The organism is Halobaculum sp. XH14 (assembly GCF_032116555.1).
GTDB lineage: Archaea > Halobacteriota > Halobacteria > Halobacteriales > Haloferacaceae > Halorarum > Halorarum halobium.
On sequence record NZ_CP134949.1, the window covers coordinates 169,650 to 280,131 of the forward strand.

114 protein-coding genes, 5 tRNA genes and 3 rRNA genes (2 of these 122 only partly in view) are annotated in these 110,482 nt (G+C 69.4%); 67 read left to right on the forward strand and 55 right to left on the reverse strand.

Annotation, left to right across the window (positions count from 1 at the left end):
* Positions 1–644, forward strand: partial view of a hemolysin family protein gene (locus RJT50_RS00810; protein WP_313693168.1) — the 3' portion only. The gene continues 763 nt to the left of window position 1, outside the view; only the last 644 of its 1,407 coding nucleotides appear in the window; the start codon falls outside the window, past its left edge; the stop codon is at positions 642–644.
* 42 nt (positions 645–686) lie between these two features.
* Here the strand turns inward: RJT50_RS00810 and RJT50_RS00815 are convergent, their stop codons facing one another.
* On the reverse strand, positions 687–1,883 hold the full coding sequence (locus tag RJT50_RS00815; RefSeq protein ID WP_313693171.1) for an inorganic phosphate transporter: 1,197 nt from the start codon (positions 1,881–1,883) through the stop codon (positions 687–689).
* Between the two features lie 62 nt (positions 1,884–1,945).
* Positions 1,946–2,104 carry a DUF7859 family protein gene (locus RJT50_RS00820; protein ID WP_313693172.1) on the reverse strand — a complete coding sequence of 53 codons (159 nt, stop codon included), beginning with the start codon at positions 2,102–2,104 and terminating at the stop codon, positions 1,946–1,948.
* A 404-nt stretch (positions 2,105–2,508) separates the two neighbouring features.
* Between RJT50_RS00820 and RJT50_RS00825 the strand changes: the two genes are divergently transcribed.
* Both RJT50_RS00825 and RJT50_RS00830 read left to right on the forward strand, forming a co-directional pair.
* Positions 2,509–2,958, forward strand: coding sequence for a TRAM domain-containing protein (locus RJT50_RS00825; RefSeq protein WP_313693174.1), 450 nt, complete (start codon positions 2,509–2,511; stop codon positions 2,956–2,958).
* A gap of 75 nt (positions 2,959–3,033) precedes the next feature.
* Positions 3,034–3,522, forward strand: coding sequence for a Tfx family DNA-binding protein (locus RJT50_RS00830; RefSeq protein ID WP_313693176.1), 489 nt, complete (start codon positions 3,034–3,036; stop codon positions 3,520–3,522).
* A gap of 22 nt (positions 3,523–3,544) precedes the next feature.
* On the opposite strand, the gene RJT50_RS00835 is transcribed toward RJT50_RS00830, so the two are convergent.
* Complete coding sequence (locus tag RJT50_RS00835) at positions 3,545–4,666, reverse strand: mannose-1-phosphate guanylyltransferase (RefSeq protein ID WP_425499696.1); 1,122 nt, start codon at positions 4,664–4,666, stop codon at positions 3,545–3,547.
* Positions 4,663–4,974: a DUF7091 family protein gene (locus tag RJT50_RS00840; protein ID WP_425499697.1), complete on the reverse strand. Its 312-nt coding sequence runs from the start codon at positions 4,972–4,974 to the stop codon at positions 4,663–4,665. The genes RJT50_RS00835 and RJT50_RS00840 overlap by 4 nt, the downstream gene beginning before the upstream one ends.
* A 194-nt stretch (positions 4,975–5,168) precedes the next feature.
* On the opposite strand from RJT50_RS00840, the gene RJT50_RS00845 reads away from it, so the two are divergent.
* From RJT50_RS00845 to RJT50_RS00855, 3 genes are all read left to right on the forward strand, one after another.
* On the forward strand, positions 5,169–6,098 hold the full coding sequence (locus RJT50_RS00845) for a replication factor A (protein ID WP_313693179.1): 930 nt from the start codon (positions 5,169–5,171) through the stop codon (positions 6,096–6,098).
* Positions 6,099–6,701: an RPA family protein gene (locus RJT50_RS00850; RefSeq protein ID WP_313693180.1), complete on the forward strand. Its 603-nt coding sequence runs from the start codon at positions 6,099–6,101 to the stop codon at positions 6,699–6,701. It begins immediately after the preceding gene.
* Positions 6,702–7,056: 355 nt separating this feature from the next.
* Positions 7,057–7,452 (forward strand): SRPBCC family protein, encoded by a 396-nt coding sequence (locus RJT50_RS00855; protein ID WP_313693181.1) that lies wholly within the window; start codon positions 7,057–7,059, stop codon positions 7,450–7,452.
* A gap of 579 nt (positions 7,453–8,031) precedes the next feature.
* Here the strand turns inward: RJT50_RS00855 and RJT50_RS00860 are convergent.
* Positions 8,032–9,312 carry a CobW family GTP-binding protein gene (locus RJT50_RS00860; protein ID WP_313693182.1) on the reverse strand — a complete coding sequence of 427 codons (1,281 nt, stop codon included), beginning with the start codon at positions 9,310–9,312 and terminating at the stop codon, positions 8,032–8,034.
* A 226-nt stretch (positions 9,313–9,538) separates the two neighbouring features.
* On the opposite strand from RJT50_RS00860, the gene RJT50_RS00865 reads away from it, so the two are divergent.
* The 4 genes from RJT50_RS00865 to RJT50_RS00880 all read left to right on the forward strand — a co-directional run bounded on the left by RJT50_RS00865 (position 9,539) and on the right by RJT50_RS00880 (position 13,686).
* A complete protein-coding gene (locus RJT50_RS00865; RefSeq protein ID WP_313693183.1) occupies positions 9,539–10,372 on the forward strand; it encodes a hypothetical protein in 834 nt (277 codons plus the stop codon).
* A gap of 98 nt (positions 10,373–10,470) precedes the next feature.
* Positions 10,471–10,767: a DUF7990 family protein gene (locus RJT50_RS00870; protein ID WP_313693185.1), complete on the forward strand. Its 297-nt coding sequence runs from the start codon at positions 10,471–10,473 to the stop codon at positions 10,765–10,767.
* Positions 10,767–11,726 (forward strand): ArsA family ATPase, encoded by a 960-nt coding sequence (locus RJT50_RS00875; protein WP_313693187.1) that lies wholly within the window; start codon positions 10,767–10,769, stop codon positions 11,724–11,726. Before RJT50_RS00870 ends, RJT50_RS00875 begins: the two co-directional genes overlap by 1 nt.
* A gap of 127 nt (positions 11,727–11,853) precedes the next feature.
* Positions 11,854–13,686 carry a carbon starvation CstA family protein gene (locus RJT50_RS00880; RefSeq protein WP_313693189.1) on the forward strand — a complete coding sequence of 611 codons (1,833 nt, stop codon included), beginning with the start codon at positions 11,854–11,856 and terminating at the stop codon, positions 13,684–13,686.
* A gap of 387 nt (positions 13,687–14,073) precedes the next feature.
* Here RJT50_RS00880 and RJT50_RS00885 read toward each other — a convergent pair whose 3' ends face one another.
* Positions 14,074–14,688 (reverse strand): DUF8052 family protein, encoded by a 615-nt coding sequence (locus RJT50_RS00885; RefSeq protein WP_313693190.1) that lies wholly within the window; start codon positions 14,686–14,688, stop codon positions 14,074–14,076.
* Positions 14,685–15,056 (reverse strand): cupin domain-containing protein, encoded by a 372-nt coding sequence (locus tag RJT50_RS00890; protein WP_313693191.1) that lies wholly within the window; start codon positions 15,054–15,056, stop codon positions 14,685–14,687. Before RJT50_RS00890 ends, RJT50_RS00885 begins: the two co-directional genes overlap by 4 nt.
* A 72-nt stretch (positions 15,057–15,128) precedes the next feature.
* Between RJT50_RS00890 and RJT50_RS00895 the strand changes: the two genes are divergently transcribed.
* Positions 15,129–15,329 carry a DUF8007 family protein gene (locus RJT50_RS00895; protein WP_313693192.1) on the forward strand — a complete coding sequence of 67 codons (201 nt, stop codon included), beginning with the start codon at positions 15,129–15,131 and terminating at the stop codon, positions 15,327–15,329.
* Positions 15,330–15,418: 89 nt separating this feature from the next.
* Here RJT50_RS00895 and RJT50_RS18740 read toward each other — a convergent pair whose 3' ends face one another.
* From RJT50_RS18740 to hemC, 4 genes are all read right to left on the reverse strand, one after another.
* The gene (locus RJT50_RS18740) at positions 15,419–15,748 is read right to left on the reverse strand and encodes a DUF8070 family membrane protein (protein ID WP_484494637.1); all 330 of its coding nucleotides are present in this window, start codon (positions 15,746–15,748) and stop codon (positions 15,419–15,421) included.
* Between the two features lie 133 nt (positions 15,749–15,881).
* The gene (locus RJT50_RS00905; RefSeq protein WP_313693195.1) at positions 15,882–16,625 is read right to left on the reverse strand and encodes a uroporphyrinogen-III synthase; all 744 of its coding nucleotides are present in this window, start codon (positions 16,623–16,625) and stop codon (positions 15,882–15,884) included.
* Positions 16,622–17,476 carry a uroporphyrinogen-III C-methyltransferase gene (gene cobA / locus RJT50_RS00910; RefSeq protein ID WP_313693197.1) on the reverse strand — a complete coding sequence of 285 codons (855 nt, stop codon included), beginning with the start codon at positions 17,474–17,476 and terminating at the stop codon, positions 16,622–16,624. Before cobA ends, RJT50_RS00905 begins: the two co-directional genes overlap by 4 nt.
* Positions 17,473–18,597, reverse strand: coding sequence for a hydroxymethylbilane synthase (gene hemC / locus RJT50_RS00915; RefSeq protein WP_313693198.1), 1,125 nt, complete (start codon positions 18,595–18,597; stop codon positions 17,473–17,475). The genes cobA and hemC overlap by 4 nt, the downstream gene beginning before the upstream one ends.
* 174 nt (positions 18,598–18,771) lie before the next feature.
* On the opposite strand from hemC, the gene RJT50_RS00920 reads away from it, so the two are divergent.
* The 4 genes from RJT50_RS00920 (at position 18,772) to hemL (ending at position 24,738) form a co-directional block, all read left to right on the forward strand.
* Entirely contained in the window at positions 18,772–20,007 is a 1,236-nt protein-coding gene (locus RJT50_RS00920; RefSeq protein ID WP_313693199.1) for an ABC transporter substrate-binding protein, read from the forward strand.
* Positions 20,008–20,499: 492 nt separating this feature from the next.
* A complete protein-coding gene (locus tag RJT50_RS00925; protein ID WP_313693202.1) occupies positions 20,500–20,682 on the forward strand; it encodes a DUF8107 family protein in 183 nt (60 codons plus the stop codon).
* Positions 20,683–21,092: 410 nt separating this feature from the next.
* Complete coding sequence (locus RJT50_RS00930; RefSeq protein ID WP_313693204.1) at positions 21,093–22,796, forward strand: ammonium transporter; 1,704 nt, start codon at positions 21,093–21,095, stop codon at positions 22,794–22,796.
* 598 nt (positions 22,797–23,394) lie between these two features.
* Complete coding sequence (gene hemL / locus RJT50_RS00935) at positions 23,395–24,738, forward strand: glutamate-1-semialdehyde 2,1-aminomutase (RefSeq protein WP_313693207.1); 1,344 nt, start codon at positions 23,395–23,397, stop codon at positions 24,736–24,738.
* Between the two features lie 321 nt (positions 24,739–25,059).
* Here hemL and RJT50_RS00940 read toward each other — a convergent pair whose 3' ends face one another.
* Positions 25,060–25,365, reverse strand: a complete 306-nt coding sequence (locus tag RJT50_RS00940; protein WP_313693209.1) for a MazG-like family protein — start codon at positions 25,363–25,365, stop codon at positions 25,060–25,062.
* Positions 25,366–25,496: 131 nt separating this feature from the next.
* Here RJT50_RS00940 and rpiA point away from each other — a divergent pair, with 131 nt between their 5' ends.
* On the forward strand, positions 25,497–26,189 hold the full coding sequence (gene rpiA, locus RJT50_RS00945) for a ribose-5-phosphate isomerase RpiA (protein WP_313693211.1): 693 nt from the start codon (positions 25,497–25,499) through the stop codon (positions 26,187–26,189).
* Between the two features lie 126 nt (positions 26,190–26,315).
* On the opposite strand, the gene RJT50_RS00950 is transcribed toward rpiA, so the two are convergent.
* The gene (locus RJT50_RS00950; RefSeq protein WP_179267314.1) at positions 26,316–26,483 is read right to left on the reverse strand and encodes a DUF1931 domain-containing protein; all 168 of its coding nucleotides are present in this window, start codon (positions 26,481–26,483) and stop codon (positions 26,316–26,318) included.
* Positions 26,484–26,673: 190 nt separating this feature from the next.
* Between RJT50_RS00950 and larB the strand changes: the two genes are divergently transcribed.
* From larB to RJT50_RS00965, 3 genes are all read left to right on the forward strand, one after another.
* A complete protein-coding gene (gene larB / locus RJT50_RS00955; protein ID WP_313693216.1) occupies positions 26,674–27,564 on the forward strand; it encodes a nickel pincer cofactor biosynthesis protein LarB in 891 nt (296 codons plus the stop codon).
* A gap of 112 nt (positions 27,565–27,676) precedes the next feature.
* A complete protein-coding gene (locus tag RJT50_RS00960) occupies positions 27,677–27,829 on the forward strand; it encodes a DUF7563 family protein (RefSeq protein ID WP_313693218.1) in 153 nt (50 codons plus the stop codon).
* A gap of 153 nt (positions 27,830–27,982) precedes the next feature.
* Entirely contained in the window at positions 27,983–28,231 is a 249-nt protein-coding gene (locus RJT50_RS00965) for a GIY-YIG nuclease family protein (RefSeq protein ID WP_313693219.1), read from the forward strand.
* A gap of 43 nt (positions 28,232–28,274) precedes the next feature.
* On the opposite strand, the gene RJT50_RS00970 is transcribed toward RJT50_RS00965, so the two are convergent.
* Positions 28,275–28,880 (reverse strand): NADPH-dependent FMN reductase, encoded by a 606-nt coding sequence (locus RJT50_RS00970; protein WP_313693222.1) that lies wholly within the window; start codon positions 28,878–28,880, stop codon positions 28,275–28,277.
* 123 nt (positions 28,881–29,003) lie between these two features.
* Between RJT50_RS00970 and RJT50_RS00975 the strand changes: the two genes are divergently transcribed.
* Positions 29,004–30,386, forward strand: a complete 1,383-nt coding sequence (locus RJT50_RS00975; protein ID WP_313693231.1) for a phosphoglucomutase/phosphomannomutase family protein — start codon at positions 29,004–29,006, stop codon at positions 30,384–30,386.
* Here RJT50_RS00975 and RJT50_RS00980 read toward each other — a convergent pair.
* The 4 genes from RJT50_RS00980 to RJT50_RS00995 form a co-directional block, all read right to left on the reverse strand.
* Positions 30,366–30,791, reverse strand: coding sequence for a GNAT family N-acetyltransferase (locus RJT50_RS00980; RefSeq protein WP_313693233.1), 426 nt, complete (start codon positions 30,789–30,791; stop codon positions 30,366–30,368). The genes RJT50_RS00975 and RJT50_RS00980 overlap by 21 nt on opposite strands.
* The gene (samp2, locus tag RJT50_RS00985; RefSeq protein WP_313693235.1) at positions 30,788–30,988 is read right to left on the reverse strand and encodes a ubiquitin-like small modifier protein SAMP2; all 201 of its coding nucleotides are present in this window, start codon (positions 30,986–30,988) and stop codon (positions 30,788–30,790) included. The genes RJT50_RS00980 and samp2 overlap by 4 nt, the downstream gene beginning before the upstream one ends.
* 296 nt (positions 30,989–31,284) lie before the next feature.
* Positions 31,285–32,367: a bactofilin family protein gene (locus RJT50_RS00990; RefSeq protein ID WP_313693236.1), complete on the reverse strand. Its 1,083-nt coding sequence runs from the start codon at positions 32,365–32,367 to the stop codon at positions 31,285–31,287.
* A 51-nt stretch (positions 32,368–32,418) separates the two neighbouring features.
* A complete protein-coding gene (locus RJT50_RS00995; RefSeq protein ID WP_313693237.1) occupies positions 32,419–32,619 on the reverse strand; it encodes a hypothetical protein in 201 nt (66 codons plus the stop codon).
* A gap of 88 nt (positions 32,620–32,707) precedes the next feature.
* Here RJT50_RS00995 and RJT50_RS01000 point away from each other — a divergent pair, with 88 nt between their 5' ends.
* The 4 genes from RJT50_RS01000 to RJT50_RS01015 all read left to right on the forward strand — a co-directional run bounded on the left by RJT50_RS01000 (position 32,708) and on the right by RJT50_RS01015 (position 35,048).
* The gene (locus RJT50_RS01000; RefSeq protein ID WP_313693240.1) at positions 32,708–33,697 is read left to right on the forward strand and encodes a replication factor C small subunit; all 990 of its coding nucleotides are present in this window, start codon (positions 32,708–32,710) and stop codon (positions 33,695–33,697) included.
* A gap of 246 nt (positions 33,698–33,943) precedes the next feature.
* Positions 33,944–34,096, forward strand: a complete 153-nt coding sequence (locus tag RJT50_RS01005) for a 50S ribosomal protein L39e (protein WP_313693242.1) — start codon at positions 33,944–33,946, stop codon at positions 34,094–34,096.
* The gene (locus tag RJT50_RS01010) at positions 34,097–34,372 is read left to right on the forward strand and encodes a 50S ribosomal protein L31e (RefSeq protein WP_313693244.1); all 276 of its coding nucleotides are present in this window, start codon (positions 34,097–34,099) and stop codon (positions 34,370–34,372) included. It begins immediately after the preceding gene.
* Between the two features lie 10 nt (positions 34,373–34,382).
* Positions 34,383–35,048 (forward strand): translation initiation factor IF-6, encoded by a 666-nt coding sequence (locus RJT50_RS01015; RefSeq protein ID WP_313693246.1) that lies wholly within the window; start codon positions 34,383–34,385, stop codon positions 35,046–35,048.
* 501 nt (positions 35,049–35,549) lie between these two features.
* Here the strand turns inward: RJT50_RS01015 and RJT50_RS01020 are convergent.
* Positions 35,550–36,347, reverse strand: a complete 798-nt coding sequence (locus tag RJT50_RS01020) for an SDR family oxidoreductase (RefSeq protein WP_313693248.1) — start codon at positions 36,345–36,347, stop codon at positions 35,550–35,552.
* Between the two features lie 168 nt (positions 36,348–36,515).
* Between RJT50_RS01020 and RJT50_RS01025 the strand changes: the two genes are divergently transcribed.
* Complete coding sequence (locus tag RJT50_RS01025; RefSeq protein ID WP_313693250.1) at positions 36,516–37,394, forward strand: hypothetical protein; 879 nt, start codon at positions 36,516–36,518, stop codon at positions 37,392–37,394.
* A gap of 123 nt (positions 37,395–37,517) precedes the next feature.
* Here the strand turns inward: RJT50_RS01025 and RJT50_RS01030 are convergent, their stop codons facing one another.
* The 5 genes from RJT50_RS01030 to RJT50_RS01050 all read right to left on the reverse strand — a co-directional run bounded on the left by RJT50_RS01030 (position 37,518) and on the right by RJT50_RS01050 (position 45,161).
* Positions 37,518–38,246: a DUF7344 domain-containing protein gene (locus RJT50_RS01030; RefSeq protein ID WP_313693253.1), complete on the reverse strand. Its 729-nt coding sequence runs from the start codon at positions 38,244–38,246 to the stop codon at positions 37,518–37,520.
* 93 nt (positions 38,247–38,339) lie between these two features.
* Complete coding sequence (locus RJT50_RS01035) at positions 38,340–40,391, reverse strand: bacterio-opsin activator domain-containing protein (RefSeq protein ID WP_313693255.1); 2,052 nt, start codon at positions 40,389–40,391, stop codon at positions 38,340–38,342.
* The gene (locus tag RJT50_RS01040; protein WP_313693258.1) at positions 40,388–40,843 is read right to left on the reverse strand and encodes a response regulator; all 456 of its coding nucleotides are present in this window, start codon (positions 40,841–40,843) and stop codon (positions 40,388–40,390) included. The genes RJT50_RS01035 and RJT50_RS01040 overlap by 4 nt, the downstream gene beginning before the upstream one ends.
* 66 nt (positions 40,844–40,909) lie before the next feature.
* A complete protein-coding gene (locus tag RJT50_RS01045) occupies positions 40,910–44,314 on the reverse strand; it encodes a PAS domain S-box protein (RefSeq protein ID WP_313693260.1) in 3,405 nt (1,134 codons plus the stop codon).
* Between the two features lie 247 nt (positions 44,315–44,561).
* Positions 44,562–45,161, reverse strand: a complete 600-nt coding sequence (locus tag RJT50_RS01050; RefSeq protein ID WP_313693262.1) for a TetR/AcrR family transcriptional regulator — start codon at positions 45,159–45,161, stop codon at positions 44,562–44,564.
* A gap of 176 nt (positions 45,162–45,337) precedes the next feature.
* Between RJT50_RS01050 and RJT50_RS01055 the strand changes: the two genes are divergently transcribed.
* Genes RJT50_RS01055 through RJT50_RS01065 form a run of 3 tightly spaced genes read left to right on the forward strand, consistent with a single transcriptional unit; the run spans position 45,338 to position 48,252 of the window.
* Positions 45,338–45,937, forward strand: a complete 600-nt coding sequence (locus RJT50_RS01055; RefSeq protein WP_313693263.1) for a TetR/AcrR family transcriptional regulator — start codon at positions 45,338–45,340, stop codon at positions 45,935–45,937.
* The gene (locus RJT50_RS01060) at positions 45,937–47,436 is read left to right on the forward strand and encodes an MATE family efflux transporter (RefSeq protein WP_313693265.1); all 1,500 of its coding nucleotides are present in this window, start codon (positions 45,937–45,939) and stop codon (positions 47,434–47,436) included. Before RJT50_RS01055 ends, RJT50_RS01060 begins: the two co-directional genes overlap by 1 nt.
* A gap of 6 nt (positions 47,437–47,442) precedes the next feature.
* Positions 47,443–48,252, forward strand: coding sequence for a hypothetical protein (locus tag RJT50_RS01065; RefSeq protein WP_313693267.1), 810 nt, complete (start codon positions 47,443–47,445; stop codon positions 48,250–48,252).
* A gap of 77 nt (positions 48,253–48,329) precedes the next feature.
* Here the strand turns inward: RJT50_RS01065 and RJT50_RS01070 are convergent.
* A tRNA-Arg gene (locus tag RJT50_RS01070) sits at positions 48,330–48,435 on the reverse strand.
* A 99-nt stretch (positions 48,436–48,534) separates the two neighbouring features.
* Here RJT50_RS01070 and RJT50_RS01075 point away from each other — a divergent pair.
* The 3 genes from RJT50_RS01075 (at position 48,535) to RJT50_RS01085 (ending at position 52,670) form a co-directional block, all read left to right on the forward strand.
* On the forward strand, positions 48,535–49,152 hold the full coding sequence (locus RJT50_RS01075; protein WP_313693268.1) for an AAA family ATPase: 618 nt from the start codon (positions 48,535–48,537) through the stop codon (positions 49,150–49,152).
* Positions 49,149–49,580 carry an RNA-binding domain-containing protein gene (locus RJT50_RS01080; protein WP_313693270.1) on the forward strand — a complete coding sequence of 144 codons (432 nt, stop codon included), beginning with the start codon at positions 49,149–49,151 and terminating at the stop codon, positions 49,578–49,580. The genes RJT50_RS01075 and RJT50_RS01080 overlap by 4 nt, the downstream gene beginning before the upstream one ends.
* A 390-nt stretch (positions 49,581–49,970) precedes the next feature.
* The gene (locus RJT50_RS01085; protein ID WP_313693272.1) at positions 49,971–52,670 is read left to right on the forward strand and encodes a valine--tRNA ligase; all 2,700 of its coding nucleotides are present in this window, start codon (positions 49,971–49,973) and stop codon (positions 52,668–52,670) included.
* 38 nt (positions 52,671–52,708) lie between these two features.
* On the opposite strand, the gene RJT50_RS01090 is transcribed toward RJT50_RS01085, so the two are convergent.
* Together RJT50_RS01090 and RJT50_RS01095 are read right to left on the reverse strand one after the other, a co-directional pair.
* Positions 52,709–53,767, reverse strand: coding sequence for a quinone-dependent dihydroorotate dehydrogenase (locus RJT50_RS01090; protein ID WP_313693273.1), 1,059 nt, complete (start codon positions 53,765–53,767; stop codon positions 52,709–52,711).
* A gap of 49 nt (positions 53,768–53,816) precedes the next feature.
* Positions 53,817–54,014 (reverse strand): AbrB/MazE/SpoVT family DNA-binding domain-containing protein, encoded by a 198-nt coding sequence (locus tag RJT50_RS01095; RefSeq protein WP_179169815.1) that lies wholly within the window; start codon positions 54,012–54,014, stop codon positions 53,817–53,819.
* A 239-nt stretch (positions 54,015–54,253) separates the two neighbouring features.
* Between RJT50_RS01095 and RJT50_RS01100 the strand changes: the two genes are divergently transcribed.
* The 15 genes from RJT50_RS01100 (at position 54,254) to prs (ending at position 68,168) form a co-directional block, all read left to right on the forward strand.
* On the forward strand, positions 54,254–54,562 hold the full coding sequence (locus RJT50_RS01100; RefSeq protein ID WP_313693275.1) for a non-histone chromosomal MC1 family protein: 309 nt from the start codon (positions 54,254–54,256) through the stop codon (positions 54,560–54,562).
* An 825-nt stretch (positions 54,563–55,387) separates the two neighbouring features.
* Positions 55,388–56,859: ribosomal RNA gene (locus RJT50_RS01105) — 16S ribosomal RNA — on the forward strand.
* 104 nt (positions 56,860–56,963) lie between these two features.
* Positions 56,964–57,035, forward strand: a tRNA-Ala gene (locus RJT50_RS01110).
* Between the two features lie 210 nt (positions 57,036–57,245).
* Positions 57,246–60,163, forward strand: a 23S ribosomal RNA gene (locus RJT50_RS01115).
* Positions 60,164–60,270: 107 nt separating this feature from the next.
* Positions 60,271–60,392: ribosomal RNA gene (gene rrf / locus RJT50_RS01120) — 5S ribosomal RNA — on the forward strand.
* Together the 16S, 23S and 5S rRNA genes with 2 tRNA genes alongside form the textbook arrangement of a ribosomal RNA operon.
* Before the next feature lie 121 nt (positions 60,393–60,513).
* Positions 60,514–60,589 (forward strand) — tRNA-Cys (locus tag RJT50_RS01125).
* Positions 60,590–60,762: 173 nt separating this feature from the next.
* Positions 60,763–61,287: a BGTF surface domain-containing protein gene (locus tag RJT50_RS01130; protein WP_313693277.1), complete on the forward strand. Its 525-nt coding sequence runs from the start codon at positions 60,763–60,765 to the stop codon at positions 61,285–61,287.
* A gap of 87 nt (positions 61,288–61,374) precedes the next feature.
* Positions 61,375–61,830, forward strand: coding sequence for a hypothetical protein (locus tag RJT50_RS01135; RefSeq protein ID WP_313693279.1), 456 nt, complete (start codon positions 61,375–61,377; stop codon positions 61,828–61,830).
* Positions 61,831–61,832: 2 nt separating this feature from the next.
* Positions 61,833–62,510 carry a DUF7546 family protein gene (locus tag RJT50_RS01140; protein ID WP_313693281.1) on the forward strand — a complete coding sequence of 226 codons (678 nt, stop codon included), beginning with the start codon at positions 61,833–61,835 and terminating at the stop codon, positions 62,508–62,510.
* Positions 62,507–63,919 carry a hypothetical protein gene (locus RJT50_RS01145; protein ID WP_313693283.1) on the forward strand — a complete coding sequence of 471 codons (1,413 nt, stop codon included), beginning with the start codon at positions 62,507–62,509 and terminating at the stop codon, positions 63,917–63,919. The genes RJT50_RS01140 and RJT50_RS01145 overlap by 4 nt, the downstream gene beginning before the upstream one ends.
* Entirely contained in the window at positions 63,916–64,350 is a 435-nt protein-coding gene (locus RJT50_RS01150) for a DUF7410 domain-containing protein (protein ID WP_425499698.1), read from the forward strand. The genes RJT50_RS01145 and RJT50_RS01150 overlap by 4 nt, the downstream gene beginning before the upstream one ends.
* Before the next feature lie 318 nt (positions 64,351–64,668).
* Complete coding sequence (pfdA, locus tag RJT50_RS01155; RefSeq protein WP_313693286.1) at positions 64,669–65,157, forward strand: prefoldin subunit alpha; 489 nt, start codon at positions 64,669–64,671, stop codon at positions 65,155–65,157.
* Positions 65,158–65,161: 4 nt separating this feature from the next.
* Positions 65,162–66,289, forward strand: a complete 1,128-nt coding sequence (ftsY, locus tag RJT50_RS01160) for a signal recognition particle-docking protein FtsY (RefSeq protein WP_313693289.1) — start codon at positions 65,162–65,164, stop codon at positions 66,287–66,289.
* A 139-nt stretch (positions 66,290–66,428) separates the two neighbouring features.
* On the forward strand, positions 66,429–67,244 hold the full coding sequence (locus tag RJT50_RS01165) for an HVO_0234 family beta-propeller protein (protein ID WP_313693290.1): 816 nt from the start codon (positions 66,429–66,431) through the stop codon (positions 67,242–67,244).
* Positions 67,245–67,316: 72 nt separating this feature from the next.
* The gene (gene prs / locus RJT50_RS01170) at positions 67,317–68,168 is read left to right on the forward strand and encodes a ribose-phosphate diphosphokinase (protein WP_313693291.1); all 852 of its coding nucleotides are present in this window, start codon (positions 67,317–67,319) and stop codon (positions 68,166–68,168) included.
* A 39-nt stretch (positions 68,169–68,207) separates the two neighbouring features.
* Here prs and RJT50_RS01175 read toward each other — a convergent pair whose 3' ends face one another.
* Complete coding sequence (locus RJT50_RS01175) at positions 68,208–68,453, reverse strand: DUF8151 family protein (RefSeq protein WP_313693293.1); 246 nt, start codon at positions 68,451–68,453, stop codon at positions 68,208–68,210.
* A 95-nt stretch (positions 68,454–68,548) separates the two neighbouring features.
* Here RJT50_RS01175 and RJT50_RS01180 point away from each other — a divergent pair, with 95 nt between their 5' ends.
* The 4 genes from RJT50_RS01180 (at position 68,549) to RJT50_RS01195 (ending at position 71,180) form a co-directional block, all read left to right on the forward strand.
* Positions 68,549–68,776 (forward strand): DUF7860 family protein, encoded by a 228-nt coding sequence (locus tag RJT50_RS01180; RefSeq protein WP_313693296.1) that lies wholly within the window; start codon positions 68,549–68,551, stop codon positions 68,774–68,776.
* The gene (locus RJT50_RS01185; protein WP_313693298.1) at positions 68,776–69,441 is read left to right on the forward strand and encodes a uracil-DNA glycosylase; all 666 of its coding nucleotides are present in this window, start codon (positions 68,776–68,778) and stop codon (positions 69,439–69,441) included. Before RJT50_RS01180 ends, RJT50_RS01185 begins: the two co-directional genes overlap by 1 nt.
* Before the next feature lie 509 nt (positions 69,442–69,950).
* Positions 69,951–70,370 (forward strand): HIT family protein, encoded by a 420-nt coding sequence (locus tag RJT50_RS01190; protein WP_313693301.1) that lies wholly within the window; start codon positions 69,951–69,953, stop codon positions 70,368–70,370.
* Between the two features lie 42 nt (positions 70,371–70,412).
* On the forward strand, positions 70,413–71,180 hold the full coding sequence (locus tag RJT50_RS01195) for a P-loop NTPase family protein (RefSeq protein ID WP_313693302.1): 768 nt from the start codon (positions 70,413–70,415) through the stop codon (positions 71,178–71,180).
* 80 nt (positions 71,181–71,260) lie between these two features.
* Here RJT50_RS01195 and RJT50_RS01200 read toward each other — a convergent pair whose 3' ends face one another.
* Entirely contained in the window at positions 71,261–71,776 is a 516-nt protein-coding gene (locus RJT50_RS01200; RefSeq protein ID WP_313693304.1) for a DUF7858 family protein, read from the reverse strand.
* Between the two features lie 169 nt (positions 71,777–71,945).
* On the opposite strand from RJT50_RS01200, the gene RJT50_RS01205 reads away from it, so the two are divergent.
* The gene (locus RJT50_RS01205; RefSeq protein ID WP_313693306.1) at positions 71,946–72,803 is read left to right on the forward strand and encodes a transcription initiation factor IIB; all 858 of its coding nucleotides are present in this window, start codon (positions 71,946–71,948) and stop codon (positions 72,801–72,803) included.
* On the opposite strand, the gene RJT50_RS01210 is transcribed toward RJT50_RS01205, so the two are convergent.
* From RJT50_RS01210 to RJT50_RS01265, 12 genes are all read right to left on the reverse strand, one after another.
* Entirely contained in the window at positions 72,782–73,441 is a 660-nt protein-coding gene (locus RJT50_RS01210) for a nucleotide-binding protein (RefSeq protein ID WP_313693307.1), read from the reverse strand. The two genes, RJT50_RS01205 and RJT50_RS01210, sit on opposite strands and share 22 nt — an antisense overlap.
* Complete coding sequence (locus RJT50_RS01215) at positions 73,438–74,211, reverse strand: DUF7857 domain-containing protein (protein ID WP_313693308.1); 774 nt, start codon at positions 74,209–74,211, stop codon at positions 73,438–73,440. The genes RJT50_RS01210 and RJT50_RS01215 overlap by 4 nt, the downstream gene beginning before the upstream one ends.
* A 25-nt stretch (positions 74,212–74,236) precedes the next feature.
* Positions 74,237–75,052 (reverse strand): DUF7856 family protein, encoded by an 816-nt coding sequence (locus RJT50_RS01220; protein WP_313693311.1) that lies wholly within the window; start codon positions 75,050–75,052, stop codon positions 74,237–74,239.
* Positions 75,049–75,387 (reverse strand): DUF7855 family protein, encoded by a 339-nt coding sequence (locus tag RJT50_RS01225; protein ID WP_313693314.1) that lies wholly within the window; start codon positions 75,385–75,387, stop codon positions 75,049–75,051. Before RJT50_RS01225 ends, RJT50_RS01220 begins: the two co-directional genes overlap by 4 nt.
* Positions 75,388–75,468: 81 nt before the next feature.
* A complete protein-coding gene (locus RJT50_RS01230; RefSeq protein WP_313693315.1) occupies positions 75,469–76,101 on the reverse strand; it encodes a DUF7504 family protein in 633 nt (210 codons plus the stop codon).
* 64 nt (positions 76,102–76,165) lie between these two features.
* A complete protein-coding gene (locus tag RJT50_RS01235) occupies positions 76,166–76,447 on the reverse strand; it encodes a DUF7854 family protein (RefSeq protein ID WP_313693316.1) in 282 nt (93 codons plus the stop codon).
* On the reverse strand, positions 76,447–78,552 hold the full coding sequence (locus RJT50_RS01240; protein ID WP_313693318.1) for a minichromosome maintenance protein MCM: 2,106 nt from the start codon (positions 78,550–78,552) through the stop codon (positions 76,447–76,449). Before RJT50_RS01240 ends, RJT50_RS01235 begins: the two co-directional genes overlap by 1 nt.
* 292 nt (positions 78,553–78,844) lie before the next feature.
* Positions 78,845–78,917: transfer RNA gene (locus RJT50_RS01245), tRNA-Pro, on the reverse strand.
* Between the two features lie 91 nt (positions 78,918–79,008).
* Positions 79,009–80,871: an SLC13 family permease gene (locus RJT50_RS01250; protein ID WP_313693319.1), complete on the reverse strand. Its 1,863-nt coding sequence runs from the start codon at positions 80,869–80,871 to the stop codon at positions 79,009–79,011.
* A gap of 346 nt (positions 80,872–81,217) precedes the next feature.
* The gene (locus tag RJT50_RS01255) at positions 81,218–81,445 is read right to left on the reverse strand and encodes a hypothetical protein (protein ID WP_313693322.1); all 228 of its coding nucleotides are present in this window, start codon (positions 81,443–81,445) and stop codon (positions 81,218–81,220) included.
* Positions 81,446–81,447: 2 nt separating this feature from the next.
* Positions 81,448–81,930: an SRPBCC domain-containing protein gene (locus tag RJT50_RS01260; protein ID WP_313693324.1), complete on the reverse strand. Its 483-nt coding sequence runs from the start codon at positions 81,928–81,930 to the stop codon at positions 81,448–81,450.
* The gene (locus tag RJT50_RS01265; RefSeq protein WP_313693327.1) at positions 81,927–82,265 is read right to left on the reverse strand and encodes an ArsR/SmtB family transcription factor; all 339 of its coding nucleotides are present in this window, start codon (positions 82,263–82,265) and stop codon (positions 81,927–81,929) included. Before RJT50_RS01265 ends, RJT50_RS01260 begins: the two co-directional genes overlap by 4 nt.
* Positions 82,266–82,620: 355 nt before the next feature.
* Here RJT50_RS01265 and RJT50_RS01270 point away from each other — a divergent pair, with 355 nt between their 5' ends.
* Complete coding sequence (locus tag RJT50_RS01270) at positions 82,621–83,292, forward strand: DUF1801 domain-containing protein (RefSeq protein ID WP_313693329.1); 672 nt, start codon at positions 82,621–82,623, stop codon at positions 83,290–83,292.
* 97 nt (positions 83,293–83,389) lie between these two features.
* On the opposite strand, the gene RJT50_RS01275 is transcribed toward RJT50_RS01270, so the two are convergent.
* The 3 genes from RJT50_RS01275 to RJT50_RS01285 form a co-directional block, all read right to left on the reverse strand.
* A complete protein-coding gene (locus tag RJT50_RS01275) occupies positions 83,390–83,728 on the reverse strand; it encodes a winged helix-turn-helix domain-containing protein (RefSeq protein ID WP_313693331.1) in 339 nt (112 codons plus the stop codon).
* A gap of 101 nt (positions 83,729–83,829) precedes the next feature.
* On the reverse strand, positions 83,830–85,866 hold the full coding sequence (locus RJT50_RS01280) for a DEAD/DEAH box helicase (RefSeq protein WP_313693333.1): 2,037 nt from the start codon (positions 85,864–85,866) through the stop codon (positions 83,830–83,832).
* Positions 85,867–86,041: 175 nt separating this feature from the next.
* Positions 86,042–87,433 carry a signal recognition particle protein Srp54 gene (locus tag RJT50_RS01285; protein WP_313693335.1) on the reverse strand — a complete coding sequence of 464 codons (1,392 nt, stop codon included), beginning with the start codon at positions 87,431–87,433 and terminating at the stop codon, positions 86,042–86,044.
* A 173-nt stretch (positions 87,434–87,606) separates the two neighbouring features.
* On the opposite strand from RJT50_RS01285, the gene RJT50_RS01290 reads away from it, so the two are divergent.
* Entirely contained in the window at positions 87,607–87,876 is a 270-nt protein-coding gene (locus RJT50_RS01290; protein WP_313693337.1) for a hypothetical protein, read from the forward strand.
* Positions 87,877–88,170: 294 nt separating this feature from the next.
* Here the strand turns inward: RJT50_RS01290 and RJT50_RS01295 are convergent, their stop codons facing one another.
* Positions 88,171–89,208 (reverse strand): nucleoside recognition protein, encoded by a 1,038-nt coding sequence (locus tag RJT50_RS01295; protein WP_313693340.1) that lies wholly within the window; start codon positions 89,206–89,208, stop codon positions 88,171–88,173.
* Positions 89,209–89,372: 164 nt separating this feature from the next.
* Between RJT50_RS01295 and RJT50_RS01300 the strand changes: the two genes are divergently transcribed.
* Entirely contained in the window at positions 89,373–90,632 is a 1,260-nt protein-coding gene (locus RJT50_RS01300; RefSeq protein ID WP_313693342.1) for an MFS transporter, read from the forward strand.
* Between the two features lie 38 nt (positions 90,633–90,670).
* Here the strand turns inward: RJT50_RS01300 and RJT50_RS01305 are convergent, their stop codons facing one another.
* The 3 genes from RJT50_RS01305 to RJT50_RS01315 form a co-directional block, all read right to left on the reverse strand.
* Positions 90,671–90,913: a DUF7120 family protein gene (locus RJT50_RS01305; RefSeq protein WP_313693344.1), complete on the reverse strand. Its 243-nt coding sequence runs from the start codon at positions 90,911–90,913 to the stop codon at positions 90,671–90,673.
* 107 nt (positions 90,914–91,020) lie between these two features.
* Positions 91,021–91,869 (reverse strand): 5'/3'-nucleotidase SurE, encoded by an 849-nt coding sequence (surE, locus tag RJT50_RS01310; protein ID WP_313693345.1) that lies wholly within the window; start codon positions 91,867–91,869, stop codon positions 91,021–91,023.
* Positions 91,870–92,357: 488 nt separating this feature from the next.
* Positions 92,358–92,747, reverse strand: a complete 390-nt coding sequence (locus RJT50_RS01315) for a cupin domain-containing protein (RefSeq protein WP_313693348.1) — start codon at positions 92,745–92,747, stop codon at positions 92,358–92,360.
* Between the two features lie 68 nt (positions 92,748–92,815).
* On the opposite strand from RJT50_RS01315, the gene RJT50_RS01320 reads away from it, so the two are divergent.
* On the forward strand, positions 92,816–93,997 hold the full coding sequence (locus RJT50_RS01320; RefSeq protein WP_313693350.1) for a M50 family metallopeptidase: 1,182 nt from the start codon (positions 92,816–92,818) through the stop codon (positions 93,995–93,997).
* Between the two features lie 3 nt (positions 93,998–94,000).
* On the opposite strand, the gene RJT50_RS01325 is transcribed toward RJT50_RS01320, so the two are convergent.
* Together RJT50_RS01325 and RJT50_RS01330 are read right to left on the reverse strand one after the other, a co-directional pair.
* On the reverse strand, positions 94,001–96,085 hold the full coding sequence (locus RJT50_RS01325; RefSeq protein ID WP_313693352.1) for a response regulator: 2,085 nt from the start codon (positions 96,083–96,085) through the stop codon (positions 94,001–94,003).
* Between the two features lie 93 nt (positions 96,086–96,178).
* Positions 96,179–97,855: a class I adenylate-forming enzyme family protein gene (locus tag RJT50_RS01330; RefSeq protein WP_313693355.1), complete on the reverse strand. Its 1,677-nt coding sequence runs from the start codon at positions 97,853–97,855 to the stop codon at positions 96,179–96,181.
* A 229-nt stretch (positions 97,856–98,084) separates the two neighbouring features.
* On the opposite strand from RJT50_RS01330, the gene RJT50_RS01335 reads away from it, so the two are divergent.
* Positions 98,085–99,218, forward strand: a complete 1,134-nt coding sequence (locus RJT50_RS01335) for a GNAT family N-acetyltransferase (RefSeq protein ID WP_313693357.1) — start codon at positions 98,085–98,087, stop codon at positions 99,216–99,218.
* Positions 99,219–99,449: 231 nt separating this feature from the next.
* Here RJT50_RS01335 and RJT50_RS01340 read toward each other — a convergent pair whose 3' ends face one another.
* The gene (locus RJT50_RS01340; RefSeq protein ID WP_313693358.1) at positions 99,450–99,878 is read right to left on the reverse strand and encodes a hypothetical protein; all 429 of its coding nucleotides are present in this window, start codon (positions 99,876–99,878) and stop codon (positions 99,450–99,452) included.
* Between the two features lie 198 nt (positions 99,879–100,076).
* On the opposite strand from RJT50_RS01340, the gene RJT50_RS01345 reads away from it, so the two are divergent.
* The 4 genes from RJT50_RS01345 to RJT50_RS01360 all read left to right on the forward strand — a co-directional run bounded on the left by RJT50_RS01345 (position 100,077) and on the right by RJT50_RS01360 (position 102,900).
* The gene (locus RJT50_RS01345) at positions 100,077–100,676 is read left to right on the forward strand and encodes a GNAT family N-acetyltransferase (RefSeq protein ID WP_313693359.1); all 600 of its coding nucleotides are present in this window, start codon (positions 100,077–100,079) and stop codon (positions 100,674–100,676) included.
* Positions 100,677–100,787: 111 nt separating this feature from the next.
* The gene (locus tag RJT50_RS01350) at positions 100,788–101,480 is read left to right on the forward strand and encodes a CDP-alcohol phosphatidyltransferase family protein (RefSeq protein WP_313693362.1); all 693 of its coding nucleotides are present in this window, start codon (positions 100,788–100,790) and stop codon (positions 101,478–101,480) included.
* Positions 101,477–102,172, forward strand: a complete 696-nt coding sequence (locus RJT50_RS01355) for a CehA/McbA family metallohydrolase (protein ID WP_313693364.1) — start codon at positions 101,477–101,479, stop codon at positions 102,170–102,172. The genes RJT50_RS01350 and RJT50_RS01355 overlap by 4 nt, the downstream gene beginning before the upstream one ends.
* Positions 102,169–102,900, forward strand: coding sequence for a TVP38/TMEM64 family protein (locus RJT50_RS01360; protein ID WP_313693365.1), 732 nt, complete (start codon positions 102,169–102,171; stop codon positions 102,898–102,900). Before RJT50_RS01355 ends, RJT50_RS01360 begins: the two co-directional genes overlap by 4 nt.
* Before the next feature lie 82 nt (positions 102,901–102,982).
* Here the strand turns inward: RJT50_RS01360 and RJT50_RS01365 are convergent.
* A tRNA-His gene (locus tag RJT50_RS01365) sits at positions 102,983–103,055 on the reverse strand.
* A gap of 202 nt (positions 103,056–103,257) precedes the next feature.
* Between RJT50_RS01365 and RJT50_RS01370 the strand changes: the two genes are divergently transcribed.
* Positions 103,258–103,713, forward strand: coding sequence for a DUF5814 domain-containing protein (locus RJT50_RS01370; protein ID WP_313693367.1), 456 nt, complete (start codon positions 103,258–103,260; stop codon positions 103,711–103,713).
* 42 nt (positions 103,714–103,755) lie between these two features.
* On the opposite strand, the gene RJT50_RS01375 is transcribed toward RJT50_RS01370, so the two are convergent.
* Positions 103,756–104,193, reverse strand: a complete 438-nt coding sequence (locus RJT50_RS01375; RefSeq protein ID WP_313693369.1) for a DUF8146 domain-containing protein — start codon at positions 104,191–104,193, stop codon at positions 103,756–103,758.
* A 768-nt stretch (positions 104,194–104,961) separates the two neighbouring features.
* Here RJT50_RS01375 and RJT50_RS01380 point away from each other — a divergent pair.
* The 3 genes from RJT50_RS01380 to RJT50_RS01390 are packed head-to-tail and all read left to right on the forward strand — an operon-like array spanning position 104,962 to position 106,920.
* Positions 104,962–106,215, forward strand: coding sequence for a threonine synthase (locus RJT50_RS01380; RefSeq protein WP_313693372.1), 1,254 nt, complete (start codon positions 104,962–104,964; stop codon positions 106,213–106,215).
* Between the two features lie 52 nt (positions 106,216–106,267).
* Positions 106,268–106,645: a helix-turn-helix domain-containing protein gene (locus RJT50_RS01385; RefSeq protein WP_313693375.1), complete on the forward strand. Its 378-nt coding sequence runs from the start codon at positions 106,268–106,270 to the stop codon at positions 106,643–106,645.
* Entirely contained in the window at positions 106,642–106,920 is a 279-nt protein-coding gene (locus tag RJT50_RS01390) for a DUF7521 family protein (protein ID WP_313693377.1), read from the forward strand. The genes RJT50_RS01385 and RJT50_RS01390 overlap by 4 nt, the downstream gene beginning before the upstream one ends.
* A gap of 92 nt (positions 106,921–107,012) precedes the next feature.
* Here RJT50_RS01390 and RJT50_RS01395 read toward each other — a convergent pair whose 3' ends face one another.
* Complete coding sequence (locus RJT50_RS01395) at positions 107,013–107,579, reverse strand: DoxX family membrane protein (RefSeq protein WP_313693378.1); 567 nt, start codon at positions 107,577–107,579, stop codon at positions 107,013–107,015.
* Positions 107,580–107,934: 355 nt separating this feature from the next.
* Between RJT50_RS01395 and RJT50_RS01400 the strand changes: the two genes are divergently transcribed.
* The 3 genes from RJT50_RS01400 to RJT50_RS01410 all read left to right on the forward strand — a co-directional run bounded on the left by RJT50_RS01400 (position 107,935) and on the right by RJT50_RS01410 (position 110,160).
* Positions 107,935–108,333, forward strand: coding sequence for an ArsR/SmtB family transcription factor (locus tag RJT50_RS01400; RefSeq protein ID WP_313693379.1), 399 nt, complete (start codon positions 107,935–107,937; stop codon positions 108,331–108,333).
* The gene (arsB, locus tag RJT50_RS01405) at positions 108,326–109,489 is read left to right on the forward strand and encodes an ACR3 family arsenite efflux transporter (protein WP_313693381.1); all 1,164 of its coding nucleotides are present in this window, start codon (positions 108,326–108,328) and stop codon (positions 109,487–109,489) included. Before RJT50_RS01400 ends, arsB begins: the two co-directional genes overlap by 8 nt.
* 227 nt (positions 109,490–109,716) lie before the next feature.
* Positions 109,717–110,160 carry an arsenate reductase/protein-tyrosine-phosphatase family protein gene (locus RJT50_RS01410; protein WP_313693383.1) on the forward strand — a complete coding sequence of 148 codons (444 nt, stop codon included), beginning with the start codon at positions 109,717–109,719 and terminating at the stop codon, positions 110,158–110,160.
* Between the two features lie 72 nt (positions 110,161–110,232).
* On the opposite strand, the gene RJT50_RS01415 is transcribed toward RJT50_RS01410, so the two are convergent.
* Positions 110,233–110,482, reverse strand: partial view of a halo transducer protein gene (locus RJT50_RS01415; RefSeq protein ID WP_313693385.1) — the 3' end only. It continues 716 nt past the right edge of the window; 250 of the gene's 966 nt are visible here — the last part of the coding sequence; its start codon lies beyond the right edge, outside the window — the gene reads right to left on this strand; its stop codon occupies positions 110,233–110,235.

Below are 110,482 nucleotides of genomic sequence, written 5' to 3' on the forward strand. Positions count from 1 at the left end.
CGATCGAGACCTGCGTCCAGGCCGACCACGAGCGCGTCCCCGTCTACGAGGGGAACCTCGACAACATCGTCGGCGTCGTGAACGTCCGGGACCTCGTCCGGGCGCGCTACTACGGCGAGGGCGACCAGACGCTCGCCTCGGTCGTCCAGCCGACCCTGCACGTCCCCGAGTCGAAGAACGCCGACGAACTGCTGGAGGAGATGCAGGAGTCGCGGATGCAGATGGTCGTCGTCATCGACGAGTTCGGCACCACCGAGGGGATCCTCACGCTGGAGGACATGGTCGAGGAGATCGTCGGTGACATCCTCGAGGGCGACGAGACGGAGCCGTTCGAGTTCGTCGACGACCACACCGCGATGGTTCGGGGCGAGGTGAACATCGACGAGGTGAACGAGGTGCTCGGCATCGACCTCCCGGAGGGCGAGGAGTTCGAGACGCTCGCGGGCTTCGTGTTCAACCGCGCCGGCCGCCTCGTCGAGGAGGGCGAGGAGATCGAGTTCGGCAACGTTGCCATCCGCATCGAGCAGGTCGACAACACCCGCATCATGCTCGCCCGGGTCACCATCACCGAGGAGCCGGAGGAGGTCGGGACCGACGACGACCTCGACGCCGAAACCGGCTCCGAGCAGGAACTCGAGAACTGAGGACGGCCGGCCCGGCGACGTTCTCCGGGCCGTCGCTGCCGCCTACAGCACCGCATCCACGGCGACGAACGCGCCGTAGCCGACGCCGAACGCGAGCACGAGCGAGCCGACCCACGCGAGCACCGTGTACAGCATCTTCCGGGTGCTCACCCCCGCGCCGCCCGCGGCGTAGCCCGAGCCGACGATGGCGCTGACGATGATCTCGTTGAACGAGACGGGGATGCCGAACGCGACGGCGGTCTGGGCGATGGCGAAGCTCGGGATGAGCGCCGCGATCGACCGGCGCGGCCCGAGGCTGGAGTAGTCCTGCGCGAGCGCCTTGATCATCCGCGGCGCCCCCGTCCAGGAGCCGGCGAGCAGGCCGAGGCCGCCGCCGACCAGCACCGCGAGCAGCGGGACCGCCAGGTTCCCGTCGAGCAGCGGGACGAGCGGGCCGATGGCGAGTCCCACCTGCGAGCCGCCGGCCGAGAAGGCGACGAGGCCGCCGAGCACGAGCAGGAAGTGCCGCTGGCCCGCTTCCGGGTCGCGTGCGGTGTCGACGTGCAGCGCCACGGCCGCGAGCGCGGCGAGCGCGAGCGTGACGGCCACCCAGCCGGCGTCGACGCCCGCGAGGGTCGGGAGCGGGAGCCCCGCCGCGAGCACCCCCGCGATGGAGCCCTGCTCGCCGGGCGGGCCGAGGACGGTGAAGCCGACGTTGACGACGAGCGCGCCGACGACGCCGGCCAGCACGGAGGTGAGCGCGCGCTCGGGGATCGACTCGGCGCGGAGCAGCCTGGCCGTGACGTACGCCGCCCCGCCGCCGAGAAACGGCGTGGCGACCCAGAGCGCGGCGATCTCGCGGTACTTCGCCCACGCCGGGTCGCCGCCGAGCGCGAGGCCGACGCCGACGACCGCGCCGGTGACGGTGAACGCGGTGGCGATGGGGTAGCCCGCGAACACGCCGACCGCGACGAGTGCGGCGGCGGTGACGAGGCCGACGATGGCCGCCGTGGCGGTGATGGAGACGCCGACGATGAGGTCGTTGCCGACGGCCTCGGTGACGTTCGCGCCCTGGAGCACCGCGCCGAGGAAGCCGAGCAGGCCGACGACGAGGCCGGCGCGCATCACGGAGATGGCGTTCGCGCCGACTGCCGGGGCGAATGGCGTCGACCCCGAGGAGCCGGCGCCGATGGCCCAGGCCATGAAGAGCGAGGCGAGACCCGCGACTCCAAGCGTCGCCAGCGTGGCGGGGTCGACCATACACGGGCCTCGCGTGGGGTCTACAAGTGACTGTCCCTGTCGAGTTCCGGGCCGCGGGGTCGTTACCCGTCGCGCTGGCCGGACTCGTACCCCTGCCTCGCGTTGACGAGGATCCGGCGGACGAAGAGATAGGCGCCGAGGACGAGCGCGAGGAGCACGACCAGGATGGCCGTGAGGACCGGGTTCGCCGCGACGGCCTCGCCGACCAGGTCGAGTATCATGTGCGGGGCTCGGTCGGACCGCGGCAAAGGCGTTTCGGGTGTCGTTCCCGCTCCCGACGGCTACGTCGGAGTTGGCTGATCGCGTGCCGTTGCCGGCCCGTCGGCGAAACCGTTGGCATCAGGGGAGCGGTCTGCGTCCGTTTGCGGCCGGCGCGCGTGACGCGAACCCCCATCGCTGGGGTGAGCAGACGCGCGCGAGGGACGGGCACCGGAGCGAGCCTGCGAGCGAGGAGCGCAATCGGCTGTTCACGCGACCGGAGTCGTTCGAAAACCTCCGATTTTCGTGATTCGATCCCCGACCCGACCCACCGCGCTCACTCACCGCAGTTCGTCGATATCCCGGACCACGGACCGCCAGTCAGCCAGACGGAAGCGTTTAGACGGCCGGCCGGCTACCTCCCGGTATGCCGGACTGTCCACTGGCGGACGACTGCCCACGTTTCTCCGAGCGCATCAACGGAATGGGCTGTCAGCACTACGGCGACCGCGGCGGCGCCGAGTGGTGCAACAACTACGACATGCCCATCTCGGACCTGAAACAGCAGCCGGTCAAGCCCGGCGAGGAGGTCGTACTCGACGTGGAGGACATCCACGAGAGCGGCGCCGGCGTCGGCCGGACCGAGGACGGCTTCATCGTCATGGTCGACGGCGCGCTGCCGCCCTCCCGGGTCAGGGTCCGGATCGACCGGGTGAAACACAACCACGCGAAGGCGAAGGAGATCGTCGAGAAGCTCCCGATGGACTCGGACGACGAGGGCGGCGAACTCGACGAGGCCGACCCCGCCGCCGGCGCGGACGACGGGGAGAAGGAGGAACAGCGGCTCGGCTCGCGCGACAACTTCTGGGGCTCGTAGGGCGCGAGCGTCCCGGAAGCCGCACACTGACAGTCCGAACTATCCCTTTTTGCCCCCGGCGGCCCCAGGGCAGGTATGGCCGACTCCCAGGGGGACGCCGACGCCGTCGAGGTCGACGTCGACGAGGTGCTCGACGGCGCCGGCTTCGATCCCGAGTCGAGCGTGCTCACGCGCCGGCAAGCCGAGGTGCTGGCGCTCCGGGAACGCGGCACCCGGCAGGCCGACATCGCGGCACTGCTTGGCACCTCCCGCGCGAACGTCTCCAGCGTCGAGGCCAGCGCCCGCGAGAACGTCGAGAAGGCGAGCGAGACGGTCGCGTTCGCGGAGGCGCTGGCGGCCCCGGTTCGGGTCGAGGTCGAGTCCGGCGCGGACCTCTATGACGTCCCCCGGCGCGTCTTCGGGGCCTGCGACGAGGCCGACGTGAAGGTGAACCACACCGCCCCCGGGCTGATGAACCTCGTGAGCGAGGAGGCCGGCACCGCGGTCCAGGGGCGACAGGTCGTCGACCCGATCCTCGTCGGCGTCACCACGGGCGGTGCCGTCCGCGTGCGGCGATCCGAGTAGTTCCCCGCGGCACCGACGCTAGTCAGAACTTCCCGTCCCGTTTCAGCCGCGAAACCACCTCCCGCACGCGCTGTGTCTCCCCCTTCGGCACCACCAGCACGCGGTCGTCGTACGCGACGACACAGAGGTCTTCGACGCCCACGAGCGAGACGTGTTTGTCGTCGCCGGCGACGACGTTCCCCACCGAATCGAGCGTCAGCGCGTCCGCCGCGAGCGTGTTGCCGTCCGCGTCGCTGCCAAGTACTCGTTCGAGCGCGTCCCACGAGCCCAGGTCGTCCCACTCGAAGTCGGCCGGCACGAGCGCGGCGTCCGCTGCCCGCTCCATCACCGCGTAGTCGACGCTGATCGGTTCGACGGCGTCGAAGCCCGCGTCGGGGTCCGGGTCCTCGGCCTCCAGCGCATCGACGAGCGGCGCGAGCGGGGTGTCCCGGGCGGCCGCGAACAGCGCCGATGGCGTCCAGGCGAAGACGCCCGCGTTCCAGCGATAGCCCGCCGCGACGTACTCCCGGGCCGTCTCGGCGTCCGGCTTCTCGTGGAACGCGGCGAGGTCGCGGTAGCGGTCGCCGCCGTCACCGCGGTCGTCGTGGTCGCACCCGTCGCCGCCGGTGGTCCGCTTCGCGCCCGGTTCGACGTAGCCGTAGCCGGTGGCCGGCCGCGTCGGTTCGACGCCGAAGGCGACGAGCGCGTCGGCGTCGGCCGCGACCCGGACACCCCGGAGCATCGTCGCCGCGAACGCCTCGGCGTCCGGGACGTGGTGGTCCGCCGGGAGGCAGACGACCACCGGCTCCGTGCCGCCGTCCCCGTCGGCCCCGCTTGCGACGCGTTCCCCGGCCACCCACGTCGCGTACAGGAGCGCCGGTCCGGTGTCCTTGCCGGCCGGCTCGACGACGATCTCGGCGTCGGGTGCGTGTTTCGGGATCTCGTCGGCGAACTCGGGTCGCGTGGCGACGAGGACGCGGTCGGCGAAGTCGGCCCTTGCGACGGTGCGCGCGAGGAGGCTTTCGTCCCGGCCGCCGCCCGCACCGCCTCCGAGCGGGAGGAACTGTTTCGGCCGATGGCTCCGGGAGGCCGGGTAGAGCCGCGACCCGGTTCCGCCCGCCAGAACTACGGCGACGACGGGGCGGTCGGGTGTGGGTTCGCTCACCACGTCTGGACCCGCCCGCCGCGGACGTCCTCGGCACAGCCCTCGCAGTCCACGTTGCCGGCCTCGAAGCAGTCCGGGTGGCCCGCCGCATCGAGGGCGACGGCGCGCTTCTCGGCGTAGCGCCGGCAGACGATCCTCGCGTCCCCCTCGTCGTTCGCGGGGAGGCCGAACTCCGCCGGGTCGGCCAGGTCGGGCGTGCCGGCGTCCGTCCGCCCCTCGCGGTAGGCGTCCCTGCTTCGGGCGTACTCCCGGCCGGCCTTCCGGGCCTGCTGGCGCAGGACGCGGCGGAGGCGGTCGGTCAGCGTCATGGCCGACCCTGCGCCGGCCAGGGACATAGGTCCGTTGCCGTCGGGGCGTGCCGGCGAGCCCGCTCGCTCGCGGACCCACTCCGACGCAGTACCCGTGTTCTGACCACTTCCCCCCGCTCCCGGAGTCTTAAATAGGATAGCGCACCAACCGGCGTATGCCTCCCACCGAAAAACTGAGCGGAGGCGAGAGACCCATGGCAGATTTGCAAACCCAGGCGGAAGAGATACACGAGCAGTTTTCGGACCATCTGGACGTCCCCGTCGAGGAGGTCGAGGAGAAACTCGACGCGCTCGTCACCGAGTACAGCGTTCCCGTCGAGGAGGCGCGCCGCAGCGTCGTGAACTCCTACCTCGACGAGGCGGGGATGGAACGCGACGAACTCGGCCCCGGCGGGGCTGAAGAGGCGCTCGTCGGCGAGATCGACGAGGACGAACGGTGGGTCGACCTCCGGGTGAAGGTTGCGGACCTCTGGGACCCCGGCCACGATTCCATCGCGCAGGTGGGCCTGCTCGGCGACGAGTCGGGCACCATCAAGTTCGTCGCCTTCGAGACGAGCGAACTCCCGGAACTCGAGGAGGGCACGAGCTACGCGCTGGGCAACGTCGTCACCGACGAGTACCAGGGCAACTACTCGGTGAAGCTGAACAAGACGACCACCATCACGGAGCTCGACGAGGAGATCGAGGTCGGCGACGACTCGACCGAGGTCGAGGGTGCGCTGGTGGACATCCAGTCCGGCTCCGGGCTCATCAAGCGCTGCCCCGAGGAGGACTGCACCCGGGTGCTCCAGAACGGCCGCTGTAGCGAGCACGGCCAGGTCGACGGCGAGTTCGACCTGCGAATCAAGGCCGTCCTCGACGACGGCGAGTCCGTCCAGGAGGTCATCTTCGACGAGGAGGCGACGACCGACCTGACGGGCATCACGCTCGAGGAGGCCAAGGAGATGGCACAGGACGCCCTCGACACGACGGTCGTCGGCGAGGAGATGGCGGACCAGGTCGTCGGGCGCTACTACTGCGTCCGCGGGCCGACGTTCGGCCGCTACGTGCTCGTCGACGAGTTCGAGACGCTGGCCGGGCCGGCGGATGCCGAGGACGTGCTGATCAAAGCGAGGTCGATGTAGATGTCAGGAAACGTTCCCATGCGGGAGGTCGCCCGACGGGCGTTCGCCCGCGAGTACAACGACGCCAGCTACACGTTCAAGGAGTCCGACGACGAGCGCGCGCCGCTCTACTTGCTCCTCCCGACGGGGGAGCGGGCGAACCGCGTGTTCCTCGTCGGCACGCTCACCGAGAAGGAGGACGTGGGCGAGGACAGCGAGTACTGGCGCGGCCGCATCGTCGATCCGACTGGCACGTTCTTCACCTACGCCGGGCAGTACCAGCCCGAGGCAGCGAGCGCACTCCGGGAACTGGAGCCGCCGGCCTACGTCGCGGTGGTCGGCAAGCCGCGGACGTACGAGACCGACGACGGCAGCGTCAACGTCTCGGTCCGGCCGGAATCCATCTCGGCGGTCGACGCCGAGACCCGCGACCGCTGGGTCGTCGAGACGGCCCGCCGGACGCTCGAACGCGTCGAGGCGTTCGACGACGAGGGCAACGAGTACGCGCTGATGGCCCGCGAGGAGTACGACCTCCCGATGGAGGAGTACACCGACGCCGCCATCGCCGCGCTCGAATCGCTCGACGCCGGCGACGAACTCGAGGAGGAAGAGGCGCCCGCGTAGGTCCGGTTCGGATCGCGCGACGTACGACTCCGCGTTCCCCCCACGCGGTTTTTTTTTCGAACCGGCCGGCGGCGGGTTCGGACGCTTCCGGATGCGGTGGTGCGCGTGACGGCGAGCCCCCCTGTGGGGCTCGCAAACGCGTGCGAGGGATGAGACGCGCAGCGAGCGTGCGAGCATCGCAATCAGTTGGGGAGGGTGTGGCCTGTAATCACCGCCAGCGACAGTAATCTGCTTCACAGCGAACCCCGCAACGACGCTCGGCGGATCTACCAACTCCGTAACCCGTCGACGGAACTGAACGACATCACCGACGAACGCCCACTCCCTTTTCACCCCGGGGGTCCAAGCCCGGCGCATGCGAGACGTCGAAGTCACGCGGTTCGTCGCGTCGTCGCCCCCGGAGGTACGCCGGAGCCTCACGCCGACGGCCGTCGTCGACGCCGAGGGGAGCTTCGACGTCCGCGAGGTGACCGAGACCGACGACGGGACCGTGCTGACCGCCGGCCGGATGGGGATGGAACTCACCTTCCGGTTCGAGGAGCGGGACGACGGCCTCGTCTACGAGCAGGTCGAGGGGCCGCTCTCGACGCTCGAAACCACGATCACGGTCCGGCCGAAGAACGAGGGCGCGGAGCTGGTCGCCCGATCGACCGTCGCCGTGGGCGGTCCCGACGTCGTGGACCGACTGGCCGCCTGGAAGCGACGCGGCGAACTGGAACGCGGGCTGCTGGTGCTCTCCAAACGGGTCTGACCCGACGTCGTCTCGGCCGAGCGCGGTGATGGTCCATCCGTGCCGATTCGGCCGTGCACGGACCGCGGACGACCGCTCCTGAATTGAAGTGGCACGCGACGAGAGATCGGGCATGGGGCTCGTTAGCACGGTCGTCGAGGCGTTCGCCGCCTCGACGCAGTCGGCGAACCGCGGCGAACCGCGGCGAGGGCGGCGAGGAGACCTCGGCGGGAGCGTACTGGTGTCACGACTGCGGCGAGCGGATTCGCGACGCCGACGTCGAGGGTGACACCCCGCCGGCGTGCCCCGACTGCGGCGACGAGATGGCGTTCGAGTGCTCGGCCGCGTCGACCGGCTGCGCCTGCTGATGGCCGATGAACCTGAACCTTCTTCACGGAAATCCTCTCTCGCTCGCTTCGTTCGCTCACTCGTCGACCCCCTGCAACACCCGTTCATGCCGAGGGATTCCTTTGGAAGCCCACTGCTGACGGAATCGAAGCTTTCCCGATCAAACTGCCCCGAGCGCGGTCGGCGCGGCGAACTCGCCTCCCCGGGTCACGGTACGACTGCTGGTGGCACCGCCGTCGGATTGCCGCACTCCTACAGCGCGATCGGATCGTCCGTCAGTTCCGGGAACGGGTTGTCGAACGACTCCCGGTCCTGGTCGAGTTCCGTCTCGGTGAGCAGGCAGTCCTCCAGCGCCGCCCGGACCGCCGGCTCGTCCATCTCGCGGCCGATGACGACCAGTTCGGTCCGCCGGTCGCCGAACTCCTCGTCCCACTCCACGTCGGGGTTCATCCGGCGCTGCATCTCCCGGCGCGACTCATCCATCGCGGCCATCCACTGCCGGTCGGGTTCGACCCGAACCGAGGGGCCGGCCTGACCCAGGAACAGCGCCGTCTCGTCCCGCCCGGCGACCCAGATGGTCCCCTTCGATCGGATCACTGAGTCGGGGAGGTCGCGGGCGAACGCCGCGAAGCGCTCGGGGTGGAACGGCCGGCGCGCGCGGAAGACGAACGAGTCCACGCCGTACTCCGACTGGGGCGTGTGGCGGTCGTGGTCGGCGTGGTCCGCGTCGCCGTCGTGTTCGCCGTGTTCGTCGCTGCCGCCCTCGCCGTGTTCGTGCCCATCGTCGCCGTGGTGGTGCCCCTCGGCGTGTTCGGCCGCCCGCTGCCAGGCGGCCGTCTCGCTCACCGTGTCCACGTCGAACAGCCCGGTCCCGAGCAGTTTGCCGGGGTCGACGGCGCCGTGGGTCGTCCGGACGATTCGCGCCCGGGGGTTGAGCGATTCGAGCAGGTCCTCGGTCCCCGCCAGCGCCGCCTCGTCCACGAGGTCGCACTTGTTCACGAGCAGCACGTCCGCACACTCGACCTGCCCGACGAGCAGGTCCGAGATGGGGCGCGTCTCGCCGTCCCGGCGTTCGGCCTGGCCGGGTCGCTTCCGACGAAGGTCCTCGGTCGTCACGAGGTCCTCCTCCGCGAGCGTCTCGCGGAACGTCTCCGCGTTGACGACGGTCGCGAGCGTGTCGAGGTCGTAGGGAGCCGAGGCGGCACCCGTGGTGAACAGTCGTGCGACCGGGGCCGGCTCGGAGATGCCCGACGACTCGACGACGAGGTGATCGAACTCGCGTTCGCGGGCGAGTTTGCTCACCGCCACCTCGAGGTCGTCCCGGAGGTCACAGCAGATACAGCCGTTCGAGAGCTCCGCGACGCCGTCCGCGCCGGCCTCGACGCGCTCGGCGTCGACGTTCACTTCTCCCATGTCGTTGACGAGGACGGCGATCCGTCGCCCCCCGGGGTTCGAGAGCAGGTGGTTCAGCGTCGTCGTCTTCCCCGCCCCGAGCGACCCGCTGAGTATCGTCACCGGCGTCCCGCCGTTCATGTGTGGGACAGTAGCGTGGCCTACACTTATCAACCACGTTCCCCGGCCGCCGACGCTGGGCCGGCGCTGTGCCAACGCTGTGCCGACGCTGGGCCGGCACTGTGCCGGCACTGTGCCGGCGAACCCTCGTGGTCCGGTCAGCGACCGTTCGACGCGACCGCGTCGAGACCGGTCGAGCGCGTAAGATGCAGGTAACAATGGCCGAAACCGCAGTAGGAGGTCCCACATGCGAGCGCCATCGAACGAGTTCCAGCCGTACCTCGCACCGGACGAGTCGCTCATCGACGCCGGTTCGGGGGCGCTCGTCACCGACGCGTATCGCAGAGAGGGGTCCATCGGCGTCACCGACCGCCGCCTGCTGTTCGTCTCCGAGGACGGCGAGTACGTGGACGTTACGCGGGCGGGCATCTCCTGGATCCGGAGCCAGCCCCGGACGTCGGTTTCGGCCCGGAGCCTCAGATGCCGGGGACTGGCGGTCGGCGGCGCGCTCGTCGCGCTGGTCGGCTTCCTCGCCGCGGCGGCCCTGACCGGGAGCGTCCTCGGCGCGGCGCTCGTCCTCGGCAGCGTCGGCGGGTTCGTGCTCGCGGAGTCCGTCCGGAGAACCGGCGTCGAGGCCATCCGGAACGCGGTAGCGAGGGTCGAACGACGACTCCCCGACGGGCTCGACCGGCCGGACTGGCTGGCGGACGCCGACCGGGTTCGGCAACGCGCCGTCGGCCGAGCGACCGACGACCGGCAACTAGTCGTGCTCGGCATCTGCTGTCTCGCGCTGGGCGCGCTGATCGGCCCGGTCGCGCTCGCCGGGAGCCTGGCCGTGGTGCCCCTCACGCTCGTGACGCTCTGCGGGCTCGCGGCGGCCGAGTACGCCGCTCGACGCGAGCGGGAGCTGAAGGACGTCGGCGGAACCCGGCGACACGAGCGGGAGGTGGACATCCACCTCGTCGGGGGCAACACCGTGCGCCTCCGGGTCGACTCGGCCGAGCGGATCGACCACGCGCTGAGCAGGGTTCTCGGCGGCCGGAGGAACGAGCTCCCGGACCCGGCGTCGCGTCGGGCCTGATGGCCCCCCGGCGCTTCGAGCCGGACGGCCGTCGGCGACGAAGCGCCGGACGGGCGGGTCCCGATACCCTTTTGCACGGCCCCATGTCAGGTGCCCACATGGACCTGACTGACCGAATCGCCGCGTTCCGCGAGACGGTCGAGGAGTGGCTCAGGGGGCTCTATCACGGGATGATCTCCCACCCGGCGTACGAACTCATCGAGAAGGAGGCCGAGGACCAGGAGGACGCGTTCCTGCTCGCCTGCTTTCCCGACGCGTTCGGCATCCCCAGCCCGGTGTCGTACTACACGGCCGAGCTGCTCCCGTATCTCGGCGCGGAGTTCGAGCAGTGGGAGCGCCGGATGTGGGACCGCGGGTCGATGCTCGAACGGAAGGGCCAGCAGTACCACTTCTGATGGGACGATACGTGTTCTTCGGCGGCAAGGGCGGCGTCGGCAAGACGACCGTCTCCTCGGCGTACGCCCACAAGTGTGCGGGCGCGGACCTCGACACGCTGCTCGTCTCGACCGACCCGGCCCACAGCACCGCCGACGTGTTCGATCAGCGGTTCGACGACGACCCGACGCCCGTGGACGGCTACGACTCGCTGGAGGTGATGGAGATCGACCCCGAGGAGGCCGTCGACGAGCACCTCATGGGGATCAAGCGCCAGCTCGGCGACCAGGTGAGCCCGGCGATCGTCAACGAGATCGACCGCCAGATCGAACTGGCCCACCAGACGCCGGGCGCACACGAGGCGGCGCTGTTCGACCGATTCATCGACGTGATGCGCGAGAGCGAGCACGACCGCGTCGTCTTCGACACCTCCCCGACCGGCGGGACGCTCCGCCTGCTGTCGCTGCCCGAGTACCTCGGCGGCTGGATCGACCGGCTGCTCTCGAAGCGCGAGAAGAGCGTCGACCTGTACGAGAAGTCCGCCATCGGCGGGCGAGAGCCGCGCCGAACCGCCGTCGGCGACCCGATCATCGCCCGCCTCCGCGAGCGGAAGGAGAACTTCGAGTTCGCCGGCGAGACGCTGCGCGAGGAGGCCGCGTTCTACCTCGTCGCCAACCCGGACGAGCTGTCGATCCGGGAGACGAGACGCGCCATCGCCAGCCTCGCCGAACGCGACCTCCAGGTCGCCGGCCTGGTGGCGAACCGCCTGACGCCCGAGCCGGAGCCCCACGAGGAGGGACGGGGGGCGCGGTTCCTCCGCGACCGCGTCGAGACCGAGCGCGAGCGCGTGCGGGAACTGGAGGAGACGTTCGACCCGCCGGTCGTCGCCAGGATCGAGACACGGGTCGCCGAGATCAAGGGCGACTTACTCGACGACGTCTCCCGCGAGCTCGACATCGCCGCCGATCTCGTCGCCTGAGCCCCGGATCGCGGCCGTTTCGACCCACGGAACCTACTGTTCACGAGTAGGTGAGACCTGCCAGCGCGAATCAATCATCAACGAACGCAACATTTAATTGGCCTATATTCATGGGCCATACTGTACCATGGTACAAATTGCCGTCCTGGTCATCGCCTCGTTACTAACGTTCTCGGCGGGTTACCTCGCGTACTCGAGGTACCTGAGCCAGTTCGTCGAACTGGACGAGGACGCGGAGACACCGGCGCACAAATACGAGGACGGGCAGGAGTACGTCCCGTCCAAGAAACCGGTACTCCTGGGGCATCACTATTCGAGCATCGCGGGCGGAGCACCAATCGTCGGGCCCATCACGGCGGGCGCGGCGTTCGGGTGGCTCCCGGCCATCGCGTGGATCGCCATCGGGAACCCCCTGATGGGCGCGGTCCACGACTTCATGGCGCTCTCGGCCAGCGTCCGGCACGAGGGCAAGTCGATCGGCTACATCGTCGGCGAGTACGTCGGCGAGCGCGGGAAGGACATGCTGCTGTGGTTCGCCTTCCTGACGATCATCCTCGTCATCGCCGTGTTCGCGCTGGTGGTCGGCGTCGTGTTCGACGCCTACCCGTCCTCGGCGACCGCGAGCATGATCTACATCGCGCTGGCGCTCGTGTTCGGGGTGTACCTGTACCAGCTCGACCTCCCGTTCCTGCCCGGTGCTGTCGGGTTCGTCGCGCTCGTGTTCGGGGGCGTCTGGGTCGGGCTCCAGTACCCGGTCGCGCTGGTCGACACCGGCGCGCACTCGGCCGACACGATCCACCTGCTCGGCGCCGCGTCGGCCTGGGACTGGCTGCCGCTCGCCGGGGCACAGAACGCCAACGTGGCCGCCTGGGTTCCGGTGATCGTCGTGTACGGCTTCGTCGCCAGCGTGCTCCCGGTCTGGATCCTGCTCCAGCCGCGTGACTTCCTCACGTCGAGCCTGCTGTACGTCGGCGTCGGCGGCATGCTGCTGGGCATCCTCGTCGCGACGGCCATCTCGGTGTTCGGCGGCGGCTTCTCGGTCGGCTACGCCGGGACGACCTACACCAGCCTCGAGACGAACCTCCCGGCGTTCCTCGGCTTCACGAGCGCGCTGGGGCCGATTTTCCCGTTCCTGTTCGTCACCATCGCGTGCGGGACGATCAGCGGGTTCCACTCGCTGGTCTCCTCGGGGACGACCGCGAAACAGCTGAACAACGAGACGGACGCGCGCGACATCGGCTACGGCGCGATGCTCGGCGAGGGACTGCTCGCGACGACCGCCGTCGCGGCGCTGGCCATCATCGGTACGACCAACTTCGGTGCCGGCATCGTCGGCGCGCTCGCCAACTTCCCGGCCGGCGGCGCGGTGATGCTCGGGGCCGGCTTCGGCATCCCGACCGCTGCGGGGGCGGCGTTCATCGGCCTGGTGTTCGTCAGCTTCCTGCTGACCTCGACCGACACGGCCGTCCGGCTCGGCCGCTACATGTTCGAGGAGATCATCGGGACGCCCGAGACGAGCCTGGAGAAGACGACGACGAACCGCTACGTCAACGCGGGGCTCCTGCAGTGTCTCCCGGCGTACCTGCTCGTCGGCTCCGGCCAGTGGAGCAGCCTCTGGCCGCTGTTCGGCGGCGCGAATCAGACGCTCGCCGCGCTCGCGCTGCTGGCGGCGACGCTGTGGCTCGCCAACTGGGACGACAACAAGCAGCTCATCAGCACGGGCGTCCCGATGGCGCTGATGCTGGTGGTCACCATCACGGCGCTGCTGTGGATCGGGTTGTACCGCGCGCCGACGTCGCTGCTGGGCGCCGATACGCTCGTCAACCAGATATCGTTCGCCATCCAGATCATCATCTCGCTCACGCTGGTGTATCTGGCCCTGTCGCTCGCGAAGCTGGGGTACGACAACATCCAGCAGGCGCGCGGTTCCCCGGGAGGGACCGCGCCGAGCGACGACTAGGCCGGCGGACGACGGAGCTCCCGTGACCGCACGGCACGGTCACGGGGCGAACGCACGGGCGCTGCGGCGCGGTCGGCGGACCGAGCCGCCGCCGGGCGCTCCGGGCCGACGGTCCGGACCGCTCGACGAGCGGGGGCGACCCCGCTCCCCACGGATCGAACGCCCCGGCACCCGCCGGGGACGAGCCGATGACTGCCCTCCATGGACACGGTCCGGGCCAGCCCCGGACCCGGCGCGGTTCCGCCCCGATTCTTTCACCCCACCCATCGAGCGACGGCTCCGCGGTCGGTCGCGTTCCTCGAACGAGCGTGACGACGGTGACGGGACCGACGACGGCAGCACCGCCGCCGACTGCGACGACCCGAGAAAACTGACCGTGGCGCCGCGTCAGCGACCGAACAGCCCGGAGAGCCGCGAGAGGAGTCCGCCATCGCGTCCCTCGTCGGGGTCGGCCCAGCCGGCGAACGCGCGCCACACGTCGGCGTTCGTGCTCGCGACGTGCTCCTCGGCCTCGGGCGCGACGACGACGAGGTTCACCTCGTAGTGGCCGTAGTAGCCCCACCTGATGAGCGTCCGCTCGCGGAAGCCCGAGACGAACGAGCGCACGTCCTCGGGCACCTCGGGCGCGACGACGACGAAGGTGAAGTCGGTGCTCTGGTGCTGTTCGTCGGCGTCGATCCAGTCGTCGGCCAGGTCGTCGGCCATCCCGACGTAGCGCTCCAGCATCGCGATCGTGACCGCGTCGGCCCGGCGGGCGAACAGGTGCTCCTCGATGGCGTGGTTGCCGTAGTTGATCGACTGGTGGATGAACTTCTTGCGGTTCTCCATCCGCAGCCGGCCGTACAGCGGGAAGCGCTCGCCGTCGACCCGCCTGTCACGGTCCAGGTCGTAGTTGAACCTCAGGTCGTTCGCCACCCGGTCGAGGTACTCGTCGTCCCACTCGGGAATCTCCGGCTCCTCCTCCTCCGGCTCGATGCCGGGCGGAAACGGGTCGTCGCTCATGCGTCCTCGTAGGCGTGGGCGTCGTCGGCCGCGGGCGGCGCGCCCACGACCAGCGCGACGGTCTCCTCGCCGTCCTCCGGGACGTGTGCGAACTGCGGGCTCCCCGGCTCGACGACGAACGCCTCGCCCGCGTCGACGACGTACGTCTCCTCGGGCGTGTCGACGTGGAGTTCGCCCGAGACGACGTAGAACGCCTCCTCCTGCTCGTCGTGGTAGTGGTACGCGAGCGGAATCTCCTCGCCCGGCGCGACCTCGTACTGGTGGAGCGCGAACCGTTCGAGCCCGCAGGCGTCGCTGATGGACCGCTTGACGCTCGGGCGGTCGGGGGCGGCCGCGAGCGCCGACGGGTCCACGTGATGGTAGCTCATACCGTCACCTACGCGTGCCCCCTCAAAAGGCCCACGACAAACGTTAACTATCGAGCAGTACAATCCGGGGACATGGGCGGAAAGAAGGCCGAGTCGTGCGGTCGCTGCGCGATGAGTTCGACGAGCAGCCTGCTCGAGGACGCGGACCCCTACGAGGGCGACCGCATCGAACTCGAGGACCGGGAGGCCCGCGCCGTCTCGCCGGCCGCGTGGCTCGGCGGCGTGAAGGACCGAATCGACGCATGGGCGACCGGACTGACCTACGGCCGCTGAGTCGGCCCGGTCCCATCGGGCGTCGGCGAGCCGACTTCTTCACCGAACGTTCTCCACAAAAACCGTCACACAGCGGAACGCCGTCCCGCTCAGACGAGGACGTCGTACAGCGTAACCAGCACGATGAAACTCCAGAGAAACACGCCGAACCCGTAGAACAGGAGCGGTAGACTGTATTGGGTCTCCGTCTCCGTCCCGAGCCAGCCACCCGTCGCGTCGAGCCCCTCGGCGGTTGCAAACCCGCCACCGTCCGCCGGCCCCGTGGTGCCGACGCTGAGGATGACGAGCACGAGCCCGCACCCGCCTCCGAAGAGGACGACGAACCCCGAGCGTGTCGTGAAATGTATCGCTCCAACCGTGAGACAACCGAGGATGCCCGTATAGAGCAGAACGGGCCTCCAGAGTGCCGTGAGATTCACGTCTGAGTACCGTAGCGAGCACGTGTGTCACCGCACGGTTAATTTTTGTGTCGGAGTGGACGCTCCCGCTCGACAATCGGAGCGGTTCAGTTTCGCCCCGAGGAGCACAGCGAACCCGAACCACCGCCGAGCGTCACGCGTTCTCGCCGACGACGCCGAGTTCCGCGACGACCGCCTCCGCGAGCGACGCGAACTCCGCCTCCGCCGGCACGACGTTCACCTCGACGCCCAGTTCCTCCGCCGTCTCGCGCGTCGGGTGGCCGATGCAGCCGACGACCGCCTCCGAGAGCCCCGCCAGCGCGGCGTCGCGGACGCCCCGCTCCGCGGCCGCGTCGAGGAAGTGCTCGACGGTCAGCGACGAGGTGAAACACGCGCCGGCCAGGTCGCGCTCGGCCGCCAGGTCGACCGATTTCCCGGCCCGCTCCGGGCGGACGAGTCGATAGAGCACCGTCTCGTTGACGGTCGCGCCGGCGCCCCGGAGTCCGTCCAGCAGCACCGGGCTCCCGTGGTCCGACCGGGCGACCTCGACCGTCGTCCCCGCCGCATCGTCGACGCGGTCCTCGAAGTCGTGGACCAGCCCCGCCGAGGAGTATTCCGAGGGGACGAGTTCGACCGCCCAGCCCGCCTCGCTGGCGGCCTCCGCCGTCGCAGGGCCGATGGCCGCGAGCTTCGCGTCGCCGGGCTCCCAGCCGCCCCGTGCGGCGAGTTCGACGCCCGTCTTCGAGGTGAGCACGACCCACTCGGCCGACTCGGGCGTCGCGCCGGCCGGCTCGACCGCGAGCATCGGGTCCGCGACCGGCTCGACGCCCAGATCCGTGAGCAGGTCGACCGCCGCCGACAGCCGCTCGTCGTCGGGGCGGAACACGGCGACGTTCACTCGCCGTCACCTCCGGGCGCGGCGTCGTCGCCTCCGGTGGCCGTCGCGTCCGCGTCGCCCCGCCCGCGGAGGAACTCGACGACGCGCTCGCGGGTCGCGGCCACCTCGCCGATGACGGTCACGGCCGGCGGTTCGATGCCCGCCTCGTCCCGCACCTCGACGGCGTCCGCGAGCGTCCCGGTCGCGGCGCGCATGTCGGGCCACGTGCCGCGCTCGACCAGCGCGACGGGCGTCCCCGGGTCCATCCCGGCCTCGCGCAGCGCAGCGGTGTACTTCGGCAGCTTGCCGACGCCCATCAGCACGACGAGCGTGCCGCCGGTCGCCGCGAGCGCGTCCCAGTCCACCGCGGACTCCGCCTTCTCCGGGTCCTCGTGGCCCGTGACGAACGAGACGGATGAGGCGTGCTCGCGGTGTGTGACCGGGATCCCCGCGACGCCGGGCGCGGCGACCGCCGAGGTGACGCCGGGAACGACCTCGAAGGGGACCCCGTGCTCGGCGAGGTGTTCGGCCTCCTCGCCGCCGCGACCGAACACGAACGGGTCGCCCCCCTTCAGCCGCACGACCGACCGCCCGGACTCGGCGAGTTCGACCAGCCTGTCGTTCGTGTGCTCCTGGCTCGTGCGCTCGCCGCCGGCGCGCTTGCCGACGTCCTCGCGCTTCGCCTCGGGGATGGACTCGAGGATCTCGGGACCCGGAAGCTTGTCGTGGAGCACGACGTCCGCCTCGTCGATGAGCCGGCGGGCCTTCACGGTCAGCAGTTCCGGGTCGCCGGGGCCCGAGCCGACGAGCGAGATCGTTCCGGGCGTTCCGTCCGGAGACCGCACGCCTCCGGCCGACTCCGGTCCGGTCATTCCTCCTCCCTGGCGGCCTCGCCGTTCGCGTCCGCCTCGCGTTTCGCCGCCTCGATGAGGTCGGCCGCGCCGCGCTCGCGCAGGTCGGCCGCGAACTCGGCGGCCGCGTCGGCGTGCCGGCGGACCGGCAGGTCGCGGTTCGCCGCCACCTCCTCGCTCCCGTCGGCCGAGAGGATCCGCGCGCGGACCTGCACGTGTTCTCCCTGCAGGAGCGCGCCGACGCCGATGGGCGCGATACAGCCGCCGCCCAGTTCCTTCAGGACGGTCCGCTCGACGGTCGTGGCGATCCGGGTCGGCTGGTGTTCGACGGCGTCGTGGACGGCCTCCGTGGCGTCGCGGTCGGCAGTCGTGACGGCGATGGCACCCTGGCCCGGCGCGGGGACGAACTCCGCGCGTTCGAGCCGCTCGACCTCGTACTCGGGGCGGTCCAGCAGCCCGGAGCGTCGGAGGCCGGCCTCGGCGAGCACGACGGCGTCGAACTCCGTGTCGAGTTCGCGTTCGAGCGCCCGCCGCTGGAACTCCGAGAGGTCGTCGAACCACTCCTCGACCGTGCGGTCGTACTCGCTCCCGTCGCTGGAGGTGAGATCGCCCTTCCGGTCCCGTTTCTCCTCGACGCGGGCCTCGTGTTCGGCCTGGAGGTCCGGCGCGACGAGCTTCCGGAGCCGGGTGTCGACGTTGCCCCGGAGCGGCTCGACGGTGAGGTCGGGCCGGGCGGCGAGCACCTGCGCCTTCCGGCGGAGCGAGGACGTCCCCACGACCGAGCCGCTCGGGAGGTCCGCGACGGTGCCGCCCTCCCGGGAGACGAGCACGTCGCCCGACGGCGCGCGTTCCGGGACGCCCGCGACCCGGAGGTCGTCGGGCATCTCGGTCGGCATGTCCTTCATCGAGTGGACCGCGGCGTCACACTCGCCCGCGAGCACCTCCTCGTCCAGCGCGCGGACGAACGCGCCCGTCTTCCCCAGCCGCGAGATGAGCTCCTCGGAGAGCCGGTCGCCCCGCGTCTCCACCTCCACGAGTTCGACCGAGCGTCGGCGGGTGGCGAGCGCGTCCGCGACGCTCTCGGCCTGCACCCGGGCGAGCGCGGAGCCGCGCGTCGCGAGCCGCAGCGTGCCGTCTGTCATTGTGGGGAGTGGGGTGGGCGCGGGGAAAACACGCTCGTTTCCGCGTCGTGCTCCCCGGCCCGGGTCGCGCGGACCGACCGCCGTCACCGAACACGGGCGGCCCGCACGCCGCCACCGTTTTAGGACTGCCAAAAGTTCGACAGAGTTATGCTGGTTTAGGCGGGCCTAATGGCCATGGAGCGAGATGAGACCGAGACTGGAGCGCCGAGCAGACGGGAGTACGTCCGATACGTGGGGGCGGTCGCGGGCGGCGGCCTGCTCGCCGGCTGTATGGGCGGCGACGGGGCGACGCCGACCGCCCAACCGTCCGACCCGACCGACTCGGCCGACACCGACGCGACCGAGGCGTCGACGCCGACCGAGTCGGGGGGCGACGCGTACACGGTCACGATGGCACCGATGGGGGAAGTCGAGTTCGAGCGCCCGCCCGAGAGCGTGTTCACCCGACTGACCCACCTCGCCGGCATGGCGTTCGCGCTCGGTCGTGGGAACGACGTCAACGCGATGCACGCGCCGGCCTACTACGACGCGCTCTGGAACCAGTTCACGCCGCGGCTCGAGGGCGTCTCGCTGGACTGGACGGGGCTCTACTCCTCGTGGCAGACGAGCAAGGAGCAGCTGTACGAACTGGACAGCGACGTCCACCTCGCGGACCCGGCGAGCCTCTACGCGCTCGGCAGCTGGGACGTGACCGACATCGAGGAGGTCGCCGAGAACATCGGCCCCTGGTTCGGGAACACGTTCAGCGACAGCCACAGCCAGCCCCCCGAGGAGTGGGTCGACGACTACGAGTACTACGGGCTCTGGGAGATGTTCGAGAAGGTCGCGCAGGTGTTCCGCGAGGAGGAGCGCTACGAGGCGCTCGCGTCGATCCACGCGGACGTGCGCTCCCGGATCGACGCGGAGCTTCCGTCCGAGAGCGATCGCCCCCGGACGGTGATGGGCGGGTTCAGCGAGGTCGACGCCCCGTACGTCTACAAGACCGACGCGCCGGGGTTCCTGGCGGCCCACGTCCGGCCGTTCAAGTCGCGGAACGCGTTCGGCGAGGACGTCTCCTCCACCACGCAGGTCGACATGGAGGCGATGCTCGAGGCCGACCCGGACGTCATCTTCGCGCTCGGCGGGATGCACCCGGGAACCGACATGCCGGCCATTCGGAGCGGGCTGGAGGAGCACCCCGTCGGCCGGGAGATCACCGCGGTCAAGAACGGTCGCGTCTACGCCCAGGGCGCGCGCTACCAGGGGCCGATCCTGAACCTCTTCCAGCTGGAGATGACGGCGAAACAGCTCTACCCCGAGGCGTTCGGCGAGTGGCCCACCTACGAGACGGGCCCCTACCCCGAGATTCCCGCCGAGGAACGGCTGTTCGACCGGGACGAGGTCGCGGGCATCATCAACGGCGAGTTCTGAGTTCGGGCTTCGGGGTTTCGGTCGGTTTCGGTTCGGGTTTTTCGGGACGACGCGATCCGACACCTAGTCCTCGAACAGTACGATCACTACTGCTGGCTGTGATTTCTGGACCAACAAGCGCATTCCTACTGCTGACGGTGATGAAGGCCACACCCTCCCCAGCCGCTTGCGCTCCTCGCTCGCAGGCTCGCTGTCGTTCGAAAGGCGTTTCGCGCCTTTCGTGATGACGAGAGAGCTCCGCTCTCTCGAACCACGGTGCTCACCCCTCGCGCGCGTCCGGCGGGCCTCCGTGCCCGCCGGCACGCGCCGACCGCACTTGGACGGACGAGCCGCGGGAGCTTTCGAGGCGGTCGTCGCTGAGGCCGAAACGATACCGGGTGCGACGGATTTGGAGGACTTTCTTGGTGGTCGACACGCGGCCGTCTCCACGAAATCCGATTCCAACGAAAAGTTCCCGATGGCTTGAAGAACACGGGCGACGCGACACGGACGATGGCCTCCTCCGGCGACATCCGCGTGCTGCTCGTGATCGACCTCGTGCTCTCGCTCGCGTTCGGGGCGCTCGCGCTGTTCGCGCTCAGCATGGCCGACATCGCCGAGTTCACGCCGGTCAACGTCGCCCTCGCGACCGCCGTGCTCGCCGTCCTCACCTACGTCGTCGTGTTGCGGGAGTAGCCGCCGGCGCGAACGGCCGGCGAACCGCGGTCCGAACGATCCGTGGCCACGCCTCTCGGTCCGACCTGCACCACCGGAACCCGACCGATCATCCTCGACCCGCGGGCGTCGCCTGGGGTGCGGTGGCACGGCGCGCGCGAGCCAAACCCGGCCGACCTGTCTGGTCACCTGATAATACGTTCGTCAAGTTCGTTCGCAACGTTTGCCGGCCTCCCGCGGATATTACGTCCTTATACAAGGGGTATCGCGTTTTATTTCGGACGGTCATCTGGATACACACCCATGAATTTGTGAATTTCAACGTGTGGGTTTATGGTTGTCCGAATCAGCCCATCTGGCGTGATGCCCGACACGGATCACAGTAAAATCGGTGAATCGATGAACGAACGTTGCGTGCTGGTGGTGGGAGCATGACGCTCCTCCAGGCCGACCCGGCGGTCATCGCCGAGGGGGTCAACCTCATGTGGGTGCTCGTCGTCACCTTCCTCATCTTCTTCATGCACGCCGGCTTCGCGATGCTGGAGGCCGGGCAGGTGCGCTCGAAGAACGTGGCCAACCAGCTCACGAAGAACCTCCTGACGTGGAGCGTCGGGGTGACGTTCTTCTTCCTCGTCGGCGCGGGCGTCAACGCGCTCGTCGGGGGACTGACCGGCCCCGGCTCGACCGGGGTCGCCTCGGCGTTCTCCGTCCTGGCGCCCGGCGCGGCGAACGCCTGGGTCGGCTGGCTGTTCGGCGCGGTGTTCGCCATGACGGCGGCGACCATCGTCTCCGGCGCGGTCGCCGGCCGCATGAAGCTCCGCGCGTACGTCGCGTACACCGTGCTGCTCGCGGGGGTCATCTACCCGGTCGTCACCGGCCTGACGTGGGCCGGCGGCTTCCTGGGCGCGATGGGCTTTCACGACTTCGCCGGCGGCGTCATCGTCCACGCGATGGGCGGCGTCGCGGGCCTCACGGCCGCCTACATGGTCGGCCCGCGCGTCGACCGCTTCAACGACGACGGCTCGGTGAACGTCATCCCCGGCCACTCGTTGACGTTCGCAGCGCTGGGGACGCTCATCCTGGCGTTCGGCTGGTACGGTTTCAACGTCGGCACCGCGGCGACGGTGTTCTCCGTCTCCGACGGCACCCTCCAGCTCGGCGCGTTCGCCACGGTCGGCCGCGTCGCCGTCACGACGACGCTCGGCATGGCCGCCGGCGCGATCGGCGCGGCCGCGGCCACGCTGTACAAGACCGGAAAGGTCGACACGCTGTACGTCGCCAACGGCCTGCTGGCCGGGCTTGTCAGCGTGACCGCCATCACCGACGCCATCGTCTGGCCCGGCGCCGTGGCGGTCGGGCTGCTGGCCGGCATCCAGCTCCCGATCGTCTTCGCGTTCGTCGAGAAGCGTCTGAAGATCGACGACGTCTGCGCGGTGTTCCCGGTCCACGGCTCGGCCGGCGTGCTCGGCGCGCTGGCGTTCCCGTTCGTCGCCACCGAGTTCTGGGGCGGCGGCGGCGTCGGCTACCTCGTGAGCACGTTCACCACGCAGCTCGTCGGGGTCGTCGTCATCCTCGCGTGGACGGTCGTCGCCACCGGCGTCGTCTTCGGCGTCATCAAGGCGATGGGCGAGATCCGCGTCTCGCGTGAACACGAGATCGAGGGGCTCGACATCTCCGAACACGGCGTCAACACGTACCCCGAGTTCGGCAAGCCCGACACGGTCACGGACGGCGGGTTCACCGAGGAGAACGGCATCGTGCGCGCCGACGGCGGCGAGGAACCCAACGACGGCGGAATCAAGCTCGTCACGGCGTTCATCCGCCCCGACAAGCTCTCGGACGTGAAGGAGGGGCTCGCCGAGATCGGCGCGCCCTCGCTGTCGGTCACGAACGTCTCCGGCCGCGGCTCACAGCCCGCGAAGAAGGGCCAGTGGCGCGGCGAGGAGTACACCGTCGACCTCCACCAGAAGGTAAAGATCGAGTGCGTCGTCGCCGACATCCCGGCCGAGGACGTCGCGGTCGCGATCCGCGACGCCGCCCGGACGGGCGAACCCGGTGACGGCAAGGTGTTCGTCCTCCCGGTCGAGGACGCCTACCAGATCCGCACCGGCGAACAGGGGACCGTGGCCGTGTAAGGGGCTCCGGCCGCGAGCGAGCTCGCGAACCCCTTGCGTCGGACGGACTCGGACGAACACGCTACTGCACCAATCAGGCGGACCGATCCGGGCGAGCGTTCGCCCGACACGAGACTGACGAATCCCGGACCTGCGATCGCGGAACGAACCGGATGCCCCCTCCAGCGTGCGGCGCGGACGCGGTCGGGAGCGGCGAGGTACTGGGCTCATCGGGCGCGGGCGTCACCGCGACCCGCGCCCACCAACCGGCGCTGCATCCTGCCATCCGTGTCACGCCGACTCGTCGCGACCGACCGCCGCAGCCGTCCGCTGGACGGCGGCGCGTCCGACAACGACCGCCACTCCGGCGGCTCCCGCCGCCGGACCTTCCATACCACGACACCTTAGCGTTTAGTGACAAGGTTCGTGCGTGTTCGGCCTCGTCACGACGTCGCGAGCGGGTCGAAGCGATCGCCGGCCACGCCGACCCGGTAACTACTTTCCACCGGCCGCGCCAAGGCCAACCCATGAACACGCCGAGACGGTCCGGCTTCCTGGCGTCGCCGGCTGCGACTCGTCTGCTCACGCACGGTCTGCTCACACGCGGAGGTGTCCGCGCGTGAACCACGACCGCTCCCGCGACCTGTACGACCGGGCGCTGTCCGTCCTCGCGGGCGGCGTCAACTCCTCGGTTCGGGCGAGCATGCCGTACCCGTTCTTCGTCGAGAAGGGCGACGGCGCCCACGTCGTCGACGCCGACGGGAACCGCTACGTCGACTACGTCATGGGCTATGGCCCGCTGCTGTTCGGCCACGACCTCCCCGACCCCGTCACCGCGGCGATCCAGAAACACGCCAGCCAGGGGCCGATGTACGGCGCGCCGACCGAGATCGAGGTGGAACTCGCGGAGTTCGTGGCCCGCCACGTCCCGTCGGTGGAGATGCTCCGGTTCGTCAACAGCGGGACGGAGGCGACCATCTCGGCGGTCCGGCTCGCGCGTGGCTACACCGGCCGCGACAAGATCGTCGTGATGCAGGGCGGCTACCACGGCGCCCAGGAGTCGACGCTGGTCGAGACCGACGACGGCCCGTCCCACACCCACCCGTCCTCGCCCGGCATCCCCGAGTCGTTCGCCGAGCACACCATCGCCGTCCCGTTCAACGACGAGGAAGCCGTGCGGGCGGTGTTCGCCGAACACGGCGAGGAGATCGCCGCGGTCCTGACCGAACCCGTCCTCGGCAACACCGGCATCGTCCACCCCGTCGAGGGCTACCACGAGGCGCTCCGGGACCTCTGTGACGAGCACGGCTCGCTGCTCGTGTTCGACGAGGTGATCACCGGCTTCCGCGTCGGCGGCCTCCAGTGCGCCCAGGGGAAGTTCGGGATCACCCCCGACCTCACGACGTTCGGCAAGATCGTCGGCGGCGGGTTCCCCGTCGGCGCGATCGGCGGTCGCGCCGAGATAATCGAGCATTTCACGCCCGCCGGCGACGTGTTCCAGTCGGGCACCTTCTCGGGCCACCCGGTGACGATGGCGGCGGGCTACGAGACGCTCACGTTCGCCGCCGAGCACGACGTCTACGACCACGTGAACGGGCTCGCCGACCGGCTCCGCTCCGGCATCCAGGACGTCTGCGAGGACCACGCCCCCGAGTACACCGTCGTCGGCACCGACTCGATGTTCAAGACGGTGTTCACCCGCGAGGCCCCCGAGACGTTCGAGGGTCACTGCGAGGGCGGCTGTACACAGCGCGAGTCGTGCCCGCGGTACGAACTGTGTCCCAAGAACGGCGCGGACGTGAACGCGGCGGCGACTGATCGCTGGGAGCGCGTGTTCTGGCAGGAGATGAAGGAACGGGGCGTCTGGCTCACGGCGAACCAGTTCGAATCGCAGTTCGTTTCATATGCTCATACTGAGGAGGATGTCGAGCGCACGCTGGAGGCGTACAAAGAGGCGCTCTGATCTCACGGAATCTAGATCGTTGCAAGTTTCGGTCGTGCCGTCGGTCGAGTGACTACTCCAATGGTGACGACCGCGGAAGCCCCCGCGGTTCTCGGCTCGGGGGCCTCGCTGCGCGCTTCGCGCGCGGTCGCTCACTTCGTTCGCTCCCTCGCGCTGCAGTGCTTGCGTCGTCCGCCTTCCCCGAGAACCGCGGCCCCTTCCATTCCCACCCTCCGGCTGGTCGGCTGAGCGTCGCCCGATGAAGTGTCGGCATCGACTCGAACGGACACCCGCCCGTACCGCCGTGGGGTGTCGGGGTCGGATTGCTGTTGTAAGCCGACTCTACTCGCCAGAGCCAGGGTCGCCCGTCTCGGCCATCCGGCGGTCGTACTTGTCGATGGCCTCCCGGAGGGCGTCGCCCGCGTCGACGTCGAGCGCCTCACAGACCGCGAGCAGCGAGAACAGCGCGTCGCCGAGTTCGTCGGTGGACACGTCGAGCGCGTCCGGGTCCGCGCCGTAGCCCGTCGAGGTCGTCGCGTCCTTCGCGATCTCGCCGACCTCGGAGGCCAGATCGAGGATTCGGTACGCGGGCTCGCCGGTCAGGTCGTGGCGGTCGAGAAACGCCGCCACCTGCTCCTGTTCGTCCATGTCACCCCCGGCCGCGCGTTCGCACTGAAAGCTGGCGGTTTCGGGACTCGGCGGGGCTCCGCGCCGGCGCCGGCGACTCCCGCGCCCCGATTCCCGTCAACGCTTTCCCCCGGGACCGAGAGGGGGCGCGCATGAAGAACACCGACGGCACCGAGGCGGCCAAACGCGCCGCGGGCGAGTCGGCGGCCGACCTCGTCGCCGACGGCGACCTCGTCGGGCTCGGCACGGGCAGCACGGCGGCCCACGCCGTCCGCCGGCTCGGCGAGCGCGTCGACTCGGGCCTCGACGCCCGGGGCGTCGCCACCTCCTACCAGTCGCGCGAACTGGCCCGCGAGGCCGGCGTCCCGCTGGAATCGCTCGCGGACGTCGCCCGGGTCGACGTCGCCATCGACGGCGCGGACCAGGTCGCGGACGGCGACCTCGTGAAGGGCGGCGGGGCGGCACACGCCCGCGAGAAGGTGGTGGACGCGGCGGCCGACCGCTTCGTCGTCGTCGCCGACGACTCCAAGCTGGCGGACGCGCTCTCGCACCCGGTCCCCGTCGAGGTGCTGCCCGACGCCCGTGCGACCGTCCGGGACGCGCTCCGGGGGGCGGGCGGGGAGCCGACGCTCCGTGCCGCCGAACGCAAGGACGGCCCCGTCGTCAGCGACAACGGCAACCTCGTGTTCGACTGCGACTTCGGGACCGTATCGGACCCGGACGGGCTGGCCGTCCGGCTCTCGGCGATGCCGGGCGTGCTGGAGCACGGCCTGTTCGTCGGGCTCGCGGACGAACTGCACGTGGGGGCGGCCGACGGGAGCGTCTCGACGCGGTCGCTGCGCTGAGTCGTCGCCGCGGGACCGGTGTGGTGGGGCCGTCGCTACGCGGTCGGTACGTCGTCGCCGCGCGGTAAGCACGTCGTCGCCGCTACGCGGTCGGCGCGATAAAGAAGTGGAGGTGGATCGCCTGAGTTACAGGTCGCGCGGCTGAACCGTCTTCCGGTCGTTCTCCTCCGCGCGGCGGGCGGCGTCTTCGAGCAGCTCGGACACTTCCCCGTCGAGCGCGTCGTAGAAATCCGACGCGACGTTCTTGTCGTTCAGGTACTCCTTGACGGCTGCCTTGACGATGAGGTCTGCCATGCAGCCGACTTTTTTCCGTCCCTCCTTATAAGATTTCCCAAGTGGGGGCGAAGCCAACGCCTCTCGCGGCCGTTCACGGGGGATTCGTTCCGAGCGCCCCACAAATCCCGCGGAAAATCCTCGCGGACCCAGCCGTCGGTCGCGCGCCCGCACCGACGGGTTCGAGTCGGTCGGGAACGGACACCCGGGCATGAGAGAGACGCTCGACGCGCTCGCGGCCGGGGACCTCACGCCCGCCGAGGCCGAGGCCCGGCTCCGGGGCTACGCCACCGCCGACCTCTCGGCAGCCGCCGACCCGGCAGATTCCACCGACGCCGCCGACGGCTCCCGGGCCAGCACCGCTGACGGATCCACGACCGCCGGCGGGGGCGGAGCATCCGGGAGCGCCGCGACGAGAACCGCGCTGTTCGACGCCAGCAGGGAGCGCCGCCGCGGCCTCCCGGAGGGCATCCTGGCCGAGGGGAAGACGCCCGCCGAGACCGCCGCGCTGGCGGAGACGGCCCTGGAGACGACCGGCCGCGCGCTGGTCACCCGGGCGGACGACCGGACGGCCGACCGGGTCCGCACGTCGCTCGCGGCGGTCGCCCCCGACGCGACCGTCGAGCGCGACGCCCGGGCGCGGACGGTCGTCGCCACCGTCCCCGACTTCGAGCGCCCCGAGATCGACGCGACCGTCGCGGTCGTCACCGGCGGGACGGCCGACGCCGCCGCGGCGGGCGAGGCCGCGGTCGTCGCCCGCGAGGCCGGCCCGGACGTGAAACTGATCGAGGACGTCGGCGTCGCAAACCTCGACCGCATGCTCGACGCAGTCGGGGAGTTCCGGGACGCGGACAGCCTCGTCGTCGCGGCCGGGCGGGAGGGCGCGCTCCCGACCGTCGTCGCCGGACTGGTGGACGTGCCGGTCGTCGGGCTGCCGGTCTCGTCGGGCTACGGCGCCGGCGGCGACGGGCGGGCGGCGCTGCTCGGCCTCCTGCAGTCCTGTACGGTGCTCTCGACGGTCAACGTCGACGCCGGGTTCGTCGCCGGGGCGCAGGCGGCCCTCGTCGCGAGATCCGTGGCACGTGCCCGCACGGGCGGCTGATTTCGAACGTTTGAACGGGGCAACGAAGTCGATCTTGCCACGAATCGTGAAAGGGTATATCAGTCGTGGCGGCGTATCCGCCCCCACCGGCAGTGGTGGATGCCGGTCGACCATGCCACGCTGCGACAACTGCGGGTCGCACGTCTCGGACCGCTTTGTCCGCGTGTTCAGCGACGAGCACGGGCGACTCAACGCCTGTCCGTCGTGTTCCGCGAACGCGGGGATCGCCGAAGTGGCGCGAGAACGGACCCGCGTCGACGACTGAATCGCTCGGAACCCGTCCACAACGCGCCCGGTTCGCGGTGCGCTGGGGGTTCCCGGTTGCAGTACGGGCCGCACGGTGCCCGCGCCGATCCGGCCGGTGACCGGACCGACCGCGTGCCGGCCGACTTATGCTCCGGGCACCCGACTCGCCGCCGTGACCGACCACTTCGTCTACCTCCTCGAGTGTGCCGACGGCAGCTTCTACACCGGCTACACGACCGACGTGGAGCGGCGCGTCGCGGAACACGACGCCGGCGAGGGCGCGAAGTACACCCGCGGTCGCACCCCGGTCGAACTGGTCCACGTGGAGGCGTTCGACTCGAAGTCGGCCGCGATGGCCCGCGAGTACGACGTCAAACAGCTCTCCCGGCGGCGGAAGGAGCGACTCGTCGGGGAGGACTGACGCAGGGGCAGCGAGGGGGGGACCGGGTGGGAAGCGACCGCGGTTACGGCACGTCCAGGAACTCGTCCTTGTGGCCGGCGTAGTGGGCGACCCGCCGGCCGAGCTTCAGCGTGCGCTCGCGGAGCGCGTCGTCGACGAACTCGTAGCGGGACTCGGCACCGATGCCCTCGCCCGGGCCGTCGCGCTTCTCGAAGCGGTCGCGGGCGTTCCGGAGGCCGACCTGGAGCGGCACGGTCCAGCCGTGGACGCCCCTGACCGTCGCCCGCATGTGTGCCAGCGTCGACTCGTAGGAGCCGCCCCCGGCCGCGGCGAACAGCCCGACGACGGTGTCCTCGTACTCGTCGAACGAGCACCAGTCGTGGAAGCTGCGGAACGCCGAGGAGTACGAGCCGTGGTACACCGGCGAGCCGAGGAGGACGCCGTCGGCGGCCCGCATCCGTTCGAGCAGGTCCGCGACGTCGCCGGCCTCGGCGACGTCTCGGTCGGGGTCGTACAGCGGCGCGTCGACCGCCGGGTCGCCCAGGTCGATGTAGTCGGTCTCCGCGCCGTACTCGGCGGCCGAATCGAGCGCGTAGTGGAGCGCGGCGCGGGTGTAGCTCCCGTCGCGGCGCGAGCCACAGACCGCGACCACACGAGGTGCCTCTGCCATTGCTTCCACTCCGAGGGCGGAGGCGAAAAGCGACACGATAGCATCGCCGGCCCCCCGGCGGCGGCATCGACCCGCACGCCGCCGCGACACCGGCTTTTTCTCCTCGGCCGGCGATTTTGCGGTATGGACACCGACGCCATCGCCTTCGGGACGGACGGCTGGCGGGCGACGCTCGACACGTTCACCGACGAGCGCGTCCGCGCGGTCGGACAGGCGGTCGCCGACTACCTGGACGAGGCCGGCGAGTCCGGCCCGGTCCTCGTCGGCTACGACGCCCGCCCGACGAGCGAGGGGTTCGCCGACTCGCTCGCCGCGGTGCTCTCGGGCAACGGCTTCGACGTGCTGCTCCCCGAGCGGGACTGCCCGACGCCGCTGGTCGCCCACGCCATCGTCGAGCGCGGCGCGGCGGGCGCGATGATGCTCACCGCCTCGCACAACCCGCCGGAGTACAACGGCGTGAAGTTCGTCCCGAGCGACGGCGCGCCGGCGCTCCCCGAGGTGACCGAGCGAATCGAGGCGAACCTCCGCGAACCCGACCCGGCGGCGTCCGCCGACGAACGTGGGGAGATCGAGCGCGTCGACCTCGTGAGTCCCCACGCCGAGCACGCCCGTGACCTCGTCGACGCCGACCTCTCCGGGCTGACGGTCGCCTACGACGCGATGCACGGCAGCGGGCGCGGCGTCACCGACGCCCTCCTCGAATCTGCCGGGGCCGACGTGATCCGCCTCCGCTGCGAGCGGGACGCCGAGTTCGGCGGGTCGCCGCCGGAACCGAGCGCCGACAACCTCGCGGCGCTCGTCGAGGCGGTCGAACGCGGCGACGCCGACCTGGGCATCGCCAACGACGGCGACGCCGACCGTCTCGCGGTCGTCACCCCCCAGGGCGGCTTCCTCGACGAGAACCTGTTCTTCGCGGCGACGTACGACGGCATGCTGGACGAGCAGTCCGGCCCCGCCGTCCGCACCGTCTCGACGACGTTCCTCATCGACCGCGTCGCGGAGGCGCACGGCGAGGACGTCTTCGAGACGGCGGTCGGGTTCAAGTGGGTCGCGCGGGCCATCGCCGAGCACGACGCCCTCATCGGCGGCGAGGAGTCGGGCGGGTTCACCGTCCGCGGGCACGTCCGTGAGAAGGACGGCGTGCTGATGGCGCTGTTCGCGGCCGCACTGGAGGCCGACGAGCCGTACGACGAGCGCGTCGACCGCCTCGAGGGCGAACACGGTCGCATCGTCGCGGACAAGACCAGCGTCGACTGCCCGGACGACGAGAAGGCGCGGGTCATCGACGAACTCGCCGAGCACATTCCCGACGAGGTGGCCGGGCAGGCGGTCGCCGACGTGGTGACCGTCGACGGCTTCAAGCTGCTGCTGGCGGACGGCTCCTGGATGCTCGTCCGGCCGAGCGGGACGGAGCCGAAGATGCGCATCTACGCCGAGTCGAGTTCCGCGGAGCGCTCGCGGGCGATTCTTGCGGACGGGCGGGAGCTAGTCGCGCCGCTCGTGTAGGGCGCCGCGCAGTCTGTGCTCCTCCGACGCATTCTCCTCGTCGCTCTCGACCTCGAACCCCAGCGACTCGTAGAACGGCGCGATGTCCGCGCGGAAGTCGGCCGTGAGCGTCCCGTCCGCGCGCTCGGCCGCGGTTCGGACGAGGTCGCCGCCGATCCCTCCCCCGCGGCGACGACGCCGGACGGCGACGGCTTCGACGTGGCTCCCGTCGAGCACGAGCGCGCCGGTGACGGTGCCGTCGTCGACCGAGACGAGCACCTCGCCCGCACGGAGTCGGTGCTCGAGGTCGTCGGGGACGTCTAGCAGCGCGCCGTTCAGGACTCGCCGAACGTCGAGCGCGTCGTCCGGGGTCGCGTCTCGAACCGCCGTCCTGCTGGCGTCGGTCCCGCCATCGGAATCTGTCATCCGCCCTTGATGAGTCGGAGCACCTTCACCCGACTCGCGTCGACCGCGCGGTCGTCGGGGACCGGCGAGCCGTCGACCAGCGCCGTCACCTCGTGCGGGGAGTAGCCCACGGCCCGGCAGAGGTCGGCGTACGTCGCGTCGGCGTCGACGGAGACGTCCTCGGTCCCCTCGCCGACGACCTCGACGGTCACGTCCATATCCGGTTTCGGCGGGCTGCGGGTTTCAGCGTTTGCTCTCGGTTCCGTTTGATGGGGTCTCGAACTACCTCGCTGCTGTCGCCCTCGGTGCAGGATCAATCGTCGCTTCGACCGCCTCGAAAGCCCCCGCGGCTCTCGGCTCGGTGCGGCCGCTGCGCTCCTCGGCTCGCTCGCCTGCGATGCTCGTCCCTCGCACGAGCGGCCGCGCTGGCGCGCGGCCGCCGCGCGCCACGAGGATCAGATGAGTTTGCGACCCGGAAGCTCACCGGTAATCGACGGCAGCGGAAACCGTGAATTCACCGCGACCGGACCCGCGGTGCGGTCCCCGTACCCAGGAGCGCGAGCGACAGGATTCCGACGGAGCCGAGCACGTGCAGTAACCCGAGCGCGGCGGCCGCGATCGCGACGAGAAGCGTGGCGGACGCCGTCGAAACCCGGTTCGTGGAAAACCGCCCGGCGACGGCGCGGCCGACGGCCAGCGTTCCGACCGCCAGCGAGAGCAGCACGCCCGCGAGCAGCAGCGGGACGAGCAGGCCGAGCAGCGGCAGGCCGACGACCGTGGCGGCGACGAGGACGACGCCGAGCATCGAGGCGAGCGCGACGCCGACGCCGCGGCCGAGCGTCCGTGCCGGCGCGTCGGCGACCCCTGCGGCCAGCGTCTCGGTCCGCGGGTCCACGCGGGCGAGCGCCACCCCGAGCAGGCCGCCCAGAAGCGGGAGCAGCACGGGCAGCCAGCCGGCCAGCCGGATCGCGACCCCGGCCGGGCCGAGCAATGCGTCGGTCGGCCGGCGCTCGCCGGCCACAGTGCCGCCGCGGTCCCGGAGCCGTGCGTCGTACTCGAAGTCGCCGCCCACGGTCGCGCCCTCGGCCAGCACGGCCGTCGCGCCGAGCACCGTCGCGTCGCCCGTCTCGCCCGCGATGGTGACCGTCTCGCCGCCGGCGTTGACGTCGCCGACGCTCCCGGTCCCGGCGACCTCGACGGTGCCGCCGTAGGCGGTGACCGGGCCGCGGACCTCACCTGCGAGGAGCACGCGCCCGCCGAACGCCTGCGCGTCGCCGGTCACGACCGCGCCCTCGGTCAGCACGACGACCCCGCCGTACGCCCGGAGGTCGCCCTCGACCGTGCCGGCGACGACGACGCGGCCGCCGCTCGCGGTCACGTCGCCCGCGACCGTCTCGTTCGGGGCGACCGCGACGGTGGTGAACGGCCCGGACGGGACGCCGGTGGCGTTAGCGTTCTCGGTCGATGACTGGGTGCCCGCGGCCGTAGCGGGTGTGGCGACGGCGGCGATGCCCCCGCCGACCGCGCCGCCCAGAAGGACGAGACAGCACGCCCCGACGAGCGCGACGCGGGTCGTGCGGGGGGCACTGGTCGACACGCGAGCGGGTTTCCGGGGCGCGGGTATAGGTTTCGTGGTCCCGCCGTCGGATCAACGGCCGTCCCGCAGTCGGGCGAACGCGTACCAGCAGAGCCCGGCGGTGCCGACGACGAAGCCGCCCCACAGCAGGAGGCCGCTGTCGAACAGGTCCGGCACGAGGTGGGTGACCCCGCCGACGAGCGAGCAGAGGACGCCGAACAGGAGGAGCACGAGGGCGTCGAACTGGACCCGGGTGACGGAGGGCGTCGCCATGCGGGACGCGACGGGCGGGGTCGTGAAAACGCGTTCGGGACGTGACCGTCTCGGGGTGTTTATGCCGACGGCCGACCCACCACCGTCCATGAGCGAGGCCGACGCCGCGGACGGGGGGGCCACGACCGGCCGGGAGGTCTGGATCGAGAAGTACCGGCCACAGACGCTCGCGGACGTCCACGGGCACGAGGACATCGTCTCGCGCCTGCGGAGCTACATCGACCGGAACGACCTGCCGCACCTCCTGTTCGCGGGGCCGGCCGGCGTCGGGAAGACGACCTGTGCGGTCGCCATCGCGAAGGAGATCTACGAAGACGACTGGCAGACGAACTTCCTCGAACTGAACGCCTCGGACCAGCGCGGCATCGACGTGGTGCGCGACCGCATCAAGAGCTTCGCGCGCTCGTCGTTCGGCGGCTACGACTACCGGGTCATCTTCCTCGACGAGGCCGACTCGCTGACCGACGACGCCCAGTCGGCGCTCCGCCGGACGATGGAGCAGTTCTCGGACAACACCCGCTTCGTCCTCTCGTGTAACTACTCCTCGAAAATCATCGACCCCATCCAGTCGCGGTGTGCCGTCTTCCGCTTCTCGCCGCTCTCGGACGAGGCGGTCGCGGCGCAGGTCCGCGAGATCGCCGGAATCGAGGGGATCGAACTCACCGAGGACGGCCTCGACGCGCTCGTCTACGCGGCCGACGGCGACATGCGCCGGGCCATCAACTCCCTTCAGGCGGCCGCGACGACCGGCGGCGAGGTGGACGAGGAGGCCGTCTACCAGATCACCGCCACAGCCAGGCCCGAGGAAATCGAGGCGATGGTCGCGGACGCGCTCGACGGGGACTTCTCGAAGTCCCGCGCGACGCTCGACACCCTGCTCACGGAGACGGGGATGGCCGGCGGCGACGTCATCGACCAGCTTCACCGTTCGGTCTGGGACTTCGGGCTGACGGACCGCGAGGCGGTCCGGCTGATGGAGCGCATCGGCGAGGCCGACTACCGGATCACGGAGGGCGCGAACGAGCAGGTGCAACTGGAAGCGCTCTTGGCGTCGCTGGCGCTGGATTCGGACGACTGACCGTTACTCGGCTCCGGTTCGCCAGCCCGGTTCTGCGGCTCCGACCTTTCGTCCCAGTTTCCCGACTCCGGTTCCTCGACCCCTTCGCTTCCGGTGGAATCACGATCGGTCGGTGACGACGCCGGTCGAACTCCGAGCGCTCGCGGGTCCGACCGAGCACCGCTCCGGGAGCCAGGCCCGACCGAAAACCCGGCACGGAGCGGATGGACAAGAATTTAAGCCGGCCGGGCGAACCGTCAGGCCACCATGACCAAGAAATCGAAGGCGAAGAAGAAGCGCCTGGGCAAACTGGAGCGGCAGAACAGCCGCGTCCCGGCCTGGGTGATGATGAAGACCGACATGGACGTCACGCGCAACCCGAAGCGTCGCCACTGGCGGCGAAGCGACACGGACGAGTAAATGAGCGCGAACGACTTCGAGGAGCGGGTCGTCACCGTCCCGCTCCGCGACGCCAAGCAGGCACCCAAGCAGGAGCGGGGCGACCGCGCGATGTCGCTCATCCGCGACCACCTCGCACAGCACTTCTCGGTCGAGGCGGACGAGGTCCGACTCGACCCCGCCGTGAACGAGACCGTCTGGGAGCGCGGGCGCCAGAACCCGCCGAGCAAACTCCGCGTCCGCGCGGCCCGCTTCGACGAGGACGGCGAGGTCGTCGTCGAGGCAGAGCCGGCCTGATTGGATTCACGTGCTCCGCGTCTCCTTCGAAGGATCGTCGTACGTCGGCGTCTACGCACACGTCTCGACCGGCTGTCTGCTCGTGCGCCCGGACGCCGACGCGGACCTGGTCGACTCGCTGGCCGGGGAGTTCGGCGTCCCCGCGATCACCACCACGGTCGGCGGCTCGGGCACCGTCGGCGCGCTGACCGCGGGCAACGAGAACGGCACGCTCGTCTCCCGGCAGGCGACCGACCGCGAGATCGAGACCATCCGCGAGGCGACCGACGGCGCCGTCGCGCGCCTCCCCGGGAAGCTCAACGCCGCCGGCAACGTCGTGCTGGCGAACGACACCGGCGCGTGGGTCCACCCGGACCTGACCGACGACGCGCTCGCGGTCGTCGCCGACACCCTCGACGTGCCCGTCGAGCGCGGCTCGCTCGCGGACGTGAACACCGTCGGCACCGCCGCGGTGGCGAACAACACCGGGGTGCTCTGTCACCCGCAGTCCGGCGAGGAGGAACTCGAGGCCGTCGAGGAGCACCTCGACGTGTACGCCGATCTGGGCACCGTGAACTACGGCGCGCCGCTGGTCGGGTCGGGGCTGCTCGCCAACGACGACGGCTACGTCATCGGCGAGGACACGACGGGACCGGAGCTGGGTCGGATCGAGGACACGCTCGGGTTCATCGAGTAGCGCCCGTTTGTACGGTTTCTTCCGCCCCTAGAATTTCGGGGGTCAGAGCGGGATTTGCTCCGTTCGATCCGCCGGTTCCGCGGTCGAGCAGACCACTGCTGCTTGGCCCAGGAGGGCCTCGCCCTCCCGTCCCTCGGAGCGAGTTCCTCGGAACTCACCCTCGCTCCGCTCGCGTGAGCAGCCGCTTGCGCTCCTCGCTCGCAGGCTCGCTCGCGTGAACGGAGGCCCGCCGGCACGCGCCGACCTGTACGTGGACGGACGAACCACGTGGCGCGCGGCGGTCGCGCGGCGCGAGTCCCGCGAAGGGCGAGGAGCACGGAGCGTGCCGCGGGGGCCGAGCGCCGCGGGGGGCTTTCGAGGCAGTCGTCACGACACCCGAGACGCCGCCGGATGCGACACGTCGTGGTGGCTTCGAGAAACTCGCAACCGTCGAAAATCGACGTTGAACGGCCGGACCCATCGGAACTGGCACGAACGGACGAAACAGTCGAACCGAGCCGATCAGAGGTTCGACGCGCCCGAGCCGCCGTCGATGGGGACCGCCACGCCGTTGATGAATCCGGACCGGGGCGAGGAGAGGAACGCCACGGTGTTGCCGAGTTCGATCGGGTCGCCGATGCGGCCCAGCGGGACCTCCTCGCCGCGGGCCGCGAGCGCTTCCTCGTAGGAGCCGTACTCGCCGCGCTCGACGGCGGCCTCCATCAGGTTCTCGATGCGCGAGGTCTCGTGGGACCCGGGGAGGACCGCGTTCGCCCGGACCTCCGGGGCGAGTTCCCGCGAGAGCGTCTTCTCCAGGCCGACGACGCTCATCCGCACGGCGTTCGAGAGCACGAGGTTGTCGATGGCTTCCTTCACGCTCCGGGAGGTGATGGTGACGACGGTGCCGCCGCCGTCCGCGCGCAGCGGGTCGGCCGCCTCGCGGACCAGGCGGACGACGCTCATGACGAGCAGGTCGTACGCGTGGTACCAGTCCTCGTCGGTCGTGTCGAGGAACGGACCGCTCGGCGGGCCGCCGGCGCTCGTCACCAGGTGGTCCAGCCCGCCGAACTCCTCGACCGTTCGCTCGACGAGCGCCGCGACCTCGGCCGCGTCGGTCAGATCCGCTGGCTGGCCGACGACCCGCGCGTCCCCGGCGGCCTCGGCCTCGACCTCCTCGACGGCCGCCGCCAGGCGCTCCTCGTCGCGACCGTTCAACACGACGTCGACCCCCTCGCGGGCCAGTGCCGTCGCGCTCGCCTTCCCGAGGCCGCTGCTGGAGGCGGTCACCAGCGCCGCGTTCCCCTCGATGTCGAACTCCATGGTCGCTAGGTCGCCACCGGTCGCAAAAAACCTCCCGTGCGAGGCCGCCACCGTCGGGAACGGCCGGCGCCGGTCCGACGGGACGTCCGGGCCCGCCCGACCGGACGGCCGCGGCGGTCGCTTTCGCAGAAAGTAACGGTTAAACGCCGGGCGTCCCGTCCTTCCCGTATGCAACGACGCGCCGCTGCCGTCTACGTCGCGTTCTTCCTCGTCGTGGGGGCGGTGTCGTTCTCCCTCATCGCCACCGCGAGCGCGCCGCACTTCTCCGTGGAGGACCCGGAGTACACGCTCGAAGGGGGGGAGAGCTTCACCGTTGACGGGACCCAGTACAACGTCCAGAGCATCGAGGCGGAGATGACCGGCGGCGGGGGCGGCGGCCACGGCGGCGGCGGGGGCGCGACCCTGGAGCGCTCGGCGACGCTCAACTGGACGAACTCGTCGGCCCGCTACACGCAGGCGTGGGAGAACGGGTCGACCGTGACCTACGACGGGGACGACTGGAACGTCTCCATCGAGCCGAGCGCGGACCCGAGCGAGGTCACGCTCAGGGAGGCGCAGAACCACACCGCCATCCTCTCCGAGGACCCGGCCGTCGAGAACGAGACGACGACCGTCGACGGGCAGGTGTACGTCGTCCAGCGCGCGGGCGAGAACGGCTCGCGCGAACTGATCCCGGCGGAGGACTACTTCCCGGCCCCGGCGACCCAGCAGTTCAGTGAGGGCGACGAGGTCCAGTTCGCGGGCAACGAGACGACCGTCGCGGCCGTCTCGAACACGACGGTGACTCTCGAGTGGTTCGCCCCACAGACCAACGAGATCGCCGTCGAGGACACCGCGAACGTCTCCATCGGCGCGAACACGTACTTCGCGCACTTCCCGAACAACGAGACGCTGGCCTTGACCCAGGACTACGGCCAGTATCAGGCCTACCAGGAGCAGTCCACGGCGTTCAAGACCCACAGCGACGGGCTCTGGGGCGTCACCCTCCTGAGCGGCCTCATCAGCGTCTTCGTGACCGGGCTGGCGTACCTCCCGTCGCGGTACTGACCGCCCCGAACCGGGACATCGGCCTCCCACCTCCGGCTACGGGGCCGACGTTCGACTACACGGTCGACGTTCGACTAAACGACCGACTTCCGACAACCGGTTTCCTTCCGCGCAGTTCGTCACTCACTCCCCGGCGTCGTCCCCGACGAGCGTCTCGTAGACCGGTGGCACGGTTTCGAGCGAGACGCGCCGCTCGTCCGGGTCGTACTCCACGACGCCGGCGTCGTCGAGCTTCGGCAGGTGCGAGTGGTGGAGCGTGAGCGCGGCGGACGAGACGGCGTCCGCAGGGGGAGCCGCGTCGCTCCCGTCGGCCGTCGAACGCTCGTCGCATCCGCCCTCCCGCAGAACGACGTCGCGGGCGAGCCCGTCGAGCGCCCGGTCCCCCTCGCCCTCGCGGAGGATTCCGACGACGTCCCGACGCCGGCCGTCGGCGGCCAGCGTCCTGGCGACCGACCCGGACCAGTCGGCAGACGCGGCCGCCTTCAGGACGTCGAACGCGAGGTCCACGTCCAGGTCCGAGGCCGGCCGGGCGAGCCGCTCCTCGCCGTCGTCCTCCCGGACGACCAGGCCGTCGTCGGCGAGCCTCGGCAGGTGGACGTGATGGAGCGACGCCCGGACCCGACGGCGACGGTCGGGCGGCACGTCGCCGATCGGTTCTCCCCCCTCTCGCGCCGCGACCCGATCCGCGAGTTCGGTCTGCGTGAGTTCGTCGTGGATCAGCAGCGTCGACAGGACGCGGCGGCGGCGGGGGACCGCCGCCGCCTCGATGAGTGATGGCTCCGCCGCGAACGACGCGTCGGTCGCGTGACCCGTTCGACCGTCGGCGGGGATCGCACGTGATGTCTCACTCATGGCTTACCGATGCGACTCCTCGCCCTAAGTCGCATGGCCTAATTCTTTACCCCACGCCGAATCCGGGTCGAAAACCCCCCGACGGGGACCGAGCTAGGACGTCTCCGGCGACTCGTCGTCCTCGAACATCGCCGCGAGGAGCTTCCGTTCGGCCGCCCGGAGGTGCTGGTGGAACGTGGGCGCGGAGACACCGAGCGTCTCGGCGACCTCCTCGCCGGAACTGTCCCGCGGCCACTCGAAGAAGCCCGCGAAGTAGGCCGCTTCGACCGCGCTCCGCTGGCGTGCGGTCAGCTCCCGGTCGAACCCCCGCTGCAGGTCGGCCACCGCCCTGTCGGAGCGTTTCGTCCGCCGCTGTGCGATCATCTCCGTCCCCGCGTACGCCGACCGCATCGACTCCATGACCGTCCGGACGCTCGCGCCGGGCGGGAGGTGGATCACGACGGTGAGCGCCGACTCCTCGATCCCGGCGCGGTGGACCCGCCCGTCGTTCTCGGCGATCGCGTCGAGAAGCGGGGAGTCCGCGATGTCGAGCTCGAAGCGGTGCTCGCCGTCGCGCTCGCTCAGCACCGTGAGCTCCTCCCACGAGGGGTCGCGGTCGCGGACCGCCCGGAGCGTCTCGATCGCGCCGCCGCTGGCGAGGCCGTACACCGCGAACCGACCGTCGCCCAGCGGGACCACGCGGTCGAAGCTGATCGACCCTTCCGGCTCCACCTTCGGGTTCACTGCCTCGAGGTAGTCCTGCACCACCACCTCCACCTCGATGACCTCCTCGCTCGTGAGCGCCTGCTTCCGCTCGATGGCCATGACGGCGTGGCCGACGACCTCGCCGAGCTGGCCGATGACGGCCCGCTCGTCGTCGCCGAACGCGTGTCGGCGCTCCGTGTAGACGTTCAGGACGCCGTACAACGTCCCGTCGTGGGAGAAGGGGATGGCGGCCGAGGAGCCGACGCCGTGGGCCTCGGCGTGGTCGCGCCACGGCTCGTAGTCGGGGTTTTCCGGGATGTTCCGGGCGACCTGGATGGTGCCGGTTCGGACGGCGCGGCCGGTCGGTCCCCGGCCGCGGGGGCCCTCGTCGACGGAGATATCGACGCAGTCGAGGTAGCCCTCGACGCCGGCCTCGGTGCGCACGAGCACCTCCTCGGAGGCGGGGTCGACCTCCCCGATCCACGCGAACGAGTACGAGTCGCTCCGGGCGAGCGACTGACAGACGGCGGTTTCGAGCTCCTCGCGGGTCGTCGACTCGATCACCGTGTGGGTGATCTCCTGCACGATGGCGTTCAGCTGGTTCAACGCCGCGAGCTCCTCGCGCTGTGTCGCGAGCTGTTCCTCGCGGCGCTTCCGCGCGGTGACGTCTCTCGTGTACAGCACGATGCCGTCGATGTCGGACTCCCCGCGCAGGTCGCGCCCCCGGACCTCGAGGACGACCCACGAGCCGTCGCGGTGCTCGAACCGGAACTCGACGGTGGGGGACTCGTCCGTCTCGACCACCCGGTCGAGCGCGGCCGTCGCCCCCTCCCGGTCGTCCGGATGGACGTAGCCGAGCCCGTCGGTCCCGATCAGTTCCCCGGGCGCGTAGCCGAGCACCGATTCGACCGACGGCGTCACGTACTGGATGGTGCCGTCGGGATCGATGACGGCGTTGACGTCGGTGGACTCCTCGATCAGCACCTCGTACCGCTTCAGCTCCCGCTGCTGGGTGTGCCGCTCGATGGCGTGGTACACCGAGCGGATGAGCACGTCGCTGTTCACCTCGTCCTTCACGAGGTACTCGTCCGCGCCGCGGCGCAGCGCCCGGATCCCCCGTTCCCGGTCGCGCAGCCCAGTCAGCACGACGACCGGCGCGTCCCCCCGCTCGAGGACCGAAGAGAGCGTCTCCAGTCCCTCGCTGTCGGGCAGATCCAGATCGAGCAGCACGACGTCGACGTCCGTCCCGGCGAGCCGTTCGAGCCCGTCGGCGAGCCGCGTCTCGTGGTGGATCGTCGGCGACGTCTCCCCGGCCGCCATCGCTTGTCCGCCGTCGGCCTCCCGGGTCCCGAGCCGGGCCGAGAGCTCGGTGGCCTCCTCAAGCAGCGCCGTGATGTAGCGCGCGTCCCCCGGATTGTCCTCGATCAGCAGCAACTGTAGCGGTCCGTCCTCGTCCATCATCGCTCCCCGTCGTCCGGAAGCCGGACGAGCGTGAACCAGAAGTCCTCGAACGACCGCACCATCTCAACGAACTCGTCGGGCCCGATCGGCTTGGTGAGGTAGGCGTTCGTGTGCAGTTCGTAGCTGCGGACGATGTCCTCCTCGGCGGCCGAACTCGTCAGGATCACGATCGGGATGCAGGAAAGCTCGGGCTCGTCCTTGACCGTCTCCAGCACCTCGAGCCCGCCGAGCTTCGGCAGGTTCAGGTCGAGAAGTACCAGCGTCGGGCGCGGCGAGTCGTCGTACTCCCCGCGCTGGAAGAGGAAGTCGAGGGCGGCCTCGCCGTCGGTGACGACGTGCATCGTGTTGTTGATCCGGGCCGCGTCGAACGCCTCCCGCGTGAGTCGAACGTCGCCGGGGTTGTCCTCCACGAGGAGGATGTCGATCGGCTCCCCCTCGGCGGATGCGTTCACGGACCGCACCCGTCAGCCGGCGTGGTCACCGTCGCTCCGTCCGGACGGCGGCGGTCCGGGGATGTCTCAGCGGTCATCTTCCCTCCGAAGGGGGACGGTGAAGAAAAAGCTCGCGCCCGCGCCCGGCTCGGACTCGACCCAGATCCGCCCCCCGTGCCGCCCGACGATCTTCTCACACAGCGCCAGCCCGATCCCCGTCCCGGGGTACTCATCGCGCGTGTGGAGCCGTCTGAACACCTCGAACACGCGCTCGGCGTACTCGGGCTCGATGCCGATGCCGTCGTCGGCGACCCGGAACACCCACTCGCCGTCGCCCCGCCGTGCGTCGATCTCGACGCGGGGCGGCTCCCCGCCCCGGTACTTCAGCGCATTCGAGACGAGGTTCCGGAACACCTGTTCGAGCTGGTTGGCGTCGGCGACGACGGTCGGCAGGTCCCCGACCGCGAGTTCGGCGTCGGTCTCCTCGATGCGCAGCCGCAGGTCCTCGCGGACGGTCCCGACCACCGCCTCGCTGTCGACCGGTTCGAACGGCTCGGCGGCCGTCTCGACGCGCGAGTACGCGAGCAGCCCGTCGATCATCTCCTTCATGCGCTCGGCGCCGTCGACGGCGAAGTCGATGAACTCGCGGGCGTCGTCGTCGAGTTCGTCCCGGTAGCGCCCCTCCAGCAGCTGGAGGTAGTTCGAGATCATCCGCAGCGGCTCCTGGAGGTCGTGGGAGGCGATGTAGGCGAACTGTTCGAGCCGCTCGTTCGACTCGCGCAGCTCCGCGACCGTCTCGTTCAGCCGCTCCTCGTACCGGGCGCGCTCGATGGCCGTCGTCAGGACGTTCGCAACGCTCCGGACGAAGCTGGCGTCCTCGGCGGTGAACTCCGCGGCGTCGACGTCGTGGGTGGCGAGGACGCCCCACGGCCCTTCGTGCCCGCCGATGGTCGCGGTGATGCCCGCCGACACGTCGTGGTCGCCGAGGAGCGTCGACCCGTCGAACCGGGGTTCGGTCGCCAGGTCCTCGACGACGACCGGCGTCGGCGACTCTAGCGTGTACCCCGCCTGAGTTTCGACCCCGGCGTCGACGGTCGCCTCGCCGACGACCCAGTCGCGCCAGCCGACGCCCGAGCGTACCAGCAGTTCGTCGGCGGCCGCGCGGCGTTCGAGGACCGCGGCGTACTCCGTGCCGAGCGCCTCGGCGACCGTCTCGACCGCGTCCTCGAACAGCTCCGCAGGGGACTGGCTCTCCAGGGCGCGCTGGCCCAGGTCGGCGACGGCCCGCTGCTGTCGCGCGCGGGTTTCGAGGCTCCGCTCGTACGCCTTCCGGTCGGTGAGGTCCCGAACGACGCCGACCGAACCCAGGTTCTCGCCCGTCTCCGACAGCAGGGCCGTGAACTTGCACTCGGCCGGGACGCGCTCGCCAGCCGGGGTGACGACGTCGCCCTCCAGGGTGGCCCGGTCGCGCTCGCCCCGCACCATCTCGTCGACGAGTTCGCCCGCCCGCTCGGAGACCTCGTCGTCGATCGTGATCGAGCAGGGCTCGCCGACGAGTTCGTCCCGGGAGCGCCCGGCCAGCTCCGCGTACGCGTCGTTCACCTCCACGAACCGGAACTCGGGGTCGAGGACGTACACGCCGTCCTCGATCGTCTCGAACACCGTCTCGTACTGCGTTAGCGCCTCCTCGCGCCGCTTCCGGTCGGTGATGTCCTGGGACATCCCCATCGCGGCGACCACCTCGCCGTCGGCGTCCCTGATCGGTGCCGTGTGGACCACCCACTCCTTCCCGTCGTAGCAGACCTCCGTTCGCGCGTGCTCGCCGTCCAGCGCGGCCTCGTAGGCCCACTCGGCTCCGTCGGCCAGGTCGTCGCCGTACGCCTCCCGGTACGTCATCCCGTCCATCTCGTCGGGGTCGAGTTCGCGGTCCTCGAACGCCCCGCCCGCCGCCAGCGTAATCTGCAGGTCCCGATCGACCAGGACGACCGCGCCGTTGGGGAAGTTCTCGGCGAGCGCCCGGTAGCGCCGCTCGCTCTCCTCCAGGGCGCGCTTCCGTTCGCGGCGCTCGCCCACGTCCCGGAAGTACACCGACAGCCCCGTCTCGGACGGGTAGGCGTTGATCTCGAACCAGCCGTCGAGCGACTCGTAGGACAGCTCGAAGCTGACGGGCTCCTGGGTCTCCATCGCCCGCTCGTACCGGGCGCGGATCTCCCCCTCGTCGGCCTCCGGAAACGCCTCCCAGATGCGTTCGCCCCGCAGCTCGTCGGCCGAGCGCCGGAGGGTTTCGGCCGCCTTGTCGTTGACGTGGGTGAAGCGCCACTCCCGGTCGAGCGCGTAGAAGGCGTCGGAGATCCGACCCAGGATCTCGCTCAGCTCGGTTTCGAGTTCCCGCGTGCGCCGCTTGAGCTCGGTGATGTCGTCGCCGGTGCTGACGACCCGCTCGATCTCTCCGGCCTCGGTCGTGAGCGGGACGGCGTTCACCGAGAGCCAGCGCCGGCTCCCGTCGGGCCGTTCGACCTGGAACACCTCGTCGTACACCGGCTCGCCGCCGTCGAGCACCCGCGCGAACGGGTGTTCCCCCTCGGCCATCTCCCGACCGTCCTCGTCGTAGATCCGCCGTTCCCCCGGCGTGTACGCCTCCCGTCCGGCCCCCTCCGGCAGCCCGAGCACCGCCGCGGCCTGCTCGTTGATGCGGACGGCCTCGCCGTCCGGATCGGTGATGATGATGCCCACCTGACTCGCGTCGAGGGTCCGGTCGAGCAGGTCGCGCTCGGCCTTCAACGCCTCCTCGTACTCGCGCCGCTCGGTCAGGTCGCGGGTCACCTTCGTGAACCCCGCGAGCGCCCCGTCGTCGTCACGGACCGCGGTGAGGGTGACGTTCGCAAAGAACCGCGACCCGTCGGCCCGTACCCGCCACCCCTCGCGCTCGACGCGCCCCTCCGAGCGGGCGATCGCCAGCATCTCGGCGGGCACGTCGTCCGCGACGTCGTCGTCGGTGTAGAAGACCGAAAGGTGCCGTCCGACGATTTCCTCCTCGTCGTACCCCTTGATTCGCGCCGCGCCCTCGTTCCAGCTGACGACGACGCCGTCGGGATCGAGCGCGAAGATGGCGTAGTCGGACACCGCGTCCACGAAGTCTTCGAACTGCTCTAGCACCGACGACTCCCTGCCGTTCGTCGTTTCGGCCGAGGCCGTGTCCGTCCCGTCGGCCCGCCACGGCTCCGGGTCCGTCGTCGTCCCGTCGGCCCGCTCATCGTCCGGCGATCGGTCCGGCGGTCGCCACCAGACGCGGCTCCGTGCCCCCGTCTTCTTGCTGTTCAGGTCGCCCCGCTCGCTCAACGCTTCCAGCTTCCGGTGTGCGGTCCGCCGCGTGCAGTCGAGCTCCGCGGCGACTTCGCTGGCGGTCAGAGGCGTTCCCTGGCGTTCCTGGGCGGTGAACACCGCCAGCGTGTCGGTCAGCGTGATCTCCGGCGTCGGTCCCGGCGTCGTCATACTCCCTCCTGGTGGACCAGCACCATAACTCGTCCGTCGAAGGAAACGTTCAGTTGGGGAACTATTTCATCCGAATACTGACCGAATGCGAACGCGCGTCCATTTCGACCACGGAGACGGACGGCCGTTCGCGCTCGCCGGTCGTCGCCGCCCTCGCTCCTCCGTGGTCCCGACCCGGCGCTGACTAATCGGTCAGTACGCTCGATTCCCCGCGGGAACGGCGATAACGATCCCGGGCCGCCCGCTCTCAGCGGTCGGGCGCGAGGACGGCCCGCACGTACTCGTCGGCCGTGCGTCTCGCCGCGGCGAGCGCGTCCTCCTCCTCGAGGACGACCGCCCGGGTCCGGGCCCCGTCCACGATGGTCATGAGCGCCCGCGCGACGTGTTCGGCGTCCGCGTCCGCGAACGCGCCCTGCTTGATCCCCTGGTCGATCGCCGTCTCCAGCATGTACCGGATGTACTCGTCGTTCTGGCGGAACCGGTCGCCGAACGCCCCGGTGTAGGGTGCCTGACTCCGCATCTCCAGCATCGCGACCAGCAGTTCCCGGTGGTCCTCGAGGTCCACGAGCAGCTTGTCGAGCAGCAGGTCCAGTCGCTGTTCGGGATCGGTCGTCTCGACCTCGTGGATGGCGTCGACGAACTGGTCGAGGACGAAGTCCAGAAACGCCGCGAGCAGGTCGTCCTTCGTGTCGTAGTGGTAGTGGATCGCGGCCGTCGACTTCCCGTACTCGTCCGCGATCCGTTTGATCGTGAGCGCCGCGTACCCGTGTTCGCGGAGCGCGCGGTAGGTGGCACGCATGATCTCCTCCTCCTGGTCCGAGGTGGTCCGGTTCGACGGATCGGCCATCACCTGGATCGTTCAGGGTTGGCGCGGATAACAGTTTTGACCAATCCGTCAGTACGAGCCGCCCGTAGCGGCGACCGCTGGGTCCGCTAGACCGGACGACCCGGAGACTCTCCCCGTGTCCTCCCGTTCCAGAACGCTTTTGACTGACTGGTCAGTAAGTACGGGTAGCAACCGACATGGACGACGAACCAGCAACCGAGATCTTGCGGGCCACGTACCGTGCCCTCTGTACGCACGGGTACGCGAACCTCACCCTCCAGGACATCGCGGCCGAATCGGAGCTGAGCAAGGCCTCGATCCACTACCACTACGAGAGCAAGGACGAACTGTTCGCGGCGTTCCTCGAGTACCTCTACGAGCGCCACACCGACCACTTCGAATCGATCGACGGCGACTCCGCTCCCGAGCGCCTCCGGTCGCTGTTGTCGCTCCTGTTGACCGAGGAGGGCGACGCGCCGGTGACGGAGTTCGGGACGGCGATGCTCGAGGTGAAAGCACAGGCCCCGTACGACGACGCGATCAGGGCCCGACTCGAGGAGTTCGACGAACTGCTGTTCGGGCATCTCCGTGACATCCTCGCCGACGGCGTCGAGTCGGGCGCGTTCGACGACCGCGTCGAGCCCGTCCGCGATGCCGAACTCCTGACGGCGACGATCACCGGCGCACACACCCGGGAGGTCGCGATCGACCACGGGCCAGACCGGCTGTACGAGGCGCTGACCGAGTACGAGCGGGTGCACCTCCTCGACGAGGACGCACCCGAGGTGACCCACTGATGGGACTCGCCGGCCGCGTCAGGTCCCTGTTCAGGGGCCCCGACGAGTTCGATCTCACCTCGGGCGGCATCGGGAAGCCGCTGCTGTTCCTCTCGCTGCCGATCGTCGTCACGAACCTGTTCCAGACCGCCTACAACCTCGCGGACACGTTCTGGCTCGGCCAGTACAGCACCGACGCGCTGGCCGCCATCTCCTTCGCGTTCCCGATGGTGTTCCTGCTCATCTCGCTGGGGATGGGCATCTCGGTCGCGGGCAGCGTCCTCGTCGCACAGTACACCGGCGCGGGCGAGGAACGCGAGGCCGAGTACGCCGCCTCCCAGACCGTCACCTTCGCGGTCGTCGCCTCGGTCGTCCTCGGCGGGGTCGGCTACCTCTTCATCGAGGACTTCCTCGCGCTCATGGGGGCCTCGGCGGACGTGCTGCCGCTGGCGACCGACTACATGCAGGTCATCTCGCTCGGGCTCGCGTTCATGTTCGGGTTCGCCGTCTTCATCTCGCTCATGCGGGGGTACGGCGACACGATCACGCCGATGCTCGTCATGTTCGGCTCGGTCGTGCTGAACATCGTCATCGACCCGTTCCTCATCTTCGGCTTCGAGTCGAACCCGCTGTTCGGGATGCTCGGCGCGCGCGGACTGGAAGCCAGCCTGCTCGCGGCGACCGGATACACGGGTTCCGGCATCGCCGGGGCCGCGTACGCGACCGTGTTCTCGCGGGCGCTCGCGCTGGTCGTCGGGCTCGCAATCATGTTCCGCGGGATCCGCGGCGTCCGGATCCGCCACCGAGACATGGTGCCGGACCTGCGCTACCTCCGCCGACTCTTCCGGATCGGGCTGCCCGCGTCCATCGAGGGCACCGGTCGGGCACTGTCGATGAACCTGCTGCTGTTCATCGTCGCGCTGTTCCCGGACACGGTCGTCGCCGCCTACGGGATCGGGACGCGCGTGTTCTCGGTCGTCTTCCTCCCGGCCATCGCGGTCGCCCGCGGGGTCGAGACGATGACCGGCCAGAACATGGGTGCGGACAAGCCCGCCCGTGCCGAGCGGGCGGCCGGGCTCGCGGCGAAGGTGCTGTTCGTGGCGCTCACCGTCGGCGGGGTCGTCGTCTGGTTCGGGGCCGCGCCCATCGCCGACGTGTTCACGACCGACCCCGCGGTGGTCGCCGTCGCCGAGACGTTCCTCCGCTACGTCGCGCTCACGTTCGGCTTCATCGGCATCATGCGGGCCTACACGGGGAGCTTCCGGGGCGCGGGCAAGACGCTCACCGCGGCGGCCATCTCCGTGCTGATGCTCGGCGTCGTCCGCTTCCCCATCGCGTGGGTGGCGGCCGGTTCGATCGGCGAGCGGGGGATCTGGCTCGCCTTCGCCGTCTCGAACGTCGTCGGCGCGGCCGTCGCGTACGCGTGGTACAGGCGCGGCACGTGGCGCGGGGGCGATCTCACCGGCGAGGACGTCGGACTCGGGGACGCCGGGATGGAGGCGTCGACGACCGACGACTGATCGACCGTGACACGCGAACGCCCGCTCGCCGCTCGCCGGGCCGCGATCGACGCGCGGATCGACGCCGCGCTCGAGTCCGCGACCGCGAACTCGCTTGCGCTGGCCCGGACGACGATGGAGGAAGCCGGCTGGTTCGGCCCCCTCCTGGCGTGCTCGTACGACTCGGTCGCGGACGGCTCGGCCGCTGACGGCGCGGACGCGGAGGGTGCCCTGCTCGCGGCGGCCGCGATCGAACTGCTCGCGGGCTACTGCCGCCTCCGGGGCGAACTGCTGGTCCAGCTCGACGACGGGGTGGCCCACTCGCTGAACCGCGACCCGCCCTCGGCCCTGCTCGCCGCGGACTTCCTCTACACGTCCGCGTACTCGACGCTGGCCTCGATCGACCACGCCCGCATCGGGGCGTGTTTCGACGCGTTCACCGACGCCTCGCTGTCGATAGTCGGCGCGTTCGACGCCGGCGGGGCGGGCGCGGAGCCGTCGAGAACCGACCGCCGTCCGAGCATCGAGGGAACGGCCGGGGCGCTCGGCGAGACCGCCGCGACCGTCGGGGCGGCGCTCGCGGGGGTCGAGCGCGACCGCCGGGACCGATTCGCCACGCTCGGTCGCGGATTCAGCACGGCTCGGCGGGTTCGACTCGCGCTCGACTCGGACGTCTGGCCCGCCCACGTCGGTCGCCCGGACCTCGACGACCGACGCTTCGTCAGGTCCGCCGACAGGAGCCGCGCCGAGGCCGAGCGCGCGCTCTCACGGCTCCCGTCCCCCGCCGACGCGGGGCCGCTGGAGGCGCTCGTCGACGACGCGCTCCCCCCGGTCTGATCCACGGCAGTGGCCCCGCGGGCTCGCTTCTCACTTTGCCGGACTCGCTGCGCTCGTCCGGCTTTCGTCTCACGGAACGGGCGCGACGGGATTTGAACCCGCGACCGTCGGATGGCTCCCCACACCCGAACCCGGATGCGGTTAGAAGTCCGACGCTCTGAATCCGGACTGAGCTACGCGCCCTCGTCGGTGAACACGCGGGCATCGGCAAAAGCGACGCGGTTCACCCCACGGCTCCGGGTCCCGCAGGTCTTAACTCCGCGACAGGCAAAGTCCGGACCGATGCGAGTCATCGGAACCGTCGGACTGCCCGGCAGCGGCAAGGGCGAGGCCGCGGCCGTCGCCGAGGCGGAGGGCGTCCCGGTCGTGACGATGGGCGACGTCATCCGCGAGGCGTGCCGCAACCGGGGGCTCGACCCCGCCGAACACCACGGCGCGGTCGCACGGGCGCTCCGCGAGGAGGACGGCCCCGCCGCCGTCGCCGAGCGCTCGATCCCCGCCATCCGGGACGCTGCGGCCGACGCGGACGCCGTCCTCGTCGACGGCCTCCGGTCGACCGTGGAACTGGAACGGTTCCGCGAGGCGTTCGGCGACGACTTCCGCCTCGTCGCCGTGGAAGCGCCGTTCGACCTGCGCGCAGAGCGGCTCGGTGCCCGGGGCCGCGACGACTCCGACGTGGACGTCGAGGCGCTGCGGCAGCGCGAGGAGCGCGAACTGGAGTTCGGCATGGGCGAGGTCATCGACGCGGCCGACGTGACCGTCGATAACACAGGGACGCTGGCGGCGTTCCGCGAGCGAATCCGGGCGATCCTCGCGGCCGAGGGGGACGACCCCGGAACCGACGGCGACCGGCCACCCGCGGACGCGACGCGGGAAGCCGACGCGGGAGGGCAGCCGTGACGACCGTCTACAGCATCGACGCGCGCATCGAGGTGCCCGTCAACGACACCGAGGTCACCGACCGCGTCGCCGACGCCGTCGAGGCGCTGTTCCCCAACGCGGAGTTCGCTCACGAACCCGGCAAACTCGTCGCCGAGACCCACACGTTCGACCCCTTCTCCGACCGCCTGCACGAACAGGAGATCCTCGACACGGCCCGTCGGGAGTTCACGAAGGGCACCACCGACGACGGCTTCTCGTTCGCGCTGAAGAAGCAGGCCGCCTTCGAGGGCGTGATCAACTTCGCGGTCGGCGAACCGGACGAACTCGGCGACGTCGAGGTGACCGTGACCGTCCGCGAGCCCTCGGTCGAGGAGTACATCGACCACGTCGCGCCGCCGACCCGCGACGGCACCCCCATCGACCCGAACGGCGACCGCGGGCGGTAGCTCACCGGGCTCGCCCTTCCGGCCAACTGCCTCCCTATCTCTCGCGACGGCCCCGGCCAGCCGCTTGCGGGTTCGCTATCTCGCGGTGCGGTGGCGCGCGCGACTCGAACCCCCTTGTGGGGTGAGCAGACGCGCGCGAGGGATGAGCGAGCCGGCGCGCCCTCGTGGCGCGCCGACCGTGAGCGAATCGGCTGGGGAGGGCGTGGCTACACTCACCGCCAGCAGTAGTGATCCGCTTGTCGACACCTCGATCACCGAAACGAGGGCCGGGCATTCCACCGACGCCGACAGCCACGAGACACCACCGTCAGAATACCCTCCAACTCCCGTGCCACCCACTCCCCAACAATCGAGTCGTTTAACAGCGGCTCGCGGGTACTACCCCTACGAATGCCCAGTGGAGACTACGACCCCGAGGCCGTCGAGCCGAAGTGGCAGCGGCGCTGGGTCGAGACCGACACCTACGCCTACGACGAGGACGCGGCGACGGACCCGAACACGACCTTCTCCATCGACACGCCGCCGCCGACCGTATCGGGCAGTCTCCACTGGGGCCACGTGTACGGCTCCATCCTCCAGGACACCGTCGCGCGCTTCAACCGGATGAACGGCAAGGAGGTGTTCTTCCCGTTCGGCTACGACGACAACGGCATCGCCTCCGAGCGCCTGACCGAGGACGAACTCGACGTCCGGCACCAGGACTACGAGCGTCGGGAGTTCCAGCAGCTCTGCCGCGAGGTCTGTGCGGAGTACGAGGCCGAGTTCACCGAGAAGATGCAGGAACTGGGCATCTCCATCGACTGGGACCAGACGTACCGGACCATCGAGCCGCGCGTCCAGCGGGTCTCACAGCTCTCTTTCATCGACCTCTACGAGCAGGGCCGCGAGTACCGCGAGAAGGCGCCCGCCATCTGGTGTCCCGAGTGCGAGACGGCCATCTCGCAGGTCGAGACCGAGGACGACGAGCGGGACAGCCACTTCCACGACGTCGAGTTCGTCACCGTCGACGGGACGGACGAGGACGGCGAGCCGTTCACCATCTCCACCACGCGGCCGGAGCTCCTGCCGGCCTGCGTCGCCGTGTTCGTCCACCCGGACGACGACGACAACCAGCACCTCGTCGGCGAGGAGGCACGGATTCCGCTGTTCGGCCAGGAGGTGCCGATCATCGCCGACGAGCGCGTCGACATGGAGACGGGCTCGGGCATCGTGATGTGCTGTACGTTCGGCGACCAGACCGACATCGAGTGGTACCAGGCCCACGACCTCGACCTGCGCATCGCCATCGACGAGTCCGGACACATGACCGGCGTCGCCGAGGGGTACGAGGGGCTCGACTCCGACGAGGCGCGCGAGGCGATCGTCGCCGACCTCGAGGCGGACGGCGCGCTGCTGGACCGGCGGGCGATCACCCACACCGTCAACGTCCACGAGCGCTGTGGCACTCCCGTCGAGTTCCTCGTCACCGAGCAGTGGTACGTGAAGATCCTCGACCGGACCGACGAGTACCTGCAGGCCGGCCGGGAGATGGAGTGGTTCCCCGACAAGATGTTCACGCGGTACGAACACTGGATCGAGGGGCTCCAGTGGGACTGGCTCATCTCGCGCCAGCGCTCCTCCGGCATCCCGTTCCCGGTGTGGTACTGCGGGGACTGCGGCGAGGTCGTCGTCGCCGAGAAGGCGGACCTGCCGGTCGACCCGCTGTCGGACGACCCGCCGGTGGAGACCTGCCCCGAGTGCGGTGGCGACGAGTTCGACCCGGAGGACGACGTGCTCGACACCTGGGCGACCTCGAGCCTGACGCCGCTCATCAACGCCGGGTGGGACTGGGTGCCCGAGGCGGCATCGGACGCCGCCGACGGTGGGGAGGGGAACTCGGAGGGATTCGAGATGGCCCGCCCCGAACTCTACCCGATGGACGTGCGCCCGCAGGGCCACGACATCATCAGCTTCTGGCTGTTCCACACGGTCATCAAGTGCTACGAACACACCGGCGAGGTGCCGTTCGAGTCGACGATGATCAACGGGATGGTGCTCGACGAGAACCGCGAGAAGATGTCCAAGTCGAAGGGGAACGTCGTCGCGCCCGACGAAGTGCTGGCGAAGTACCCCGTCGACGCCGCGCGCTACTGGGCGACCGGCTCCGCGGTCGGGGACGACCTGCCGTACCAGGAGAAAGGCCTGCGCGCGGGCGAGAAGCTGATGCAGAAGCTCTGGAACGCCTCGAAGCTGGTCGACTCGCTCACGCCCGAATCGGACCCCGACCTCGCGCCCGGCGACTTGCGGGAACTCGACCGCTGGCTGCTCGCCGAACTCGACGACCTCGTCGACACCGTCACCGGCCAGTTCGAGGCGCGCGAGTTCTCGAAGGCCCGGGACGACCTCCGGAGCTTCTTCTGGCACACGTTCTGTGACGACTACCTCGAGGTGGCCAAGACGCGGGTCCGGGACGCCCACGACGACGACCCGGCCGCACAGTACACGCTTCGGGTCGCTCACCGGCGGTTCCTGAAGCTGTTCGCGCCGTTTCTCGCCCACGAGACGGAGGAGCTGTGGCAGGAACTCTACGCCGAGGCGGACGTGGCCGAGGGCGGCTCGGTCCACCGGACGGACTGGCCAGAGCCCCTGGAAATCGAGGCCGACCACGCGGCCGGTCGGACCGCCACCGCGGTCATCGGCGCGCTCCGGCGGTACAAGAGCGAGCGCGGCCTGCCGCTGAACGCCGAACTCGGGCGCGTCGAGGTGTGGGGCGAGGGCGACGTCGCCGCGTTCGCCGACGACGTGCGCGGGGTGATGAACGTCGCGGACCTCGACGTGCTCGCCGCGGAACCCGAAATCGAGACGGTCGTGACCGGCATCGACCTCGACTACGCGCAGGTCGGCCCGCAGTTCGGCTCGAAGGTCGGCGACATCGACGCGGCCATCGCCGAGGGCGAGTACGAGGTCGCGGACGACGAACTGCACGTGGCGGGCGAGACGCTGGGTTCGGAGCTGTTCGAGGTGGAGCGCGACCGGCAGTACGCCGGCGAGGGCGACCTGCTGGAGGCCGAGGACGCGGTGGTCATCGTCCACGGGGCCGCCGAGAACTGAGTCCGCGCCACGAAGCGCCCGTCTACTCCCTTGCTTCTCTACTCCAGGTCGACGCCCACGGCGTCCCCGATCGAGTCGAACCCGTCGCGTTCCAACAGTTCGAGCAGTCCCTCGTTTATCTCGCGGGCGAGGCTCGGCCCCTCGTAGACGAGTGCGGTGTACAGTTGCACCACGCTCGCACCTGCCCGGACCTTCCGGTAGGCTCCCTCGGCGTCCGAGATACCGCCGACACCGACGACGGGCACGTCGGTTCGTTCGGCGATGAAGCGAACGAGCGAACTCGCCCGCTCCTCGATCGGTTCTCCGGAGAGCCCCCCCGACTCCGCGCGGTTCGGGCTCCGGAGCGAGTCGGGGCGCTCGGTCGTCGTGTTCGTGGCGATGACGCCGTCGAGGTCGAGGTCGTCGACGACCGCGAGCGCCTCCTCGATCGCCGGGCGCGGGAGATCCGGCGAGAACTTGACGAGCAGCGGGTCGGCGCCGGCGTCACGGAGTTCGCCGAGGATCGCCTCCAGCGCGTCGCGGTTCTGGAGCGAGCGCAGGCCGGGCGTGTTGGGGCTGGAGACGTTGACCGCGACGTAGTCGGCGTGTTCGCCCACGCGCTCGTAGGTGTACAGGTAGTCCGACGGGGCGTCCTCCAGGGGGATCGACTTCGACTTGCCGACGTTGACGCCGACCGGGACGTCCGGGAGTTCGCCGGCGGCGAGGCGGTCGCCGATGGCGTCCGCGCCGTCGTTGTTGAACCCCATCCGGTTGATCAGCGCGCGGTCCTCCGCCAGTCGGAAGAGGCGCGGGCGCGGGTTGCCGGCCTGCCTCTCGGCGGTGACGCCGCCGACCTCGACGTGACCGAAGCCGAGCGCCGCGAGGAAGCGCGGGACGTGCGCGTTCTTGTCGAACCCGGCGGCGACGCCGACCGGCGTGGGGAACGAACAGCCGAACGCCTCGGTCCGGAGCCGCTCGTCGGTCACGACGTAGCGGCCGCGTACGGCGTCCTCCACGGGCGTCCCCTGTGCGGCCCGCATGAGCCGTGCGGTCACGCCGTGGGCCGTCTCCGGCGGGAGCGCGAACAGCGCCGGTTTCGCGAGGTCGTACGGCTTCATCGGCCGAAGCCACGGCTGGCCGGGGTTTCAAATCGCCGGAACGCTCGTCTCAGAAGTCGTGTTCGACCTCGTCGGGGTCCGCAGCCTGGATGATGATCTTCCCGTCCCGGACCCGCACGAACACCTCGTCGCCGATTTCGAGGCCCGCGACGGCGAGTTCGTCCTCGTGGAGGTTCACGTGGACGTTGTGGTACTCGCCGTTCTCGTCCTTAGCGCCACTCGGGCTGAGCGTCTTTTTCCGGACCATCGGCTTGTGTTACACCACGCTTCGCCGCACGGAATACATAAGTGTTGTTTCCGGCACGAAGCCGCCTCACGGCGCGCGCGAGGTTCCACGGCCGAATCACCCCGGCGTCACCACCGGGTTTTCGACCCGAATCGACGGACGGCTCCTCCCTACTACTAAAGCCTTTCTTCGGATAGCCCTCACTTCCCCGATATATTTATAACACAGTGTGTGCTGCCGTCACATGGAGGCGAAAAACCATGGTACGCGAGGACGGTAAGCGAAATTTCGCACTGCGCGAGACTGACGGGGACGAGGAGAGCGTCTACTCGGGGAACACTCCCCGACAGGCGGCGCTGAAGGCTGCCCGACGTCTCGACCCGGCCAGTTCCGAGGACGAGGCGTCGGGGACGGAGCTCCGTCTCCGCGAGAAGGGAACCGACAAGGTCCATATCTACGACGGCTGGGCCTGGCGCGAGTCGGCTCCCGACAACAAACCCGACTGGATGCCCGGCGAGATCACCGAGGCGAACGTCTCGAAGAAGGGCATCGAGCATCTCGAGAGTTAGCCGCCCGATCTAGTTGTTCTTTGCGTACGTGTGCGAGCCGACCCAGCAGCAGCGTAGTCGAGGCCGCCGGGACGGCGGGCGAGTCGCTCGCAGTAGTCCGTTAGCCTGCCAGTTCGTTCGTCGGCCCGGACCGGATACGTCGCTCTGCGAGGGCGTTCGTTCCACGGGGCTGGATACTTCGACCGGTTTCCCCCGCGTATCCTGCAGCGGCTTGCATCGTACACGGTTCTCTATGGGTCGTCCCCCCGTGAAACCGCATGACGGGGTGGCGATGAAACGACGGCCTTTTACGTACCCCTGCCATCCGAATGAATGCGAAGGTCGCACGGGACGCACCCGGGCGACACGGCACGCCCTTCCGGGGCGATGTCGAAGCTCATCCGACGCCCTTATGTACTCCTGGGCAGTTCGATATGAACGTGAATGGCAGACCCCGTCGGGGTGACGCCAGGACCGTTCCGACGCCCTTAAGTGTAACAGGGGACTCGGATGGAATGCGAAAGACACAGTGCGAATCCGTCCGGTTCACAGCCGGACGAGTTCGCCGGCTTCGATCAGGTTCGAAGGGCTTATGTCCTTCCCGGGCCTTGGTTGAAATCCGTAAGAAATGAGGATTCCGCCCCTGCGGTCCGCCGCAAGACGGTATCTGATGTTAGCCTCGATAGTTCGGTGATACCCGATCGGTATCACCGAGCTCGGACCACGCAATACAGCGGATCGCATCTTCGGATGTGATCCATTGGTGATTCACGTCTTACGACGTGATCTTGGTGAACCACGTTTCACGACGTGATTCCCGCCACCCCGCTCCCTTACGGGAGCGACATTCCGGTTGATCCTGCCGGAGGTCATTGCTATCGGGGTCCGATTTAGCCATGCTAGTTGTACGAGTTCATACTCGTAGCAAATAGCTCCGTAACACGTGGCCAAACTGCCCTACGGACTGGAATAACCTCGGGAAACTGAGGCTAATTCCTGATACGGTTCCCACGCTGGAACGCCGGGAACCCGAAACGTTCCGACGCCGTAGGATGTGGCTGCGGCCGATTAGGTAGACGGTGGGGTAACGGCCCACCGTGCCGATAATCGGTACGGGTTGTGAGAGCAAGAACCCGGAGACGGAATCTGAGACAAGATTCCGGGCCCTACGGGGCGCAGCAGGCGCGAAACCTTTACACTGCACGGAAGTGCGATAGGGGGACCCCGAGTGCGAGGGCATATAGTCCTCGCTTTTCTAGACGGTAAGGCCGTCCAGGAACAAGAGCTGGGCAAGACCGGTGCCAGCCGCCGCGGTAATACCGGCAGCTCGAGTGATGACCGATTTTATTGGGCCTAAAGCGTCCGTAGCCGGCCGAGCAAGTCCGTCGGGAAATCCACCAGCTCAACTGGTGGGCGTCCGGCGGAAACTGCTTGGCTTGGGACAGGAAGACCCGAGGGGTACGTCCGGGGTAGGAGTGAAATCCCGTAATCCTGGACGGACCGCCGATGGCGAAAGCACCTCGGGAAGACTGATCCGACGGTGAGGGACGAAAGCTGGGGTCTCGAACCGGATTAGATACCCGGGTAGTCCCAGCCGTAAACGATGTCTGCTAGGTGTGGCGCTGGCTACGAGCCAGCGCTGTGCCGTAGGGAAGCCGTGAAGCAGACCGCCTGGGAAGTACGTCCGCAAGGATGAAACTTAAAGGAATTGGCGGGGGAGCACTACAACCGGAGGAGCCTGCGGTTTAATTGGACTCAACGCCGGACATCTCACCAGCTCCGACAGTAGGAATGAAGGTCAGTGTGATGAGCTTACTCGACCTACTGAGAGGAGGTGCATGGCCGCCGTCAGCTCGTACCGTGAGGCGTCCTGTTAAGTCAGGCAACGAGCGAGACCCGCGTCCCTAATTGCCAGCAGTACCCTTGTGGTAGCTGGGTACATTAGGGAGACTGCCGCCGCCAAGGCGGAGGAAGGAACGGGCAACGGTAGGTCAGTATGCCCCGAATGAGCTGGGCTACACGCGGGCTACAATGGTCGAGACAATGGGTTCCTACCCCGAGAGGGGACGGTAATCTCACAAACTCGGTCGTAGTTCGGATTGTGGGCTGAAACCCGCCCACATGAAGCTGGATTCGGTAGTAATCGCGTGTCAGAAGCGCGCGGTGAATACGTCCCTGCTCCTTGCACACACCGCCCGTCAAAGCACCCGAGTGAGGTCCGGATGAGGCCCCCGTTGGGGGGTCGAATCTGGGCTTCGCAAGGGGGCTTAAGTCGTAACAAGGTAGCCGTAGGGGAATCTGCGGCTGGATCACCTCCTACAGACCGGGACCAGGGCGACGCCCTGGCCCACTTCGCTTGGTCCGGCTCGTGACGCCGATCGGGCACCTTCGAACTATCGAGGCTGTTCACCCCATCCGGGGTGGGCCCATAGCTCAGCGGTAGAGTGCCTCCTTTGCAAGGAGGATGCCCTGGGTTCGAATCCCAGTGGGTCCATGTCCTCGGGGTTCGTCGTGAACCGCTCCCCTTAAGTGTGGGACGGCGCTACGACGTAATCCCGAAGCAAGACCGATGCACCATCCCGCGAGAGCGCGGTTGGGAAGGGTCGAACACGGCCGTGGAAGACACCACGACGTGTGATGAGACCGTGTGTACGTGCAATCCAGACGCCCACTGGACCCGTTCATCGGGTTTCAGTGATCACACATCAATTGGCTACTGTGCCAGCTGGTGAATGGCTCGGCTCGAGAGCCGACGAAGGACGTGCCAAGCTGCGATAAGCTCCAGGGAGTCGCACGGAGACGAAGAACTGGAGATCTCCTAATAGGAATCCTCATAGCAATTGCTTTGCGCAATGGGGAACGCCCCGAATTGAAACATCTCAGTAGGGGCAGGAAGAGAAAGCAAACTGCGATGTCGTTACTAACGGCGAGTGAACGCGACACAGCCCAAACCGAAGCCCTCACGGGCAATGTGGTGTACGGGCTGGTACCAAGCGGACCGTGTCCACGAGAAGTCTCCTGGAACGGAGCGCGATACAGGGCGACAGCCCCGTATCGTGGACGCGATCCGCGGACCAGTTCCCAGAGTAGCGGGGGTTGGATATCCCTCGTGAATCTCCCAGGCATCGACTGGGAAGGCTAAACACTCCTCGAGACCGATAGCGAACAAGTAGCGTGAGCGAACGCTGAAAAGCACCCCGAGAAGGGCGGTGCAATAGGGCCTGAAATCAGTTGGCGATGGAGCGACGGGGCACGAAAGGTCCCCAGACGAACGACCGAGGTGCGAACCTCCAGTAGGACTCTGGGGAAGCCGGTGTTCCGTCGTACGTTTTGAAAAACGAACCAGGGAGTGTACTTCTTCGGCGAGTCTAACTTGATTATCAAGGAAGGCACAGGGAAACCGATACGGCCGCAGCGCTTTGCGCCAGGGCCACCGTGTTCAAGCGCGGGGAGTCGAAGTGGTACGACCCGAAACCGAGCGATCTATGCGGGGGCAGGGTGAAGCGTACCGAAAGGTACGTGGAGGCCCGTTAGGGTTGGTGTCCTACAATACCCTCCCGTGACCTGCGCATAGGGGTGAAAGGCCCATCGAGCTCGGCAACAGCTGGTTCCAACCGAAACATGTCGAAGCATGACCTTCGCCGAGGTAGTTCGTGCGGTAGAGCAACCGATTGGAAGACCCGCCTCCGAGAGGAGTCGGCCTTCCTGTCAAACTCCGAACACACGAACGCTGGAGACGCGAAGAGTCCGGTGTCCCGGGGTAAGCTTGGGCACCATGAGGGGAACAACCCAGAGCCTGGTTAAGGACCCAAAGTGTGGACTAAGTGCGATTCGAAGGTTGTCTCGAGCCCTAAACAGCCGGGAGGTGAGCTTAGAAGCAGCAACCCTCTAAGAAAAGCGTAACAGCTTACCGGCCGAGGTTCGAGGCGCCCAAAATGATCGGGGCTAAAGTCCACCTCCGAGACCTGGCGGCGCGAGTGACATCGCGATCCTGTAGGTTGGCGTTCCGTTCGGGTGGAAGTTCGGGCGAGAGCTCGCATGGACCGAGCGGAAACGAAAATCCTGGTCACAGTAGCAGCGATATTCGGGTGCGAACCCCGAAGGCCTGAAGAGTAAGGGTTCCTCGGCACTGCTAATCAGCCGAGGGTTAGCCGATCCTAAGTCCCGTCGTAATTCGAACGGGACGAAAGGGTAACTGGTTAATATTCCAGTGCTACCACGCACTGAACGCCGACGCTTTGGAGTCGGTCGAGCCGGACCTTCGTCCGGTCGAATCCTCAAAATCCGTGGAAGCCGTAACGGCACGAAGCGGATGAACGGGGAGATAGCGCAAGTCGACTCAATCTAGAGCCCGTGAAAAGGCAAGCGTGGTACTCGTACCGAGATCCGACACAGGTACTCTGGCAGAGCAAGCCAAGGCCAACGGGATCAACCGACGTTAGGGAATTCGGCAAGTTAGTTCCGTACGTTCGCAATAAGGAATGCCTGCCCTCCACGGGGCAGGTCGCAGTGACGTGGGCGCTCCGACTGTCTAGTAACAACATAGGTGACCGCAAATCCGCAAGGACTCGTACGGTCACTGAATCCTGCCCAGTGCGGGTATCTGAACACCTCGTACAAGAGGACGAAGGACCCGTCAACGGCGGGGGTAACTATGACCCTCTTAAGGTAGCGTAGTACCTTGCCGCTTCAGTAGCGGCTTGCATGAATGGATCAACGAGAGCGCCACTGTCCCAACGTTGGGCCCGGTGAACTGTACGTTCCAGTGCGGAGTCTGGAGACCCCCAAGGGGAAGCGAAGACCCTATAGAGCTTTACTGCAGGCTGTCGCTGGGACGTGGTCGCTAACGTGCAGGATAGGTAGGAGCCGCTACACAGGTACCCGCGCTAGCGGGCCACCGAGGCATCACTGAAATACTACCCGTTAGTGACTGCGACCCTCACTCCGGGAGGAGGACACCGGTAGCCGGGCAGTTTGACTGGGGCGGTACGCGCTCGAAAAGATATCGAGCGCGCCCCAAGATTTCCTCACGCGGGTCGGGAACCCGCGGAAGAGCGCAAGAGCAAAAGGAAGTCTGACAGTGTCATTCCCAACGAGTGACGCTGACGCGAAAGCGTGGTCTAGCGAACGGACCAGGCCTCTCCATGAGGCCGGTTTACGACAGAAAAGCTACCTTAGGGATAACAGAGTCGTCACAGGCAAGAGCACATATCGACCCTGTGGCTTGCTACCTCGATGTCGGTTCCCTCCATCCTGCCCGTGCAGAATCGGGCAAGGGTGAGGTTGTTCGCCTATTAAAGGAGGTCGTGAGCTGGGTTTAGACCGTCGTGAGACAGGTCGGCTGCTATCTATTGGGGGTGTCAAGGTACTTGACGGGAACGTTCGTATAGTACGAGAGGAACTACGAATGGTTGCCACTGGTGTACCGGTTGTCCGGAAGGGCAGATGCCGGGAAGCTACGCAACACGGGGTAAGAGCTGAACGCATCTAAGCTCGAAACCCACCTGGAAAAGAAGTACCATCGAGATCACTCGTAGAAGACGAGTTCGATAGACTCGGGGTGTACGCGCCAAGGCAACGAGGCGTTTAGCCCGCGAGCACTAACAGATCGAGCCACATTCATCTGCACTGCGACCCGTGAACGGGTCCAGGCGTTAACTGGATTGCACGTACATTACGGTCTCCGACCGACGCAGGCGTTACATCGGATCGTTCCCGATGGTCGGCCTCAAGGCGGCCACAGCGGCGGGGAAACACCCGTACCCATCCCGAACACGGTAGTTAAGTCCGCCAGCGTTCCGGCGAGTACTGGAGTGCGAGAGCCTCTGGAAAAGCTGGTTCGCCGCCTACCACTCATACATCATTCGAAGCCCACCAGCACCGCGCTGGTGGGCTTTCTTCATTTACGGAGACGACCGGAAATCCGGTGAATCCGCTAGGCTTAAGCGCCACAGTCGTCTCCCTTCGCACGCGCCAAGGTGGCAGAGTTCGGCCATACGCATCTCCCTGCAGAGGAGAATCACGCCGGTTCAAATCCGGTCCTTGGCTCTCCTTCACGAACCATACGGTAGCGACGGCCGCGCCAATCGGCACCCACGCAACCGCACCCCGGTAGCGCACGCTGAATCTCGCACGACTCGACGAACGCACAGTGACCGATCAAACCACGATTTGAGCTTTCGTCGGTTTTAGTCGCTCCCGTCCGGTAGCCGGGAACGCGAATGAACGCCCCAGTTGGTCCTCGACCCGCACGAATCGTCCTCCTCACAACGCTCCTCCTCGGCACGGTGCTCGGCGGGACGGCCGCCGGGGCGGGCCAGTCCGACTCGGTCTCGCTCGCCGCGGAGAACGGTTCCGTGATCGTCCACGCGACCGACGAGGCGACGGTCCATGGCACGGCCGACCTCCCGGAGGAAACGGAACTGTCCGTCGGGATTCGATCCGCCGGCGACACCGACCCACAGTTCTTCAAGTCCGCGACCGCGACGGTCGGTCCCGACGGAACCTTCAGCGCGACGTTCGACCTGGCCGAACTGTCCGCCGGCGACGAGTTCACGGTGACCGTCAGCGACGGCAACTCGACGATCGCCGAGTCCGACGGGCGGATCCTCGCGCCCGGCGCGACCGTCACGCCGGGAGCGACCGAGGGAGACACCGTGACGAGCCTCCCCGGGTTCGGCGTTCCGGTGGCGGTGACGGCGCTGCTCGCCCTCGCTGGGCTCGCAGGGCTTGCTCGACGGCGATAATTCGGTTCGGACCGTCCGGTCGACACAGACGGGTCGTCGGTCCCCGCCGCCCTCGCACAATGTTTATCCCACTCGGGTCCCTCGCCAGTGCCAACGATTCCCATGGAAGTGAGTGGCTTCGTACTCAGCGGAATCCTGACCGGGCTGTTCCTCCTCGGGACGGTCCTCGTCCTCGCGCGGAACCGGGACTGGCGGGCCTACTCGGCCTCCGGCGGCGGGAACGGCGCGATCGAGACGCTCGAACGGGTGGCCGGGAGCCCCACCACGTGGATCGGCGGGTTCCTCCTCCTGACGTTCGGGCTCGGGTTCGGCACGCTGGTGGTCGTCGGCGGGCTCGCGGTGCCCGCGAGCGTTCAGGGCGTGGCCGGGGGCGTGATGGCCGGACTCGTCCTGGCCGCGCTCGCGGTCTACACGTTCCTCGGCGTCTACCAGTCGATCCGCTACCGCGGGCTCTACCGCTCGCAGGCGGTCGCGGCCGGCGTCTGGGTCGTCGCGACGCTCGCGGTCGGCGGGCTCGCGGTGATGCTGCTCACGGCGGGGTGACAGTGACCGCGACGCTCGACCGGCTGGCCGATCTGGAGCTCCGCCACCGGCACGGCTGGCTGCTGGGGCTCGTGGCGCTGGAACTGCTCTCGGCGGTCGCCTACTTCGGACTCACCTCGGCCCAGGTCACGAGCGTCAGGTACGTCGTCTACCCGTTCGTCTGGATCACGGTCGGCGTCTGGGCGGTCACGGCCGTCGACGTCTCCGCCGACGCGCCCCGGAGCCACCGCGTCGCCGCCGCCGTCCTCGCGGCCGCCTACTTCCTCGTGCTCGCGTGGCTCGCCGGCCTCGTCTCGGTGTACTCGCTCGGCCCCGGCCACAGCCACAGCCACCTCAACGGCCTCCAGGTCGCGATGGTCCAGCCCGGCTGGGGGCCGCGCGTCGCCTACGTCACGCACGTGTTCCACGTGTACTTCGTCCCGTACCGCGCCATCGGCTTCCTGGCGCTCGCGTACCTCGTGTACGCGACCGTCCTCGACGCGACGGGCGCGGCGCTCTCGGGGGCGCTCGGGCTGGTCGCCTGTGTCGGCTGCACGTTCCCCATCGTCGCCGGCCTCGCCGCGGGCGTCGTCGGCCCGGGCGTCGCGGCGGCGGTGACCGACTACTCGGTGGACCTCTCGACCGCGGTGTTCCTCGCGGCCGTGGCCCTCCTCGTCGTCCGCCCGGGGTTCCGAACGTGAGCGGCTCCGACCGACCCGGCGACGGATCCGCCGAGCGTTCGCCGGCGAGTCCGACACGCCTCGCGGTCGTCGGTCTGTCCGCATTCCTCGCGCTCGCGTCCGTCCCGGTCGCCGGCGCGCACGTCGGCGGCCTGGGCGGGACCATGGGGCCGGTCGCGGTGCCGACGTGGCTCGTCATCACCACCGGCGGCGGCGTGGTCGGCGCGTCGTTCCTCTTCACCAGCCTGCTCACCGACCGCGGGCCGATGCACGCCGTCGCCGGCTGGCGGGCCGACGCCGCCGCCCTCGCCCGCCCCGCAGCCCTCGCCCGCCGGGCGCTCCAGGTCGTCGGCGTCCTCGGCCTCGCGGCGACGCTCGTCTCGGGACTGGTGGGCCCCCTGACGCCGACGGCGAACCTCGCCGTCCTGCTCGTCTGGGGCGGCTGGTGGGCGGGCTTCACGATGACGACCTACCTCGCGGGCGACTCGTGGCCCGCGGTGAACCCCTGGCGGACGCTCGCCGGCCTCCTCCCAGCTCTCGACCGCGAGTACCCCGAACGATGGGGGGCGTGGCCGAGCGTCGTCGGCCTGCTCGCGCTCGTCTGGGTCGAGGTCGTCAGCCCCGTCTCCGACGACCCGCGACTGCTGGTCGCGCTCGTCGTCGCCTACACCCTCCTCACGCTCGCCGGCGCGGCGACGTTCGGCCGGGACGTCTGGTTCGCCAACGTCGACCCCGTCGCCCGGGTGTTCCGATGGTACGGCCGCCTCGCGCCGATCCAGCGGACCGAGGACGGCCTCGAACTCGTGGTGCCCGGCGCGGGGCTGGTTCGGACGGTGCCCGAGCGCGAGGACGGCCCGGCGTTCGTCGTCGCGCTGCTCTGGGTGACGACGTTCGACGGCCTCGTCACGACGCCGCTCTGGGCCGCGGTCGCGGGGCCGCTCGTCGACGCTGGCGTCCCCTCGTGGCTGCTTTCGCTCGTCGCGCTCGCGGGCGGGTTCGTGCTGTTCTACGCCGCGCTCCTGCGGGCCTCGACGCTCGCCCGCGGGACGGCCGACAGCTACGTCACCGCCGAGTACGTCCGGCGCGCGCTCGCCCCGTCGCTGGTCCCCATCGCGGCGGGCTACCACCTCGCGCACTACCTGGGCTACTTCCTGGGGCTGGCGCCCGCGCTGGCGTTCGCAATCGCGAACCCGCTCGGCGGCATCACGGGGCCGACGCTGCTGCTCCCGGACTGGTTCGGGGCGCTCCGGCTCTCGTTCGTCGTCCTCGGCCACCTCGTCGCCGTGGCGGTCGCACACGTCGTCGTGTTCGAGGTGTTCCCGGGTCGACTCCAGCCGATCCGGAGCCAGTACCCCTTCATCGTCCTGATGATACTGTACACCATGACCAGCATGTGGATCCTCACACAGCCGTTCGTCCAACCGGTATGACCGAGTCACACGACGCGGGCGGTCCAGGTGACGACGTCGGCTCCCCGGTGAGCGACGCGGCGGGCGGGACGGCAGGCGGCGACGCGGAGACGCGCGGTCCGACGGGGACGCGGCACGGGGCCGGCGGCGTCCGCATCGACGACCCGGACTCCCGTCGCGCCGTCCCGACCAGCGTCCCGGACGGGGAGACGCCCGGCGCGCGGTGCCCCCACTGCGAGCGCCCGTTCCGGACCGAACGGCTGCGCGACCTCCACGTCGGCGAGGTCCACGAGGAATCCAGCAGCGACGAGGAACGGGCGGCCCACGAGGACGCCGACGAGGCGGAACTCGACGAACTGTTCTTCTATCACATCAAGGTCGTCGTCCTCATCGGCCTGCTGTTCTCGGCGTTCGTGCTCGGCTACACGGTCGTGCTCAGCGGCGCGGGCTAGCGGGCGCTGTGCTTCCTCGCGGAGGCGACGCGCGTGCCGTTCACGCGAGCGAGCGTGAACTCGCGGGGCCGCAGGTCCCGGGTAGTCGTGTCGGACGCGCGCGAGGGAGGGGAGCGACGGCGAGCGGAGCGAGCCGAGCGAACGAATCGGCTCGGGAGGGGCGTTCGAGGCTGCCGTCACTGAACCCGAGGCGAGACGAGCCAGGTGAGTCGGAAGGTACTTCCCGCTCGCGGGGCGATTTCGGGCCATGACTCAGTGTTCCGTGAGCGGTGAGTTCCGGACCCGCGAGAATCGGCGCGCGACGACGGAGGTGGCCGCATGAGCCTCGGCGGCGGCGGCCAGGGCCAGCAGCAGCTCCAGCAGCTCTCCCAGGAACTGCAGGCGATCGACGAGGAGATCGAGGCGGTCGAGGCCGACATCGAGGAGGTCCGCCAGGAGCAGCGCGGCATCGACGAGGCCAAGGAGGCCATCGAGACGCTCGACACCGGCTCGACGGTGCAGGTGCCGCTCGGCGGCGGCGCGTACGTCCGCGCGGAGATCAGCGACATCGACGAGGTCGTCGTCTCGCTCGGCGGCGGCTACGCGGCCGAGCAGGAGGAGGACGACGCGGCCGAGGCACTCGACCGCAAGCGCGACGCGCTCGACGACCGCATCGCCGAGCTCCAGACCGAGAAGGGCGAACTCGAGGCCGAGAGCCAGCAGCTCGAACAGCAGGCCCAGCAGATGCAACAGCAGATGCAGCAACAGCAGATGCAACAGATGCAGCAGACGACCGGCGAGGAGGGCGCGGACGACGGGGACGAGTAGGGCGATGTTCGACGGCCTGAAGGACAAGCTCTCCTCGTTCCGCGAGGACGCGGCCGAGGAGGTCGAGGAGAAGGCCACCGAGGCGGAAGCCGACGCGGACGCCTCGGACGCGGCGGCCGATGCTGAAGCGTCCGCCGGCGCCCGAGCGAACTCGACCGGCTCGGCGACGGCTGACGCCGACGCTCCGAGCGACGCCGAAGCCGCCGAATCGACAGACGAGGAGTCGGACGAGGGCGGCTCGTCGGCGAGCCGGTTCCAGCGCGCGGCGGCGTTCGCGACCGGGAAGGTCATCATCGAGGAGGAGGACCTGGAGGAGCCCCTCCGGAACCTCGAGATGGCGCTGCTCGGCAGCGACGTGGAGATGAGCGTCGCCGAGGAGATCCTCGACACCGTGCGCGAGCGGATGCTCGGCGAGAGCCGCGCGCAGATCGAGACGACCGACCAGCTCGTCACGGAGGCGCTCCACGACGCGCTGCTGGAGGTCATCGCCGTCGGCCAGTTCGACTTCGAGGAGCGGATCGCCGCGGCCGAGAAACCCGTCACCATCGTGTTCACCGGCGTCAACGGCGTCGGCAAGACGACGACCATCGCGAAGCTCTCCGAGTGGCTCGAAGCCCGCGGCTACTCCTCGGTGCTGGCGAACGGCGACACGTACCGGGCCGGCGCGAACGAGCAGATCCGCGAGCACGCCGAGGCGCTCGACCGGAAGCTGATCGCCCACGACAAGGGCGGCGACCCGGCGGCGGTCATCTACGACGGCGTGGAGTACGCCGAGGCGAACGACGCCGACGTCGTGCTGGGCGACACGGCCGGCCGACTCCACACGAGCAACGACCTGATGGCGCAACTGGAGAAGATCGACCGCGTCGTCGACCCCGACCTGACGCTGTTCGTCGACGAGTCGGTCGCGGGCCAGGACGCGGTCCGGCGTGCCACCGAGTTCGACGACGCGGCCGAGATCGACGGCGTCGTGCTCTCGAAGGCCGACGCGGACGCCTCGGGCGGAGCGGCCATCTCCATCGCGTACGTGACGGGCAAGCCGGTGCTGTTTCTCGGCACCGGCCAGGGGTACGACGACCTCGACCGGTTCGACCCGGAGGAACTGGTCGACGACCTCGTCGGCGGCGAGTAGCCCACTTTTCGCTCGCCCGTCGCCGCTCGTCCGTCGCCGACCGTTCCATGACCGGCACAGCTACCCGGCCGGCACCCGAGCGACACGACCCCACCCAACGCTTTATCCGGGATAGCGCACCACGTTCACCCGGGAACCCATGCCGACCATCGACGAGAAGCGCGTCTACGACGCGAAGACGGGGACGACCCGGGCGCTCGTCGCCTCGCCCATCGGCGTCGTCGGCGTCGCGGTCTCGGACGACATCGTGGGCGAGTTCGGCATCGACCACCGCTGTGCCGCGCGGGACCTGGCGGCGGCCGGCGACGCGCTCGCGGTCGCCACCGACGAGGACGTGCTGGTCGGCGAGTACGAACCGACCGATCACGGCCCGGCGGCAGCGGTCGGGATCGACGGCGACGCGATGCTCGCTGGCGCGCCCGACGGAACCGTCTCTCGGCTCGCACGCGATGCGGACGAGTGGGTGGAACTCGGGACGGTCGCGGAGCCGAGACGGATGGCCGGCCCGCTCGTCGCGGCCGCCGACGGCGTCCACCGCGTCGCCGGCGGCGTAGTCGAGTACGTCGGTCTGGAGGACGCCCGCGACGTGGCGACCGGCGGGACGCCGCTGGCGGCCACCGGGGAGGGCCTCTACACGCTCGGGAACGGCTGGATGCGGGACTTCGATGGCGCGTTCCGTTCGGTTTCGACCGACCCAGCGGGCGAGCGCGCGGTCGCGGCGACGGGCGCGTCCGTGGTCGAGCGGGTCGGGGACGGCGCCGAGTGGCGCAGCCACGAGGAGGCCGACGTCGTCGACCTCGCGGTCGACTCCGACCTGCTCGTCGGCGTCACCGGCGACGGCGAGCTGCGGGTGCGGTCGGGCGGTTCCGCGGACGACGGCGCCGTCGGCGACTGGCGCGGCCGCCACCTCGGCGTCCCCGACGCCTCGGCGGTCGTGCTTCCAGGTACGGAGTAGGTTCGGGCTGGTTGCCGCGCGCGCCCCGCGGAGTAGGAACCGGTTTGTACCCGGGGACGGTTACTCCCGCGTATGCTCGTACCCGGGTCCGCCTCGCAGTCGCTCGCGGCCGCGCTCGCCGCCGAGACGGGCCGATCGCTCGCCACGCCGGAGTACCGCGTCTTCCCCGACGGCGAGGCGTGCGCCTCGGTGCCCGAGTTCGCGGGCGAGGAGGCGGTCGTCGTCGCCGCCACCGTCTCGAACGACGCGCTCGTGGAACTGCTCCAGTTACAGGACGCGGTCCGGGAGGCCGGCGCGTCGTCGGTGACGACGGTGCTCCCGTACATGGGCTACGCGCGGCAGGACCGTGCGTTCGAGGAGGGACAGCCTGTGTCGGCCCGCGCGGTCGCCCGCGCGGTGTCGACCGGGACGGATCGCGTCGTGCTGGTGAACCCGCACGAGGACGGCGTCGCCGACTTCTTCGCGGCCGAGACGACCGTGCTCGACGCCGCCCCGCGGCTGGCGACGCCGCTGCCCGACGACCTCGCGGACCCGCTCTTTCTCGCCCCCGACGAGAGCGCACGCGGCATCGCCGCGGAGACGCGGGACGCGTACGACCGGGGCGCGGTGGACTACTTCGAGAAGGAGCGCGACTACGACACCGGCGCGGTCACGATCCGGCCGAGCGACGCCGACGCGTCCGGCCGGGACGTGGTCGTCGTCGACGACATCATCGCCACCGGGTCGACGATGAGCGAGGCCGTCGCGGCGCTCGTCAAGCGGGGTCCCGAACGCGTGTTCACTGCCTGCGTCCACCCGATGCTGGTCGGCAACGCGCGGACGAAACTGGCGACTGCGGGCGTCGAGCGCGTGTTCGGCACCGACACCGTCGAGCGCGAGGCGAGCGCCGTCTCGGTCGCGCCGGTCGTCGCCGACGCGCTCTGATCGGTTCCGGTTTCGTCTCCCAGTTCGTCCGGCGGCTACTCAGTCCGCGAGGTACGCACGGGTCTTCGGGAGGAACGCCTCGTACCCACAGAGGTAGAGCCCCCAGACGAGCGCGACGGCCGCGAGGACGAAATCGACCATGGCGTACTCGAGGTTACCCGCCGCGAAGGCGAGTTCGCCGGCGTGTTCGAAGTGGACGCCGAGTCCGGTCAGGCCGACGGTCCCGAGTGCGGTGACGAGCCACTCGGCGAACGCCCAGAGGGCGTCGAAGAGGTTGTCTCGCATACGCTTCCTCTCTCCAGGGTGGTTCTGGGTCTTTCGGTCCCGGCGGTCGCGTCCGGACCGAAAAGCACAGGGTCGCGTGCGGGCCACCGGGAGTCATGGGCCGTTACGGCGACATCGACTACGCGCGACTGACGAAGGGCGGCGTCGGGCTCAGCCTCGTCGTGTTCGCGCTCGCGTTCCTCGTCCAGATGGGTGCAAGCGCAACCGGGACCGCGCTCCCCGGGTGGGAGACCACGCTGCTGACCGACCTTGAGTACCTGAGCATCCTCGGCGTCGTGATCTCCGTCTTCGTGTTCGGCATCTTCCTCCCCCTGACGGAGTGATGCCGTCCGCCCCCGGCGACGGCGGGGCGGGCCGTCGGGGTCGCGACTTCCCCGACCACCCCGATCCCGAGGACCGACTGGTTCTGGACCCCGACTGCGAGCGCTGTCCCGCGCTCGCCGACTCACGCACCTGCATCTCTTGGGGCAACGGTCCCCGCGACGCGGACGTCCTGGTCGTCGGCGAGGCACCCGGCGCGGGCGACCCCGACGCCGGAACCTGGAAGGGCGGGAACCACACGGGCTGTGCGTACACCTCGCGCCACTCCGGGCGGCGAATCCGGACGCTGTTCGCCGACCTGGGCTACGCCGACCGGACGTTCTACACGAACGCGGCCAAGTGCTTCCCTGCGGGCGAGGACGGAAGCAACCGCGAGCCGACGGCCACGGAACTGGCGAACTGCCGGGGGCACCTCGAATCCGAACTCGCCGTCGTCGACCCCGCGATCGTCGTCGCGACCGGGAAACACGCCACCGAGACGCTGCTCGCGTTCGAGGGCCGGGCGCTCGACGGCTTCCTCGACTCGGTCTGTGACCCCGTCGACCTCCCGGGGCTCGACGTCACGCTGCTCCCCGTCCTCCACCCGAGTTATCAGGAGGTGTGGCTCTCGCGGCTCGGCCTGAGCGAGGCCGAATATCGCGAGCGAATCGCCGCCCGCCTCCCCTGATCGCTTTCGGCCGACCCGTTTCGCCCGCGATGATCCCGACCAGCCGACCGGAATCGCACGGCCGGATTCCCCCTGCGACGCGTCCGAATCCCCGGGAGCGACGACGGACCGGCAAACCGACGGGTGGGAATGGAAGGGGCCGCGGTTCTCGGGGACGTTCACGAGACGCACGACGTCTCGTGAGCTCACGAGAGCGTTGCTCTCGTGAACGGCGCGGACCGTCAAGCACCGTGGTTCGAGAGAGCGAAGCTCTCTCGTCAGTACGGGAAACCAACGGTTTCCCGTCAGCAGTCGGATTCCGCCGGAATCCGATGGCATCACGAAAATCTTCGATTTTCGAACGACAGCGAGCGAAGCGAGCGAGGAGCGCAGCGGCCGCACCGAGCCGAGAGCCGCGGGGGCGTCCGCGGTCATCACTACGTTACCCGAATCGAACCCCACCACCCCCATGCTCACATTCCATCAGAATCGCCCGTAGATTCAAGCGACTCACCGACCACACCCCACACATGAGCGAGGACTGCATCTTCTGTGCGATCATCGCGGGGGAGATCACCGGACGAACCGTCGCCGAGACCGACGACGCGCTCGCGTTCCTCGACGCGAACCCGCTCTCGCCGGGCCACACGCTCGTGGTCCCGAAGGCCCACCACACCAGAGTCGCGGACATGTCCGCCGCCGAGTCGCGCGCGGTGTTCGATCTCGTCCACGAGCTCGCCCCGCGCATCGAGGAAGCCGTGGACGCCGACGCTCACACCATCGCCGTCAACGACGGCCCCGAGGCCGGCCAGGAGGTGCCCCACGCACACGTCCACGTCATCCCCCGGTTCGCGGACGACGACGGCGGCCCGATCCACGCCGTCGCGGGCAGCCCCCTGGAGCTCTCGGACGAGGAACTCGACGAGATTGCCGAATCAATTTCGACATAGCACAACCGAAATTTTATCCCCGGAAGCGCGGTCAGAAGGAGTATGACCCGAACCCTGGCGCTCGTCGGCGTCGCCGGCGGCGTCGGCACCACCAGAACCCTGGTCGAGAGCGCGGCGACGCTCGCCCGCGACGGACGCGACGTCGTGGTTCTCGATGCCGCCTACGCGACGCAGGGGCTCTCGGAGTTCCTCGGCGGGCGCATCGACCCCGACCTCACCGCGCTCTGTCTCTCGCCGGACCGACCGCTCGCGGACGGGCTCTACGACCTCGAACTCGGCCCCGGCGTCGACGACGCGCCGGGCCGCGTGGCGCTCGCGCCGGCGTTCGCCCCGTTCGAGCGCCTCGCCCGCGCGAAGACCACCGACGCCGCCGAGGCGTTCGAGGACCGCGTCGCCGAGGCCGCGACGGCGTTCGACCACGTGCTCGTCGACACGCCGCCGGTCGGCGCAAACCAGCACCTCGCTGCCGTGAACGCGGTCGACCGGGTGGTGCTCGTCGCGCCCGGAACAGAACACGGCGCCGACGCCCGCCGCCGGATGGTGGATCGGCTCCGCGACGTCGGCACGACCCCCGCGATGACGGTCGCCGTCGGCGGACCGCTTCCCGCCGCGTCCGCGACCGTTCCGGACCTCCCCGGAACGCCGGCGGAGGGCGTCCAGTGTCTCGATGACGACGCCCTGGGCGGCCGGATGATGACTGCCGTCGAGTCGCTGCTCGACACGTCGCTCGCCGTCGAGTTCGAGGACGACGGTGCGCTCGGGAAAGTGAAGGCGGGCGTCGAGGAGCTTCGGGGTCGCGCCGAGGACTGAGAACGGCACGGAACCCGGAACCGTCTCCGTCGTTCGAACCCCGGGCCTACCGTCGGACCGCTTACAGTGGAGGGCGGGCGTCAGCGGAGGTCCGCGGCGTCCGTCATCGTCTCCGCGAGCGCGTCGCGCTTGGCAACGCTCGCGTTGTCGGTCGGCGACCGCGCCGATTCGGCGGCCTCGATCAGTTCCGGGACGGAGTCGTGGCTCTCGACGTAGGCCGCCAGCGCGAAGTCGGCCTCGTCGCCGCCGGTCAGTTCGAGCGCGTCCGTGCGTGAGACGTCGCCGCCGAGCCAGTCGCGGACGATCCGTCGTCCGGTCGGCCCGAGCGGCGACACGCCCGAAACGCCACAGCGGTGGAGCGCCTTCGCCGCGGTCATCGGCGCGACGCCGGCCTCGCGGGCGGACTCGCCGACGCTCACGCCGCGACCGTACTCGTCGAGCACCGTCGCGGCCGCGGCTGCCGTACAGGGAAGGCGCTCCGCGGCGGCAGCAAGCCGCTCGCGCAGGTCGCCGCCGGTGTCGTCGACGACCCTGACCCCCTGGTCCCGCTGCTCGGCGGTCACCTCGATGCCGGCGGCGATGTCCGAGAGCGCCATGCGAACCGGTTACTCCCCATTCGGTATAAATTCATCCATCGGACGAAAGAATTGATCGTCGCATCCGCGACGAACGAACCGATTATCGGTACGTTCGTCCGGTCGGATCGGCTCGATTTCCCGCCGTTCTCCCCTCATTAAAGTAACCGATCGGGCGCAACGTTCGAGTATGAGCACTGCAACAGTTGCGTGCCCCGAGTGCGAGGGACGACTGCGCGCGGACGGCGACGAGACGGTCTGTGGCGAGTGCGGGCTGGTCGTCGACGCCGATCGGCTCGACCGCGGCCCCGAGTGGCGGAGCTTCTCGGACGACGAGACCGACCCGCGACGGACCGGCGCGCCGCTGACCCGCTCGCGCCACGACCGCGGACTCTCGACCGAGATCGGCCACACGCGCGTCACGGGACGCAAGCGGAAACAGTGGGCCCGGATGCGCCGCCAGCACACCCGGGCGCGCATCTCGACCAAGCGGGAGCGGAACCAGGTGTACGGCTTCACCGAGATCCGCCGGCTGACGAGCGCGCAGTCGCTCGGCGACCGCATCCGTGACCAAGCCTGCTCGCTGTTCCGGTCCGCACAGTCGGAGAACCTCCTCCGCGGTCGCTCCATCGAGGGGTTTGCCGCCGCGGCGGTGTACGCGGCCTGCCGCGTCGCCGGCATCTCCCGGACCCGCGGCGAACTGCTCGCGGACGCGAAGGCCGACCGGGGAGAGCTCGACGCGGCCTATGACGCGCTCAACCGCGACCTGGGGCTCCCGGTCGGTCCCATCGACCCCGCCGAGTACCTCCCCCGGTTCGCGTCGGAACTCGACCTCGGCGCCGGGGTCGAGCGCGACGCCAGGGGGTACCTCGACCGGGCGCGAGAGCGCGGCATCGTCAACGGCCGCAACCCCAGCGGCGTCGCCGCGGCGTGTCTGTACGCGGCCGCCCGCGACCGGGGACTCGAGTGCACGCAGGCCGCCGCGGCCGACGTCGCGGGCGTGACGCCGGTGACGCTGCGGAACAGCTACGGCGACCTGCAGGAGTGAACGTCGGCCGCGAGCCCCTCGATCGCTCGTGCGGCCGCGGAGTCCGGAGCCGCTTCGACGACGGGTGACTCCGTCTCGACCGACCGTCCGAGCCGCGGATCGGCCGGGACCGACACGGCAGGTGCGCCCAGCGCGCGCTCGACGGCTCCCGTCGGCACCGAGTCGAGCACGCGATTGAGCGCCACCGCAACTACGCCCGCGTCGAGTTCCCGGGCGAGTTCACGAGCGCTGACGGCGTCAGCGAGCGCCCACGCTCGGGGGGACGCGACGACGAGACAGGCGTCCGCGACCGCGAGCGGGACCCCGGCGTCGGCACGGAGCCCCGCCGGACAGTCGAGGATCACGTCGCGGCCGGCCCCGATCGAACCGACGGCCTCCTCGAGCCGCCCGACGTCGGCCGCGCGCGCCCCCGCCAGCGACCGGCCGCAGGGAAGCAGATCGACCGGCCCGGAACGGACCGCCTCCCGTGGGGCCGCACGCCCGGCGAGCACGTCGTGGAGGTCCGGGCCGCGGCCCCGCGGAAGGTCCGCCATTCCGAGGTCGGCGTCGACGACGACGGCGTCGAGCGCCGCACCGAGGTTGTACGCCAGCGTCGACTTTCCGACGCCGCCCTTCCCGCCCGTCACGGCCAGAATCACGCCAGTCTCCCGAGCGCGTCGACCGGCACGTCCGTGGCTTCCGCGCGGCCGGCCAGCGTCTCCGTTCGCTCTCCGACCGACCGAAGCGCCTCGGCGTCGGCTTCGACCGCCAGGGGGAGCGCCTTCGGATCACGGTCACCGTCCGCGAGCGCGTCGGTCGCGTCGGCCACGGAGGCGTCGGTGAGCCGCTCCGCGAGTTCGATGCGCGTCGCGGCGTCCTCGAGCCAGTCGAGGACCGAATCCGGGATGGCGGAGGGTGGGAGGTCTTCGGCGACCGTCCGTTCGGTCTCCGTCGTCTTCCGTTCGGGTACCGTCGCTTCCAGGTCTGGCACCGTCGCATCCGGTTCGGACGCGCCCGACTCGTGCCCGTCCCTGGGTGGGACGACGTCGAGTGCGGTCCCGTCGGGGACGGCGTCCCTGGGCGGCCGAAACGCGCCGAGTTCCCGGCGCGCCCGGGTCGCCACCGCCTCTCGCGACCCGTCCGGGTCACCGACGTCCGCGAGTTTCGCCGTCGGCACCGTGGCCTCGCGCTCCCCCAGCGGACACGCGTATCCCAGCGAGATCGACTCGCCGGCGTCCAGAACCGCCGTCACGCCGTCCTCATCCCAGCCCGTCTCCGGAACCCCGTTCCGGCGTGGCGGCAGCACCGGACCGTCCAGCCGGTTCACGATCCGGACCTGCCGGGCTACTGGCGTGGGGTTTCGGACGTCGAGGCTGACGAGCGCGACGCCGGCAGCAACCGTCGCGTCGGCGCTGAGGGAGACGGACATGGGGTCAGTGGTCCCGTCATCGGGGTTAAATCTGGACGACGGGGGCTCCGAGAACGTCCCTCGCAGCGGCCGGATCGTCGAACCGGTCGACCGCGAGCACCACGGGCTCGTCGCGGTCGGCGACGGCGACCGCGGCCAGATGGGCCGTGATCGCGTCCCCGGCGAACGCCGAGGGGTCGGTTCCGGGATCGGCGTCGCCGGGGACTCGCTCCAGTGCCGCGGTGAACGGCTCGTACACGCGCTCGGCGAGCGCTCGCCGCGCCTCACGCCGACGGTTCGCCAGTTCGTCGCGGAGGCGGAGCGTCTCTCGACGGTCGGTCCGTCGGCGCTGCGCCCGATCGCCGGCTGCTTCGAGCGCCTGCTCGGCGGCGACCCGGTCGGTCTCGGCCGCCGCCAGCTCGCGGGCCGCACGCTCGTGTTCCTCCCCGGCGGCCGTCACGTCCCCGCCGTCCTCCCGAACGGCCTGCAGCCGCCCGCGGGCGGTGGCGACGCGCTCGCGGAGGCGCTCGACGTCCGCCGTCGCGTCGGCGGCACGCTCGCGCGCCGCGGCCAGCCCCGTTCGGTCGGACCGCTCGTCGGCCGATGGGTCCCCCGAGGCCGCGCCGGCCAGTCGCCGTCGGAGGGTGGCGATCCTGTCCGCCTGGGGGGCCTCGTGTCCCCTGGTCCGGGCGGCGCTGGCGAGCAGTTCATGGAGCGACGGGGGCGAGTCGGCGACGAGCGCCAGCGGGTCGTCGCCATCGAGGCCCAGCGCGGAGCAAATTCGCCCGGGGTTCAGCTCCCCGCGATCGGAGAGGTCGACCGCGCGGCCGCGATAGGTTCGACCCTCGAGCCGGAAGTTCACAGCTCAGTCCCTTCCATCGCGTCCGGATCCGGGTGGTCGGTTCCGGCCGCGAACTTCGGATACGGCGTGCTGGGTCGGTCGCGGTCCTCGTAGTCGACGGCGGCCTCCCGAATCGCGGGCCTGACGGCGGCGAACTCGTTGAACGTGTCGGTGCGTTCGACCCGAACGTCGGCACCGTGTTTCGCCCTGAGTCGGCACGCGAGGAACGCGCCCAGCTCCGTCTCGGCCAGCAGCGCGACGCGGCCGTACCGCTCGCGGACCGCCGCCTCGTTGGCTCGACAGCAGTTCCGCAGGGTCGTCCGCGCCCCGGCGGAGTAGGCGACGACGAGCAACATGAGTACGGGTGCTTCGCTATCGAAAATAAAGCTATCGTACGGGGAAGCGGCGTCGGGACGGCGCGGGGTTCGGGAGCGCCCCTACCGCATGCGGACGGTATGACCGTCCTCGTCGAGTTCGACCACGGCGTCGAACAGCGACGTGATCGTCTCGACGGTCTGGTCGTCGTGTGCGGTGGGGTCCATGTGGAAGTGTGCGAACGCGCCGACGGCCGCGAACCGACCGGTGAGCACGTGGAGGAACTCGTAGGCGGTCTCCAGTTCGACGTACTGCAACAGCGCTGTGAGCGAGTCGAAGCAGACGACGGTGTCGCCGTCGTCGTCCTCCCAGCCCCGCAGGTACTCCGTGATGCGGATGCCCAGCCCCGTGAGGTCGTTGGGACTCGTGATGGTGTCGGCGCGCGTCTCCAGTCCGCCGTCGGGGCTGCCACCCGAACCGGAGGCGGCCGCGGCCGACCGCGCGGCGTCGTCGACGCTGATGACTCCGACGTTACGCGGCGTCGACTCGGAGCGGGACCGGAACCGCCGAACCTGTTTGTCCGGCGATTTCGTGTACGAGATCCACAGCGCGTTCCCGTCGGCGGTCCGCTCCGGGTCGAGGAGGTCCACACAGCGGTCGCCTTCCTGCTCCGAGAACGACGGGGCGAGGAGCAGCACCGTCGCTGCGTCCCCAAGCTGTGCCCGCACGTCCCGCTCGAGTTCGTGTACAGTCACCTTCGGAACCCCACTATCCTGTCACTCAGGTTGGAGGGGATCGGATAAAGGGCTTTCCCTGCGCTCATCGGATCGGCGTCACCTCGACCACGTCGACGTCGCGGTCCGCGAGCGCGGCCACGCGCTCGCGTGCCTGGGCCGCCGAGTCGGCGACGACGACGGTCTCCTCGTCCGGTCCGTCACCGTGGACGGTGCGGTACGCGCGCGTCCCTGACACCTCGAACTCCGTGGCGAACGTGCGGAGCACGGCGTTCACGCGCCGCTCCGTCTCGGTGAGGTCGGCCTCGCCCTCCTCGAACTCCCTGAGCGCGTTCTCGACGTTCCGGAGGGCCGAGATTCGGTCCATCAGACTACACGAAGGTGGTCTTGGTCAGGGGAATAGACTTCACCGGATTCACGGAACTTCTCAATCTCTCTCTCAGCCTTCTCTCGGTCAATTCCGATTTCTTCGGCAGTTTCAAGGACTTCATCCCATGGTGCGCCAACATCATATTCATCCTGCATATCTCTGATAAGCTGCTTGATATTCTTTTTTCGCTCACGTTGATTCTTGCTAGTACCCGTCTCGACCACGTCGGCGTCGAACTGTCCCGTCTCGGGGTCGACGCCGATGTCCTGCAGGCACGAGCGGACGATCTCGATGACGCGTTCGGCGTCCTTGGGTTCGACCGTGTCCGAGAGCCGGACGCGCGCGCTCGCCTCCGAGAGCCGGACGAGCGCCTCCAGCTTCCGGGCGGTGACAGGCACCGGGGCGTCCTCGTCGGCCCCTTTCGCACGGAGGTCGACGTAGAAGTCGCGGATGGCCTCCTTCGCCTCGTCGGTCATCGTCGGGTAGCAGTTCCGCTTCGAGTACGCAATGTACTTCCGGAGCAGGTCCGCCTCGATGACCGGCGCGACCTCCTCGGTGACGTCAGCGACCTCCTCGGAGCTGTACTCCGAGTTCGTCGTCTTCTCGCGCTGGGTGTTCAACTCGCCCGCGTAGTTGGTGGTGATGATGTGTTCCGCGAGCTTCGCGTCGTGGTCCGGGTCCGGCTGGTCGGTGACGGTGAAGATGAGGTCGAACCGCGAGATGAGCGCGGGTTCGAGGTCGATCTGCTCGCCGATGGGCTCGTACTGGTCGAACCGGCCGTACTTCGGGTTCGCCGCGCCGAGCAGCGAACAGCGGCTCTTCAGGGTGGCGTTGATGCCGGCCTTGGAGACGGAGATCTGCTGCTGTTCGAGTCCCTCGTGCATCGCGGAGCGGTCCTCCGATCTCATTTTATCTAGCTCGTCGACCGCCGCGATGCCCTTGTCCGCGAGCACGAGCGCGCCGGCCTCCAGGGTCCACTGCTGGCCGTCGCCGAAGTCGTCGCGGACCGCCGCGGCCGTCAGCCCGGCCGAGGAGGAACCCTTGCCGGAGGTGTACACCGACCGCGGCGCGATGTGGCGGATGTACGAGAGCATCTGCGACTTCCCAGTCCCGGGGTCGCCGATCAGGAGCATGTGGAGGTCGCCGCGGATGCGCGAGCCGTCCGGCAGGTGCTTGGTGACGCCCGAGAACAGCTGGAGGATCATCGCGAGCTTCTCCTGTTCGTAGCCGTAGATGGACGGCGCGATGGAGCCGACCATGTCCTCGTAGATGTTCTCGCGTTTTGAGAGCTCGTAGATCTCCTCCTTGTCCTCGTCGGTGATGTCCATGTCCTCGAACTCCTCGTCCTCGACGACGACCGAGACGCCGTCCATGTAGAGGTCGAAGATGTTCGTCTTCTCCTGGCCGGAAGTGACCTGCTCGATGTGGAGCACGCCCGCGACGGTGACGTGATCGCCCGGCGTCACCTTCCCGCAGACGTCGTCCTCCAGGTTCACGTCGATGCTCTGGGGCGTCTCGCCGCCGCGCAGCCCCTCGGGCGACTCCTGGACACGGAGCTTCTGGGAGTCGATGAACTCGGACTGGTCGTGGTTCACCCGAAACGGTCCCTGGCGCTCACAGCCCTGGCACTCGTGGGGCTCCTGGAACCCCGAGTCGGCCTGTGGGATGTACGTCATCGTCCCGCAGCGCTGGCACTCGAAGGCGGCCTCGGTCACCTTCGGGCGCACGTCGGTCGCCTTCCGGACGATGCCCTGCACGGCGACCATCGAGCCGATGTGGTCGTCCTGGACCCGGATGTTCCGGATGTCGATGGTGCGCTCGCGCGGGAGCCCCCGTACCCGGACGTGGGCCTGCCCGAGCGAGATGTCGACCGGTAGGTCGTAGGTGCGGAGCGCCTCCTCGGCGACCCGCCCCATGTCCTCTGGGTGCTGGAGGAATCGCTCGGCCAGGTCCGGGTCGAACGTGTAGAGGTCGTCGTACTCGACGTGGAGCGAGCGTTGCTCCTTGGGGTACCGCTGGGCGAGCGCGGCGATCTCGTCGCCGTAGTACGTGCGGTAGAAACTCAGGAACTGGTCGAGTTCCTGGCGCTCCATCTGACTCATTGGAACGAGTTACTGCGTCATAGGGTAAGAAGGGTTGGCTTCCACTGGAACTGAAGGGGGGTTCGCGTTCGGGGTCGTGTCAGTGGGTTTCGGGCGGCCATCGCCCGTCGAACTCGTCGGCCCAGTTGATCGTCCGCTGTGACTGTTTTGGCTCCGCGACACGAAGCCACATGGCAGTCTCAAACGCATCTTCGGCGACGAGGTACCTCGACTCAAAACGTACGTGGGGAACCGAAATCGGGATGAAGGGCCGACTTCACTCCGAACTCCCCGTCCTACCACGGGTGTAAAATGGGACCGCCCAGATTTGAACTGGGGTCAATGGCACCCAAGGCCACAAGTATACCAGGCTAACCCACGGTCCCGTGCTTCGATAGAGAGCCGACTCGCGCCTAAGCGTTTCGTTCTGCCCGACCACCCCATCCGACCGCCCTCCACCCGACAACCGCCACGCCCCTACAACCCCAGCCCGAAGAAGAAGTCCACCCCGATCGGCGTCACGACGGCGAAGATGGCCTGCAGCGGCCCGCCGACGCGGACGTAGTCCGAGAACCGGTACCCGCCCGGCCCGTAGACGAACAGGTTCGTCTGGTAGCCGACCGGCGTCATGAACGCCGTGCTGGCCGCGAACGTGACCGCCATGGCGAACGCGAGCGGGTTCGCGCCGAGCGTGCCCGCCGCCTCGATGGCGACCGGGATCATCAACACGACGCTCGCGTTGTTGGAGATGACGTTCGTCAGCAGCGCCGTGACGACGTAGAAGACGCCCAGCAGCACCAGCGGCGGGAGCACGTCGCCGGCCGCGACGACCGCGTCCGCGAGCAGACTCGCGGCGCCGGAGGACTCCAGCGCGATGCCGAGCGGGATGACGCCAGCGAGCAGGAAGATGACGTCCCACTGTACGGCGTCGTACACCTCCGGCGGGCGCAGACAGCCCGTCACGACCATCGCCAGCGCGCCCGCGAGCGCGGAGACGACGATGGGCATGACGCCCAGCGCGGCCAGCGCGACGACGGCGCCGACGATGCCGACCGCGACCGACGTCCGCGACTCCCGGTAGTCGTGCTGCTCGATCTCCTGGGCGACGATGAAGTTCCGGTTCGCGTCGAGCCGTTCCAGCGACTCGACCGACGCCTGCACGAGCAGCGTGTCGCCGACCCGCAGGGGCACCTCGTCCATCCGCTGGCGGATGAGTTCGCGGCCGCGCCGGAGCGCGAGCACCGTCGCGTCGTAGCGCTGGCGGAAGCTCGCGGTGGCGAGCGAGTCGCCGACGAGCGAGGAGCCGGGCGCGATGACCACCTCGACGAGGTTCTTCGGTCCCTCGGCGGCCTCGAGTTCGTCCTCGTCGACGGTCGCCTCCGGGACGAGGTCGAGCCCTTCCACGTCGAGTAGTTCGACCAGCGTGGCGCGGTCGGTCCGGACCGCGAACACGTCGCCGGGCTGGATCTCCTTCTGGCCGAGCGGTTCGAGGAACACGCGCTCGTCCCGGATGAGCTGGACGAGGTCGACGTCGAACGGGGTGTCCTCCAGGGCCCCCTCGACGCGCTGGCCGACCAGCGGCGAGTCCGGGCGAACGACGACCTCGGTGAGGTAGTCGGCCATCTCGAACTCCTCGGTGAGGTCCGCCCGGGGTTCGATCCTGGCAGGGGTGAGCCAGCGGCCGACCGTGAGCAGGTAGACCGAGCCGATGACGAGCAACACCGCGCCCAGCGGGAGGAACTCGAACATCCGGAACTCGCGGGCCACCGCCGCCGGCGCGAGCCGGCTGTACAGGTCCGAGGCGAGGATGTTCGTCGACGTCCCGATGAGCGTGAGCGTCCCCCCGACCATCGAGGCGTACGACAGCGGCAGGAGGAGCTTTGAGGGGGAGGTTCGCCCGCGTTCGGCCAGATCTGTCACCATCGGGAGGAGGACGGCGACCGCCGCGGTGTTGTTGATGATCCCCGAGACGGGCCCGACGAGCCCGATGGTCGCCCCGAGCTGTTTCGTCTCGTCACCCTGGGTCAGCCGTGAGATGAACCCGCCGAGCCGCTGGATGATGCCCGTCCGGCGGACGCCCTCGCTCAGGACGAACATGGCGAGGACGGTCAGCGTCGCGGCGTTGGCGAACCCGGAGAGCCCCTGTTCGACGGTGACGAGTTCGACCGGCCCGGCGAGGAGTCCGGCGTTCGCCAGCGCGGTCGAGACTGGACCGGTGAGGAGGAGCGCGACCAGCAACCCGAGCGCGGTGATGTCCACCGGAACCGGCTCGGTGACGAACAGCACCAGTGCGGCGAGGACGAACGCGAAGACCAGCAGTATCTCGGGGGCGACCGGCACGGGCGATGGGTCGCCCGGAGTCGGCAAAAGGGTAGGGGATGCGGTTCAGGACGCGTGAGTGACGGTGTCACAGGTCGATCATCTCGGCTGTTCGTTTCAGCGCGAAATGGGACGAACAGGAGGTGAGTAGGACTACGTAGCTACCGTGAGTTCTACGTCCAGTTGTCGTCGATACAGGATTTTGGGGTCGTGATGGATATAGAAAACGTATGGAGCAGAACTCCCCAATGTCTTGGGCTATCCCTGAAAATCGAACTTGTAGCGCGGTATGAGAACTTTGAGGCGTCAAACTATCAAATAGTATTCATAGATCGTGTTGATGAATGCTTGGACCGTGGGATGCCGGTTAGCCCATCACAATGTAGAAGACAACGAATCCAGTGACGAAGAATAGGACAATGCCGACGAGCGCATGCAGCGATGGATGCATATCGATATTGGACAGCATCAGGTAGTGTGCCCCAGTCGCCAGAACAATCGAGAGAAGAACGGCGAGGCTGATCTTTCCCCATTCTTGGTCCTCACCCGTCGTGGATTCTGTGCCTGCTTCTCCGCTGGTGGTGTCAGTTGACATGGTCAGTCCTCCACCAGACCCGCGAGTTTCCGGAGGGAGTCTTCCCAAGCCTCCACGACCCCGTATTCCTCGGCGACATCCTTGGGGATCCCTTCTAAGCGGAGGGTGACCTCGGTCCCGGCAGGGACCGTATCCAAGTTGACCGTTACCGTACTGGAGCCATCACCCTCCTCGGTCCAGACGATCTTCTCGCCGCGTTTGAGTTCCTGGTAGGTGCCTTCGAACGTGTGGTTGTGTTGTTCCATCTCTTCGGTTTCAGCAATGTTCTCGACTTGGAAGGACCCGCCCTCTTCGGGTTCGACCTCCTGAACGTCGGCGCTGAAGCCGTCCGGAGGCGACCACACCGCGATGTCGTCAGGATCGAGAAACGCCTCGTAAACCCGGTCGGGCGGCGCTTCGATCACGCGACTCGCGGTTATCCTTCCCTCCTCGTCCGCCGTGGTCTCTGTCGTTGATGCATCGCCTTCGTTGGCGTTGTCTGTCATTGGTCTTCGTTCTCCAGATGGTCGGCCAGCGCCGCTAACCGGTCCTCCCAGAAGACGCGATACTGGGTCAGCCACCCGAACGCCGCGGAAAGCGGCACGGCATCAAGGTGGCAGCGGCGAACGAGACCGTCCTTCTCGACATCGATTAACCCAGCATCCTCCAGCACGCGCAGGTGCTTGGATACGGCTGGCAGGGAAACGTCGTGAGGCTCGGCTAGCTCGCCCACACTCTCCGGGCCGTCGGTCAACTGTTCGAGGATTGACCGACGTATCGGGTGAGAGAGTGCCTGGAAGACCGCGTCGAGGTCCAAGTCGTCCGGCTTCTGTTCAACCATCCGGTCGAGTATATGGTGCTCCACTATTTAACTCTCTAGTTAAATAGTTGTGGGGAACAATTATAAGGCGGGTCGAGACCACCTGCGCCCTCGGCGGATCGCTTGGCGATTGAACTCCCGTCAAGCCCCGCTGCCCTGTCCCAACAGGAGGAATCCGGCTCGCCGCTCTCCCGAGGACCACGGAATATTGATTAGCCAACACAACATCTTCGTGAGTGATTATGAGCGAGCCTGGCCCAATCACGATCCAGCGAATCTCCGAACTCGTGATGGCGAATCGAGCGATCAGAGCACCCTACTACAATAAAGACCACGACGAAGGGGTACGTTTCGCGGATCTGGAAAAGGGACTCCAATGGGTGCCGACGCCATTCCAGCCTTGCTGGGTCTGTTCCGGGTTGAGCAAGACACCCGGGACGACCATCCAAACGGCTGGGTGGGCTTCGCTCGCCACTGGCGAGGGGACACGCTGCGGCTGGACTTCGACCTGTTTTCCGGACACGAAGAGCCAGACCCGATATTGGTCGTGACCGCGATAGCAGGCCGAGCGGGGAAGAAAACTATCGTGGACGAAGACTTTGGAGAAGTCGATCTGTCGGCCCAGGTTCCGACGGCGGAGGAATGGGAAGAACGGCAAAAACGGTACCAGGCGGCGCGGAGGGACGATGACACCGATGGACCGACTGCGGTCAAGGCGTACATTGCAGCGCTGCCGGGGTGGAAGCGCGAGGTCGCGGCACGGTTCGACGGGATCATCCAGCAGGAACTGCCCGACGTGCGCCGCGCCGTGAAGTGGCACCAGCCATTCTTTGGCGTCGAGGACCAGGGGTGGTTCGCGTCATTCAGTGCATTCTCAAAACACGTGAAACTGTCATTCGTGTCCGAATCGTACCTCGAGCCGGAGCCACCCAGCGGGACGGCTCCGGAGAGACAGGCCCTGGACCTGGAGGAGACGGACGCGCTGGACGAAGAGCAGGTCGCCTCCTGGATCCGGCAAGCGGCCGACGATCCGGGGATGGACTGGTGAGGAAGCCCGCGTTTGTGATGGCTGTAAAGCAGCGACGAATCCTACCCGCGGGCGTACATGATTACTACCAACTCTATACTTACCGGTCGGATCAAACCTACAGCTGCCCCTCGAGTTCCAGCAGCCGCTTCAGGACGAGTCCCTCGATCCGAGCGATGTGTTCGACGAGCTCGTCGTCGGTGTCGAGCTGATACATCGGACTCCCGCCGACCGTCCGCGTCTCCTCGACGAGCCCGAGCGCTTCGAGTTCGTCCAGGTGGTCGTACACCGTGCTCCGCGCGACGCCCGCGAGCCGCGCGATATCGCTCGTGTTGAGGTCGTGGTCCGTCTCGCTCACCAGTGCTCCGACGATCTTCGTTCGCGCCGGCGTCCCGAACAGATACGTCAGCGGGGTGTCCTCCGCGTACGCCTCGTCGCTGGTCTCCGTTTGCACCATCTCTGCTCGTCTTCTCGACGGACTCGTACTTGGCCGTTTTGCTCAATACTACACCACCGTAGCTTATGGAAGACAGAATTTCGCCTCTGCGATCCGATAGATTACAGCTCCTGGTCGGCCAGTTCCATGTCGGCCACCACGCTGTACGGCGTCTCGCCACGGCGAATCCCGTCCAGAATCCTGAAGGCGTCGTCGGGCGCGAGGAAGTGCCGGGTCACCGCGCGGCCGAGCGGCGTCGGCGCGAGGCCGTCGATGAACTCCCACTCGAGCAGTTTCCCGATCGCGTGCGTGGTGGGCACGTCGCCGAGCATCCGGTCGTTCAGCGCCTTCGCGCGCTTGCCGGCGACGACGACGTTCGCCAGCGTCTCCTCGGCGGCGGTCGACTCGTCGTAGACGGTCGTCACGTCCTCCATCTCGCCCTTGAGGAGTTTGAACGCGACCTCGTCCTCGGTCATCTCCATCGAGTTGTGGTACACCGCATCGGGTTCGACGAGCGTGTAGACGGTGCCCTCGTCGTGATAGTCCGGCCGCCCCGCCCGGCCGAGCATCTGCTCGAACTCCTGGACGGAGAGCCACTCGATGCCCATCGCCAGCGAGTCGAAGATGACCTGCGAGGCCGGGAAGTCGACGCCGGCCGCCAGTGCTGCGGTCGTCACGACGGCCGCGAGGTCCTGGTTCCCGAACTGGCGCTCGACGGTCTTGCGGCGCTTGTAGTCGAGCCCGGCGTGGTAGGGGGCGCTGCTGTACTCCAGCTTCCGGGAGATCTCGTGACACCGGCGGCGGGAGTTGGTGAAGACGATCGTCTGCCCGCGGTACCCCTTCGAGGACTCGCCGTCGAACGCGCGCTTCACGAGGTCGTTCTCCAGGCGGAGCTTCTCCCGGTCGTCGGCGAAGGTGACGTGGCGCTCGATGGGCACCGGGCGCTCCTCGAACTCGATGAGCGTCGCGCCGAGGTTCTCCGCGAGCCACTCGGGGTTGCCGACGGTCGCCGAGAGGTAGATCCACTGCGCGCGGGAGTCCCGCCGCTCGGAGTAGTGTTTCAGCCGGGAGATCATCCCGTCGAGTCGGTGGCCCCGGCCCTCCTCCTTCAGCGTGTGGACCTCGTCGATGACCACCGTCCCGATGTCGCCCATGTCCTTGCCCGTCCGGAGCGCGTGGTCGATGCCCTCGTAGGTGCCGACGATGACGTCGGCGTCCGGGTCGAACCGGTTGCCGTCGTCGTTGATGCGCGAGGCGCCGACGCGGATGGTCACGTCGAGCACGTCGCCGTAGCGGTCCTCGAAGTCCTCGTGCTTCTGGTTGGCGAGCGCGACGAGCGGCACGAGAAACAGCATCTTCCCGTTCCCGTTGAGCGCGTTGTCGACCCCGGCGAGTTCGCCCACCAGGGTCTTCCCGGTCGCGGTCGCGCTCACGACCAGCTGGTCGTCGCCGTCGAACAGGCCGTTCCGAACCGAGAGGCTCTGGACCGGGAGCAGCTCCTCGAAGCGGCCCTCGGCCCGATCCTGGAGGCCGGGGTGGAGGTTCAGCTCGTCGACGCGAACGGGGTCGACATCGTCGACGGTCGCCGAGATGGTGTCGAACCGCGTGAGGTCGGGGTCGAGGTTCCCCTGCAGGAGGTTCGTGATGCGGTCGAGGTCGCCGACCTCCAGCAGCAACTCCTCCAGTCGTTCCCGTGCCGCGCCGGTGAACTGGCCCTTGTAGGAGAGTTCGCGCTCGAGTTCGCGCGTCGCGCAGTCCTGACAGATGTGGTCGCGGTCGGCCTTCACCGCGGTGTCCTCGGTGACCGGCGAGTAGCGCCCGTCGTTCGCGCAGTACCGGCAGGTGCGCACCTGCACGGCCTCAAGCTGGTAGGCGTCGAGCATCTCCACCAGCCGGTCGCGGGCGCTCCGGTCGGTCTGCTCGGAGATGCGGATGCGTTCGGCGGCGCGGGCGAGGTCGACGAACTGGTCGGGCTGGCGGGGCTCCTCGTCGCCCCCGCGCTTCACGCGGAAGCGGCGGGGTCGCGGCCCGGCGTCGGCCTCCTTCAGTTCGAGCATCCCGTGGAGCACGCGCTCGCCGTCCCGCCTCACTGCGACCGCGTACTCGTCGCCACGCTGGTGGAGGAACAGCGTCTCGACCCCCGGAAGCTGTTCGGACACGTTGTTGGAGTTTCCTATGTCGATGCGGTATTTCAGCCGTTCGCCTTCCGCTCGCCCGTGCTTCCTCGATAACCGCGGGGGCTTCCGCGGTCGTCACCACGGTAGCAGCGGTCGCTCACGACCCAACCCGGCCGACGAAGTACCCGTACCGCAACGAAATCCGAGACGTCCAGAATCAGTCCCCGAACGGTCCCATCCCGCCCATGCCGCCGCCACCGCCGCCGCCCTGCTGTTGCATCTTCTTCATCATGCGCTGCATGTCGCCGTCGCCCATCCCGGCGAACTGCTCCATCGTCCGCTTCATCATGCGATGTTGCTCCAGCAGTTCCTCCAGTCGCTCCTCCGGGACGCCGGAGCCGCGGGCGATGCGGCGACGCCGTTCCGCGCCGATGCGGCCGGGCTTCTCCAGTTCGCCCTCGGTCATCGAGTCCATCAGGATCTCGAAGCCGCGCATCCGGTCCTGGGTGACGTCCATCGCGTCGTCGGGAAGCTGGTCCATGATCCCGCCGCCCATCCCCGGAATCATGTCCATCACCTGGTCGAGCGGCCCCATCTTGTCCATCGCGCGCATCTGGTTGCGCATGTCCTTCAGGGTGAACTCGCCCTCCAGCATGTCCTCGGGGTCCCAGTCCTCCTCCTCCTGGGTCTCCTCCATCGCGCGCTCGACGCGCTCGGAGAGCTGTTTGAGATCGCCCATCCCGAGCAGCCGGGAGATGAACCCGTCCGGCTCGAACCGCTCGATGTCCTGGACCGTCTCGCCGGTGCCGAGGAACGCGATCGAGGAGTCCGTCTCGTTGACGGCCGTCAGCGCCCCGCCACCCTTCGCCGTCCCGTCGAGCTTCGTGATGACGACGCCGTCGATGCCGATGGAGTCCTCGAACTGCCCCGCCTGCTCCTTGGCCCCCTGGCCGATGGCGGCGTCGAGCACCAGCAGCGAGCGGTCGGGGTCGACGACCGAGTCGATCTCCTCGATCTCGGCGATGAGGTCGTCCTCGAGCGCGTGCCGGCCGGCGGTGTCGACGATGTGGACCTCGGCGTCGGCGGTCGCTTCGAGCCCCTCGCGGGCGATCTTCACGGGGTCGTCCTCGTCCGGGTCGCCGTAGAACTGCACCTCGGCGTCCTCGGTCATCTGCTTGGCCTGGTCGTACGCTCCGGGCCGGAACGTGTCCGTCTGGATGACCGCCGGGCGGAGCCCCTTCTTCGAGAACCACCAGGCCATCTTCGCGGCGGAGGTCGTCTTCCCCGACCCCTGGAGGCCCGCGAGCAGGATGGTCTGGTTCTCCAGCGGGAGCTCGGTCGACTCGCCGATGAGGTCGACCATCTCCTCGTAGACGATCTTGAGGACGTGATCGCGCGCGGTCGTCCCGCCCGGCGGCTCCTCCTCCAGGGCCCGCGTCTCGATGCTGTCCGAGAGGTCCATCACGAGGCCGACGTCGACGTCCGCGGAGAGGAGCGAGCGCTGGATCTCCCGCACGACGTTCTCGACGTCTTCCTCGTCGAGCCGGGACTTCCCGCGGAGCGTGTCCATCGTGTCCCGCAGGGAGCTCCCGAGGTCGTCGAGTACCATTTGGCGGAGGTAGACGGGCCGCGCGGTAAAGCCTTTGTTCGTCGGGCCGACGCGCTTCGCCCGCTACTCGGCACTGGACTCGACGATTCCGACCCGTCCGAGGCCTCACGTTGCCGGGGACGGGCACGTCCGCCCCCCAAAACCGATACCCCCGCGCTCGCACAGCTCCGTCCATGTCCTCCGCGGTCGAAACCGTCGTCTACCTGCTGCTCACCGTCGTCCTCATGGTCGTGGTCGGCTTCCTCGTGCTGCTGGGGCCGGTCGGCTGGCTCCTCGCGGCGTTCCTCCTCGGCTCCTGCTACTTCGTCGCCAGGATGAGCGGCGTCTTCGACGAGGGGGAGCCGAGAGCCCCGACGAAGGTCAACTGTCCCGACTGCGGGGCGCGCAACGAGGCGGACCGGGAGGCGTGTCACCACTGCGGCGAGCCGCTCGAAGCGGCGTAACTGGGACTGAACCACGCGGGTTCCCGACGCTCCGGCCTCCTCGTGTGAGCGTCCCGGAACTCGGGGTTCGGGGTCGACCGTCCGTCTCGGTGCGGTGGCGCGCGTGACGCTCGCCCCCTCGTGGGGCGAGCACTCGCGCGCGAGGGATGAGACGCGCAGCGAGCCTGCGAGCGAGCATCGCAATCGGCTGGGGAGGCTGTGGCCCTAATCACCGCCAGCAGCAGTGGTCCGCTCGTCGACACTACCACCCAGGACACGACCTACCGAGACGATTCACCGAAACACCCCAACAACTCAAACGAGGAAGAACGCCACGGCGACCGAGATGAACACCACCTTCAACACGGTGTTCAACACGACGACCCGCAGCCCGAACTCCGCGCCCCAGACGCCGTACTGGAACGGGATCGACCGCTTGAACGTCGACACCGCGAAGGAGACGACCCCGCCCACGAGCATCGTCGCCACCGCCACCTCGGGCGTCAGCGTGTTCCCCACCAGCGGCGCGACCGTCGCGGCCCCGGCGGTCGTGTCGAACGCGAAGATCACGATCACCGGAATCGCCGCGGCCGGCAACCCCGCGACCTCCGCCAGCGGCCCCGCCGCGGCCGACAGCGACTGCAGGTCCACCCGCGCGACGAGCACGGTCACGAGGACGTAGACGACGGCGAGTCGGGGGACGATGCGCCGGAGCGTCGAGCGCGAGGCGTCGGCGGCCGCGTGCGCCCGCTCCCGGTAGGTCGCCGACCCGCCGGTGGCGGCGACCGACGGTGTCGACCCGCCGTCCGCGAGGCCGTCCTCGCCCGACTCGTCCGCGGTGGCGACGCCGAGACCGTCCGTCTCGTCGTCCGCCGACCGCCCCGCCACGCCGTCCGAGGGGAGCAACAGCGCGCCGCCGAACACGCCGACGAGCGTGATGGCGAGCGCGATGCCGGCCCGCGCGCCGACGTACATGAGCCCCACCTGGAGCCCGAGAATCGGGATGAGAACGGGTGCGTAGAACGTGAACACGTGCTGGACGAACCCGAAGAACGTGTTGATGGTCACGGCGACGAGCGTCGCGCGGTCCGAGAGCCGCCCCGACTCGCGGAAGTCCGCGAGCATCCCGTAGCCCGCCGTCGTCGAGGCCGTCGTCGTCAGGATGGCCGTGCCCGCCTCGTCCGGGAGGTTCGCCGGGCCGGTGAGAAAGCGCGAGAGCCCCGCGACCCGCTCGACCGCGCCGAACTCGACGGCGAGGTTGGCGAGGAACACCCCGACGGCGACGAGCGCGGCGATGCGCGCGACCCGGAGCAGGGCGTCGGCGACGAGAGGTACGAGGCCGGTCGGGTCCACGTCGGCTCTCGGGGGCGACGCGACAAATCACTGTCCGTTCCACGCGGCGCGACGCGCCCGGTCGCACCTCCACGACGGCCCCGCGCTCGGAGCCGAGCGGCGGTCCCGCGCCCGTCCCGCCGGTTCCAGTCACCTTTTGACGCGCCGTGCCGGACCACCGACCGATGGGAGCCAGCGCCCGCCTGCGCCGCCTGACCGCCTACGACGCGCTGGTGCTCACGGCGCTCGTCTGGTTCCTCGCCAAGTTCCTCCGCTACGCGTTCCCGCCGCTGTTCGCCACCCCCGCCTTCCGGGCAGAGTTCGGCGTGTCGAACGCCCTGCTCGGGGCCGCCTACACCGCGATGATGGCCGTCTACGCGCTGATGCAGTTCCCCTCGGGCGCGCTCGCGGACCGGCTCGGCGCGACGAGGGTCGTCGTCGGTGGCGGCCTCGTCGCGGCCGCCGGGGCGTTCGTGCTGACGGTGCCGATTCCCGGCCTCGCGTCCGGGGCGACCGTCGCCTCCGGTCCGAGCGCCAACTGGGCCGGGGTGGCGCTGCTCGTCGCCGGGATGCTGCTCGTCGGGTTCGGCACCGGCGCGCACAAGACGGTCGCCGTCAGGCTGCTCTCGCGCATCTACCCGGCGCGGACGGGGCGCGCGCTCGGCGTGCTCGACACGTTCGGCGCGTTCGGCGGCGTCGCCGCGGGCGCGGCGGTCGTGTTCTTCCTCGACGTCGCGGACTGGCACGCGCTGTTTCTCGCCGGGGGACTCGTCGGCGTCGGCCTCGCCGCGGCGGTCGCGCTCCGGGTTCCGGCGCGCGTGCCGGCGACCGACCGCGACCGGACCGCCGACGAGTCCGTCGGCCTCGGGACCTACCTCGGGCTGTTCCGCGAGCCGCGCTTTGCCGCCTTCGTCGGCGCGACGCTCTGCTTCTCGTTCGCGTACAACGGCGCGGTCGCGTTCCTCCCCTCGTTCCTGACCGAGCAGGCGGGCCTGTCGACCGCGGCCGCGTCGTTCCTCTTCTCGGGCCTGTTCGTCGTCAGCCTCGTCCAGTTGCTCACGGGCGACCTCTCGGACCGGGTCGGTCGGCTCTCGGTCATCGCCGGGACGCTGATGGTTGCGACCGCCGGGCTCGTCGCGCTCGTGCTCGTCGGCGTCGCCGGCCCGGTCGTCCTCGGCGCGGCGGTGGTCGCGTTCGGCCTCGGGAGCCACGGCTTCCGACCCGTGCGGGGCGCGTACCTGACGGAGGTCATCCCGGCCGACGTCGCCGGTGGGGGGCTGGGCGCGGTGCGGACGCTGTTGATGGGTGCGGGCGCGGTCGCCCCGGTCGTCGTCGGGGCGGTCGCGGACGCGCGAGACTTCGGCGTCGCGTTCTCGCTGCTCGCGGTGGCGATGGTCGCGGCGGTGCTGTTGACGGGCGCGGTCGCGCTGCTCGGCGGCGAGTGAACGGGGACGGAAAACGGCTGGTGGCCGGAGGCTGCCGGTCAGAACCGCGGGTCGCCGCCCTCGTCGTCCTGGATCGCGGGGTCCTGCTGCTCGTCGGTCACGCGGTCGAACATCGTCTCGTCCATCTCGTTCGGCGAGTCCTCGACCGGCTGGTAGGCCGAGAGCCCGCGCGAGAGGAGGTCCTCGATGGCCTGGTCGCGGCTGATGAACTCCCCCTGGTCGACGAGTCGCTGGAGGTCGCTTTCGGTCTGGTCCGACAGGTCGACGGTCACTCTGGTCACGTTCCCCCCGTGCGCGGTCGAGCGTAAAGAGTTTGTCCGCGGGTCGGCCGGGAACTGAAACGGGCCGCGAGGTGCGAACGGCACGGGGGACGGACGGGGCCGGCGCGTCAGTCGTCGTCCGCGGCGGGCGCGCCGATCGACGCCTCCTCGTTGTACGTCGCCACGAGGTCGTCGACGGCCGGCGTGGTGACGGCCTCCTGTGGGATGCGCAGCGGCGACAGGCTCACGTCGCCGTCGACGACGGCCGCGCGGTCGGACCACGCCGGGTAGGAGTCGGCCGCCTCCTCCAGCACCGGGTAGCGGTCCGGCTGGTCGAGCCGCGCCCAGTAGTCGTTCTCCAGCCTGAGGTCGCCGTCGTGCTGTTCGCGCTCCGACTCGGTCGCGTCGCGCACGTCGACGGCGTAGTCGGCCAGCGGCTCCGTGACGCGCAGTTTCCCGTGGGCCTCGATCGGGCTGTTGAGGCTGAGGTAGTCGGCCGAGTCGAACACGCCCGACCCGGGGAGCCGTTCGACGAGTTCCCGGGTGACCGCGGCGGGCACGGAGAAGGCGATGCCCTGTGGCGGGAAGAAGTCGTCCCGGTGGTACGCCGAGACGGCGAGCGCGGGCGCGCCGAGGTACGCTGCCTCGACGGCCGCGCCGACGGTGCCCGAGTGGCCGAGCAGGTACTCCCCGCAGTTCGGCCCGAGGTTACAGCCCGAGACGACGAGGTCGAACTCGTCGTCGAGGCCGCCGAGCGCGTAGGCGGCACAGTCGGCGGGCGTGCCGTGGACGGCGTACCCCCACTCGTGGTCGTCCACGTCGACCGCGCGCGAGCGGGAGCGGCCGACGCCGGACTGGTTGTCGGCGGGCGCGACGACCGTCACGTCGGCCACGGCGCGGAGCTCCTCGTACAGCGCCGCGAGGCCGGGCGAGTCGATGCCGTCGTCGTTGGTCAGCAGGACGCGCAGATCGCTCATTGGCTCCCCTGGGACCTCCGGCGTCAAGGGTACGTCGGTCCGTGTCGTCGGTCGGGTCGTGTTCGGTTCATTTAGTGGTTGGACCGTCGGCTAGCTGGACTGTTCAAACCGACTGGGAAGTTCCCGCTAACGTGGAAGTCAGTCGTCATCGGACCGCCTCGGAAGCCCCCGCGGTTATCGAGTCGCGCGGCCGGCTGCGCTCCTCGCCTCGCTCCTTGCGGTCGCTCGCCTGCGGTGCTTGACCGCCCGTGCTTCCTCGATAACCGCGGCCCCTTCCATTCCCACCCGGCAGTTGGTCGGCCGAGCGTTCGCCGGGCCGACTACCGCTCGTGCCGCCGTCGGTAATCCGGTATGTGATTCGCTGGTGGACGACCGATTCGATGCGGTACGGTGGGTGCGCCGTCGCCGAGCGACGCCGCGGGTGAACACCCCAGCGACGCCGCGGCCGGCAGGCTGAGCGAGGCTGTGTGGGACCGCCGGGTCGTGGACTACTCCGACTCGGTCAAGTCAATCGTGTCGTCGCCGTTCGGCACGACGCAGACGAACGCCCCTTCCTCCTCGCCCGGATTCTCGTATCGGTGGACCGCGCCGGCCGGAATCAGCAGCGCGTCGCCGGCCGAGACGGTGTACTCCTCCTCGCCGATGCCGACCGTGTACTCGCCCGAGAGCACGTACTGCTCGTGTTCGACCTCGTTCGTGTGTTCGGGCACCGACGCGCCCGGGTCGAGCACGAACCGCCGCAGGGCGAAGTTCGGCGCGCCGTCCGACTCGTCCAGGAACACGCCACGCGACATTCCCTCGGCCGCGTCGACCGCGGCGTACTCGACGTCCGATCCGCGCTTCACGACCGGTTCGGGTGTGGCGTCCGAATCTGCCATACGCCCCGCTTGGGGACCGACCCACATCAACGCCCGCCTTTATACCCCGTCGCCTGCTACGGGTTCCCATGCGCGGAATCACGCTGGGTCGGGTCGCGGGCATCCCGGTTCGGTTGAACTGGACGTTCCTGCTGATCCTCCCGGTCTTCGCCTGGCTCATCGGCACCCAGGTCGGGCAGTTCGTCGAGCTCATGAACGAGGTGATGAACGCGACGCTCGACGCCGGCGCGCTGACCGGCGGGCAACTGCCGTTCGTTCTCGGCACCGCCGCCGCGGTCGGGCTGTTCGTCTCGGTGCTGCTCCACGAGTTCGGCCACTCGTTCGTGGCGATGCGCTTCGGCTACGAGATCGACTCCATCACGCTGTGGCTGTTCGGCGGCGTCGCGAGCTTCACCGAGATGCCCGAGGACTGGAAGCAGGAACTGCTCATCGCCGTCGCCGGTCCGATCGTCAGCGTGCTCATCGGCGCCGTCGCCTGGGTCGCGTTCGCCTCGGTCTCGCTCCCGCCCGAGGCCGCGTTCGTCGTGGGCTATCTCGCGCTGATGAACGTCGTGCTCGCGGCGTTCAACATGCTCCCCGGCTTCCCGATGGACGGCGGGCGCGTGCTCCGGGCGCTGCTGGCCCGCCGCCGCCCGCACGCCCAGGCGACCAAGATCGCCGCCGAGGTCGGCAAGGTGTTCGCGTTCCTGCTCGGGCTCTGGGGGCTGTTCAACGGCAACCTCATCACCGTCGGGCTCGCCTTCTTCATCTACATCGCGGGCGCCGGCGAGGCCCAGCAGACGGTGCTCCGGGCCGCCTTCCAGGACGTCCGGGTGGGCGACATCATGACCCCGCGACCCGAACTGCGGACGGTGACCCCGACCACGTCGGTCGCGGAGCTCATGCAGCGGATGTTCTCCGAGCGCCACACCGGCTACCCCGTCCTGCAGAACGACCGCCTCGTCGGCATGGTGACCCTCGAGGACGCACAGGGCGTCAGGGAGGTCGAACGCGACGCGTTCACCGTCGAGGACGTGATGGCAGACGACATCGCGAGCGTCACGGCCGACGCCGACGCGCTCGACGCCCTGGAGGAGATGCAGTCGCGCGGCGTCGGCCGTCTGGTCGTCATCGACGCGAACGGCGACCTCATCGGGCTCATCTCCCGGACGGACCTGATGACCGCGTTCGACGTCATTCAGTCGGGCGGCAGCGCGCTCACCGGCGGGCTCCGCGGCGGGGGCAACCTCCCCGACGTGTCCGGGCGCTAGCGGTCAGTTCCCGTCCCCGCCGTCCGCGGCCGCTTCGCCATCTCCGGCCGTCCCGTCGCCGGTCTCGCCGTCGCCAGTCCCGCCGCCGGCATCGCCGTCGTCATCTTCGTCCGCGGCCGCGAACGTGACGCCGCGGAACGCGAACCGCGCGCCGTCGTCGCTCGTCGCGGACGGCTCCCAGCCGTGCTCGTCGGCCACGGTTGCGACGACCGCCAGCCCGAGCCCGGTCCCGCCCTCGGAGGAGACGCCGGCGTCGAACAGGCGGTCCGCGTCGTCGGCCGGGAGCCCCGCCCCGTCGTCGGCGACGGCGAACCCCTCGCCGTCGGGGAGGCGCTCGACGGAGACGGTCACGTCGCCGCCGGCGTGATCGACAGCGTTGCGGAACAGGTGCTCCAACAGCGTCCGGAGCCGCTCGGCGTCGGCCTCGACCGCGGCGCCGATTCGGACCGCGAGCGTCGCGTCGTCGGTTCGGACCGACGACCAGGCGTCGCGTGCCACCCGGTCGAGCGGGACCGGCTCGTCCGCGTCGAGCGACGATTCGTGCCGCGCGAGCCCGAGCAGGCGGGCGACCAGCGCCTCGCCGCGGTCCAGCGCGTCCGCGGCGGTTTCGAGCCGGGTTCGAGCCCGCTCGAGTTCCTCGGCGTCGGCCGCTCTCGATCCGTCTTCGGCCGACTCGTCTCCGGCCGCTCCGCCTCCGACCGCCCCGTCACCGAGTTCCTCGCGCGCCAGGTCGACGTTGCCGGCGGCGACGTTCAGCGGGTTCCGGAGGTCGTGGCTCACGACCGCCGCGAACCGGTCGAGCCGGTCGTTCTGCTCGGCGAGTTCGGCCTCGCGTTCGGCCCGCCGCAGGGCGGCCTCGACGTTCGCGGCGAGCACCTTCGTCAGTTCCACTTCCCGGTCGCTGAGCGCCCCGGCCTCCACCGAGCCGGTGGTGAACACGCCGAACTCTCCCAGCGGGAGGACACAGAGGCTCCGGATCGCCGAGGAGCCGTGGCCGGCGGCGCGCTCGTCCGCCTGTGCGTCCGCCAGCACCGCCGGCTCGCCGGATTCGAACGTCGAACCGACGATCCCCTCGCCGGGCGCGAACGTCGGCGGCTCCCCCAGGTTCCGGGTCGCCTCCCGGGAGTTGGCGACGTTCTCCAGCCGCCCGCTCGACTCGTCGAGGAGGAACACGCCCGAGGCGGGGAGATCGAGCACCTCACGGGCCGTCTCGACGCCGATCCGGGCGATCCGTTCGGCGGACGGCTCGTCCATGAACGATCTGGTCGCCTCGTGCAGCCGGGTCAGGGTTCGCTCGCGGCGATGCCGGTCGGTCACGTCCTGGATGTACCCTTCCAGGGCGATCACCTCGCCGTCCTCGAACACGCCCGACCCCTGCTCGTAGACGTGGCGCACCTCGCCGTCGGCCCGCCGGATGCGGTACGTGACGCTGAACGGCTCTCTCGCGTCGAGTGCATCCTGGACGACGGCCCACGTCCGCTCGCGGTCCGCGGGATGGATGACCTCCGACTCCCAGTCGACCTCGTCGGCTTCGAGCGCGTCGGGGTCGTGGCCGGTCAGGTCGCGGGCGCCGTCGCTGACGAACTCCATCGGCCAGCCGTGTTCGTTCCGACAGCGGTAGGCCATGCCCGGGAGCTGTTCGACCAGCGTCACGAACCGGCGACGGCTCTCGGAAAGCTGTCGCCGGGTTCGACGCTCCCGGACGGCTCGGAGCACGCTGTTCGCGAGCACGCCGAACTGCTCGGCGCTCCCCTTCGTGATGTAGTCGGTGACGCCGGCCGACACCGCCTCGGCCGCGACCGCCTCGTCGCCCTGGCCGGTGAAGAGCACGAACGGGAGGTCCGGGTGGGCCTCCCGGACCTCGTGGAACAGATCGAGGCCGGTCGTGCCCGGTAGCTGGTAGTCGCTGACGAGACAGTCGGCCCCCGCCGCGTCGATGGCCCCGAGCGCCGCCGCCGGGTCGTCGACGCTCGTGACCGAGAGCCGGTCGGCCTCGCGCCGGAGCTTCTCGGCAGTCAGCGCCGCCATTCCCGGCTCGTCCTCGACGTGAACGACCCGGACCTCCTCCGCGGGCTCTGGCCCAGTCACGGTCGTCTCGGCCAATCTCGACTCTCGGGGGAAATATAGGTCACGGCGAGGTTCCCGGAACTGATAGTTCGACCCGGCGGCCCGCGCCCGGCGTCAGTCGGACGCGGTTCGCTCCCTGAGCTGGACGCGCCTGACCTTGCCGTTGTACGTCCGCGGCAGCCGGTCGACGAACGCGACGCTCCGCGGGTGTTTGTAGGGCGCGAGGTGCTCCAGACAGTGCTCCTTGAGCGCCGTCTCGCTCACCGCCGCCCCGTCGTCGGTGACGACGTACGCCTCGACCGTGGCGGTCCGTCGCTCGTCGGGGGCACCCACGACGGCCGCGTCGACGACGCCGTCGTGTCGCTCCAGGACGTCCTCCACCTCCCCGGGATAGACGGTGTAGCCGGCGGTGACGATGACGTCGTCCTTCCTGCCGACGATCTCGTAGTAGTTGTCCTCGTCCCGGCGGGCCAGATCGCCCGTCCGAAAGTAGCCGTCGTCGGTGAACGCCGCGGCGGTCTCCTCGGGCCGCTCATGGTAGCCGGGGGTCACGTGCGGGCCGCGGACGAGGAGTTCGCCGGTCTCGCCGGCCGCCACCTCCCGACCGGCGTCGTCCACGACCTTGCAGTCGGTCGCCCGGAGCGGCTGGCCGATCGTTCCGGGCCGCGGGCCGAACGTCGATCCGAAGCCGACGTGCGTCCCGCCGCCGGTCTCGGTGAGCCCGTACGCCTCGAACAGGTCGAGGCCGGCCTCCGCCTCGAACCGCTCTTGAACCGCCGTGGACATCCTGTCGCCCCCCTCCATCGCCTCGCGGAGGCTCGACAGGTCGTACTCCCCGAACCGCTCGTGACCGACCACGTCGACGTACATCGTCGTCACCGCGCCGAACTTCGTGATCCGTTCGGCCTCGATGGTCGCCATGGCCGCCTCCGGGTCCCAGTCGTCCGGGTCCCGGAGGAAGACGGCCCCGCCCCGCACGAGCGGCTGCCACGTCCGGTTGACGAACCCGGCGATGTGGGCGAGCGGCAGCACGGAGAGGAACCGCTCCTCGTCGGCCGACAGCGCCGTCCGCTCGAACCCCATGAGCGACTGCGCCCGGAGGTTCCGGTGGGTCAACTGGACGCCCTTGGGTTCGCCGGTCGTCCCGCTCGTGTACGGCTGCATCGCCACGTCGCCGTCGTCCCGCTCGGCGAGGTGCGGGGAGCCGTCGAGCGACCCGAAGGCGACGGTGTCGAGGCCGCCGGGAGCGGCGTCCTCGGACTCCCGACCGTCGCCAGCCCTCTCCGCCTCGCCGTCACCACCGTCATCCGCCCCGTCGTCGCCAACGGCCTCCGCCTTGCCCTCGCCAGCGCCCTCCGCTCCGTCGTCCGCGACCAGGACGACGGTCGGGTCCACCTCGACCGCTTCGATTGCGTCCGCAACGTTCCCCAGCAGCGCCGGCTCGGTGACGACGCCTGCAACTTCGCCGTCGTCGAGCTGGCCGGCGATCTCGTCCGGGGTGAACTGGGGGTTCATCGGCACGAAGGGAGTCCCCGCCCTGAACGACGCCAGCGCCGCGAGGACGGCCTCGGCACGGTTGTGGAGGACGATGGCGAGCCTGTCGTCCGGCTCGAAGCCGACGTCCCGAAACCCGCCGGCGAGGCGTGCGGCCCGGTCCCGGAGCGCCGCGTGAGTGAACCTCACCTCGGGCGTCTCGAGCGCGAGCGCGTCGCCCCGGGCGTCGGCCGTCTCGTCGTACAGCCGGGCGACGTTGCCCGACCTCGCGTCCGCGGGGAACCGCTGTCGATCCATGTCCCGCCCACCACCGGCGAGCCTCAAAGTTCGTCGGCGCGTACGTTCCGGTAAGGCGGTCCTGTCGGACGTTCGCTTCGCGTTACTTCGGGCGCTGGCCGGCCTCACGTCCGTTCGCGGCCGAGCCGGACTGAACCGATCGGGTTCCGGGTAACCCGGGCTTTCCCGCCGCCGAGCGAGTGAACGATCGCCCCCGCTTTTCCGCCGCTCGGAGAACTGGTACGTCGAGATGGTCACGAGCCGATCCCGGCGGTCCGGATACACGATCCGGCAGTACGACCCCGACGACCGCGACGGGGTGCTCTCGCTGTACGAGACGGTGTTCGGGCGCGGGGACGAGTCGTGGTTCGACTGGCGCTACGTCGACAACCCGTACCTCGAGTCGGTCCCGATCTGCGTCGCCGAACACGACGGCGAGGTGGTCGGCGCTCGGCCCAGCCTGCCGTTCCCCCTCCTGATCGGCGGCGAGCGGGTGCTCGCCATCGCACAGGTCGACCCGATGGTTGCGCCCGACCACCGACGGAACGGGCTGTTCTCCCGGATGGTGACCCACGTGTACCGCCACTACGCCGACCGCGAGCCGTCGGTGTCGGTCGGCTTCCCCAACGAGGCCGTCATGGAGGCGCTCACGAGCCTCGACGAGGAGTTGTCGCTGCACAAGGGCGTGACGCGACCGTTCCCGGTCCACTACCGGCTGCAGGACCCCGGCGCGCTCGTCGGGGACGTGCTGGACGACGACCTGGTCGAGCGACTCGCCGGCAGCCTTGCGACGCCGGCGGCCCGGGGCCTGCTCTCGCTGCGAACCGGATCGCCCGACCGCACCGCGACGGTCACGCGCCGCGAGGGCGTCCCGGCCGCGGCCCTCGCGGACCTCTCCGCCCGCTCGGTTCCGTCCGGCGCACACGCACACCGCGAGGAGACGTTCCTCCGCTGGCGGTTCTCGAACCCCCGGTTCGAGTACGCGACGTTCACGGCCGAGATCGAGGGACGGCGGGAGGCCGCACTCGTCGTCGGCCGGCGGCGATCCGGCGAGCGAGACCTGATCCACGTCACCACCGTCGCGCCGCTGTCCGGCGGTGACCGCCGACGCATCGCGCTCGATCACCTGCTCGCCCGCGCGGTCGAGGAGTTCCGGGACGCGGCCCTCCTCTCGGTCGCCGGCGAGTGCGTCCCCGACGACCTGCTCGGGAAGTACCGGTTCCGTCCCGAGACGTCGTTCCCCCTCTCGCGGCTGACGACGACGACGTACCTCGTCACGCGGCCGCTGACGGACCGCGACGTCGGGGAGTGGCGGGTCGGCGGCCAGTCCCTCTCGGAGCCGAACCGCTGGCGGTTCACCTACTGCGAACGCGAGATCGGGTGAGGACGAATCGGGTGAGGACGAATCGGGTGAGGACGAATCGGGTGAGGACGAATCGGGTGAGGACGAATCGGGTGAGGACGAATCGGGTGAGGACGAATCGGGTGAGGACGAATCGGGTGAGGACGAATCGGGTGAGGACGAATCGGGTGAGGACGGATCGGACGAGTGCGGGCATGGTGAGCACGGTCGAGAGCGTCGAATCCGTCCCACGGTCGGCCCCGGGGACCGCGATCAGGCGTACGCGCGGAGCGTCCGCTGCTGGAACTCGAGCGTCGTCTCCGGGAACCGGTGTGCGCCGTCGCCGACCGCGTCCCGCACGGCCTCCCGGTCCTTCAGCAGGAAGCAGTTGTACGACTCGGAAGCGAACTGCGCGACCGAGGTTTTGAAGACGTCGTCGGGGTGGGCGGTGTACTTCTCGACCACCACCAGGTAGCGTTCGAGGTCCTCGACGACGGTCAGCGAGTAGCCGTGGTCGTAGAGGAACTCCCGGATCGCCGTGAACTCGCCCCGCGGGATCTCGAACCGGTACGCCCGGTTGTCGTAGAACGGTTTCAGCCGGTCGAACACCGCGTCGCCCTCGAAGTAGTGGCGGACGAGGTACGCCCCGTCGACCGGAAAGACGTTCACCGGTTCCGTCGTGGCCGCCTGGACCTCGGCCATCACTCCGTCGTACGTAACCGGGCTATTTAGAACTGTCTTCGAATCAGTATGTTTCTCAGTGGTGAGGCGGTAGTGCTCGATAGCGAACCGGAGCTGTGGGGAGTGATCCGAAGGAGTGGAGCGATTCCGCGCCGGCGAGGGACGGTTCGGCACGCTGCGGCCCGGAGCTATTTAGGCGTCTCCGCACTCGACGTACGTATGCTTCCGCTGTGGCGGGTTACCCGGACCGACTCCGCCCGGAGCCTGTACGAGGCGCTCAAGCGCGTCGGCGTCACCGCGACAGCGATGTACGAGTACGAGCGGGCGCTTGCGAGTGCCACCGACGACGAGCCGCCCGCTCTGCCGGCCGGCGTCTCCGTCGAGACGCGTCGACACGAGGCGCTCGCGGACCGCAGCCACGACGTCGACTTCTCGCTGCCCGTGTCGCCGCTGCCCGGCGAACGTGCCGTCGTCGCGGTCCACGCCGGCCGCCCCGTCGGCCGAACCCTGGTGAGCGCGGGCGTCGACCCGGAGGTTCACCCGCTCGAACGCCGGCTGGCGTTCCCCGGCGCCTACGTCCGGCGCGTGTTCGTCGCGCCCGGGTGGCGGACCGAGGGAATCGCCTCACGGCTTCTGTACCGGGCGCTCGTCGTCGCAGGGGAGGAACTCGACGGCGACCGGGCGAGCGCGCTCGTCGCGGCGGACAACAGACCATCCCGGCGGCTGTTCGAGGGACGGGGCTTCGAGCGCGTCCGGAGCCACCGGTACGTCCGGGTCGGCCGGTTCAGCCGTCGCCGAACGCGAGCGCTCGACGGCTGACCCGTCTCCGGAGCGGTACCCACGCCACCGGGGATATATATTGGCGATAACAACTATTTATGTACTGAAGTAAATTTATACTCCGGGAGCGTCGAGGGTCGCGTAGCGGCAATGTCAGACGAACCTAACATGCTCCGGGGGATCACGCGACGCCTCGACGCCCGGAACGGGTGGGCCGAGTCGGGCGAGCGCACCAGCGTCCTGACGGCGCTGACGGGGGCCGACTACCTCAGCCTCGTCGCGCTGTTCGTCGGGTGGGTCGGGGCCCTGCTGTTCCTCTCGAACGAGCCGAACTGGGCGATCGTGACCACGTTCGGGGCGTTCCTGTTCGACAAACTCGACGGGTACTGGGCCAGACGGCGGGGGACGAGTTCCGCGTTCGGCCGGGGGATCGACTCGTTCATCGACGTGTTCGCCTACCTCGTGCCCGGCGCGCTGCTGTTCCACTACGAACTCGCCCCGAACGGCGTCCTCAGCGCGGTGGTGGGCTTTGCCGTGCTCGCGTTCGGCGGGCTCAGGCTCGTGCGCCACACCGCGGAGGGGTTCGAGTCCCGCGACTCGGTGCGCTACTATCACGGCACGACGGTCGTCCACACGAACGCGGTCGTGCTCGCGAACTACGTCCTCCTCCACCTGATCGCCTGGTGGAACGGCTGGATCGCGACCGCGCTGATCCTCGCGGCCGCGCCGCTGATGGTCTCCGAATACCGCGCCCCCAAAACGACGCTCGCGCACGCGCTGCTGGGCGTGCTCGTCGTCGCGGTCACCGCCGTCTGTCTCGCCATCGAGTTCGGGGCCCTATGAACGGGGACCCCGGCCGGGAGACCGTCCGGATCGACTGTCACGTCCACACGGCCGACTCGTACGACTCGACGGCTCCGGTCGAGGAGGTCCTGCGGCACGCCGCGCGGGTCGGGATCGACGGCCTCGTCGTCACCGACCACGACCGGATCGAACGCTCGCTGCGGGCGGCCGAGCGCGCCGCCGAGTTCGGCCTGATCGGCATCCCTGGCGTCGAGGTGTCGACCGCGGACGGCCACCTGCTCGCCATCGGCGTGGAGACCCGGCCCGAACCCGGCAGGCCGCTGCCGGCGACCGTCGAGGCGGTCCGGGACCGCGGGGGCGTCGCGGTCGTCCCGCACCCGTTCCAGTTGAGCCGCCACGGCGCGTCGGCCGCCGCGATCACCGACTGTGACGGCATCGAGACGTTCAACGCGCACGGGCTCACCGGCATCCGGAACCGACAGGCCGCGCGCTTTGCCGACGCGTTCGACTACCCCCGGTTCGGCGGCAGCGACGCGCATCGGCCACGGCTCGTCGGCTGCGGGCTGACGCGCGTCGAGGTGACGGCCCCGCGTGTCACGCCGGCGACCGTCCTCGACGGAATGTGTGCGGGCCGGACCCGCGCGGCCGGCAACCGCACCTCGGTGCGCCGGTATCTCGGCAAGTGGGCGCGGAACGCGCGGCTCAAACGCCCGGGGCTCCCGCGACTGTGACTCCGGAGCCGGACGGGTCGCCGCGGCGGATCTTCCGGTCGGCCGCCCACCGGCGGCTCGCGCTCGCCGTGGCCGGTGCCGTTCTCGGCGTCGCGCTGGCCGGCACGCTCCTCCTGTGGTTGCTCTCGCCGTCCGTGTTCGAGCCGGCGTGGCTCCGCGAGCGCATCGCCGGCACCGGCGAGGCCGCACCGCTCGTCTTCGTGCTGGTGCAGACGGCGCAGGTGATCTTCGCGCCGGTCCCCGGGCAGGTGCTCGGCGCGGTCGGGGGGTATCTGTTCGGTAGCGTGCGCGGCACGGTGTACAGCATGCTCGGCGTCACGATCGGCAGCCTCGTCGTCTTCGCCGCCGGTCGCCGCTACGGCCGGCCGTTCGTCGCCCGGGTCCTCACCGACGAGACGCTCGCGCGCTTCGACGGCTTCGTCGCCGACCACGGCACGCTCGGGCTGTTCGTCGTCTTCCTGCTGCCGACGTTCCCCGACGACGCCATCTGTCTCCTCTCGGGGCTCACCGACGTCCGCCTCCGGACGTTCCTCGTCCTGCTGGTCGTCGGCCGGACGCCCGCCTTCTTCGCCACCGCCTTCGCGGGGACCTCGCTCGCGAACGGGCGGGGCGCGGTGTTCGCGCTCGTGCTGGCGGCGCTGCTCGCGATCTCGGCGGTCATCTACCTCCAGCAGACGGCGATCCTCGACGCGCTGGCCGCCGTGGCGGGCGAGCAGGAGCCGAAGTAGCGCGAGTGCTCGACGGGGTTTCGCGTCGGCGTCCCGTCCCTCTGCACGGACGCGACGCTCGGGAGTCGGTCGTCGGGAGGAGGTCCAGGTGCGAGAATTGAACCCGCGTCTCAGCCTCCACAAGGCTGAAGGATAGTCCACTACCCCAACCCGGACACGCACACGGGTCTACTTCGCTCCGACTCAAATACGTTACGAACGCCGTCCTGCGGTGTGGTGGACCGCCCCACGGTTCGATCCCGCCCGGTCGACGGGTCCGACGCCCAGCCCGCGATGCCGTCCGTGACGCCGCTCGGGGACGCGCGACGACCCGGACCGTCGGGCTTTTGGCCCGCTCGCGCGTTCACATCGCCAACTGTGGCGCTCACGGACAAGATCTACCTCAAGAATCACAGGCAGATCGCCTCCCAGCTCGGGACGAGCATCCCGAAGGGGGCGTTCAAGGGCGCGACGCTGGATCTCGTGTTCACCGGCGACGGCCTCGCGGAGGTGGACGAGGCGACGCGCGACCGCCTGCTGGACTTTGCGGAGGACTTCCTGGACTGCGACTGCGAGAACGCGCCCTACTGTGGTCACCCGGAGCGCAAGTTCGTCCGGTACGTGCTCGAACTCCGGGCACAGGGGATGGGTCCGGACGCCATCGTCGACGTCATGGGCGACGACTACATGCTGTACGCCTACCCCGGCGACGTGCTCTCGTTCCTCGATTCAGCGGTGCGGACGCTGGAGGCCGTCGAGTCGCTCGCGGACGTCGAGGGCGACCGGGAGATGGAGGAGAAGGCGCGCGACGCGAAGCGGGCGCTGGCGGGCTGAGACGGCTGGCGAGAACTCCCGTCAGCGGGGCGATTCGGGACGCTACCCGATCTGGTACGGCTCGTCCTCGCCGAGCTCGACGTCGGGCACGTCGCGTTCCTCGTCGAGGTCCTCGAGGTTGACGACCTCCTCGCCGTCGTCCTCGTCGGATTCGAGCCGGTCGTGGAGGTACGTCGCGTACTGCTTGTACTCGTCCAGTTGCTCGCGCAGGTGCTCGGCCTCGAGTTCGAGCCGCTCGTGCTCGCGGACGAAGCTCCGCGGGACCGACACCGTCGGCGGGAACGGCGCGTCGTCGTCGCCGTCGGCCTCGTACTCGTGCTCGGGGACGACCTCGATCTGGCCGTCGTGGGCGACCAGCGCCTCGACGTAGTCGCGGAACACCGCCGACAGCGAGAGGTCGCGTTCGTCCGCGATCTCCCGCAGCGCCTCGAAGGCGTCCTCGTTGACGCGGAAGGAGACCGTCTTGTTCTTGTTGCTCATTGCTGGTTCGTGGGTCGTTGTCTCACTTAACGGTTCGTCAGACGGCTGTCTGTCCCGTGTGGGGGTGTTTCGACCGGTTCGTGGTCGGATGCGTCCGGTTCGGTTTCGTTTCGTTCCGGGACGGGAGTTAGGCGGCCTCGTGAGCCGTGGACCCGGCTGGGTGGACAGGCTGATCACTGCTGCTGGCGGTGATTTCAGCCTCGCCCTCCCTTACCTCGGAGCGAGCTCCTCGGAACTCACCCTCGCTGCGCTCGCGTGAACAGCCGCTTGCGATGCTCGCTCGCAGGCTCGCTGCGCTTCTCACCCCTCGCGCGCGAGTGCGAGCCCCACGAGGGGGCTCGCGTCACGCGTTACCCGGGACCTCCGGTCCCGTGACGTCACCCTCGCTCCGCTCGCGTGACCGCCGACCGCCAGCACGCGCCGAGCGCACCCCTGTTGCCGACGCGTCCGTCGGACGGTCGGGCGAACGTCCCGCTGGATTACCCCTGACGGTACGAGCGGTAGGCGGGCCAGCGAACGCTCGGCCAACCATCCGGAAGGGTGGGACTGGAAGGAGCCGCGGCGTTCACGGGCGCTTGCGCCCGTGAATTCGGGAGAGCGTGCTCTCCCGTAAGTCGACGAACCCCGGACCCGGGGAGGCGAGCGCAGCGAGGCGAACCTCGGAAGTCGCAGCCCGCGGAGCGAGGAGGTCGTCGACGGTCGCACGTTCGAACCACGAGCATCACCGGAGGCAAAAGCGGTTAGTCCCGTCCGCCGAAGCCCACCCACATGCGAACCACCGAGGCGTTCGTCGGCCTCCGCTGTGTCGACTGTGACGCACGACACGACCCGGCGACGACGACCCACCGCTGTCCCGACTGCGAGGGCGTCCTGGACCCCGAGTACGACCTCGACCGGGTCGACCTCACCCGAAACGACCTCGAATCGCGCCGCTTCGACTCGATGTGGCGCTACGCGGAACTGCTCCCGTTCCCCCGCGAGACGGCCGTCTCGCTCGGCGAGGGCGCGACGCCGCTGGTCGAGTGCCCGACGCTCGCCGATCGGATGGGCGTCGGCGCGGTCTACCTGAAGGACGAGGGGCGGAATCCGACGGGGACGTTCAAGGACCGCGGGCAGACGGCGGCGATGACCGCCGCGCGCGAGCACGGGGCCGAGCGGATCGCGCTCAACAGCGCCGGCAACGCCGGCCAGTCCGCGGCCGCCTACGCCGCTAGGGCGGGGCTGGACGCCCACGTGTTCCTCCCCGACCGCGCCGGCTTCACCCAGAAGGCGATGACGGAGGTTCACGGGGGCGACCTCCGCGTGGCGGAGGGTGAGATCACCGACGCCGGCGCCGCGTACGCCGAGGCGATGGCCGACGGCGCGGAGGGCGACCGTGAGGGCTGGTACTCGACCAAGACGTTCGTCACGCCGTACCGCCACGACGGCAAGAAGACGATGGCCTACGAGACCATCGAGCAGCTGGACTGGGAAGCGCCCGACGCGGTCGTCTACCCGACCGGCGGCGGCGTCGGCCTCGTCGGGATGCACAAGGCCGCGAAGGAGTTCGACGAACTCGGGCTGTCCTCGGGCCTGCCCGGGATGTACGCTGCACAGGCCGAGGGCTGTGCGCCGGTCGTCCGGGCGTGGGAGGAGGGAGCCGAGCGCCACGAGGCCTGGACGGACATCACGACCGCCTGCAACGGCATCGCCGTCCCCGACCCCGGCGCGTCGCCGCTCATCCTCGAGGCGCTCGCGGAGAGCGACGGCGGCGCGGTGGCGACGAGCGACCGCGAGATCCTGGACGCCGCCGTCGAGGTCGCGCGTGCGGAGGGCATCGAGGTCGGTGCCACCTGCGCGGCGGCCGTCTCGGGCGCGTTCGAGCTGGCCGAGCGTGGCGAGTTCGGCCCCGACGACACGGTCGTCCTGCTCAACACCGGCGCGGGGAACAAGGACGTGGACACGCTCCGGGCACACTTGGGCGAGCGTGAGAGCCGACGCGAAGGGGCGGCGCAGTTCGAGGACGGGGACCCGGCGGCGTGACCCGGGCGCGAGCAGGACCAATTAAGGCACGGTGCCGTCAATTCCCGGCCGGATGACGGTGGACGTGCTGTCCGGGGGCGACACCTCGGGCGTCGAACGGGTCGCGGACGCGCTCGAGGACGACGCGTGTCGCGCCATCGTCTCGGCGCTGGAGGAGCCGATGAGCGCCCAGCGGGTCGCCGAGGCGGCGGACGTCCCGCTCTCGACGACCTACCGGAAACTCGACAAGCTCACGGACGCCTCGCTCGTCGAGGAGCGCACCGAGGTCAGGCCCGACGGCCACCACCGGTCGCGGTACGTCGTCGACTTCGAGCGCATCATTCTCGCGCTCGACGAGGAGCGCGACTTCGAGGTCGACGTCGAACGCCCCGCCGTGGAGCCGGACGAACGCCTCGCGGACATGTGGTCGGAGGTGCGCCGGGAGACGTGAGCCACGTCGTCTCCACCGCGGTCATCGCGCTCAAGAGCATCACGCTGGTGCTCGGCGGGCTCATCACGTTCTTCGCGTTCAGGGCGTACCGCCGGACCCACGCCACCGCGCTCGGCGCGCTGGCGCTCGGATTCGGCTTCGTCACCGTGGGCGCGATGCTCGCGGGCGCGGCCCATCAGGCGTTCGGGCTCGACACGAACGCCGTGCTGCTCATCGAGAGCGGCCTCACCGCGCTCGGCTTCGGCATCATCGTCTACTCGCTCTACTCCGACTGACCGCCGCGAAGACGTGCCGAAACGCCTCCCTCGTCGTTCGCGCCGACCTCGAAAAACGGGTTCCGGTCGGCCGCGGTCGACCGGCGGCCGATTCAGCCGAGGACGTACTCGAGCGCCGGGTACTTCTCGAGGAGCGGTTCGCCGTCCACCTCGTAGTTCTCGATCACTGCGTCCAGCCCGAGGATGCGCCCGGCGCCGAACGCGGCGACCGCGAGGAACACGAGCATGTACGCGAAGTCGCCGTTGATGACGCCGTGGGCGACGCTCCAGTTCCCGAAGTAGAACAGGAGCATCATGAGCGCCCCGAAGAACGCCGCGAGGCGGGTGAACGCGCCCACGAGCAGCCCGAGGCCGATGAGCAGTTCGCCCCACGGGACCGCGACGTTCACGATCTCGACGAACCAGCCGGTCTGGCCCATCCAGGTGAACAGCCCGACCAGCGGGCTGCCGTTCGCCACGGTCGCGTTCAGCAGGTAGCCCTGCGCGTCGAACGACCCGCCGAGGATCTTCGTCCAGCCCGAGTAGAGGAACGCGTAGCCCATCATGAGCCGGAGCGCGAGGACGAACCAGGCGCTCAGGCTGTGGGCCCGCCCGCGGACCTCGATTCCCGCGAGGTTGCTCTCGAACACGTTCACGCCGCCGTCGGTTCCGGTTGACATCGGTTCTCTCCTCCACCTGAACGGTCGGGCGGGAACCCCATATAACTGGAGAGCGATTCTCGGGTGCCGGGAATCGCACGTCCGCGTGGCTCGAACGGCTCGTCGTCGACGACATCGGCGGTGACGACGCTCGCCACCCAATCACGTCGTGCCGTCGCCGTCGACTTCCTTCCCTCACACGAGCCGGTACGGTGGGATTCCCGAATCACGTGCCAGAGATGATTTAGAGATCATTCAAGTATTGGTCTCCGGGAGATCGCTCAATATCGCTACTATCTCGAATAGAGGGCGAATCAGGCAGCTAAACTCGCTCTCAACGAAACCATTATTTGAACATGCTCTCAAGCTACTCTCGATGGCACAGGCGACGGATCGTCTCCGACGATATCTCGACGAGGAACTGGGCGACTGTCGGACCGAGGACGTCGAGCGCCGACTCGAGGAACTCGGAACGCTCGAGGCCGCGCTAGGGACGGCACGGGTCGACGCCGAACTCGACGTCCTTTCGGCACTCGCCAACGAGACGCGCTACACGCTCGTCCGCGTCCTCGTCGCAGCACGGGAGGAGCTCTGCGTCTGTGAGCTGAACGCGGTCGTGGACGTGACCGAAAGCGGGCTCAGCCACGCGCTCTCGCCGCTCGTCGACGCCGGGCTCGTCTCCGGGCGCAAGGACGGGCGCTGGAAGAAGTACCGCGCCACCAACCGGGCCGTCGCACTCGTCACCGTGCTCGAGGGGAGTCTGAACGATGAGTGAGACGGCCCACGAACACGGGCCCGACTGCGACTGTGAGCGCTGTGGTGACCCGCGCTCGATGGACGTTCTCGACAAGTACCTCACCGTCTGGATCGTCGGGGCGATGGCGGTCGGCGTCGGGCTCGGCTACGTCGCCCCGTCGGTGACCCGACCGATTCAGAACTTCCACCTCGTCGAGATCGGCCTCATTGCGATGATGTATCCGCCGCTGGCGAAGGCGGACTACTCGCAACTCCGCGCCGTCTTCAGCAACTGGCGCGTGCTCGGGTTGAGTCTCGTTCAGAACTGGCTGATCGGACCGACCCTGATGTTCGGGCTGGCGGTCGTCTTCTTCAGCGGACTCGTCCCCGGCCTGCCGGCGCGTCCCGAGTACTTCCTCGGGCTCGTGTTCATCGGGATGGCCCGATGTATCGCGATGGTCCTGGTCTGGAACGAACTCGCGGACGGGTCGACCGAGTACGTGACGGGGCTGGTCGCGTTCAACAGCCTCTTCCAGATCGTCACCTACGGCGTGTACGTCTGGTTCTTCGCGCTGTTCCTCCCGCCGTTCCTGGGGATGGAGTCGCTTGCCGCCGGCGTCACGACGTTCGACGTCACGCCGATGCAGGTGTTCGAGGCGATCGTGGTCTTCCTCGGGATCCCGTTCGCCGGCGGCTTTCTGACCCGCGCCGTCGGGACCCGCGTGAAGGGTGACGCCTGGTACGACGACGAGTTCGTTCCGAGGATCGACCCGCTCACGCTCGTCGCGCTCCTGTTCACCGTCGTCGTGATGTTCGCCACGCAGGGCGGCACCATCGTCGCCTCGCCGGGCGACGTCCTGTTGATCGCGGTGCCGCTGACGATCTACTTCGTCGTGATGTTCCTCGTAAGCTTCGGGATGGGGCGTGGCATCGGCGCGGACTACTCGACGACGACCGCGATCGGGTTCACGGCGGCGTCGAACAACTTCGAACTCGCCATCGCCGTCGCCGTGGCGGTGTTCGGCGTCGGCTCCGGCGTCGCGTTCGCCACCGTCGTCGGCCCGCTCATCGAAGTCCCCGTCCTGCTCGCGCTGGTCAACGTCGCGCTGTACTTCCGGCGAACGTTCGACTGGAGCGGTGCCACGGTCGGACAGCTCACCCCGTCCGCTTCGGACCCGACTCCCGAGGACGATTGAGCGCGCCACGATCCAATGTCCAACCAGACAGACTCCGTTGCTTCCCTTCGGGTCGCGTTCGTCCGCGTGGAGAACGCGGGTCGAGGTCGGGTCGCGGCTGCCGTCGCCGCAATCCGGGCTCGGATTCAGGGCCGGACGGACGTCGAGATCCACAGCGGCGACACGGACCCGGCCGGGGAGAGCGACCCGACCGTCGCGGACCGACGAAACCACACACGACAGAGCCAATGACCGAACCCACCACCACCGACCCGATTCGAATCGCCTTCATGTGCGTCCGGAACGCCGGCCGCTCCCAGATGTCCACGGCAGTCGCCGAGCGCGAACGGGAGCGACGCGGTCTCGAGGACCGCGTCGAACTCCTCACCGGCGGGACCGACCCTGCCGACCACGTCCACGAGGTCGTGGTCGAGGTCATGCGCGAGGCCGGCTTCGACCTCGCGGACCGGACGCCCCGCGAGATCACCGTCGAGGAGCTTCGCTCCTGCGACTACGTCGCCACCATGGGCTGTTCCACGCTGGACGTGGGGACCGTCGGGCCCGACGTGGACGTGCGCGACTGGGCGCTGGACGACCCCGGCGAACGGGAGCTGGATGCGGTACGGGAGATCCGCGACGAGATCGAGCGACGGGTGGTCGCGCTGTTCGACGAGATCGAGGAGGCGTCATAAGAAGAGAACTCGAGGAAGCGCTGCGAGAAGGGAAGCGGCGTAAGATGCGAGTCTCGCGGGCGGAGCCGGCGGTTACGCGTCGCCGTCGGTCGCGGGCGATCCGGCATCCCCGCGGACGCGGGCCCGGTGCGTCTCGGAGGCCGCCTCGACCGCCGCCCAGTCCACTGGCGCGTCGACCCCCGCCAGTTCGTCCCCCAGCGCGGCTAGTTCCTCGCCGAAGCGGTCGCGCCAGGCGGGCCGTGCGAGCCCGTCCAGTTCCGCCGCCAGCGCCTCGCGCCGGTCGGCCAGCGCGTCGACGTCCGAGACGAGCGCCTCGCGGAAC

Bases quoted from the DNA above. Each gene is read 5' to 3' on its own strand.
- RJT50_RS01010 (WP_313693244.1), top strand. From the start codon at position 34,097: ATGAGCGCGAACGACTTCGAGGAGCGGGTCGTCACCGTCCCGCTCCGC.
- RJT50_RS01350 (WP_313693362.1), top strand. From the start codon at position 100,788: ATGTCAGACGAACCTAACATGCTCCGGGGGATCACGCGACGCCTCGAC.
- RJT50_RS00875 (WP_313693187.1), top strand. From the start codon at position 10,767: ATGGGACGATACGTGTTCTTCGGCGGCAAGGGCGGCGTCGGCAAGACG.
- RJT50_RS00855 (WP_313693181.1), top strand. From the start codon at position 7,057: ATGCGAGACGTCGAAGTCACGCGGTTCGTCGCGTCGTCGCCCCCGGAG.
- RJT50_RS00980 (WP_313693233.1), bottom strand. From the start codon at position 30,791: ATGACAGATTCCGATGGCGGGACCGACGCCAGCAGGACGGCGGTTCGA.
- RJT50_RS01025 (WP_313693250.1), top strand. From the start codon at position 36,516: ATGCAACGACGCGCCGCTGCCGTCTACGTCGCGTTCTTCCTCGTCGTG.
- RJT50_RS01095 (WP_179169815.1), bottom strand. From the start codon at position 54,014: ATGGTCCGGAAAAAGACGCTCAGCCCGAGTGGCGCTAAGGACGAGAAC.
- RJT50_RS01205 (WP_313693306.1), top strand. From the start codon at position 71,946: ATGAGCACTGCAACAGTTGCGTGCCCCGAGTGCGAGGGACGACTGCGC.
- RJT50_RS01190 (WP_313693301.1), top strand. From the start codon at position 69,951: ATGAGCGAGGACTGCATCTTCTGTGCGATCATCGCGGGGGAGATCACC.
- RJT50_RS01400 (WP_313693379.1), top strand. From the start codon at position 107,935: ATGGCACAGGCGACGGATCGTCTCCGACGATATCTCGACGAGGAACTG.
- arsB (WP_313693381.1), top strand. From the start codon at position 108,326: ATGAGTGAGACGGCCCACGAACACGGGCCCGACTGCGACTGTGAGCGC.
- RJT50_RS01005 (WP_313693242.1), top strand. From the start codon at position 33,944: ATGACCAAGAAATCGAAGGCGAAGAAGAAGCGCCTGGGCAAACTGGAG.
- hemC (WP_313693198.1), bottom strand. From the start codon at position 18,597: ATGACAGACGGCACGCTGCGGCTCGCGACGCGCGGCTCCGCGCTCGCC.
- samp2 (WP_313693235.1), bottom strand. From the start codon at position 30,988: ATGGACGTGACCGTCGAGGTCGTCGGCGAGGGGACCGAGGACGTCTCC.
- RJT50_RS00975 (WP_313693231.1), top strand. From the start codon at position 29,004: ATGGACACCGACGCCATCGCCTTCGGGACGGACGGCTGGCGGGCGACG.
- RJT50_RS00830 (WP_313693176.1), top strand. From the start codon at position 3,034: ATGGCCGACTCCCAGGGGGACGCCGACGCCGTCGAGGTCGACGTCGAC.
- RJT50_RS01075 (WP_313693268.1), top strand. From the start codon at position 48,535: ATGCGAGTCATCGGAACCGTCGGACTGCCCGGCAGCGGCAAGGGCGAG.
- RJT50_RS00950 (WP_179267314.1), bottom strand. From the start codon at position 26,483: ATGGCAGACCTCATCGTCAAGGCAGCCGTCAAGGAGTACCTGAACGAC.
- RJT50_RS01385 (WP_313693375.1), top strand. From the start codon at position 106,268: ATGACGGTGGACGTGCTGTCCGGGGGCGACACCTCGGGCGTCGAACGG.
- RJT50_RS00890 (WP_313693191.1), bottom strand. From the start codon at position 15,056: ATGAGCTACCATCACGTGGACCCGTCGGCGCTCGCGGCCGCCCCCGAC.
- RJT50_RS00925 (WP_313693202.1), top strand. From the start codon at position 20,500: ATGGCCTCCTCCGGCGACATCCGCGTGCTGCTCGTGATCGACCTCGTG.
- RJT50_RS01090 (WP_313693273.1), bottom strand. From the start codon at position 53,767: ATGAAGCCGTACGACCTCGCGAAACCGGCGCTGTTCGCGCTCCCGCCG.
- RJT50_RS00840 (WP_425499697.1), bottom strand. From the start codon at position 4,974: ATGACGCTGACCGACCGCCTCCGCCGCGTCCTGCGCCAGCAGGCCCGG.
- RJT50_RS01060 (WP_313693265.1), top strand. From the start codon at position 45,937: ATGGGACTCGCCGGCCGCGTCAGGTCCCTGTTCAGGGGCCCCGACGAG.
- RJT50_RS01375 (WP_313693369.1), bottom strand. From the start codon at position 104,193: ATGAGCAACAAGAACAAGACGGTCTCCTTCCGCGTCAACGAGGACGCC.
- RJT50_RS01345 (WP_313693359.1), top strand. From the start codon at position 100,077: ATGCTTCCGCTGTGGCGGGTTACCCGGACCGACTCCGCCCGGAGCCTG.
- prs (WP_313693291.1), top strand. From the start codon at position 67,317: ATGCTCGTACCCGGGTCCGCCTCGCAGTCGCTCGCGGCCGCGCTCGCC.
- RJT50_RS00940 (WP_313693209.1), bottom strand. From the start codon at position 25,365: ATGGACGAACAGGAGCAGGTGGCGGCGTTTCTCGACCGCCACGACCTG.
- rpiA (WP_313693211.1), top strand. From the start codon at position 25,497: ATGAAGAACACCGACGGCACCGAGGCGGCCAAACGCGCCGCGGGCGAG.
- RJT50_RS00930 (WP_313693204.1), top strand. From the start codon at position 21,093: ATGACGCTCCTCCAGGCCGACCCGGCGGTCATCGCCGAGGGGGTCAAC.
- RJT50_RS01255 (WP_313693322.1), bottom strand. From the start codon at position 81,445: ATGTCAACTGACACCACCAGCGGAGAAGCAGGCACAGAATCCACGACG.
- ftsY (WP_313693289.1), top strand. From the start codon at position 65,162: ATGTTCGACGGCCTGAAGGACAAGCTCTCCTCGTTCCGCGAGGACGCG.
- RJT50_RS01195 (WP_313693302.1), top strand. From the start codon at position 70,413: ATGACCCGAACCCTGGCGCTCGTCGGCGTCGCCGGCGGCGTCGGCACC.
- RJT50_RS01100 (WP_313693275.1), top strand. From the start codon at position 54,254: ATGGTACGCGAGGACGGTAAGCGAAATTTCGCACTGCGCGAGACTGAC.
- RJT50_RS01355 (WP_313693364.1), top strand. From the start codon at position 101,477: ATGAACGGGGACCCCGGCCGGGAGACCGTCCGGATCGACTGTCACGTC.
- RJT50_RS01275 (WP_313693331.1), bottom strand. From the start codon at position 83,728: ATGGTGCAAACGGAGACCAGCGACGAGGCGTACGCGGAGGACACCCCG.
- RJT50_RS00960 (WP_313693218.1), top strand. From the start codon at position 27,677: ATGCCACGCTGCGACAACTGCGGGTCGCACGTCTCGGACCGCTTTGTC.
- RJT50_RS01175 (WP_313693293.1), bottom strand. From the start codon at position 68,453: ATGCGAGACAACCTCTTCGACGCCCTCTGGGCGTTCGCCGAGTGGCTC.
- pfdA (WP_313693286.1), top strand. From the start codon at position 64,669: ATGAGCCTCGGCGGCGGCGGCCAGGGCCAGCAGCAGCTCCAGCAGCTC.
- RJT50_RS00850 (WP_313693180.1), top strand. From the start codon at position 6,099: ATGTCAGGAAACGTTCCCATGCGGGAGGTCGCCCGACGGGCGTTCGCC.
- RJT50_RS01035 (WP_313693255.1), bottom strand. From the start codon at position 40,391: ATGATGGACGAGGACGGACCGCTACAGTTGCTGCTGATCGAGGACAAT.
- RJT50_RS01030 (WP_313693253.1), bottom strand. From the start codon at position 38,246: ATGAGTGAGACATCACGTGCGATCCCCGCCGACGGTCGAACGGGTCAC.
- RJT50_RS01085 (WP_313693272.1), top strand. From the start codon at position 49,971: ATGCCCAGTGGAGACTACGACCCCGAGGCCGTCGAGCCGAAGTGGCAG.
- RJT50_RS00825 (WP_313693174.1), top strand. From the start codon at position 2,509: ATGCCGGACTGTCCACTGGCGGACGACTGCCCACGTTTCTCCGAGCGC.
- RJT50_RS00920 (WP_313693199.1), top strand. From the start codon at position 18,772: ATGGAGCGAGATGAGACCGAGACTGGAGCGCCGAGCAGACGGGAGTAC.
- RJT50_RS01045 (WP_313693260.1), bottom strand. From the start codon at position 44,314: ATGACGACGCCGGGACCGACGCCGGAGATCACGCTGACCGACACGCTG.
- RJT50_RS00995 (WP_313693237.1), bottom strand. From the start codon at position 32,619: ATGGCGACGCCCTCCGTCACCCGGGTCCAGTTCGACGCCCTCGTGCTC.
- surE (WP_313693345.1), bottom strand. From the start codon at position 91,869: ATGAGCGATCTGCGCGTCCTGCTGACCAACGACGACGGCATCGACTCG.
- RJT50_RS00820 (WP_313693172.1), bottom strand. From the start codon at position 2,104: ATGATACTCGACCTGGTCGGCGAGGCCGTCGCGGCGAACCCGGTCCTC.
- RJT50_RS01410 (WP_313693383.1), top strand. From the start codon at position 109,717: ATGACCGAACCCACCACCACCGACCCGATTCGAATCGCCTTCATGTGC.
- RJT50_RS01320 (WP_313693350.1), top strand. From the start codon at position 92,816: ATGCGCGGAATCACGCTGGGTCGGGTCGCGGGCATCCCGGTTCGGTTG.
- RJT50_RS01315 (WP_313693348.1), bottom strand. From the start codon at position 92,747: ATGGCAGATTCGGACGCCACACCCGAACCGGTCGTGAAGCGCGGATCG.
- RJT50_RS01180 (WP_313693296.1), top strand. From the start codon at position 68,549: ATGGGCCGTTACGGCGACATCGACTACGCGCGACTGACGAAGGGCGGC.
- RJT50_RS01000 (WP_313693240.1), top strand. From the start codon at position 32,708: ATGAGCGAGGCCGACGCCGCGGACGGGGGGGCCACGACCGGCCGGGAG.
- RJT50_RS01330 (WP_313693355.1), bottom strand. From the start codon at position 97,855: ATGGATCGACAGCGGTTCCCCGCGGACGCGAGGTCGGGCAACGTCGCC.
- RJT50_RS01380 (WP_313693372.1), top strand. From the start codon at position 104,962: ATGCGAACCACCGAGGCGTTCGTCGGCCTCCGCTGTGTCGACTGTGAC.
- RJT50_RS01020 (WP_313693248.1), bottom strand. From the start codon at position 36,347: ATGGAGTTCGACATCGAGGGGAACGCGGCGCTGGTGACCGCCTCCAGC.
- RJT50_RS01165 (WP_313693290.1), top strand. From the start codon at position 66,429: ATGCCGACCATCGACGAGAAGCGCGTCTACGACGCGAAGACGGGGACG.
- RJT50_RS01300 (WP_313693342.1), top strand. From the start codon at position 89,373: ATGGGAGCCAGCGCCCGCCTGCGCCGCCTGACCGCCTACGACGCGCTG.
- RJT50_RS01235 (WP_313693316.1), bottom strand. From the start codon at position 76,447: ATGGACCGAATCTCGGCCCTCCGGAACGTCGAGAACGCGCTCAGGGAG.
- RJT50_RS00870 (WP_313693185.1), top strand. From the start codon at position 10,471: ATGGACCTGACTGACCGAATCGCCGCGTTCCGCGAGACGGTCGAGGAG.
- RJT50_RS01225 (WP_313693314.1), bottom strand. From the start codon at position 75,387: ATGTTGCTCGTCGTCGCCTACTCCGCCGGGGCGCGGACGACCCTGCGG.
- RJT50_RS01055 (WP_313693263.1), top strand. From the start codon at position 45,338: ATGGACGACGAACCAGCAACCGAGATCTTGCGGGCCACGTACCGTGCC.
- RJT50_RS00815 (WP_313693171.1), bottom strand. From the start codon at position 1,883: ATGGTCGACCCCGCCACGCTGGCGACGCTTGGAGTCGCGGGTCTCGCC.
- larB (WP_313693216.1), top strand. From the start codon at position 26,674: ATGAGAGAGACGCTCGACGCGCTCGCGGCCGGGGACCTCACGCCCGCC.
- RJT50_RS01265 (WP_313693327.1), bottom strand. From the start codon at position 82,265: ATGGTTGAACAGAAGCCGGACGACTTGGACCTCGACGCGGTCTTCCAG.
- RJT50_RS01240 (WP_313693318.1), bottom strand. From the start codon at position 78,552: ATGAGTCAGATGGAGCGCCAGGAACTCGACCAGTTCCTGAGTTTCTAC.
- RJT50_RS01395 (WP_313693378.1), bottom strand. From the start codon at position 107,579: ATGTCAACCGGAACCGACGGCGGCGTGAACGTGTTCGAGAGCAACCTC.
- RJT50_RS00860 (WP_313693182.1), bottom strand. From the start codon at position 9,312: ATGAACGGCGGGACGCCGGTGACGATACTCAGCGGGTCGCTCGGGGCG.
- RJT50_RS01260 (WP_313693324.1), bottom strand. From the start codon at position 81,930: ATGACAGACAACGCCAACGAAGGCGATGCATCAACGACAGAGACCACG.
- RJT50_RS00895 (WP_313693192.1), top strand. From the start codon at position 15,129: ATGGGCGGAAAGAAGGCCGAGTCGTGCGGTCGCTGCGCGATGAGTTCG.
- RJT50_RS01270 (WP_313693329.1), top strand. From the start codon at position 82,621: ATGGGTGCCGACGCCATTCCAGCCTTGCTGGGTCTGTTCCGGGTTGAG.
- RJT50_RS00880 (WP_313693189.1), top strand. From the start codon at position 11,854: ATGGTACAAATTGCCGTCCTGGTCATCGCCTCGTTACTAACGTTCTCG.
- RJT50_RS00885 (WP_313693190.1), bottom strand. From the start codon at position 14,688: ATGAGCGACGACCCGTTTCCGCCCGGCATCGAGCCGGAGGAGGAGGAG.
- RJT50_RS01215 (WP_313693308.1), bottom strand. From the start codon at position 74,211: ATGTCCGTCTCCCTCAGCGCCGACGCGACGGTTGCTGCCGGCGTCGCG.
- RJT50_RS01285 (WP_313693335.1), bottom strand. From the start codon at position 87,433: ATGGTACTCGACGACCTCGGGAGCTCCCTGCGGGACACGATGGACACG.
- RJT50_RS01290 (WP_313693337.1), top strand. From the start codon at position 87,607: ATGTCCTCCGCGGTCGAAACCGTCGTCTACCTGCTGCTCACCGTCGTC.
- RJT50_RS01200 (WP_313693304.1), bottom strand. From the start codon at position 71,776: ATGGCGCTCTCGGACATCGCCGCCGGCATCGAGGTGACCGCCGAGCAG.
- RJT50_RS01050 (WP_313693262.1), bottom strand. From the start codon at position 45,161: ATGGCCGATCCGTCGAACCGGACCACCTCGGACCAGGAGGAGGAGATC.
- RJT50_RS01150 (WP_425499698.1), top strand. From the start codon at position 63,916: ATGACCGAGTCACACGACGCGGGCGGTCCAGGTGACGACGTCGGCTCC.
- RJT50_RS01185 (WP_313693298.1), top strand. From the start codon at position 68,776: ATGCCGTCCGCCCCCGGCGACGGCGGGGCGGGCCGTCGGGGTCGCGAC.
- RJT50_RS00970 (WP_313693222.1), bottom strand. From the start codon at position 28,880: ATGGCAGAGGCACCTCGTGTGGTCGCGGTCTGTGGCTCGCGCCGCGAC.
- RJT50_RS00865 (WP_313693183.1), top strand. From the start codon at position 9,539: ATGCGAGCGCCATCGAACGAGTTCCAGCCGTACCTCGCACCGGACGAG.
- RJT50_RS01130 (WP_313693277.1), top strand. From the start codon at position 60,763: ATGAACGCCCCAGTTGGTCCTCGACCCGCACGAATCGTCCTCCTCACA.
- RJT50_RS01340 (WP_313693358.1), bottom strand. From the start codon at position 99,878: ATGGCCGAGGTCCAGGCGGCCACGACGGAACCGGTGAACGTCTTTCCG.
- RJT50_RS00845 (WP_313693179.1), top strand. From the start codon at position 5,169: ATGGCAGATTTGCAAACCCAGGCGGAAGAGATACACGAGCAGTTTTCG.
- RJT50_RS01335 (WP_313693357.1), top strand. From the start codon at position 98,085: ATGGTCACGAGCCGATCCCGGCGGTCCGGATACACGATCCGGCAGTAC.
- cobA (WP_313693197.1), bottom strand. From the start codon at position 17,476: ATGACCGGACCGGAGTCGGCCGGAGGCGTGCGGTCTCCGGACGGAACG.